Below are 108,394 nucleotides of genomic sequence, written 5' to 3' on the forward strand. Positions count from 1 at the left end.
AGGCCACCGTGCGTGATCTGCAGGGGATGGGACACGAGGTGGAGACCCGTGAGCTGACCAGCGGCTTGCAGGCACTGGAGGTCACCGAAGAGGGTCTGTTCGGTGGCGCCGACCCCCGTCGAGAAGGCGTCGTCATGGGCGACTGAGGTGATGGCTGGCTGAGCCTTGGCAGCGCCAGCTGGGCTTTGGCTGGCACTGCCACTTGGCTTCTGGCGGGCTACGCCACTTGGCTTCTGGCTAGCTAGGCCACTTGGCTTCTGGCTGGTAGTGCCATGTCGCCGCCGTGGCTCAGCTCTCCAGCCAGTGGCGTAGCTTGGTCAGCATCAGTTCCGCGTCGCTCATGGCCTGGCGCTCGCGCAGCAGCGCCGTCAGCAGGTCAGGTCGGTCGGTAATGATACCGTCGACCCCCAGGTCGATCAGGCGAGCCATGCGCGCTGGGTCATTCACGGTCCAGGCGTACAGCGGCTTGTCGCTCACGTGAGCCCGGCGCAGCTGGTCGTCGTCAATCTGCGTATGGCGCAGCCCGAGCCCATTGAAATGGCGATAGGGCAGGCTTCCGGGCAATGCCCACTCCGCCAGCAGCAGGCTGCGTGCATCGGGCGCAAGCTGATTGATGCGCTGAACCTGGCGATAGGACAGCGATGCCAGCCAGCTGGTCTGCAGCAGCTGCGGGTCGCCGCAGACGAGCCGGTCGAGTTTGTCCGTGGCATCGTGACGACATGCCAGCCGCTGCTGCCGCTCGTTCTGCAGGTCGCCTAGCACAGCCTCGATCAGCGCTTCTTCCTGGCCCCGCTCAGGCTTGAGCTCTATCAACAGCCTAGCGCGTCCACGCACCTCCTCAAGGACTCGATCGAGCCTGGCCAGGGGCTCTCCGGCAAAGGCATGCGCGAAGCTTGCGCCGATGTCCAGCCTGGCAAGCTCGCTCCAGTCGAGATCACCGATGCGTCGGTCATCACCGGCCAGGCGCAACAGGGTGGCATCGTGACTCAGTACCACGGTGCCGTCACCGGCCAGCCTGACATCAATCTCGATCACATCAGCACCGTCGTCCATGGCGCGACGGATCGCCGACATGGAGTTTTCCGGCGCGACCATGGAGGCGCCCCGGTGGGCGATCACGTCGACCTGTTCGCGGATATCCTGTCGCTCGACCATCAACCACGCCTGAGACAGGGCAAACAGCACGATGCCCACCTCGATACCCCATGCCCAGCGACCCGGATGGGCGTCGGCAGGAGGTGGGGCGGGGCGGGGCAGACGATGGGCACGCCGCAGGTAAAGACAGGTCGCCAGCAACGCATTGACGACGATGATGGCAAAGGCGACGCCCAGGGTCAGCAGCGTGGCCGAGGTCACCACCGCCAGCATGGTCGGTATGACTACTGCGCCGATATCCGGCAGATTGGCGATCAGGGGGCCGACCCAGGCACTGAATACCAGTGAGACCGCAGAAGGCAGGGCCAGCAGGATGGTCAGCATGCTGAAGATGACCAGTGCCAGGCCGCCTTGGCGTTTGACCGTCAGAGCGTGGCTGCGACGCAACGCGGCGAAGGGCTTGAGGCCCTCCAGCACGAGGCTTGGCAAGGCAAGCCACCAGCGAATGTACAGCCTGCCTGCAAGCGCCAGCCACAGTCCTACCATCGGCAGCAAGGTAGAGAGATAGAGCCAGAAAGCCGGTGGTCGCACGTGACGGACGTAGTAGGCGTCCAGGCCGCTGAGCAGACTGTCATGCACCAGGTGGGCACAGGCCAGCAGGATGGCCACGCCGCTCAAGTGAACGGCCACCTGCAGGCACGCCAGTGTGGCCAGTGCTGGCAGCCGATGCAGGCTCTGCCATAGCGCCACCAGTGCCTGACGCGCATGGGAGCCCTGGCGTTCGACCGCCACCAGCATCATGCCGGCCTGCTGCAGGTACAGCAGCGTCAGCAGGCCGGCGGCAAAGGCAAAGACCCAGGTGAAGCCCAGAGGTGACAGCAACAGCTCGACGGCGTCGGCAGTGGTCACCAGTGGTCGACCGACCTGTTCCAGCCAGATGGCCAGCAGCCAACCCAGTGTGGGCAACAGCAGGGCGGAGGCGAACAGGGTGAAAAGCAGATGGTAGGCCAGCAGCGGGCGCAGGTGGTCGCTCAGGCTGGTAAAGACATCCCGGGCAAGCGTCATTGAGGGTCGTCTGCCGTTGGACGGTGCATGTATGGCGTGCCGAGGCTATGGTCGATAGTGCTGGACCACAGCCCTGGATGGGTCACAGGAGGCTGGGCAGCCGCGGTAGGGGGAAGCGTCGCGCCGATCGCGGAACACCTCACTCCAGAGCGAGACGCTCTTCGGCCACCAGGATGCCGTTGTTGTCGGCGTAGACCCATTGGCCGGGGGTAAAGCTGACCCCAGCGAAGGTGACCGGCACATCGCGCTGCCCTTCACCACGCTTCTCGCTCTTGCGTGGGTGGGCGCCGAGCGCCTGAATGCCTAGATCCGTCTCGGCAAGGATGTCTACGTCGCGCACGCAGCCGTACATGATGACGCCGGCCCAGCCATTGCCTGCCGCCTGTTCTGCCAGCATGTCGCCGAGCATCGCGCAGCGGGTCGAGCCGCCGGCATCCACGACCAGCACCGCGCCGTCGCCAGGTTCGGCGACCGCCTGCTTGACCAGGGAGTTGTCCTCGAAGCACTTGACCGTGCGAACCGGGCCGGCAAACGCTTCTTGACCGCCGTAGTTGACGAAGATCGGGTCACATACGGCCACTTCAGGAAAGGCATCACAGATATCTGGGGTGACAATCTGGCTCATGGGGCATCTCCGTTGCTGTTAATCGCATGATGCCATAGATGCGGGGGTTATCCAGCCCCGGGGCACTGCGTGACATCGTGACATTCGCGAGGCGCCCAACGAAAAAGCGCCCGGACGTTGACGTCCGGGCGCTTCATTACTGACAGGCGGCGTGCCTGATCAGGGCGTGACTCAGGCCTCCTGGGCGACCGGAATCACGTTCGAGGCGGCTTTCTGATATTCCTCGATTTCATGGAAGTTCATGTAGCGGTAGATTTCACCCGCCATGGCATCGAACTCACCCATGTAACGACGGTACTCGTCGACGCTCGGCAAGCGGCCTTCCACCGCCGCCACCGCCGCCAGTTCGGCGGAGGCCAGGAAGACGTCGGCGCCGTCGCCCAGGCGGTTGGGGAAGTTACGGGTAGAGGTGGACACCACCGTGCTCTTGGCGGCAACACGCGCCTGGTTACCCATGCACAGCGAGCAGCCGGGCATTTCCATGCGGGCGCCAGCGCGGCCATAGATGCCGTAGTAGCCTTCCTCGGTCAGCTGGTGCTGGTCCATCTTGGTCGGCGGAGCGAGCCACAGCTTGGTCTTCAGGCTGCCTGCGGGCTGCTTCTCGAGCAGCTTGCCGGCGGCACGGAAGTGACCAATGTTGGTCATGCACGAACCGATGAACACTTCATCGATGCTCTGGCCAGCCACTTCGGACAGCAGGCGCGCATCGTCCGGGTCGTTGGGGGCACACAGCACCGGCTCCTTGAGCTGCTCCAGGTCGATCTCGATGACCTCGGCGTACTCTGCGTCGGCGTCGGCGCGCATCAGGCTCGGGTTGGCCAGCCACTCTTCCATGGCCAGGATACGGCGCTCGATGGTGCGCTTGTCGCCGTAGCCGTTGGCAATCATCCACTTGAGCAGAGTGATGTTCGACTTCAGGTACTCGCTGACCGAATCCTCGGACAGGGTGATGGTGCAGCCTGCAGCGGAGCGCTCGGCACTGGCGTCGGACAGCTCGAAGGCCTGCTCGACGGTAAGCTCCTCGAGGCCTTCGATTTCCAGCACGCGGCCAGAGAAGGCGTTCTTCTTGCCGGACTTCTCGACGGTCAGCAGGCCCTGCTGGATCGCGTAGTAAGGGATCGCGTGGACCAGGTCACGCAGGGTCACGCCGGGCTGGCGCTTGCCCTTGAAGCGAACCAGAATCGACTCCGGCATATCCAGCGGCATGACGCCGGTGGCGGCGGCAAAGGCGACCAGACCAGAACCCGCGGGGAACGAGATACCCATCGGGAAACGGGTGTGGGAGTCGCCGCCGGTGCCGACAGTGTCCGGCAGCAGCATGCGGTTCAACCAGGAGTGGATGATGCCGTCGCCGGGACGCAGGGAGACGCCGCCACGGTTCATGATGAAGTCGGGCAGGGTGTGGTGAGTTTCCACGTCCACCGGCTTGGGATAGGCACTGGTGTGACAGAATGACTGCATCACCAGGTCGGCCTGGAAGCCGAGGCAGGCCAGGTCCTTGAGCTCGTCACGGGTCATCGGCCCGGTGGTGTCCTGGGAGCCAACGGTGGTCATCTTCGGCTCGCAGTACATGCCCGGACGCACGCCGTCCATGCCGCAGGCCTTGCCGACCATCTTCTGGGCCAGGGTGAAGCCCTTGCCGGTGTCCTTGGGCTGCTCGGGCAGGCGGAAGACGTCTGACTGATCCAGGCCCAGCGCCTTGCGCGCGTTGTCGGTGAGTCCGCGACCAATGATCAGCGGAATACGGCCGCCGGCGCGCACTTCGTCGAGAATCACCTGGGTCTTCAGCTCGAAGGTGGAGATGACTTCGTCGGTGTCGTGACGGCAGACCTTGCCTTCATAGGGGTAGACGTCGATGACATCACCCATCTCCATCTTGGAGACGTCCATTTCGACGGGCAGGGCGCCGGCATCTTCCATGGTGTTGAAGAAGATGGGAGCAATCTTGCCGCCGAAGCAGAAGCCACCAGCGCGCTTGTTGGGCACGTTGGGAATGTCGTCACCAAAGAACCACAGCACGGAGTTGGTGGCGGACTTGCGCGAGGAGCCGGTGCCGACGACATCGCCGACGTAAGCGACCGGGAAGCCCTTGGCCTTGACCGCTTCGATCTGGGCCATCGGGCCTTTGGTACCGGGGACTTCCGGCTCGATGCCTTCACGCTCGTTCTTGAGCATGGCATTGGCGTGCAGCGGAATGTCCGGGCGTGACCAGGCGTCCGGAGCCGGCGACAGGTCGTCGGTGTTGGTCTCGCCGGGCACCTTGAACACTGCCAGGGTGATCTTGTCGGCCAGGGCGGGCTTGGACAGGAACCACTCGGCATCGGCCCAGGACTGCATGACGTCCTTGGCGACGTCGTTGCCGGCCTTGGCGCGGTCAGCGACGTCGTGGAAGGCATCGAACATCAGCAGAGTGTGCTTGAGCTGCTCACCCGCTTCCTTGGCCAGCTCTGGGTTGTCGAGCAGTTCCACCAGGGTGGCGATGTTATAGCCGCCCTGCATGGTGCCCAGCAGCTTGACCGCATGGACCTTGTCGATGAGCGGAGACGTTGCCTCGCCCTTGGTAATGGCGGTGAGGAAGCCAGCCTTGACGTAGGCCGCTTCATCGACGCCGGGAGGCACGCGATTGGTCAGCAGATCGAGGACCGCTTCTTCTTCGCCGGCAGGCGGCGCCTTCAGCAGTTCGACCAGTTCGGCGACCTGCTCGGCATTCAGCGGCTTGGCAGGGATGCCTTCCTGGGCACGCTCTTCGACATGTTGGCGATAGGCTTCAAGCACGTGGGGGCCCTCATTGGTTTATGGTGGTCACGCTCCGGCGGACTGAGCCGAGCGTGAGGGACACGCTGTCAACGGTGGCCGGGATTCTAGAATAAACTGTCGACAATGTTAAGCGAGCCCCCCATAACGGCCTTTGAACTTTGGTCGCCGAGGGCATTGCCGAGCCAGTTCAGGGGTGTGTCTCGGCGGTGCAGGCGTTACCATGTCGCCGATTCAAGAGACGGGAACAGGCGGTGCATCAATGACGGGAGCAGTGCTGTCTCCTTGCGTCGGGCTATGTTCCACCACGCTGGGGGATGACGTTTGTCGAGGCTGTCAGCGCCATCGCGACGAAATTCGCGACTGGTTTGCCATGCCCGCAGAGGAACGTCAGCGGCGCATGAACGAACTCGATGCCTTGCGCCAGCAGCAAGCGTCGGTGCTGATCGACGTATTCGATGAAGCCCGGCTCGAGCAGCAGATGCGTCGACATCGCATCCGTTTTCGTGCGTCACAGCCGGCGTTGTCCCGCGCCGTCGAGCTGTTACGCGTCGGTCGAGAGCGCATTGGCGTGCTCGACGCCTATGGCCTCAGTCCACGCCCCGGCGCGCCTGCGTCGGCGGCCGAGTTGTACGCAGCGCTGAGCGACGCCTTGAATGGCGCCGCCGCTTCCCGTCGTCAGCGCGATTCCCAGGCAGGTCGCTGACCTGCCCACTACTGGATGTTTTCTGCATGAACAGTCCTGTCAGCACCGAGCATGACGCCTCCTTGCCTGTCGAACTTCTCGAGTTTCTGCCCTGTGAGACGCCTGCATCATGGGTTCAATGGGCCCTCGATAACGAAACCCTGCTGTTGATCGATCACGCTCAATGCGAGAAGAAGGCGGCCTCGACCGCCATGAGCCTGATGTACCGTTATGTCGATCACACCGATCTGCTGACCAAGATGTCGCAGCTGGCGCGGGAGGAACTCCTGCACTTCGAGCAGGTGGTCAAGATCATGAAGACGAGAGGCATTGAATACCGTCACCTCAGTGCTTCGCGCTACGCTGAGGGGCTCAGAGAACTGGTCAGAAAAGATGAGCCTGATAGGCTTGTAGATATACTGATCGTGGGTGCCTTGATCGAAGCGCGCAGCTGTGAACGGTTCGCACGACTGATTCCGCATCTTGATGAGGAGCTTGCCAAGTTCTACCGAGGTCTGGTTAAGTCGGAGGGACGTCACTTCGAGGATTACATCAGTCTGGCCCGCCAGCTGACCGACGCGCCGATAGAAACGCGTATTGCGGAGTTCAAGGCCCGCGAAGAGCAACTAGTGACGACCCCGGACGTCGCCTTTCGTTTTCACAGCGGTGTACCGGCCTGACGCCGAGTGCATCGCCACGCAGGGACACCATCATGCGGGACGCCCAACACGATGCTTCCCAGATAATCGACCAGGATCACCTGGCACTCTTCGGGCACTTTTCCCTGAGCCTGGGAGACGATGTCCTCGTTCAATTCAGCTACGACAAGGTCAAGGCATTACTGGTGTATCTGCTGCTGCATCAGCAGCCGGTCAACCGCGCCACACTGGCAGAACTGCTGTGGCCCGATCAGGGCCTGTCATCAGGCAGGACCAATCTGCGTCATGCACTGCACTGCCTGAGACAGTCTCTGGGGGATGAGGCCGACAAGGTGCTGACCGTGTCGCGCCAGACCATTGCCTTCCAGCTGCCGTCCCAGTGGGGCTTCGATGTACATGGCTTGCAGCGTTTGCTCGAGGGCAAGCGCGATATCGACACCCTCAAGACGATTCTTGAGCTGTATCGCGGAGATCTTGTCGAAGAGCTGCAGCTACCTGCCTGTCCTGACTTTCAGCGCTGGCTGATTCAGGTGCGTAACGAGTGGCGTCAGCGCGTCATCCGCTTTGCTGAAGACGTGCTGGACCAGGAGGGCGAAGCGCCTGATCAACTGCTGCAGGATCTGGTCAGCCGTTTCTCAGGCTACGCACCGTTTCACGAGCGACTGGTTCGCCAGCTGGCCGAGCAGGGTCAGATGGCGGCCGCTCACGAGCAGTACAACAGCTTCCTGCAGCTGCTGGCGCTGTCCGGCCAGCAGCCTGACCCCGGCTTCCTGCAGCTGGCCGCCTATTGGTCAGACAGCCAGGCCGATAGTGGTTCGCTGTCGCCCAAGGGAGCGTTCTCACGCACCTTGTCCGTGGACAGTCCACCTCTCAGTGAAGATGAAGTCGAGCATCGTCAGCTGTCTGTCATGGCAATCCGCCTGAGCCTGCAGGGCGACATGGGCAGCCGCGCGGAGACCCGTGCCTGCCTGGCGCTGCAGATCGAGCTGATGCGCTGGTTGGAAAAGCAATGTCATCACCTGGGTGGGTTCTGGCTGCCCGGTGCGACCGGCGGCCTGGGGCTTGCCTGTTTCGGTACCCATGGCCCGGCCCATCAGCTGGCTGAACTGGTAGCGCTTTACGAGCACTGCCGTCGGCTGCTGGATGAAGAATGCCAGCGTCATTGGACGGGCGAGGGCAGTGTACCGACCATCGAGCTGGCCGCCGGGTTGAACAGTGGCCAAGTGGTATACCTCCCAGCACGTCATCTGGTAGATCCGCTTGGCCAGGTGACCCAGGGGGCACTGAATTTGATGAGTGCCGCCGAGGGCAGCGAGCTGGTCATCTCCCAGGAGGCCAGTCAGCACATGCCTCCTGCACTGGACCTCCAGCCTCGGTTGTTTTCTCGGTTGGTCGCCAGCGATGGCCGGGTGCGCCTGCGGGCGCTGGTGCTGGGCAGCAACGAAGGCGGGCGCGACGCCATGCCACCCAGCCTGGTGGGCCGTGAGAATGCGCTGCGCATGTTGCGTGATGCCCTGGCGAGGGCAGGCATTGGCCTGCGCCAGAGCGTGCTGGTCAAAGGGCCATCCGGTCTCGGAAAGTCGGCCCTGCTGGTAGGTTTCCGTCACCTGGAGCAGAGCCGTGACGCGACGATCTGCTGGCAGCCAAATACCCGCATGTCGGTTCAGGAACCCTATGGAGTGGCGCGTCAGCTGCTGCGCTGGCACCTAGGTGGGGAGCTCGATGCCGAGGGGTTAAGCGGACTGGTCGAGCGCCTGGGGCTGGGTGAACTTGACGACAACGACCGGCAATGGCTGGAAGAGGCCATGGGCATCCGGGATGCCCAGGAGAGCACCTTGCTGGCCAAGAGCAGCGAGGCGGTGGAAGCCGTCGTCTCCCTGTTGCACGGCCTGGTGCTCGAGCTGTCACAGGATCGGCCGCTGGTACTGATGATCGATGACCTGCAATGGGTCGACGAGCCCTCCTTCAAGGTGCTGGCCGGACTGCAGGCCCGCCTTCCGATCAACTGCCCGCTGCTGTTGATCGCCAGTCATCACGGACGTGAGTCACTCCCGACTCGCCTGCACTGGGACCAGCAGATCACGCTGGGCCGTCTTGATGCGATGCAGTCGTCGCGGCTGCTGACCCAGCTGGCTCGACGTTATCGGCTGCACCTGTCGCCGCGCTTGCGAGGTCAGATCATCGAGCGCTGTGATGGGGTGCCGCTGTATCTGCAGGAGATCTGCCGCCGCCTCGATATGGATCGACGAGAAGGCCGTAGCGTTCAGCTAGATGAGCTGCCCCACGGGTTGCTGGGCCTTCTGACCAGCCGGATCGACCAGCTGGACGTGGATCGTGAAGTTGCCCACGTGGCCGCCGTGCTGGGGCGTAACTTCCGTTTCGACTTTCTGGCCGAATGTAGCGGTTGGGAGCCCGATCGTCTGGGCAAGGCGCTGGAGGAAATGCGCCGGCTGGAGATCATCGAGATCGCTGACGGTGAAGCGGGCGCAAAGCAGTATCAGTTTACCCATCAGCTGCTCCACGAAGCCGCCTATCTATCCTGTCCCCGGGATGTGCGAGTCGACATGCATCGCCGCGTCGTGCAGTTGATCGAAGAACGCTTCCCGATGTGGATCAGCCGCCACCCCGGCGATTTCGCGATGCACTTGCGGCGCAGCGGACATTACGCGCGGGGTGCTCGCTACTTCGAACTGGCGGCACGAGAGGCCCTCAAGGTCAGCGCCAATCGCACGGCACTGAAGATGGCCGATGCGGGACTCGCGAGCCTGCGTCAGGTCGAACGACAGGCCGAGCGAGAAATCAGCCTGCTGACGGTCCGAGGTCAAGCCGCCTTTGCACTGGAGGGACACGGTTCTCCCACTGCCCACGAGAGTTTCGTCAAGGCCAGGGAGCTTCTGACCGAGTGCACCACGGATCTTGAGGACGAGGACGATCTCGAGCAAGCCTTCCTGGTCAAGTGGGGGCTATGGGTGGGCTGCAGTCAGCGCAACGCCCATGCCGATGCCTTCCTGCTGGCGTCACGTCTGAACGATCTGGCGGTGCGGCTGGAGGATCCCCGCTATCAGCGGCTGGCAGACTACGCCGGCGCCAATTGCGAGTATTGGGCGGGGCGCATTCGTCAGGCCTATGACCACCTCGAGGAACTGGATCCGCTCAATAACCCGATGATGATCGAGTGGCTGCCGTTCTCCGATCATCCTCAGGTGGCGGCGGCCTGCTTCCAGGGCTGGACGCTGTGCCTGAGGGGTGACTATCAGCGGGCTGAGCGACACGTGGAGTCCGCGATTCGACTGGCGGAAGAGATTCATCACCCCGGTAGCCTGGCGATGGCATTGATGTACGCCGCCGCCTTGTACCGCCAGCTGGGCCATGTGCACGAGGCTGCCCATCGCGCGCAGCGCGCGTTCGAGTTGACCGGAAGCTCCGATCTGCACCTGTGGCAGGTGTCCTCGCGGGCGGTGGTTGGCTGGCAGCGTGCGCTGGCGGGCAGCCGTGACGGCTTGCAACAGCTTCAGGCCGCCCACGAGGAACTGGCCGAGATCACTGGGCGAGATCCTTGCCAGCGTCCCAACTTCTGGTATGTGGACGCCTGCCTGGCCATGGGTGAACTGGAACAGGCCGAGGACTATCTCGACCAGTGCCTGCTGCTGGCCAGAGAACGCGCGACCCTGTTCGTTCCGGAGCTGGCCATTCAGTTGGCGCGGGTGAGGCGCCAGATCGGCCGTGATCTCGACTCGGTGCGCACCTTGGCCGAGCTGGCGAGACAGCAGGCCAAGCGCGACGGCAACCTGCATCAGCAGCTCTGTGCGCTGGAACTCTGGTTGAGCCACGTCGACGGCAATGATGATGCCGCCCACGATGAGTTCCGTCAGCTGTTGGCCCAGGTCTCGCTGAGCGATGCCCCGGTGCTGATTCGCTGGCGCGCCTTGCTGGATCGGCGAGTATCGCAGACTAGCGGAGCCTGATCTGCCCATCACGAGCGCTAGTGTTCTGGAGGGCCGTGACGCTTTTTTCGAAACGTCTCAAGGGCCCCAGTAGCAGGGCCCAGTGGCCAAGACCCCGACAGGCTAACCTGTTGGGGTCTTGTCGTCATAGAGCAGGGCGTGAGTCGACCTGTAGTGTGGCGGAGGGGGTGCTGCTCACGTCATCTGCTCCAGCGCCGTGATGCGATCAAGCGCTTCATCGCGATGGGTTCCGCAGAGGTCGGCATCAAAGTCGAAGCGTGCGCATACCGCTGGGCGTTCGGGCGAACCAAACAGCTTGCACAGGTGATCGTTGTCGAGCTGGACGCAGCGCACGCCGGCCGGTTTTCCCTCAGGCATGCCCGGTATCGGCGAGCTGATCGACGGGGCGATGCAACAGGCGCCACACCCCGGCCGACAGCCGAGGTGGCCAGATGCCTGGGCTTCTGTCGCTGGTGATGCCGCCGCGGCGACGGCAATCAGCTTGTCCGTGGACCTCATCGTCATGATCAGTGGGGGGCCTGGGCCGTGGCGGTGGCACCCTTGTCCACGCCCTCGTAGGCGCGCACCCAGGTATCAATACCCGTGTCCCGTGCAATGTGTTCGGCCAGCCACATGGCGATTCGTTCGACGGTGGTCGCGCCAGGCAGGCAGCGGCAGCGTTCCCGGGGCAGCCGCAGCTGGAAGCGCCCCTGGGGTGCCTGATAGGCGCTGACCAGGGCGTCACCTTCTACGCAGACCAAGTCATGCTCGTCCACCAGGTAGCTGTCATCCAGCCAGCGTGCATAGTGCTCCTCAAGTCCAGGCTGGCGACTGCCGCGCTGGATGATCTCGAGCCGCGAACGATGGCCGTGGGCAATGCGCTGACAGTTCCCGGCGTGGCGCCTGAGGCCGTGGCTGTAGGTATAGGCGGCGCCGTCAATTGACTCATCGCTCAGGCATAGCTCGATGTGCTCGACCCGCTCTGGCGGATGGCGCAGCAGTTGGCGCGACAGATGCTCGGCCATGGCAGTCTTGTTGATTCGTGGCCAGGGCAACAGGGTAAACGCCTGTCGTGGGCCGCGGACTTCCATGGGGTAGGGCGATGAGGTACGCACACACAGTCCCTCACGGCACTCACTGACCTCTACCCCCGGAGCTTGCGTAGGCACCAGCAGTGTATGGTCGGCACCGCTATCAAGGCGTGACTTGATCCATGGCTTGACCTCGCCGAAGTCAAACAGCATGCCATCCTCACCCAATTCACCGTCGAGGGTGGCATCCACTTGCCAGCTGGCCCCGATCAGACCACGGTCCGGGCACCACAGCGACACGTCGAGGTGCGTCAGTCGTCGAACAAAGAGTGCCATCAGTCGATTCCTGCGATCTTGTGGGTTTGCAGTGACAGCCGCCAGCGTGGATGAGCCATGCAGTGGGCGACGGTGGCTTGCAGTGGCGTGGCAGGGGCATCGCTGGCGACCAGCGAGGTGTCCATTGGCTGCAGCAGAAAGTGATCGAACTGCATCGCTTCGAAGGCCTCCGGCGGCGCCTCGGCCTGGGGAAAGACCAGCTTCAGCTCGTCACCATGGCGCTGCGCCAGCGGGGCGGCGCCCTTGGGACTGACGCACAGCCAGTCGATGCCCTCCGGGGCCGGAAGCGTGCCGTTGGTTTCGACGCCGATCTCGAAGCCCGCCCTGTGCATGGCCTCGATCAGCGGTGTGTCGAGCTGCAGCAAGGGCTCCCCTCCGGTAAACACCACGTAGGGAATGACCCGGGAATCGCTGTGGGGCCAGAGTGAGGCGAGGTGAGCGGTCAGCGCCTCTGCAGTGGAAAATTTCCCACCGTTCTGACCGTCCGTGCCGACGAAATCGGTATCGCAGAAGTGGCATTGTGCGCTCGCGCGGTCCTGCTCACGACCGGACCACAGGTTGCAGCCAGTAAAGCGACAGAACACGCTGGCCCGCCCGGCCTGTACGCCTTCGCCCTGCAAGGTATAGAAGGCTTCCTTGACGCTATACATCCTGCGTGGCTCCGACTGCCGGTTGGGCGTCTGCTGCTGCAGCATAGGCCAGCGGATCCGTGACTCCCTGGGCCGCGAAGGCGGCTAGGCGCTCACGGCAGCTGCCGCAGCGGCCACAGGCCAGTGGGCGTCCCTCGTAGCAGGTCCAGGTGTGGCGGTAGTCCAGGCCCATGGCAAGCCCATCGGCGAGGATGTCGCTCTTGCTGGCATTGAGGTAGGGCGCGTGTATGGCCACCGGGGAGAAGTTGGCGATGGCGGCCACGTCGTTCATCTTGTGCACGAATTCCGGGCGACAGTCTGGGTAGAGCACGTGATCACCACCATGAGCCCCGTAGTCCACGCGGCTGGCGCCAATATTCACCGCCTTGGCGATGGCCAGTGATAGCAGCACCATGTTGCGGTTCGGGACCACTGTGGCACTCAGGTTGTCCTCGGCGTAGTCCCCGTCGGGCATGGCGCGGGCCGCATTGGTCAAGGCGGAGTTGTCGATCAAGCCGTGGATGGCGGTGATGTCGACCACTTGATGGGGAATTTTCAATTCCTGGCACACCTGCCGCGCCACCTCGAGTTCACGGGCGTGACGCTGCCCGTAGTCGAAGGACAGGGCATGTACCTTGAGGCCCTCGCGAAGGGCGCGATGAAGAACGGTATAGGAATCCATGCCACCGGAGTAGATCACCACGGTGGTGGCGGGAGTAGGGCTCATGCTGAATATCTCGAGTCGGAGAATTTGGGGGAGGCGACTCGCTGTCGCCAGGGGCCGGGGTCCGGTCCGGCTAGATGCCATGGGCAATGTCGCTGCCTGACTTGAGTGGCTTAAATGCTTAAGTCGCTTAAGTCGCTTAAGTGCATAGGCGGCTCAAGTGTCAGCGAGACACGCCAGCGCTGGAGCAGTCTCTCGCCAGCGCCTGCCAGTGGCGCCGCATAGGGTACCGAAAGGTGGGGAACAAGGCCAGGCACCTTTGATGCCGATCATTTGCGCCTCGTCAATATCGCACGTTCCCTGGCATGGCATGCTGCCGGGCCCGCACTGCGGCGTCTGAGCTGTGGTGTCTGAGCTTTAGAAGGAACCAGGATGTCCAGCCAGGCCTGGCTAGACATAGGCACCGCCGTGTTGCCTTGACCATTATCCCTGATGAGAATCGCCACCATGCATGCCCCTGAACTGCTGTCCCCGGCCGGCACCTATCGCCATATGCGTTTCGCCTTTGCCTACGGAGCGGATGCGGTCTACGCGGGTCAGCCCCGCTATTCGCTGCGGGTGCGCAACAACGACTTTGGCTTGGATAATCTGCTGCGTGGTATCGAACACGCCCGCAGCCGGGGCAAACGCTTTTACGTGGCGTCCAACATCGCCCCGCATAACGCCAAGCTGCGAACCTACCTCGACGACATGGCGCCGATTGTCGAGGCGTCACCCGACGCGCTGATCATGTCCGATCCAGGCCTGATCATGATGGTGCGGGAGCGCTGGCCCGAACAGCCCATCCACCTGTCGGTGCAGGCCAACGTGGTCAACCACGCGGCGGCCCGGTTCTGGCAGGCCCAGGGGATATCCCGGATCATCCTGTCACGGGAGCTGTCCCTCGAGGAAATCGCCGAGATTCGCGCCGAGTGTCCGAGTCTCGACATCGAGACCTTTGTTCACGGGGCGCTGTGCATCGCCTACTCAGGCCGCTGCCTGTTGTCCGGTTACTTCAATCGCCGAGACCCCAACCAGGGGACCTGCACCAACGCCTGTCGCTGGCAGTACCAGACTCACGCGGCCACCACGGATGACTGTGGTGACCTGGTACCCACCAGCGCTCAACCGTCGGTGTTGATCGAGGACCCGCAGCGCTCGGGGGAGCTGATGCCGGTCCATGAGGACGAGCACGGCAGTTACATCATGAATTCCAAGGACTTGCGAGCGGTCCAGCACGTGGCAAGGCTAGTCGAGATGGGCGTCAGCTCGCTGAAGATCGAAGGGCGCACCAAGTCTCCCTATTACGTTGCCCGCACCGCCCAGGTCTATCGCCGTGCCATCGACGATGCCGTGGCGGGACGGCCGTTCGACAGGCGACTGATGGATGAGCTCGAGAACCTCGCCAATCGCGGCTATACAGAAGGCTTCTACCGCCGTCACGTGCACGACGAGTATCAGAACTACGAGCGTGGGCACTCGATTGGCGTGCACCAGCAGTTTGTGGGAGAGGTGCTGGGCATGGAGCGTGAAGGGTGGCTCGAGGTGGCCGTCAAGAACCGCTTCGAAGTCGGGGATGGGGTGGAGTTGATGCTGCCGACCGGCAATCGGCGCTTTACCCTAAAGGCAATGATGTCGTCCAGCGGTCGTCCCCTGGAGGTGGCGCCTGGCGACGGGCACCGCGTGCGCCTGGCGTTGGAGGGCGAGTCATTGAGCGCTGCGGCGCGCAGCCAGGAGGCGCTTGGCTTTGGGCTGCTGCTGAGGGATCTTCCCGCTGCTCGCCAGGGCGCCGTATCTTTACAGGAAGACGTACAACCCTGATGCTGGGGTTTGTACGAAAAGTGCCTGCGCTTGGTGATACGGCGTTAAAAATCAACTTAAAATGCTCATTTACACCTCGTAAACTGCGCTTTCTCACCGATTTTTGCCTTGTCTAACCTTCGCTCGTCGACTTTTCGGACAAAGCCTCGGGCTCAAGTGGCGCCACGGGTTGAGCGGGCGCCGGGACTTTCTGGCTCAGGATGCTGCCATGGCCACCATTGAACATAGCGCTGTTCTCGCCGCGCCACCGGAGCGGGTGTTCGCCCTGCTCGAGAACGTCGAGGACTTCGCCGACTACTCCGACCTGATCACCTCGATCGAAGCCTTGGGAGATGATCGTTACCGCTGGCACGTTCACGCGGTGGCGATGGACTGGACCTTCGATGTTCAGGTGACCGAGAAGTCGGCACCGTACCGGCTGGCGTGGCAATCGGTCGATGGGGTCAGCAATGAAGGGCGCTATGACCTTGAGCGCGTGGAAGAGGGCACCCGGGTCAGCCTGGCCATCGACTATCGGATACGCAATCGCCTTCTCGAGAAGGCGGTCAACCGAGCCGCCAAGCCGCTGGTCAGCAAGGTCAGCGCCCAGATCCTCGAGCGTGTCGAGGCTCGCCTGTGACGTCAGAGCTGTTCCTCGACCCCCTGGTCTCTGGCCTCGCTGTCGTGCTGGATGCGGGCGCGCCCTGATGCCTTGGCACCGTACATCTGCTTGTCGGCTGCGGCGATCAGAGCCGCTGCATCGGTGCGCGGCATCTCGGGTAGCCACTGCGCCACGCCGATCGATGCGGTGACCTGCAGCGGCCGCTGTTCCACGCTGGCCATCGGTTGTCGGGCCAGCCATTGCTCGATGCGTCGTGCGACCTCAAGTGCGCCGGACGCTGGCGTGCCTGCGAGGGCGATCACGAACTCTTCGCCTCCGTAGCGCGCGGCAAGGTCGTTGGCCCTGACGGCATCGCGCAGCGTGGCGGCTACGTTGACCAGCACGATATCGCCGATGCGGTGGCCATACTGGTCATTCAGCTTCTTGAAGTGGTCAAGATCGATAAACAGAAGCGACAGCGGACGACTCGTGGAGTAGGCCTCATGCAGCATGGTGCCGAGGCGCTGTTCCAGGGCGGCTCGGTTGGCAAGTCCCGTCAGCGCATCCGTGGTCGCCTTTACGTCCAGGGCCTCGTTGTCACGCTTGAGCGCGGTCAGCTGGGTTTCACGATGATGCAGCTGTTCGACCAGGTGGAGCGTCAGTCCATGCAGCTGCTGTTTCCCGGCGAGCAGCAGGCGTTCAATGTCCGCTTCCGGTGACAACAGGGCAGCCAGGAAGCCGGGGAGGGTGCCCATGGCGTCGTCGAGCTGGCGGGTCAGCACCAGCTGCGTCTCATCGGCCAGGCCCGTGGTCAGCCTGAATCGGTGCAGACTGGCATCGATCGCCGCGCTATCGCCTGCCAGGCAATGACGTGATAGGTCATTGGCCAGGCGCAGGCAGCAGACGTCCAGCCAATGGGTCGTCATCTCGCTATCGACATCTTCCTCGAGCCTTGCCAGTACGGCGTGGGGCAGCTGCCAGCGTTCGACCAGCCAGCGTGAGGCCTGCTCGCGAGTGCAGCCCAATGCCGCGCGCTCGATGGACTGGCGCTCGCCCTTGTCGTCGGCCTCGGCGATCAGCGCAAAATAGCCAGGATCGACCCCGTGCAGGACTAGTACCCCGATGTCCTGAAGCAGTGCCTGGGTGGTCAGTTCCGTGACATGTTCCGGCCGCAGCACTGTGGCAATGGCTCGGGTCAGATGGGTCGTTGCCAGGGTCTGGCGCCAGTAGTCCTTCAAGGGGCCGCGGACGGCGTCACGAATCAGCGTGAAGCCGAGCAGGGCGGTCAGGGTGCCATCGATACCCAGTCGCGCCACGGCGTCGGCATGACAGCTTAGTGGTTTGCCGCCCCGGCGGTAGTACGGACAATTGGCCAGCTTGAGCAGCTGCAGGCACAGGGCCGGGTCCTTGGCGACAAGCTCGACAAAATCTGTCAGTGGGGCGTCATGATCGTTGGCCAATGTCAGCAGTTCACCCACGACGGAGGGGAGCGACGGCAGTCGCTGTGCGGTTTCAAGTCGTGCTTCGATATCCGGAGAAAGCATGCTCACAGGGGCGCCGAGTCAAGTTCGTTGAAGGGGATAGTACCACCCAGGCATGCCCCTTCTGCGGGAGCAGTGCCTGTGGGATGAATGACAGATGATGGCGGTTGCATGACCGCCATCGCTGTCCCGCTGGCCGCTACCAAGGCCGAATGTCGCGGATGATGAGCGTCACGGTTTGCGCAGCGACGCATTCAGGTGATCGACGACCTCGGCCCAGTCCGCGTCCGCCTCGAGGGCTTCGCGCAGGAACTCGGCTTGGCCTTCGTTCCAGCAGGCGGCATCCGGTAGTTCGACATCCTCGGGGATTGGCGCGTTGCGGTCGATGAAGCGCTTGATCGCCTCGGGTTCCGATGCCAGTCCCAGCTGTTCGAACAATTCACTGAACGGGTGATCCGGGTGTTCCATGGACGTCTCCTCATCCTCACGGTTCTCCCTAACCTTACTCCATCGTTCTCGTTGGGGAAGACCATGAGCACAAAAAAGTTGTCACGGTCTGCCCTTCAGCCGCGCTCGCCTACCAGCGGCGTGCGGAACAGCTCGCGCCGCTGGGCAGAGTCGAGAGGGAGAGACAGCAAATGGACGAGCTTGGTGAAGGCCGCCTCCGGGGTCATGTCATCCCCTGAGACCACCTCCGCCGCCGCCAGCAGCTGACCGGCGGCGTAGTGACCGATAGCGATGGTCCCCTGAGGGCACTGGCTGATGGCCACCAGCAACTTGCCTTGGCCGCTGGCTTCAGCAAGCACCGCGCCGAGCTGCGGATCGTCAGGCATATTGCCGCCTCCCCACACCTCCAGCAGGGCGCCTTCGACTCTGTCATCATCCAGCCAGGCCGCCAGCTGCCAGGGGCGAATGCCCGGCCACAGCGGAATGCGCACGACCTTGTCGCCAAGCCCACGGTAGTCGCCGAGCTCGAACCGCGGGGCGCCGCGCTGCATGGCATCAAGACCGCGAGACTCATACAGCTGCCATTGGCCGGAGGCACATTCGCCGAGGAGCGGTGCATTGGGGCTGGTGAAGGCGTCGCTGTCACGAGCGTGCCATTTACGGCTGCGGCAGCCGCGCAGCAGCTTGCCGGCGAAGCACACGGCCACTTCCTGCAGCTGTGGCATCGCGGCGAAGCCGAGCGCGTCCACCAGGTTGTCCAGTGCATCGCTCTCGGCGGCGGCCAGCGGCGCCATGGAGCCGGTTACCACCACTGGGCGGTCGATCCCTTGCAACTGGAAGGCCAGGCTCGAGGCCGTCCAGGCCAGGGTGTCGGTTCCGTGCAGCACCACGATGCCGCGATAGGACAGGTAGTGGTCGGCCACCAGCCGGGCGAGCGCTGCCCAGTCTTCCGGCTGAGCGCTGCTCGAATCGATGGGTGTGGCCACCTCCAGCCACTCGAAGGCGGGCAATGAGGCGCGCCGCTGCGCTGGCAGCTCGTCTACGGCACGGCGGACCCTGGCCTCCATATCGGGGCCAGGAGCAAGGCCATGGGGCGTATTGACCATACCAATGGTGCCGCCGGTATAGATGACCAGTACCGCTGCGTCGTGCTGGGAGTTCATTTGGCGATGTCCTAAGGGTGAAACGGTGAAACGAGGCCTGCAGGCCATGTCATCTAGCGACGGCGAGATGCCTGTCGGGTGATGACGTTGTCGTTGTCATCGAAGGTCAGCTGGCGCTGGCGCCCGGCCAGCCAGGCACAGCAGGCGGCGGCCGCCGCGATACCCATCAACACGTAGGCCACCACGCTGATCGGAGCCTGGTGGTCCAGCAGGATGCCAATGCTCAGGGGGCCAAGTGACGCGAGGGCATAGCCGCCACCCTGGGCCAGCCCTGACAGGCGTCCCGCCAGGCGGGCGTCGGCAGTGCGCAATACAATCAAGGTCAGTGCCAGGCTGAAGTTGCCGCCTTGTCCAAGGCCCAACAGCAGTGCGCCCAGATAGCGCAGCGAGGTATCCGCCATCAGCAGCACCCATAGCCCACTGGCGGTGGCGCCCATCACCAGCAGCAGCGCAGGCCGTTGATCACGCCCGAAGCGTGCCAGCCACGGTGCCAGTAACGCCGAAATCAGCTGGACCATGACCGACATGCCCATCAGCAGGCCTGCCTCGGCCTCGCCGATGCCACGTTGCATCAACAGGGTCGGCAGCCAGCCGAACACGATGTAGGCCAGTGAGGATTGGGTGCCCATCAGCAGGGCGACCTGCCAGGCCAGAGGCTGGCGTAGCAGTCCCTTGGTCATGCCGGTTCCCACGTCCGCGCGGGCACCTGGCGTGGCGGGTGTGCGCGGCATGTAACGTTCCCAGGCGATCAGCGCCGCCACCGCCAGCAGGGCCCAGGCGGCAAGGCTGCGCGTCCAGTCGCCCAGCAGATCCGTCAGCGGAATCGCCAGGCCTGCACCAAGCGCGCCGCCCAGGCAAAGGGCCATGGTATAGACACCCGTCATCAGGTCCGCCCCCCGAGGCAGCTCCCGCTTGACCAGTGCCGGCAGCAGCGCTCCGCTCACGCCAATGCCCGCGCCGACCATCAGGGTGCCGGCGAACAGCGCAAAGGGGGAGCCCAGGCCACGCAGAAGCAGACCGGCGGCGATGACCCCCAGGCCGATGGACAGCGCACGTTCGGGGCCGTGTTGGCGAGCCAGGCGGGGGGCCAGCGGCGCGAACAGACCGAGGCACAGCACGGGCAGGGTGGTCAGGGCACCGATGGCGGTGGGGGTCAGATTGGTGTCCTGCTGTACTCGCGACAGCAGTGGTGCCAGTGAAGACAGCGCGGGCCTGAGGTTAAGGCCGACCAGAACCATCAGCAGAAGAAAGCGCCAGGGCAGCGACGAGGCCTTCATGAGAACTCCTGAAAGATGGCCGACGTGCAGGAGAGCGCGTCAGCGAGGGGCGGCAACCCCTCACTGGCGGCCTTTGGATTACTTCAGGAAGCGGCGAAGGTCGCCACGCACCTGATCATTGAAGGTCAGAAACTGGCTGTGGCGCTCGCCGTCGATGCCGTCGATACGTACTGCCGTGGCCATGCCCTTGTCGACCAGCAGCTGGTCGTAGATTTCCAGCGTGACCTTTTCGACCGGGGTCTCTCCGGGGGCCTGTTGACCATTCTCGAGGCGGAAGGTCTCCAGCAGGCTGGCGCGTACGCGGGTCGCCCCACCCTCGGACAGCACGCGCCGGACGAACAGCCAGCCCTCGCAGGCCAGGGCGACACCGTCGTGGTTGCGCAGGTACAGGGTGCGGTAGCAGGCACCTTGCTCGGCGGCCTTGTCGGCCATGCTGCGATAGGCCTCGGTCATACGATTGGCGCTGACCCTGGCCTCATCTATCTTGGCCTGAGCGCCACGGTGTTCGCTGTCGAGTTGTGCCTGTTTCTGGAAGGCCCGGAAGCGCCGATATTCCTTGATCAGTTCTGGGGTAGCCATGTCGCGTTCCTGCTCAGGTGGGAGGGGCGCTTGAGCGCCCCTCCGTTTCAGTGGCATAGGTTCTGTGACGTAGGTTCAGTGGCGTGCGTTCAGTCGCGTCGCCTAGGCCTGGCCTTGGCGGTTGCCTTGTCCACCGCGGCGGCGCCTGCGGCGAGCGGGCTGGTCGCTGGCATTGCGGTTGTGGCTGTTACCATTGTCGCTACGCTGGCCGCCGTTGCGCTGGTTGCCGCCGCCATTACCGCTGTTACCGCCACCGCTGTTTCTGTTGGTGTTGCCACCTCGGCGCTGACCGCCGCCACGGCGATTGCGTCCGTTTTCGATGGGTTCCGGCTTGGCGTTGGGGTCCGGTTCGAAGCCGGGCTCGATGCGCTTCTCGAGGTCACGCTTGATCAGCCGCTCGATGTTCTTCAGCAGGCCATGCTCGTCGACACACACCAGCGATACCGCCTGGCCTTCGTTACCGGCACGGCCGGTGCGGCCAATCCGGTGGACGTAGTCTTCGGCCACATTGGGCAGCTCGAAGTTGACGACGTGGGGCAGTTCATCGATATCCAGCCCACGCGCTGCAATGTCGGTGGCCACGAGCACTTGCAGATCACCCGACTTGAAGGCGCCCAGGGCGCGGGTCCGGGCTGACTGGCTCTTGTTGCCGTGGATCGCCATGGCGGTGATGTTGCGCTTGTCCAGGTGCTCTGCCAGGCGGTTGGCGCCGTGCTTGGTGCGGGTGAACACCAGTACCTGGTACCAGCGATGGCTCTCGATCAAATGGGCAAGCAGCTCGCGCTTGCGCTCACGATCCACCCGGTAGACCGCCTGATCCACCGTCTCGGCGGTGGTGTTGCGGCGGGCGACCTCGATCATCTCGGGGCGGTCCAGCAGCTTGTCCGCCAGCGCCTGGATCTCGCTGGAGAAGGTGGCCGAGAACAGCAGGTTCTGGCGCTTCTCCGGCAGCAGCTTGAGCACGCGGCGAATGTCGTGGATGAAGCCCATGTCGAGCATGCGGTCGGCTTCATCGAGGACCAGGATTTCCACCTGGGACAGGTTGACGTGGCCCTGCTGATGCAGGTCGAGCAGGCGACCCGGTGTCGCCACCAGCACGTCCAGGCCCGGGCGAATGGCGTCGATCTGGGGCTGCTGGCCGACACCGCCGAAGATGACGTGATGGGTCAGTGACAGGTGCTTGCCGTAATCGCGGACGCTTTCCCCGACCTGAGCGGCCAGTTCCCGTGTTGGTGTCAGCACCAGGGCCCGTATCTGGCGCTTGGCGGGGCGGGGGCCTTCGGCCAGGCGCTGGAGCATGGGCAGGGTGAAGCCTGCCGTCTTGCCGGTGCCGGTCTGGGCACTGGCCAGCAGGTCGCCGCCCTTCAGCACCGCGGGGATCGCTTGGCGCTGAATGGGCGTCGGGGTGTCATAGCCCTGTGCCTCGACGGCACGGAGCAATTCGGCACGCAGGCCGAGATCGGAAAAACTCATGCAAACTCCAACACGCACGCACTCGCAGGACGCCAACTGACGGCTGGCGCCGGTCCCGGACAAGGCGTGGGATAAATTCGGCGGGGGACCCCCCGTCACCGTTGCCGGCATGATGCCAGATTTGTTGCGCCAGCGCACCGGCAACCGCCCTTCCAGCGGTCGTCGGTGGTGATGCAGGGGGCGGGTTTCAGGCGCTGACCGTCAGGATGCCTGGCGAACCCGAGCGGCGATGGTGTCGGCAACGCCGTCCCAGGTGCGGCCAAGGGCGCGCACCAGAGCGGCATATCCGTCGCTGTCCAGCGGCTCTCTGGCTTCAAAGCTGTCGCTGTCGATGACCTGGCGTCGGGCATCGCGCAGCAGCCACTGCCCGGAGGTCACCGCGTAGCCATCGTAGTGCCCCTGGAAGCGGTCGATACTGAGCTCCAGGGTCATGGCGCCCTCTGCCGGGCCGCTCGACAACAGCACTCGGCGTCCCGTCAGCCGGTCGGCAAGACGATCACGCAATCCGCGCTCCAGCTGTTGAACCAGGGGGGCGGCCCATTGGTGACTCTTGGCCTGATTGAGGGAGATATCGTCGACCTGCAGGACCACGCCCTCGGCCTCAAGATAATTGGCCAGGCGCGGAGGAGCCACCACCAGTGGCGTGTCGCTGGAGGAGGGGATTCGCGCGTCCTGGCTGCCTGCATCGGCGGGCAGCACGTACTGGGTGACCGGTGTCTCGGCGGTGGCGCAGCCACCCAGCCATAGTGCCAGCAGGGGAACACAGAGGTGTCTGATTGGCCTCATGGAGAACTCCTTTCCGTTGAGGTCAGTGATGTCATCACATTCGCTGGCCCGGGCCGGCATGGCCCGGGCCGCCTGAGTCAGCGCGGTGCCCGCGGAATCGGGTCTTCCGTCTGGATACTGTCGAACAGCAGGGCCCTTGGGTCATCGCTGATCTTGCGCGCCGCTGGCTGCAGGTCGCGAACCAGGCGCTCGACTTCGTTCAGCGTGCGGGTCAGGTCCTGGTAGGCAGTGGACTCCGGTGACAGGCCGCTCAAGGTCTGGCGCAGCTCGTCCAGGGTCTGGTTGATGTTGCCCGGCAGACCCTGGGTCTCCGGGTTATCCAGCAGGCTATTCATGCTCTGTACCAGCGTGCGGGCCTGGGTCAGCATGGCTTCCGACACTTGCAGGTTGCGGTCCAGTCCGGACAGGATCGGCTCGATCTCGAGACGATTGAGCTTGTCGAGCAGCGCCGTGACCTGCGCCTGAATCTGCGCCAGGCCCGCCGAGGCGGTGGGGAATACGGGGCGGTCGGCAAAGCTTTCCGCCACGTACTGGCCACGTAGCTCTTCGTCGATCTTGAGGTCCACGAACAGGGCGCCGGTCAGCAGGCTGCCGCTCTTCAGGGTGGCGCGCATGCCGCGCTCGAACAGACGGTTGAAGCGCTCGCGCCATTCCTCCAGGTCAAGGTCATTGGCACCGATGCCAAGGCGCTGCGGCTCGATTCGGATCAGCACCGGAATGGCCAGGCGCTCACGCCCGGGAGGCTGCTTGGCGGTAAAGTTCCAGGGCACCGCGGCCACGGTGCCGATGCGGACGCCACGGAATTCGACCGGGGCACCACGGGACAGACCGCGGACGGTGTCCTCGTTGAGCAGTACGAACTCCAGGTAGCGGTTGAAGGTACCCTGACGCGCCGCCTCCTCGTCGGCATACAGCTCGAAGGTGGCGTCTTCCTCGGCCTCGGGGCCGGCAGGAATGTCATCCGGCACACCGAAGGTCACGCCGCCGCCGAGCAGGGCCTCAAGGGATTCGACTTTCACCTGGAAGCCTTCGGAACCCAGGCTTACGTCGATGCCGCTGGTGCCCCAGAAGCGGGTGTTCTCGGTGACCAGGGTGTCGTAGGGGCTTTCGATGAAGATGCGGTGATGCATGCTCTGGGTCGAGACATCGAATTCGGCCTTCTCCACGCGACCTACGCTGAAGCCTTGAAAGGTGACGGCGTCGCCCACGCTAAGTGAGTTGCCGACCTGGCTGACCAGGTTCAGGCGCAGCCCCTCGGCGCCTGGCGGCGCGACCGGAGGTTCATCGCTGACGTCGAAGTCCCGGGCATCGACCTCGCTGCGGCCCGGCTCCAGCTGAATATAGGCGCCGGACAGTACCGTCCCAAGACCGCTGATGCCCTCGCGGCCGATACGCGGCTTGACCACCCAGAAGTGGGTGTCCTCGACCAGCATCTGCTCGGCCTGGGGCTCCATCTGGGCGGTGATCTCGACGCCTGACAGGTCTTCGCTGAGGGAGACGGACGTCACCTTGCCGACCTCGACGTTACGGGTCTTGATCAGCGTCTTGCCGGCTTCAATGCCGTCGGCGGTGGGCAGATGCAGCGAAATCTGAGGGCCACGGCTGGCATAGTTGTCATAGACCAGCCAGCCGCCGATCAGCAGTGCCACGAAGGGCACTATCCATACCGGCGACAGGCGTTTCTGCTGGGTCGGTGCGGCACGGTGCATGTCCTGGTCCGGCGGCACTTGATGATCTTCCGGGTGGCGCGAATCGGCGTCACTCATGATGTGCTTCCTTGTTCGTCCTGCGTATGGCGTGTCATCGATGGGGGCGTTTCTTCACCATCCTCGGCGGGGTGGTGGATGGCGTCGGTGGGATGGTGGCTGGCCGGTGTATAGGGGGCATGCGTCTTGCTGTCGCCATCCCAGAGCAGACGTGGATCAAAGCTCATCGCGGCCAGCATCGTCACGATCACGACGCCGCCGAAAGCCAGCGACGCCGGGCCCGGGTCCACTGACATCAAGGCGCCCGCCCTGATCAGTGCGACCAGGATCGACACCACGAACACGTCAACCATCGACCAGCGTCCGATCAGCTCCGTCAGACGATACAGCCGAGCGCGAACCACGGAACGCATATTAGGTGCCCTTGGCGCGACCAGGCACAGCCACACCAGCGCCAGCAGCTTGCCGATGGGCACGATGACGCTGGCCACGAAGATCACCAGGGCGACAGGCCAGGAGCCGTGACTGACCAGGTAGATCACCCCGCCGATGATGGTCTGAGGTTCCGCCGAGCCCAGGCTGGTGGTGTACATGATCGGGTAGACATTGGCCGGAATGTACAGCACCGCTGCGGTCAACAGAAGTGCCCAGGTGGTCTGCAGACTGCGCGGGCGCCTGGCGTGAAGCTTCTCGCCGCAGCGTCGGCAGCGACCGTGGCCGTGCTGATCCAGCCGATTGATCAAACCGCAGGTGTGGCAGCCCGTCAGACCCTGGGAGGCCGCAGTGGCGCCGGTGCGAGTGCCTTCCGGCGCCAGCGGCTCCCCGGTCAGCGAAAACCACAGCCAGTCCTGATCCAGCGACAGGGTGGTGGCCAACAGCAGTACGGCGTAGATGATGAAGGCCCAGAACGACACTCCGAGCGTGATCTCGGCAAGCCCCGCCACCTTGATCAGCGCGACCATGGTGCCGACGATAAAGACGTCGGCCATCAGCCATGGGGCGATGTGAGACAGTCCCCGTGCCAGCATGCGACTGTAAGGCAGCCGACGAGGCAGCGTCAGGCTGAGCTGAAGATAGACGACGGTGATCAGATAGAGAGCGGGCAGCACGATGATCGACATCAGCACCATCATGGCGACGATCGGCTGATGATGCTCGAGCATCTGGGTCGCCGTCTGAGCGACCTCGATCTCATTGCCGACGCCCTTGGCACGAAAGCCGATGAACGGGAAGGCCAGGGCCGCCGCCATGGCCACCAAGGCGCTGATCGCCAGCGCCAGACTGCGCTGTGCGGGGAAGGCATGGCGCTTGACCAGATCATGCCCACAGCGTACACAGTCGGCTTCTTCACCGGGGCTCAGCGGGGGGAGTGCCATCACCCAGTCACACTCGTGGCAGGCGCGCAGACGCCGGCGCGACTTGACGTGTGCCTCGGGTGGAAGATGCTGGGTGACGGATGTCTGGCGCAGCCGATCAATATGGCCGCGAAGGGATGTAGGCACGGTCGTCAATATCCTCCCGTGGGTGGCAGCAGCGAGGCGCTGTGCGGGTACTGGACGTCAGCGCTTTCGTAACAAGCTGATCCTGCGAATTAAAATAGTGTGGCACGTTGACGTGGGTGACACCATAGACAAAGATGCGACCGATATCATGGGCTGAGGAGTTGACATGTTGCTAGCGGTTTCTGCCGTCGTGGGCGGTCTGGTCGTACTGGTGTGGAGCGCAGAGCGCTTCGTCGAGGGGGCGGCAGCCACCGCCAATCGGCTGGGTCTGTCACCTTTGCTGGTCGGTATGCTGGTGATCGGCTTTGGTACGTCTGCCCCTGAATTGACCGTTTCAGCACTGTCTGCCGCCCAGGGGAACCCCGGCCTGGCGCTTGGCAATGCCTACGGCTCCAATATTGCCAATATCGGCCTCATCCTGGGGCTGGTGGCCCTGGTGTCTCCGCTGGCGGTGCACTCCTCGGTGATCCGGCGTGAGTTGCCGGTGCTGGGAGCGGCCACTCTGGTGTCTGCATTGATGATGTGGGGCGGCGTGATCAGCCGGCTGGAAGGAAGCCTGCTGCTACTCGGCTTGCTGCTGTTCATGGTCGTCAGCATCATTCAGAGTCGCCGTGAAGAGGCGGCGGCCAGGGCCGATGCCTTGGCGATGGACACGGTACAGGAACTCGATGCCCATGCCATGTCGCTGGGCAAGGGACTCGCTCTGACGCTTGGTGGCTTGGCGCTGCTGGTTGTCAGCTCGCGCTTGCTGGTGTGGGGCGCCGTCGACATCGCTCAGGGCTTGGGCGTGTCTGACGTGATCATCGGTCTGACGGTGGTGGCGGTGGGCACGTCCTTGCCGGAGCTGGCGTCGTCCATCAGTGCCCTGCGGCGCAAGGAGCATGATCTGGTGCTCGGCAACGTCGTCGGGTCCAACCTGTTCAACACCCTTGGCGTGGTCGGCCTGGCCGCCGTGATTGCGCCCATCGAGGCCGGACGTGAAGTGCTGCTGCGCGACTGGTCGATCATGACCGCCATGACCGTGATGATGGCGGTATTTGCGCTCGGCTGGAAAGGGCGCGCGGGGCGTATCAACCGCTTGGAAGGGGGCGTGCTGGTGGCTGTCTACGCCGTGTATACCGGCTACCTGGTATCGCTGGTGCTGAGCACGACCTCGGGCGCTTGATGCCTGGAGGCGAAGAACAGGCAGGTTGCGCCGTTGTCGTCGTTGACTGACGCGCTAGTAGGCGATTGACGACTGCGGCGTGCGACAATTAGCCATGCGACAGAGGCCGATCTGCATTCTATGCTGGGTGCAGCGCTGGATCGAATGTGCAAACTTTTGCATATTGCGTGCGACGATGGGCCACCAGGGATGTGGTGAGCCCCTCGGCGTCTGATCCAGCTCGGTTCAGCTGGGGTCCGGTCCGCAGTGGTTGGGTGGATGGCGGGACACCAACGCCGATCATCTCTGCCTCGAGGAGTCGCTCATGGAACTGGATCCCGTGCTTCTGTCACGCATACAGTTCGCTTTCGTTGTTTCCTTCCACGCCATCTTCCCCGTGTTCACCATTGGCCTTGCCTCTTATGTCGCGGTGTTGCACGGGCTGTTCTACAAGACAGGCAACCCTGCCTGGGATCGGCTCGCCGCCTTCTGGGTGAAGGTCTTTGCCGTGGTATTCGGCATGGGGGTGGTGTCCGGTATCGTCATGGCATTCCAGTTCGGCACCAACTGGAGCAATTTCAGCCAGGCCACCTCCAACTTCCTGGGGCCCATGCTGAGCTATGAGGTGGTCACGGCGTTCTTCCTCGAGGCAGGCTTCCTCGGCGTGCTGCTGTTCGGCCGAGGCAAGGTGCCTGAAGGCGTTCACTTGTTTGCCGCCATCATGGTCGCGGTAGGCACCTTCATTTCAGCGTTCTGGATTCTCTCGACCAACAGTTGGATGCAGACCCCCGCCGGGGTGGAACTGGTGGATGGCCGCTTTCATGTGACCAGTTGGGCCGAGGCGATGTTCACCGCTTCCTTCCCGTATCGCTTTACCCATATGGCCCTGGCCTCCTTTCTCACGGGCGGCTTCGTGGTGGCTGGTGTCAGCGCCTGGTATCTGCTGATTGGCCGCGATGTAGAGGCCAATCGCAAGGCACTGTCCATGTGCATGTGGTTGCTGCTGGTACTGGCGCCGGTGCAAGCTGTCGTCGGCGATGCCCATGGCCTCAATACCCTGGAACATCAGCCCACCAAGGTGGCGGCCATGGAGGCCAATTGGGAGACCCAGTCCGGCGTGCCTCTGCTGCTGTTCGCCTGGCCGGACAAGGAGGCGCAGGAAAACCACTTCGAGATCGGTATTCCACGGCTTGCCAGCCTCATCCTGACCCACGATCTCGACGGCGAGGTGCCGGGGCTCAAGGCGGTACCCAAGGAAGAACAGCCGCCAGTATGGTTCGTGTTCTGGTCCTTCCGCGCCATGGTGGCGATGGGCATGCTGATGATTGCGGTCGCCTTCGTCGGGCTGTGGCTGCGTCGTGGTGGCCGGCTTTACCGCAGCCGTCCGTTCCTGCAGACGCTGCGCCTGATGAGCGTGGCTCCCTTTATCGCGGTGCTTGGCGGCTGGTTTGTGACAGAGGCCGGGCGCGCGCCATGGTTGGTCTACGGCATGATGACCCAGGCCGAAGCGGTGACGCCATCGCTTAGCGGCTGGATGGTGCTCGCGACCCTTATTGGCTATGTGCTGGTTTACGCGGTGGTGTTCTTGACCGGCGGCTACTACCTGACCCGAGTGGTGCGTCAGGGAATGCTGGCGGAAGAGCCCCATGATGACGAGGTCGAGACGGCCAAGCGCCCGCTGTCCGCCGCCCACGCCACCCTTGAGGCCGATGCCGGCCGCCAGTTCGGGAGCTGATGACATGGAATTGATCAACCTCTCTGCCATCTGGGCCCTGATTATCGGGTTCGGTGTGATGATGTACATCCTGATGGACGGCTTCGATCTGGGGGTGGGCATTCTGTATCCGTTTGCCCCGGACGAACACGCTCGCGATGTGATGATGAACTCGGTGGCGCCCATCTGGGACGGCAACGAGACCTGGCTGGTGCTGGGTGGGGCCGGGCTGCTGGCAGCCTTTCCGCTGGTCTATACCATTCTGCTGCCGGCCCTGTACCTGGGGGTGTTCCTGATGCTCGCCGGCTTGATCTTCCGGGGGATTGCCTTCGAGTTTCGCTTCAAGTCGCGGCGCAACCGTCATTGGTGGAATCGGGCGTTCTGCTGGGGATCGATGGTGGCCACGTTCTGCCAGGGCGTCGTGGTAGGGGCCTATATCGAGGGTTTCGAAGTGGCCAATAACGTCTACGTGGGAGGTCCCTTCGACTGGCTGACGCCGTTCACCGTGATCACTGGTTTGGCGCTGATGGCAGGGTACGCCTTGCTGGGCGCAACCTGGACGATTCTCAAGTCCGAGGGTCACGTCCAAGAATGGGCCTATCGGATTACCCCCAAGCTGCTGCTGCTGGTGCTCGTCGGTTTCGCCATCATCAGCATCTGGACGCCCTTCGTCGACGACTTTGTGCGCGAGCGCTGGTTCGATCATCTGACCCTGTTCTGGATCTTCCCCTTCCTCGCCCTAGTGTGTGCCGGCCTGATCTGGCGCTCCGTGGCCAAGCGCCGTGAGGGGCAGCCGTTCGTGGCGACCATGGGACTGTTCCTGTTTACCTACCTCGGTCTGGTCGCCAGCAAGTGGCCGTATCTGATTCCCCCCGACATCACCCTGTGGGAGGCAGCGTCAGCCCCCGAAAGCCAGCTGTTCCTGCTGCTTGGGGTGCTGTTCGTCATTCCTGTGGTGCTGGGCTACACCGCCTGGTCCTACTGGGTCTTCCGCGGCAAGGTGCGGGGGGCGGGCTATCACTGAGTCCACACACCGCCCTGGCACGCGGGCGCGGCGCTGGCTGGCAGCTCATGTCGGCCAGCACCGGGCCTGGCTTGGAGGAGCGGCGGCCTGTGGCATCCTGACAGGGTTGATCGGTATCGCGCAGTGGCTGGTGCTGGCGCAGGTGTTGGCCATGGCCATTCAGGGTAACGCCTCCATGGACAGACTGTGGCCATGGCTATTGGGGTTGCCCGTGTTGGTGCTGTTGCGAGCGCTCTGCGGTATCGCCCAGGACCTGCTGGCCCAAGCCGCAAGCCAACGCCTGCGTCGCGCAGTGCGCCGCGAGTTGCTGGATCATCTGGCCACGCTTGGCCCCCTGCGGGTAGCCAACCACCATAGTGCAGGCCTGGCCCATCAATGGGTCGAACAGGTCGATGCGCTGGACGGCTACGTGGCGCGCTTCTGGGTTCAGAGCCGCGTGGTGCTGGTAGTGCCGCTGGTGATCCTGGTGGTCGTGGCCTGGACCAACTGGCTGGCCGCGTTGCTGCTGGCGGTGACAGCGCCGTTGATCCCGCTGTTCATGGCGCTGGTGGGCATGGGTGCAGAGGCGCTCAACCGTGATCAGTTCGAGGCGGTCAGTCGACTCTCGGGGCATTTCATCGATCGCGTGCGCGGCATTCAGACCTTGCGTCTGTTCGGGGCTGGTCAGCGTGCCACGGACGACGTTGCCCAGGTGGCTGACGACTATCGTCGGCGCAGCCTGCGCCCGCTGCGCCTGGCGTTTCTGTCATCCGCCGTGCTCGAGTTCTTTTCCTCCGTGGCCATCGCGGCCTTGGCGATCTACATTGGCTTCGGTCTGTTGGGTGATCTGCCGTTGGCGATTGCCGACCAGCTGACCTTGGCCAGTGGCTTGACCATCCTGCTGCTCGCGCCGGACTTCTTTCAGCCGCTGCGTACGCTGTCCCAGTTCTATCATGATCGAGCCTCAGCCTTGGCCGCAGCCCAGGGCCTGACCGCTTTGCTTGATGAGCCTGCGCCGCCGGGCCGTCGCCGCTCCCAGCTAGCGTCTGGCAGGGATATCATGGAGGCATCGGGTCAAGTCACCGAGCCAGGTGTTCTGGTGCGCCTGCGCGGCGCCTGTCTTGACCATCCGGGACGCGGCCGCGCGGTAGGGCCCCTCGACCTGGACCTGCATGAGGGTGAGACGGTGGTGGTCAGTGGTCCTTCTGGTTCCGGCAAGTCGAGCCTGCTGGCGCTGGTGGCCGGCTTTGCCGGGCCTGGTGACGGGACTCGCCATGTGCGCAGCGACTTGTCTCTTGCCTGGATGGACCAGCGTCCTTGGCTATTGCATGGCAGTATCGCCGACAACCTGCGGGTGACCGCTCCCGAAGCGGATGACGAGGCGTTGTGGTCCGCCCTGGGCGATGCCGGTCTGGCCACCTTGATGAACACCCTGGAGCAGGGACTCGCCACGCCCATCGGCGAGCATGGAGTCGGCTTGTCGGGCGGTCAGGCCCAGCGTCTGGCCCTGGCACGGGTATTTTTGAGCGATGCTCGCCTGGTCTTGCTGGATGAGCCCACGGCAAGTCTCGACAGGGATACCGAGGCCATCTTGATCCAGGGCTTCCGGCGCCTGGCAGCAGAAGGCCGTACCTTGCTGGTGGCGACCCATCATCCGCAGCTGCTAGCCCTGGGAGGGCGCCATGTGCAGCTGGCAGCGTACTCGCCAAGTGCCAACACAGAGAGCGTTCTGGTGGAAGGTGCAGAGATAGAGAGTAGACCCTGATAGGGGCATAGAGGCGATTGCCCCGGGGCAGGGTCGCGACAGGTACTCTATAGTAGTCAAAGGTATTACCTGTTGGTTGGGAGGTTTATATGGCATCTGCAACGTCCATCAAGCTGGATGAGGATATGAAGGGGCGCGTTCGCAAGCTTGCCGAAGTCCGGCAACGGTCGCCGCACTGGATCATGCGGGAAGCCATTGCCCAGTATGTTGAGCGCGAAGAGCAGCGTGAGGCCTTGCGGCGCGACACCCTGCAGGCCTGGGCGGAGTTCCAGGAGACGGGCGTACACGCGACTGCCGAAGAGGTTGAGCGGTGGCTGCAGAGCTGGGGAGGGGACGACGAACTTCCCGCTCCTGAATGTCACAAGTGAAGTTTGCCCCGGCAGCGATCCGGGATTTACAGCGTCTTCGTGAGTTTTTGCGCGCAAGGAACCCGGATGCCGCACGTCGCGCTGGTGAAGCCATCCGACAGGGCGTGCAGGTGCTGGGTGCTCACGCCCGACTCGGTCGACTTGTGGATGACCTTCCCGAAGTGTTCCGCGAGTGGCCGATAGACTTTGGTGACAGTGGGTATGTCGTGCGATATCGAATAGATGAAGATGCCGTGACCATTCTGGCGGTCCGACATCAACGTGAGGCGGGGTGTTTGTGAAAGACTGCTGCAGGCAGAGAACCATGAGCTCGCAACCGCCGTCTATGCTGGCCCATTGGCATACGTTGAAGGGCTGGCTGGCCTTGCACGACGAACTGCGCGGTCGGCTGCTGGTCGGCCTGGCGTTGATGGTGCTGACCGCGCTGTCGGCGTTGGGTCTGCTGGCGGTGTCGGGCTGGTTCATCACCGCCAGTGCCCTTACCGGAGTTGCCCTCGCCACGGGTGTCGCGGCCGCGCTGGATGTGTACACCCCGGGAGCAGGGATTCGCCTGTTCGCGGTCAGCCGCACGGTGTCGCGCTACGTCGAGCGACTTTACAACCATGACACTATTTTGCGCCTGCTGGCCAAGCTGCGCGCGCGCTGCTTTGCTGGCCTGGTGGCCATGGATGGCAGGCGTCTCGCCACGGCGCGGGCGAGTGACTGGCTGAACCGTCTGACCGCCGATATCGATACCCTGGACGCCTTGTATCTGCGTCTTCTCGCACCGGCGGGGATGGCGCTGATGCTGTGCTTGGCGGTAGTCGGTCTGGTGGCCATATGGCTGCCTGAGGCAGCGCTGGCGCTGTCGGCGCTGCTGCTGCTGGGATGGTGCTGGCTGACGCTGGGGCAAGCGCGTGCCGGTATGCAGGCCTGCCGCCAGCGTATGGTGGCGCTGGAACGTCTGCGCGGGGCCATGATTGAGAGCGTGACGGGAATGTGCGAACTCGAAGCCTATCGGGCGCTGGATCGTCGCCGTCAGCAGTTGGAAACCCTGGAAGATGACGTGTTGAAGGCACAGTGGCGGCTGAGTGTGGTCACCGCCTGGGGCAATGCCGTATCCGTCATGGTGATGGGAGCGGCCTGGTGGTGGCTGCTCGTCAGTGGCTTGCTGGCGTTTCAGGGCGGACAGTTGTCAGCGCCGGTACTGGTCATGTTGCCGTTGGCAGCGCTGGCTTTGGCAGAAGGGCTGGCAAGCCTGCCGGCGGCATTCAGCCACGCCGGGGCGAGTCTGGTGGCGGCTGAGCGCCTGAATCAGATCGAGTCGACCGCGACACCCCCGGCGGAGGCAGACACCGATGCCCGTCAGACGGCGGCGGATCATGCTACGTCGGGGAGTGGTGGGCCCGCTGGCGTGGTGTTCGACGCCTTGGCGTTTCGCTATCCCGCCGCGCTGGATGATGCGCTGGCACCTGTCAGCGGCCGTGTCGACCCTGGCGAGCGGGTGGCGCTGTGCGGTGCCTCCGGGGCAGGCAAGTCGACGCTGCTGGCGCTGCTGGCGGGTGAGCTGACGGGCTATCGTGGCCGGCTGACCCTGGACGGCACCGACCTCGTCCAGTGGCCACGCAAGGCGCTGGCCCAGCGTGTCGGCTGCTTGACGCAGCGGGTCGAGCTGTTTGATGCCAGCCTTGCGGAAAACCTGCGCATCGGTCGGCCTGATGCCTCCGATGAGGCACTATGGCAGGCGCTGGAGGCGGTCGATCTTGCCGATTGGGCGGAAACTTTGCCGCGCCAACTGGACACTCGGGTGGGTGAGGGCGGGCGCCAGGTGTCTGGGGGACAGGCTCGGCGACTGGGCCTGGCCCAGCTGTGGTTGACCGACCCAGGACTGGTGATCCTGGACGAACCCTTCGCGGCGCTGGATGCTGCCACCGCCTCGAGGGTGGCGGGTGGAATCGAGCCCTGGCTTAGCCAGCGCACCGTACTGATGCTGGTGCACCACCACGACCCTCGCGACCCTGCGCCGGGCATGCAGGCTGTCGGCCGGGTGATCCCCCTGGAGGCAGCATCAGCATGGCGCAAGGCTCGCCAATCCGGCACCATGGACCTCATGTGACCGGCACCACTCCGTGTCCGCGCCACACCGTGCTATAGAACAGGGCCACGACCTCATGAACGACGACTTTCTTACCCGCCTGCCCAAGGCGGAGCTGCATTTACATATCGAAGGCACCCTCGAGCCCGAGCTGATGTTTGCGCTGGCCGAGCGCAATGGCGTGACGCTGCCTTATGCGTCGATCGAGGCCGCCCGCAAGGCCTACGACTTCAGCGATTTGCAGTCCTTTCTCGACCTTTACTACCAGGGCATGAGCGTACTGGTCAGCGCTCAGGACTTTGAAGACCTGGCGATGGATTACTTTCGTCGCGCTGCCGCCGAGGGAGTCGTGCATGTGGAACTGCACGTGGATCCCCAGGCACACCGAGCACGTGGGGTCACCCTTGACCAGGTGATGACGGGGCTGACGGCAGCCTGCGCCAGGGCTCGCACCGAGCTGGACCTGTCCAGCGCCATGATCCTGGCCTTTCTGAGAGATCAGCCCGCAGAAGATGCGATGCAGCTGCTGGAGGATGCTCAGCCATATCTACAACACTTCAGTGCCGTCGGCCTGGATAGCGCCGAGCAGGGCAATCCGCCGAGCAAGTTCCGTGAAGTGTTCGCCAGGGCGAGGGAGCTGGGCCTCGAGCGCGTGGCGCATGCCGGTGAGGAAGGCCCGCCCAGCTATATTCGCGAAGCCCTGGACGAGTTGCAGGTGTGTCGTATCGATCACGGCGTTCGCGCCATCGAGGACATCGAGCTGGTGGAGCGGCTGGCAGATGAAGGGACAGTGTTGACCGTGTGCCCGCTGTCCAACGTTCGCCTGAAGGTGGTCGAGCAGCTTGAGCACCACAGTCTACCGGCGCTGATCGATGCTGGCCTGGTGGTGACGATCAACTCTGATGATCCCGCCTATTTTGGCGGCGGCATGCGCGAGAACTTCGCCGCTTGCCAAAAGGCCTTCGGCTGGTCCGACGAGACACTGACCTGGTTGGCCAGCAACGCCATCGAGGCGGCCTTTATGGACGATGCTCGCCGGGAAGAACTGCGCCAGCGACTGCTGAACCTGTAGTACGACACCACACCCCCGCCGATCCGGCGGGGGTGTGGGCTGACGGTGGCTGATGTTCCTCAGGGCAGCGCCGGTACCGTGACCGTTGGCTGATCACCGGTCAGCGATCCAAGGAAGGCCACCAGTTGGGTGATGGTGGCGTCATCGAGTTCCTTGCCCAACATCTCGCGCCCCATGACCGACACGGCTTCCTCAAGGGTGGCAGCGGAGCCGTCGTGGAAGTAGGGATAGGTCAAGGCCACGTTACGGAGTGACGCCGTTCGGAAGGCCTGGCGGTCCGCCTGATCCGAGGTGACGGCAAAGCGCCCTAGGTCATCGGAGCCAGGCACCTGAATCGGATGAAATCCGCTGTCGCTGAAATTGGGTCCTCGGTGGCAGGCGATGCAGCCTTGGTCCACAAAGGCCATCATGCCTGCCTGTTGCTCGTCCGTCAGTGCCTGATCATCTCCCATGAGGTAGCGGTCGAGCGGCGCGTTGGGGGTGTTCAGGGTACGTTCGAAGCTGGCGATGGCCGCAGCGAGATGATCGGCCGAAAGCGGCTCGTCGCTGTCAGGGAAAGCGTTGCGGAATGGTGCCATGTATCCCGGCAGGGATGACAGTCGCGCCAGTGCGCCATCCAGATCATGGGCCATCTCGACGCTGTTCTGGATGGGACCCAGGGCCTGGCTCTCCAGGTCGGGTTCGCGGCCATCCCAGAACTGCGCGGTCAGGAAACCGGTATTGAGCACCGTCGGGGAGTTTCGGTTGCCGACCTGTCCATCATGGCCCACCGCCGTGGGCAAACGGTCGGTCCAGGCCAGCGCCGGATTGTGGCAGGTGGCGCAGCTGATGTTGCTGCTCTGTGACAGCCTGGGTTCGAAGAACAGCATCTTGCCCAGCGCAATCTTCTCCGCGGTGAGGCTGTTGTTCGAAGGGATCGGCGGAAGGGCGGGTAGCGGACTGAAGTACTTGCGGTAGTCGTCTGCGGTGGTGCCAGCGCTGGATGACTCGGTGGCGGCCTGGGCGTCGGCGGATGAAGCGGCATTGGCCCAGGTCGTCAGCGTCAGCACAAGGGCGCCAACCAGCAGCGACGGGGAGGCGTATCGGGTTGTTGGCATGTTCTCGTCTCGTTACTGCGTCACGGGTAACCGTCGTTGTGTCCCGCAGTGCAGCCGCTGGTCCGGCGGTCACGCTGCGAAAGAACATGGGCGCGAACCGACGGCGGCGCACGAGCCCAACGGGGGAGCAGAGTGTCGAGTCGAACGCGCCCGCCCACGCCTGTTATTTCTAACGTGAAGACCACCGCCACTGGGGCAACGATCGTCCCGAATGGCTGGTAGGGCACGCATCTGTCGAGATTGACTGGCTGTTTGTCGGTAGTGTGAAGAGAGTTGCGACGTTGCGGACCAGCGTCGCTGGCGATAAGCCACGCCATTGAAATGACGCAGGCTTGGGGAGCAAGCGATACGGAAAGGGCTGCAGACGGTGCTGTCGAGCGCTCATGTAAAAGGCGCCCGGTAGATCGGACGCCTAGCTGATCACGTCGTGATATGGCCGACGTGCCGAGGCGTGGTGGGGAAATGAAAGAAAAGGAAAGGCGAGGAGAGGACTGGGTCGCTTGCCGACCCAGCCCCAGTCCCAGCGGCTTAGCCCTGTTCGCTGTTGGCCTGTCGGGCCGCTTCGCGGGCACGCTGTTTGGCCTCACGACGCTCCGCCATTCGGGCGACGGCGTCGGCCCCTAGGTGCGACTCACCGCGCTCCCGCGCCAGCTGCATCTGGCGTTCCCGCTCAGCAAAGCGCGCCTTTTGCTCGTCACTGAGCTTGTCATAGCAGCGCGGGCAACAGACCCCCTGCTGGTAGTGTCCACTCTGCTTGTCATCTTCAGTGATCGGCATGCGGCAGGCGTGGCACTGATCGTAGCGCCCTGGCTTGAGGTCATGGTCGACGGTGACGCGGTCATCGAACACGAAACACTCACCCTGCCACAGGGTCTGCTCCTTGGGCACGTCTTCCAGGTACTTCAGAATGCCGCCCTTGAGGTGGTAGACGTCTTCGAAACCCTGCTCCTTGAGATAAGCGGTGGACTTTTCACAGCGGATGCCGCCGGTGCAGAACATGGCGACCTTCTTGTGGCGTGAAGGGTCCAGCGTCTTTCTGACATAGTCCGGAAAGTCCCGGAAGGCCTCGGTGAAAGGGTTGATAGCGCCCTTGAAGGTGCCTACCTCGATTTCGTAATCATTGCGGGTGTCGATGACCAGCACGTCCGGGTCTTCGATCAGCGCGTTCCAATCCTTCGGTTCGACGTAGGTGCCGACGGTGTGGCGTGGGTCGATACCCTCGACCCCCATGGTGACGATTTCGCGCTTGAGCTTGACCTTGGTGCGCATGAACGGTGCTCGCTCGGTCAGTGACTCCTTGACGTCGAGCTGCGCCAGCCGCGCATCGCTGCGCAACCACGTCAGCAGGGCATCAATACTCTGACGCGGGCCAGCCACGGTGCCATTGATACCTTCGCGGGCCAGCAGCAAGGTGCCGCGAACCTGGTGATCGAGCATGACCTGAAGAAGCGGCTCGCGCAGCGCTTCGAAGTCTTCCAGGGTGACAAACTTGTACAGGGCACACACCACCAGTTTGCCGCTGTCGGCCTGGTAATCCGAAGCGTCAGTGGTAGAAGTGGTGATCCTGGTGGTCGAAGTCGTGCTATCGGTCGTCATGGGGGCCTCGTGCGAACCGGAGCGTAAATCCGGAGCAGGATGGGGGAAAATCGGAGGGGCGGGATTTTACCTCACTTGCCAACGATTTTCTAAGCCATGCCCGGTGGCCGACAGCGGGCTGCCTCGGCCAGGAGCGAAAGTTGATCCTTTTGCATCACCCTCGAGGTCACCCCTGACGTCCGCCTTGATGTCATCCTTGACGCCACTCCTGGCGGCCCCCTGTGGTGGCTGCTGGTGTCACCCCTGGCGGCGATGCTGCAGGCGTCCTCCCGCCCAGGTCTCATAGATGGCGCGATCGTCACCCATCATCATCAGCGTGAACAGCTCTTCGGAAAGACTTCGCGTGCGGCCCATGCGCCTTGCCATCAGCGGTGAGGCCATCGGGTCGATGACCACGAAGTCCGCGTCCTTGCCTGCCGTCAGGCTGCCGATGCGGTCATCCAGCGACAGCGACACTGCATTACCCAGCGTCAGGTCATGGAAGCCAGCCCAGGCGGTCAGTGGCGTGCCACGCAGCTGGCCTACCTGATAGGCCGCCTTGAGGGTGGCGAGGCCCGACAGGTCGGTGCCGGCGCCGATATCGCTGGCCAGGGTCAGCTTGAGGCGCTGTTGCCTGGCGCCGGCACGGTCGAACAGACCGCTGCCGAGAAACAGATTCGAACTGGGGCAGAAGGCGATATTGGCACCACGGTCAGCCAGCCGCTGGCGCATGCCATCGTCCAGGTGAATACCGTGGGCAAAGGTGCTGCGAGGGCCAACCAGGTCAGAAGCTTCGTAGACATGTAGATAGTCTCGGCTGCCGGGGAACAGCTCGGCGACCCAGTCCAGCTCGCCCAGATTCTCGGCCAGATGGGTCTGCAGCCAGAGGCTCGGGTCGTTGCGCAGCAGGCCACCGGCGGCATCCAGTTGGGCCCGCGTGGAGGTCGGCGCAAAACGCGGAGTGACGCTGTAGCCAAGTCGTGCTGTGCCGTGCCAGTCGCTGATCAGCCGTTCGCTGTCGCGGATGCCGCCCAGGCTGTCATCGGTCAGCGCGTCCGGTGCGTGGCGGTCCATCAGCACCTTGCCAGCCAGCATGCAGAGATCCCGGCGCCTGGCGGCGCTGAAGAAGGCGTCGACAGAGCCTGGGTGACTCGAACAGAACACCTGGGCGGTGGTGGTGCCGACCCGCATCAGCTCATCCAGAAAGACGTCGGCGATATGCTCGGCATGCTCGCGCTTGGCGAAGCGACACTCTTCGGGAAAGGTGTACTCATTGAGCCAGTCCAGCAGCTGTCGCCCGTAGGAGGCCATGATCTCGAGCTGGACATAGTGCACGTGGCTATCGATGAAGCCAGGCATCACCAGCTTGTCGCGATGATCAATGAGGGTGGTGTCGGCCGGCAGGCGCGGGGCGATGTGGGCGTACTCTCCGACGGCTTGGATGACGCCGTCGGACCACCATAGTGCGCCATCTTCGATGTAGCTGACGCTGTCTTCGGCGGGTGTGTCGTCATCGCCTGGGTCGGCATTGAAGCTCAGCAGCCGCGCGCGAATGACGTGATGGGCAGATGGCTGTGCCGCAACGTCTGGCTGCCGGGCAGGGCGGATGGACTCGGCGGTATGGCCGAGTGAGGAGTCAGGGGCATCCATCGGAAAACTCTCTTGTCAGTGTCGTCGCCGGCGCGGCCGGAAGGATCAGCGGTGGGCCCCATCCCTGGGGGCGTTGCACGCCCGACAGGGCGTTGGTGGCATCAAGGCATCAGGCGTTTTAGCGTCGCGCTGTCGACACCTCTTGAGGTGTCGTCACGTTTCGTTGTGTCACGTCGAGGGTGGGCCAACGGCAGCAGTTCTGCCAAGGCGGCCAGCGCCACGGCGTGAGGCGTCTTGTTGCCGCCGGAGTCACCGATGGGGCAGCGCACGCGGTCGATGCGTGACGCCGCCACGCCGGCACGCTCGAGTCGACCGCGAAAACTTGCCCACTTGCTGCGTGAACCGATCAGCCCAATTGACGCCAGATCGTCTCTTTCTAACAGTGCTGCGACCAGGGCGTAGTCCTCGCCGTGGTCGTGGGTCAGCACCAGGGCATGGCTGTGTGGCGCCAGGCCCGCGACAGCCTCGCCAGGGTCGTTCAAGCGGTGTTGATGAACGCAAGCATGGGCACCGGTGCCTTCGAAGGCCGCGTCGCGACTGTCGAACCAGTCGATGCGCCATTCAAGCGGCGCCGCCAGTTCGGCGATGGCACGGCCCACGTGTCCCGCGCCGAACAGCGCTAGACGGGTCATGCTGCCAAGGTCGGTCTCCAGCAGCACATTGACGAAACCGCCGCAACACTGGCCGCTGCGTCCGCCCAGGGGAAAGGCTTCCAGGCTCATGCCTGCCTGACCCTGAGCCAGCCGCTCGCGGGCGCTGGCGATCAGTTGCCACTCGAAGGTGCCGCCGCCCAGGGTGTCATACAGGCTGTGCGGGGTGATCACCATCTTGGCGCCCGGCTCCCGCGGTGTGGAGCCAAGGCTGGTGACCTGGGTGGCCAGAACGAAGGGCTGGCCAGCCGCCTTGAGCCTTGCCAGGGCGTGGTACCAGGGCTCCTTGTCCGGTCCGGCGTGGGCGGTCATGGTGATGTGTCTCCTGACGGGGCGCCGGGACTTGCCTGGGCTGTTGTGCTACCGGCGATGTGACGTGCCTGGCGCGCGGCCTGCATGACCCGCTCCGGTGTGGCCGGGGTGTCCAGGCGCACCGCATGGCGGTAGTCGGTCAGGCTCGCCAGGGCGTCGCGCAGTGCACACCACACCGACATGCCAAGCATGAAGGGAGGTTCACCCACCGCCTTGGAGCGGTAGATACTGGCCATGGAATTGGGATGTCCCTCCATCAGCTGTACCTTGAAGGTGGCGGGCAGGTCTCCATAGGCGGGAATCTTGTAGGTAGCAGGGCCGAATGAGGTCAGCTGACCACTGTCATTCCACTTGAGCTCTTCGCTGGTCAGCCAGCCCATGCCCTGGATGAAACCACCTTCCACCTGGCCGAGATCGATGGCCGGGTTCAAGGAGTCGCCTACGTCATGCAGGATGTCGACCCGGTCGACCTGGTATTCCCCGCTCAAGGTGTCGACCGATACCTCGGCCACGGCGGCACCAAAGGCAAAGTAGTAGAAGGGCCGACCCTGTCCACTGTGGCGATCGTAGTGGATCAGCGGCGTCGCGTAGAAGCCTTTCTCTGACAGCGAGACGCGTCCGAGATAGGCGTCCTGAATCAGCGTGCCCCAGGCGATTCGCTGCTCGCTGCCGGCAATGCCCGCGATAAGTTCACCCCGCTCCAGGCGCATTTCCTGGCGGTCGAGCTGGTAGTGCTCAGCGGCGAAGTCAAACAGGCGCTGCTTGAGCTTGTCGGCAGCGTCCCTCGCCGCCTGACCATTGAGGTCGGCACCGCTGGACGCTGCCGTGGGCGAGGTATTGGGGACCTTGTCGGTACGGCTGGCACTGATACGCACGCTGGACAGCTCGAGACCCAGCTCGCGGGCCACCACCTGACAGATCTTGGTGTGCAGGCCCTGGCCCATCTCGATGCCACCGTGATTGATCAGCACACTGCCATCGGTATACACGTGCAGCAGGGCACCCGCCTGATTGAGGTGCTGGGCGGTGAACGAGATGCCGAACTTGACCGGCGTCAGCGCCAGTCCTTTGCGGATCACCGGGCTTCGCGCATTGAAGTCGTCAATGGCGCGGCGCCGGGCCCAGTAGTCGCTGTCCGCCTCCAACCGTTCGACCAGTGTATGCAGCAGTGCGATCTGGTCTACCGTCTGGCCATAGTGTGTGGTGTCGCGGCCCTGGCGATAGAAGTTGCGCTTGCGCACGGTCAGCGGGTCTTCACCGACCTGTCGGGCAATGTCTTCCATGGCGGCCTCGATGACCATCATGCCCTGGGGGCCGCCAAAGCCGCGAAACGCGGTGTTGGACGCAGTATGGGTGCGGGCTCTATGCCCCGTGACTCTGGCCTGTCCCAGTGAGTAGGCATTGTCGGCGTGGAACATCGCACGGTCGACGATGGCGTCAGACAGATCCGGGGAGTAGCCGCAATCGCCGGTAACGCTGATGTCCCCCCCGCTGATCACTCCCGCGGCGTCGATGCCCAGGCGATAGCGGTTATGGAAGGGGTGGCGCTTGCCGGTGACCTTCATGTCATCGCCACGGGGCAGGCGAATACGGCAGCTCTTGCCGGTTCTTCGCGCTACCAGGGCCGCCAGGCATGCCCAGGGAGACGCCTGCGTCTCCTTGCCGCCAAAGCCGCCGCCCATGCGCCGCACCTCGACGGTGACCGCATGGAACGGAATGTTCAGTACTTCCGCGATCAGCTTCTGTGTTTCGCTGGGATGCTGGTTGGAGGTGTGGACCATCACCCCTTCGTCTTCGGTGGGGTGTGCGACGCAGGCCTGTCCCTCTAGATAGAAGTGCTCCTGGCCGCCGATAAATTGCTCGCCCTCTACCACATGGTGGGCGTCGGCCAGCGCCGCTTCCCAGTCACCGCTTTGCTGACGATGGGTGGGGCGCACCAGATCGCCAGCGTCGACCGCAGCCACCGGATCGAGAGACACTGGCAGCTCATCGATCTCTATGCGGGCCTTGGTGACGGCCTGTCGGGCAGCGCGGTGACTGGTGGCAGCCACGCAGAACATGACCTGGCCGGCGTAGAGCACTTCCTGGTCTGCCATAATCGGGTCGCCAGGGAAGACCGGACCAATATCGGTGTGACCCGGCACGTCGGCAACGCTGATGACATCGACCACGCCAGGCGCCCGCCGCACCTCGTCAAGGTGCATGGCGGTGATGCGCCCGTGAGCCTTGGGCGAGAGGCCCACGGCCAGGTGCAGGGCGTCGGAAGGCAATGCCAGATCATCGATGTAAGCGGCTCGCCCAGTGACATGTTTCACGGCGCTCTCGTGACGGGCGGACGAGCCAGAAAAACCGTGGGCAGCGGTGGCATCGGCGTTGTGGCGCTCCGTCGTATCGGACGGAGGTGTCGGCAGATCAGTGAGCGTACGCATGAAGCATCACCTCCGTGGCGAGGGTGTCGGAATGGTCACGAGCATCAGCGGATGACGCACCCGGGGACGTCGCGTCCTGGGCTGCCCCCTGGGCAGAGGATGCGATCACCAGCAGCAGTCGCTCGAGCAGGGCGGCGGCGGCATCTTGACGGTATTCGCTGCTTCCGCGCACGTCGCTCATGGGCGTAAAGTCCTGGGCCAGGGCCTCGCTGACTGCGCCAAGGCTGGCGCTGTCCGCAGGCTTACCCTCAAGGGCGGCTTCGGCGCCCGTGGCCCTGGCGGGGATGGCGGCCATGCCACCAAAGGCCAGGCGAACATCGGCCAGGCGCCCGCCGACCACGCGCCAGGAAAAGGCGCCCAGCACTGCCGAGATGTCATCTTCCCGACGCTTGGACAGCTTCCACACCTTCAACTGCTGATCGCCAGCCAGATGGGGCAGGAAAATGGCTTCCAGCACCTCATCGTCACCCAGGGCGGTATCCCGGTAGCCCAGGAAGAACTCGCTGGCGGCCAGGGTCCGGCTGCCGCCGGCCCCGGTCAGCCGCAGTCGTGCATCCAGCGCCAGCAGTACCGGCGGGGTATCGCCGATGGGCGAGGCGTTGGCGACGTTGCCACCGAGGGTGCCGCGGTTGCGCACCTGGCCAGAACCCAGGCGATGCAGCAGGTGGGCAAAGGCGGGGTAGTGCTCGGCAAAGAGTGGCTCCAGGCGTGAGTAGGTCACCGCAGCGCCAATCCACACGCCGTCGCGACCAAGATCATCGCTAGCGGACTCAATGGTCAGAAGCTCTGCAACGCGAGTCACATCAATGACCTGTGGAAGATCCTTGAGCTGTTGCGTCACCTCGAGCCATAGATCGGTACCGCCCGCGACCAGCCGTGCCTCGGGGAAGCGCTGACGCAGAGCCACCAGGTCAGCCAGGCTGCGGGGCTGGTAGAAGCCGGAGGCGTTCGTTGTCTCAGCACCGCTTGAAGCAACGTTGCGCTCGCTGGGAGTCGCGCCAGGCCCCCCCACGTCGGTGGCAAGGGCGTCGGCCAGGGACAGGTCGTCGAGCCAGGCAGGACGGAAGCCCGGAGTGTCGTGCATGGCCAGGGCGGCATCTCGAATCGGCCGGTATCCGGTGCAGCGACACAGGTTGCCGCCCAGCGCGGCTTCCAGCCGCTGTGGGGTCAGCGGGGCGGGCTGCTGGCGTTGATGCTCGTGCAGGGTGAACAACGACATGACGATGCCCGGCGTGCAAAAGCCGCACTGACTGCCGTGGTGCTCGACCATGGCCGCCTGGCAGGGATGGAGCTCGTCGCCATGGGAGATTCCTTCGACGGTCACCAGGTGACGACCGGACAGCTGATGGGCCGGCATGATGCAGGCGTTGGCACTGTGATAGTGCAGGCGGCCGTCGGCACCCACTTCACCGATGGCGACGGTACAGGCACCGCAGTCTCCGGAGGCACAGCCTTCCTTGGTGCCCGTCTGGTTCAGCCGTTCGCGCAGCAGATCAAGGACGCTGAGATGGGGCTCGGCATCCACGTGCTGCATCCGGCCATTGTGGTAGAAACTGATCATGGCTAGAGGTCCCGCTTTGGCGTTGTCATTATCGTTGGACAGTAGGGCGCACGAGGCGTCCTGTCGTGGGGCTTGCGATCTTCGGTCGATGTCGCCTTGGTATTGCTAGCGTCGGTCTGTTTAGCTCAGGTCTGTTTAGCCCTGGTCTGCTGAGCTCAGGCTTGTTTAGCTCGGGTCTGTTTGGCGCGGGTCTGTCAGGCGTCTGCCTATCTGGCTTCGGGCCATCACTTCTTGATGTATCACTCTCCGATGCATCACATTTTGGTGTATCAAGCTTTGACTCTGCTTTCCTAGACCCTGCTTTCGTGGAGCGGGGTCCCTTGCGCCCCTATGTAAAGAAAATGGTGTATAGGGAAATGGTGCAAAGGAGATGGCTGAGCCGGGTCTTGTCAGCAGCAATGTTGTTATTCTTGACCAATCGGTCAGCTTCTTCAAGGTGAAGGAGTGAAATTTGCTTAGGACTGCCGTTTGGCGTTAGTTCGACAACGACATGACAGGGCAGCCACGCCCCGCCCACAGACCTGTGTCGAATTGCCAGTCCCTGACCCTTCAGGCACTCTTTTACGGCGCGTTGTCCTGATCAGGCGTGACGTGGGTTCACACCAAGGGCGGCGGTTTGTCAACGACCGGGATGAGCATGGGATCACAGCTGGATGATGCAGCGCTCGACAGGGCGCTCGACACCGAAGGCGGCGCCATACGCCAGCGCAACGAGCGCGAGATACTCGACGCAGCCGAGCGGGTGTTTTCTCGCCACGGCTACCGGGGTGCCAGTCTCAAGCTGATCGCGGAAGAGGCGGGGCTTCCAAAGTCCAATATCCTTTATTACATGGGCAGCAAGAAGGCACTCTACGTGCGTCTGCTGGAAGGCGTGATGGAGCGCTGGAACACCATGCTCGACGATATTTCTGTCGAGGACGATCCCGCCGAGGTACTCAGCGCCTTTATTCGCTCCAAGATGGAGATGTCTCGCCGTTATCCCGAGGCCTCGCGGCTGTTTGCCGGTGAGATCCTGCAAGGCGCTCCCTTTCTGCAGGACTTCCTGCGTGGCGAGCTGCGTGACTGGGTCGAGGGCCGGGCCGAGGTGTTCCGTCAGTGGGCCGAGCGCGGCCTGATGGACCCCGTGGACCCGGTGTCGCTGATCTTCCTGATCTGGTCGGCGACGCAGCACTACGCGGACTTCGAAGCTCAGGTGGCCGGTATCACCGGCCATGAGCACTTCACCAACGACGACATGCAGCGCGTTACCGACTTTCTCGTCCAGGTCGTTCTGAAAGGATGTGGAGTGGTGTCGGCACCCACAGGGCACTGAATGGCTGCGTGCCCTGGGACGCCGGCATGGTGACTCGCGATGGTTACTGCGCGGTGGCCAGCATGATCGCCGACAGTACCGCTGATACCCACATCGCGGGCTTGATCTGATCGGCCTTGCCGGTGGCCAGCTTGATCAGAACGAAGCTCATGAAGCCGAACGCAATCCCGAGCGTGATGGAGTAGGTCAGCGGCATCAGAATGATGGCCAGAAAGGCAGGAAAAGCGTCCTCGAAGCGACTCCAGTCGATCTTGCCGATAGGGGCCATCATGAACAGGCCGACCAGGACCAGGGCTGGCGACGTGGCGATGCCCGGAACCAGAGAGAGCAGCGGCGACAGGAACAGGAAGGGCAGAAACAGCGCCGCAATGACCAGCGCCACCAGCCCGGTACGTCCTCCCTGGGCGACGCCAGCGCCTGACTCGATAAAGGTCTGGGCTGCGCTGGTGCCCAGTGGCGCCGCGATCATCGAGGCAAACGCATCGACGGTCATCGAACGTTTGAGGTTACGAGGATTGCCGTTGGCATCCTTGAGGCCCGCCGATTCCGACAGCGCCATGAAGCAGGACAGGGCGTCGAAGAAGTTGGTGAACAGCATCACGAAGATAAACGGCAGATAGGCGACCTTGAGAGCGCCGAGCACATCGACCTTGCCCAGGGCAGAGAAGTCCGGCCATGCCGCCAGTCCTTGCCACACCACCACGACCTCGTCTCCCCACAGGCGGCCCAGGGGCAGCGCCAGCAACGTGGTGGCCGCGATGCCAAGAATCAAGGCGCCGTTGAAGCCCCGGATGACCAGCACCGCAGTGATGATCAGGCCCGCGAGGAAGGTGACCAGCAGCGCATCCAGGTGTCCCAGGCTCACGAGTGTGGCCGGACTGGCCACGATGAAGCCGGCATTCTTGAAACCAATGAAGGTAATGAACAGGCCGATGCCACAGGTGATGGCGTAGCGCAGTGACGCCGGAATGGCGTCGATGATGGCCTCGCGGACGTTGAACATGGCCAGTACTGCGAACATCACGCCGGACCAGAAGACGCAGCCAAGTGCCACCTCCCAGGACAAGCCGGCTCCCAGTACCAGGGTGTAGGTGAACAGCGCATTCATGCCCATACCCGGTGCGACCAGAATCGGGTTACGGGCGTACAGCGCCATCGCCAGGCTGCTGAGACTGCTGATGACCACGGTGGCTGACAGGGCAGCGGAAAAGGGGATGCCCGCGTCTGACAGTACCGCCGGGTTGACCACGATGATGTACATCCCGGCCAGGAAGGTGGCAATACCGGCCAGAATCTCGGTTTTAACCGAACTACCGCGTCGGGTCACGTTGAAGAATCGGTCGAGCAACGCCCCCAGACCGCTGGAGTCGGAAGGGCAGGATCTTTCGCGGTCTGTCGTCTGGGATTCTGCGGTTGATGGTTCTGCGGGCGATGAACCGGGATCACTCATGGCGGGGTCCTCTTGTCGTTGTCATGGCCATGGGGTGTAAATCTGACCGTTCGGTCAGGCGATAAGCGTAGACAAAGATGCGCCATCATGGCAACAAACGCCGGGCAATAATGTATACAAAACCCTTGCCGCAGAGTGCTGCAAGGCTGTCGTGCTATGATCCGCGTCCGCGCGGCGCCACGCCGCTGAGCCAGCCGCTGAGCCACTTGCCTCTGCCGACGGAGCTGTCGTGATGTCCTTGTTCCCGCCACTGCCGATCGACGAACGTCTGCCCGAGCTGCGTTGCGCGCTGGAGGCAGATAACCGCGCGATGCTGGTCGCCCAGCCCGGGGCGGGCAAGACCACACGGGTGCCGCTGGCGCTGCTGGAGTCGGACTGGTGTCGTGGTGACAGCGGTCGGGGCAAGCTGCTGCTGCTGGAGCCCCGGCGGGTTGCCGCCCGTCTCGCCGCCAGCCACATGGCAGACCTGCTCGGAGAGGCGCCTGGCCAGACCGTAGGCTATCGCATGCGTGGTGAGAGCTGCGTGGGTCCAGATACGCGGCTCGAGGTGGTGACCCAGGGGGTGCTGTCCAGAATGTTGCAGGACGATCCTTTGCTCGACGGTGTGACTGGCATTGTGTTTGACGAATTTCACGAACGCAGCCTCGAGGCGGATCTCGGTCTGGCACTGGCGCTGGACGTCCAGCAGGGGCTGCGTGAAGACCTGCGGCTGCTGGTGATGTCGGCCACGCTTGATGTCGCGGCATTGTCGCGGGTACTGGGCGACGACGTCAGCGTGGTTGACTGCCCAGGACGGCAGTACCCGGTTACGACCCTGTATCGGCAGGCCCCGTCGCGGCTGTCGGCGGAAGAGCATCAGGGGCGTGTCGTGCTGGAAGCACTAGCGGCAAAGAGTGCGGCGGACGAAGAGGGCGCAGCGGACCAGGCGGTGGACATACTGGTGATCTTGCCCGGCGTGGCGGAGATCGAGAGGCTATCTCGCTGGCTGTCCCAGCGGCTCGATCAGGTCGCGCTGGTGCCGCTCCACGGACGGCTGCCGCTGGATGCTCAGCGGGCTGCCCTAAAACCACGGGCGGACGGCCTGCGCCGGGTGGTGCTTGCCACCGCGATTGCCGAGTCCAGCGTCACCGTGGACGGCGTGCGCACGGTGATCGATGCCGGGCAGCAGCGGGTGCCGGTGTTTGTGCCTCGCACGGGGCTGACTCGGCTGGAGACCCGCCGTGTCAATCGGGCCAGCGCCGACCAGAGGCGAGGACGAGCGGGGCGCCAGGGGCCAGGGCGTTGTTATCGCCTGTGGGCGGAAGAGCAACCGTTACCACCCCACGGTGAGCCGGAGATCCTCCAGGCCGATCTATCCTCGTTGGCCTTCGAGCTCGTCCGTTGGGGAGTGAAGGACGCGACCCAGCTTGCCTGGGTCACGCCGCCGGGGCGCGCCTCGCTGAAGGCCGGTCGCCAGCTGCTGCGACAGCTCGAGCTCAGTGATGAGCGGGATGGGCTGACGCCGCTGGGTCGTGCCGCTGGCCGTTGGCCCACATCGCCCCGTCTGGCGGGGATGCTGGAGCGGGCGAGCCAGCGTGACGAGGCCTCGCTGGCCCTTGCCTGCGCGCTAGCCGCCTGGCTTGAAGGGCGTCAGGGTAACGGCCGTCAGCTGGACCTCGAAGCGGTATTCACCGAGTTACTCAATGACTCACGCCCAGACCCCCACTGGCAGCGAGAAGCCAAGCGGCTGTGTGCTCGCGGGGGTGTCTCGCTGTCTGCAGCGAAACGGGCGGGTGACGGCGCGCTGGCTCGCATGCTGTTGCACGCGTTTCCCGATCGGGTGGCTCAGCAGGTAGCGGCGGGGCGGTTTCGACTGCGCTCTGGCGGGCTGGTGACGTTGCCCCAGGATCAGCCCCTGGCCCATGCCCCCTGGCTAATCGCGGTGGAGCTTGACGGTCGCGCCCGGGAGGGCAGGCTGTATCGGGCAGTGCGCACCGATGAGTCGGCCCTGGTGGCCCAGTGGCCGATACTGTCCGAGTGGCGTGAACGGGTCGAATGGAACGCCGACGCGGGGCGCCTCGAGGCAGAACAGGTACGGGGTATCGACGCGCTGGTGCTGGCGCGCCGTCCGTTGCAGGGCCCCCCAGGCCCCGCTGCCTGTCGTCAGGCGTTGCTGCAAGCCATCCACGACGCCGAACGCCTGCCGCTCAATGACGCCGCTGAGGCGCTGCGGCGGCGGGTGGCGTTGCTGCGTCAAAGCCACGATGGTCAGTGGCCTGCGCTGGACGACGAAACCTTGAAAGCTGAGCTGGACGAGTGGTTGGGGCCCCATCTGGAAGGACTGACGCGGATGGAGCAGGTGCATGCGTTGCCGTGGGAGCAGCTACTGCGCGAGCGCTTGCCCTGGCCGCTGGCCAGTCGTCTGGACGAATTGGCACCGACCAGGTTGACGCTGCCCAGTGGCGACAGCGCTTCCCTGCGCTACGAATGCGAGGGATGGGTAGGGCAAGCCGCTGAGGCGAACCCGCCTCAACCGTCTTCTCAACACCTTGCGCAACTGCCAGATGATGGGCCTGGCGAGGCGTATCGTGTGGTGCCGGTGCTCGCCGCAAAACTCCAAGCGCTGTTCGGCTGGCAACAGACGCCACGAATCGCCGAAGGAAGGGTGCCGGTGCGTGTCGAGCTGCTGTCCCCGGCCCGTCGCCCCCTCGCCACGACCATGGATCTCGCGAGCTTCTGGCGCAATGTCTATCCCGAGGTGCGCAAGGAGAACCGCGGTCGATATGCCAAGCACCCCTGGCCTGAGGATCCGCTGACGGCTCAGGCTACCTCGCTGACCAAGGCACGCCTGGGCAAGACGTGACGGCACCACCTGGCGGCTGACGTCGGTGGGCAGGGCGAGAAGGCCCGATGGCCGCAGGAGCTGTCAATGGTGAGTGCTCAGGGCAATCCGCGTACCGTGGGCGATGACCTCCGCCAAGGGCGCCGGGGACGTCGTCTGACCGACCATTTCGTCGGTGACCTCTGCCCAGGTCAGGGTGGCGTGGGTGAACCCCAGTGGAGCGAGAGTGCGACTGATCCGCGCGGTGCCGGTAAAACGCCAAGGGTCACCCGCGTCATCGACCAGCAGCGCCATCTGATCGTCGAGGTGAATCCTGACCAGATAAAAGCCCATATCGATGGAGTGGATCTCGATGGTGGGGGAACGGTCCGTCAGCGCCGTCAGGCCTGTCAGGGTCAGGGTGTCGGGAAGCGAGTGGACGGCGGATGTGGCGTCCGCAGGGAGATCGTTGGTGCGGTCCTCGGAGAATGGCATGATCGTCTCTCTCTGTGGGTGGCGTCGTGAGCGCGTCCGGCGTTGAGGTATCTCTCTGTCACTGTCGACCTGTTCCACTGTCGCCTGGCGATACTGTCCCGGCCTGGTCACGATGAAGGGCTCAGGGGCTGGGCTGGTGGATGGCCATGGGCCGGGTAGAGGCTGTCAGCGACAGCCAATAATGGGATTCAAGTGATTTCTTGCATAGTATGTGTACAGGAAATGTACACGCCTGGTCGCATGGGCGCCACTCCGTCATCCACCCGGTAGCCACCCGGTAGCCACCAGGTCGCCACCCGGCACGACCTTGATCACGGTCGCAAGAGAGCGCTGAGGCGTTGACAGTCGTGCGCCCTGTCGCCACCATCGCCAGCTTTGCCGAATCTGTCCTGCCTGGCGTGGCGAGAAGTGGCATCGGCATCGACGTCTCGCGATCAAGCGCCATGTGATCACCAGCTCTGTCAGCATACGCCCAGTCACCACAAGCCCAGTCACCAAGAGTCATGCCCATGGGGAACACCCTGACGCCCAAGCAACTGCAATCACTGGTCGAGACCCTCGACCGCGAGGCTAGAGCCAGTGACCAGTGGGGCAACGTCGCCAGCTATATTCCCGAACTGGCGTGCATCGACCCCCAGCAGTTTGCCATCAGCATCTGTACCTGCGATGGGCGTGAATATCACGCAGGTGATGCCCACACCGGCTTCTCGATCCAGAGCGTCTCGAAGGTCTTCACTCTGGCCCTGGCGCTTGGGCGACTGGGGGCAGGCCTGTGGGAGCGGGTCGGGCGGGAGCCCTCCGGGCGTGCCTTCAACTCCATCGTCCAGCTGGAGATGGAAGACGGCATCCCGCGCAACCCGTTCATCAATGCCGGTGCCATCGTCACCACCGACGCAGTGCTCGGGCGCAACGCGCCTCGAGACACCCTGGGAGAGATTCTGCGCTTTCTGCGCGAAGCCTCCGGCGACGATGACATCCATATCAATGAGCAGGTGGCCCGCTCGGAACACGCCACCGGGGACCGCAACTTCTCGCTGGCCTATTTTTTGCGTTCCTGCTGCAACCTCACCAACGACTGTGACCGGGTGCTCGGCACCTATTTCCACCACTGTGCGATCGAGATGTCCACCGCCCAGCTGGCGCGGGCGACCCGATTTCTGTGCGGCGGCTTCGAAGGTCAGCGGATGATCGGTATCGAGCGGGTCAGGGCCATCAACGCGCTGATGATGACCTGTGGTCACTACGACGGCTCCGGCGACTTTGCCTATCGCGTCGGGTTTCCGGGCAAGAGCGGCGTCGGCGGTGGCATCATGGCGGTCGTCCCGAACGTTGCGTCCATTGCGGTGTGGTCTCCCGGGCTCGACCGTTATGGCAATTCGCTCAAGGGCACGGCCGCACTGGAAGGCCTGTCGAAGGCGACCGGCTGGTCCGTGTTTGCCTGAAGTATGGCCCCATGGACCAAGATCCATCGTTACAAGGAGCCTGACATGGCCACATCGAATGCCTCTGCATGTCCCTGCGGAAGCGGCCTGGCACTCGCCGACTGCTGTCAGCCACTGCACCAGGGAGGTACGGCGACCAGTCCCGAGGCGCTGATGCGCTCCCGTTATAGTGCCTTCTCGCTGGGGCTTGATGACTATCTGCGCCACAGCTGGCACCCGGACTGCTGCCCACAGGAGATGGGCACCTCAGACACCTGCTGGAAGCGTCTTGAGGTCCTGGACAGCGGTGAAGAGGGCGATGCGGGCTGGGTGCACTTTCGTGCCACCTTCGCAGACGGACCGCGTGCACGGCAGCGCTGGGGAGTGCTGGAAGAGCGCTCACGCTTCGTTCGCTACCAGCAGCGCTGGGTCTACCTGGATGGCGAGCCCAGTGTCACCAGACTCAAGCCGGGACGCAATGACAGCTGCCCCTGTGGCAGTGGGCGGAAGTTCAAGCAGTGCTGCGCCTGACATTCATGGTGGTTGCATCGAAGGTCCTCGCCTCGGCGGCATATTGGGCATTTCGGCTAAAGGCAGCCGCTGCATGCCTCTATCCCACAGCAACTATCCCACAGCAACGCAAAAGGCCGCCCTCGGGCGGCCTTTTGCAGGTTAGCGGTCGGCATACGTGCCGCGCCGCAGGTGCTCAGTCCTTGAGCATCGGCAGGTCGAGGCCGTTTTCGCGGGCGCATTCCCTGGCGGACTCGTAACCGGCGTCGGCGTGGCGCATGACGCCGCTGGCCGGGTCGTTGCGCAGGACGCGGGCCAGGCGAGCATCGGCGTCATCGGTGCCATCGGCAACGATGACCACGCCCGCGTGCTGCGAGAAGCCCATGCCGACACCGCCGCCGTGGTGCAGTGACACCCAGGTCGCGCCGCCGGCCGTGTTGGCCAGGGCGTTCAGCAGCGGCCAGTCGGATACCGCGTCGCTGCCGTCCATCATCGCTTCGGTTTCGCGGTTGGGGCTGGCAACGGATCCTGAATCCAGGTGGTCGCGACCAATCACGACGGGGGCCTTGAGCTCGCCGTTCTTGACCATCTCGTTGAAGGCACGGCCAAGACGAGCCCGGTCCTTCAGGCCGACCCAGCAGATACGCGCGGGCAGTCCCTGGAAGCTGATGCGCTCGCGGGCCATGTCGAGCCAGTTGTGCAGGTGCTCATCGTCGGGGATCAGCTCCTTGACCTTGGCGTCGGTCTTGTAGATGTCCTCCGGGTCGCCGGACAGGGCTGCCCAGCGGAAGGGACCGATGCCCTGGCAGAACAGCGGGCGAATATAGGCCGGTACGAAGCCGGGGAAGTCGAAGGCGTTGTCGACGCCTTCTTCCTGGGCCATCTGACGAATGTTGTTGCCGTAGTCGAAGGTCGGCACGCCCATCTTCTGGAACTCGAGCATGGCGCGAACATGCACCGCCATGGACGCCTTGGCGGCCTTGACGACCACTTCTGGCTCGGACTTGCCGCGGGCGACGTATTCGTCCCAGGTCCAGCCAGCAGGCAGGTAGCCATGCAGCGGGTCATGGGCGCTGGTCTGGTCGGTCACCATGTCCGGCTTGACGCCACGCTTGACCAGTTCCGGCAGCACGTCGGCAGCGTTGGCACACAGGCCAATGGAAACCGCCTTGCCCTCGCTGGTGTAGCGAGCGATGCGTGCCAGGGCGTCGTCCAGGTCGCTCGCCTGCTCGTCCAGATAGCGGGTGCGCAGGCGGAAGTCCAGGCTGGACTGCTGGCATTCGATGTTCAAGGAGCAAGCGCCGGCCAGGGTGGCGGCCAGCGGCTGAGCGCCGCCCATGCCACCGAGGCCAGCGGTAAGCACCCAGCGGCCCTTGAGGTTGCCGTCATAGTGCTGGCGGCCTGCCTCGACGAAGGTTTCGTAGGTGCCCTGGACGATGCCCTGGGAGCCGATGTAGATCCACGAGCCCGCGGTCATCTGGCCGTACATCATCAGGCCTTTCTTATCGAGCTCGTTGAAGTGCTCCCAGTTGGCCCATGCCGGCACCAGGTTGGAGTTGGCGATCAGGACACGTGGGGCATCCTTGTGGGTCGGAATGACCGCCACCGGCTTGCCGGACTGGATCAGCAGGGTCTGGTCGTTCTCCAGGCGCTTGAGCACCTCGACGATCTTGTCGAAGCACTCCCAGGTACGTGCCGCGCGACCAATGCCACCGTAGACCACCAGGTCTTCAGGACGCTCTGCCACGTCCGGATGCAGGTTGTTCATCAGCATGCGCAGCGCCGCTTCGGTCAGCCAGCTCTTGCAGGACAGCTCGGTGCCGGTGGGCGCGGCGATCTTGCGGGTCGGGTCGTGACGATCGTTCTTGGGGGGTGTGATCTGGTTCATGGGGTCACCTTGAATGTGGACAGATAGGGGGAAACGATGGCTCGGTCAGTGGTCCGACCGGGTCAGCTGGTGGACCAGTCGTGCGGCAAGGCGTGCGGTGCGCTGGTCAATGTCATACGCCGGGTTGACCTCCGCGATATCGATCAGGCGGAGCTTGCGTGAGCGGCGCAGGAATTCGAGGATCGGTTCCAGGTGGGTCAGAATCACCCCGCGTGAGGCGGGAGCACTGACCCCGGGAGCATCGCTGGCCGGGAACACATCCATGTCGATGCTCAGGTAGACGTGATCGCAGTCGGCGACCAGGCGCTGGACATCGCGCTTGATGAAGGCAATACGGCTATCGCGAAATTCGCGGTCTTCCACCACCAGCGTCTTCAGGCGAGACGCCGTATGGAACAGGGCGCGGGTGTTGGCAGCCTGGCTGACGCCAAGGCAGGCGTAGCGAAATGGCCATCGACGGCTGGCGCAATCGGCGGCGATCTGGGCGAACGGGGTGCCCGAGGACGTCAGCTCGCTGGGATCGCGCAGGTCAAAGTGAGCGTCGAGATTGATGATCGCCACGCAGGACCGACGCTGCTGCTGTGCCAGATGATCCGACAGCCCACGCCAGCTGGCGTAGGCCACCTCATGACCACCGCCCAGCACGACCGGCAGATGGCCTCGGTCAAGCAGCTCGGTCAGGTGCTCTCCCATGCGCTGCTGGGCACGCTCCAGCCCGTCGCCGTGGCAGGCCACGTCGCCGGCATCGTAGACGGGAGTGTCATGGTGCCAGGCCATGGGGCCCAGCGCCTGGCGAATGGCGGTCGGGCCTGCTGCTGCGCCGATACGGCCTTTGTTGCGCGCCACCCCGGCGTCGCTGGCAAAGCCGGTCAGTACGGTGCCCGCAGCGGCATCCGTGTGATAGGCGGTTATCCGCTGGTGCCAGCGCTCGCTATCCGGCTCCGGGTCGATACGCCCTTGCCACAGGCTCATGTCCGGCGTGGCATGGGCTGGCTTGATCACGGCAGCTTGCTCATCCATGGGTCAGCACTCCTTCCAGCACGCGATGCCTGAGTCTTCCTGGCTGAACGGCGTAGGCCAGTTCCGCGGGTCGTTGTACGTCCCACACGCACAGGTCGGCGATGGCCCCAACGGTGATACGCCCAAGACCCGCTGTGCCGATCGCCGTGGCGGCGTGGGCGGTCATGCCGGCCAGGGCTTCCTGGGGTGTCAGCCGCAGCAGCGTGCAGGCCATGTTGAGCATCAAGGTCGGCAGCATGATGGGGGAGGTGCCAGGATTGGCATCCGATGCCACCGCCATGGCAACGCCCGCGCGGCGCATGGCATCGATGGGCGGCTGCTGGGTCTCACGTAGCGTGTAGAACGCTCCCGGCAGCAGGACGCCCACCGTGCCGGCCTCGGCCATGGCGGCGATGCCGGCGTCGTCCAGGTATTCAATGTGGTCGGCAGACAGGCCGTGGTGTTCGGCGACCAGGGATGCGCCGCCCGACAGCGATAGCTGTTCTGCATGAGCCTTGACCGGCAGGCCGAGTGCCCGAGCCGCCTCGAACACGCGCAGACACTGCTCCCGCGAGAAGGCGATACGCTCGCAGAAGACATCCACTGCATCGACCAGGCCTTCGGCGTGGGCCGCGGGCAGAATCTCGTTGCATACCAGGTCGATGTAGCCGTCGGCATTGCCGTGATATTCCGGCGGCAGGGCGTGGGCCGCCAGCAGCGTGGTGCTCACCCGTACCGGCAGTTCGCGGCCAAGGCGGCGAGCGACCCGCAGCATTTTCAGCTCGTCGTCGGTCGACAGTCCGTAGCCGGACTTGATCTCCACGCTGGTTACACCGTCGTCGATCATGGCGCCAAGGCGCGTTGCGGCTGTCGTGAACAGTGCCGCTTCATCGGCGTCTCGGGTGGCCTGTACGGTGCCAAGGATACCGCCGCCACGTCGCGAGATGTCCTCATAGGAAGCGCCTTCAAGGCGCAGCTCGAACTCGTCGCTACGCTGGCCGCCGTAGACCAGATGGGTGTGGCAGTCGATCAGGCCTGGCGTCATCACACCGCCACTGCCCATGTCGATGCAGTCAGCCTGTTGTGCCTGATCCAGGCTATCCATGGCGCCCATGGCAGCGATGCGTCCGTCCTCGACCTTGACCCAACAGCGTCCTGGCTGGGTGGTCAGGCCATCAAACAGGCTGAGGTCGCGCCACAGGCGTGAAGGGTGTTGGGGTTGGGATGTAGTAGCCATGAAGAGCTCCCGTGTCGTAATGTATATACAAATAAGCGGTCCGGAGCCTTTCGTCAAGCCAGGCGTTCGCCCACCCGACCTTGTCCATTGGCTGGGAGTTGAGTGCTAAGCCACGGAAATGGTGAGAGAAAGGCGGGCTCTGGAAGGGGGTATCGCTGCCCCTTCCGGGTTGGCTTAGACCATGGTCTAGAGCCAAAAAACGGTTGCTGCGGGGCGAGTCATCGGCAGGGCAGAAGCGGCGCCATAACGGCGCAAGAACGCTAGGAGAGGACGTGAATCATGGGCGTCTTATGGATCTTATTGGACTATAGTCTAAAGGCGGTCTCTGGTGGTGTTTTGCCACTATAGCGTCATATCTGTATATACAAACTACGTGACGCATCGCGACGTCGACGACACTCCTGCGAGGCTTCCTCCATGGCGACGACTCCACACTCTTCAGCCAGCCGGCAATCGCCCGGGCTGTTGCTGTTCAAGCTGCTGGTACCCAGTGCCATCGGCATCTTCATCTTCTTCATTCCGGTGACCTGGGCAGGGCGCTCAACCATACCGCTGGATCATCTGGTGACGGCGGCTCGCGCGGGTCTCGGTGATGGGGCGAGGTACTATGCGCTGGCGCTGATTGTGGCTGGCGCCGCCTATCCGTTGATCAAGGGCGAGTGGCGGCGCAGCGCGACCGATATTGTGTTCACCGTGCTCAAGCTCCTGGGCGTCGTGGCGGCGGTGCTGACCATGACCTCCGCTGGCCCCGCGATGCTGCATCAGCCGGACATGCTGCCGTTCCTGTATGACAAGCTGGTCATTCCGGTCGGGTTGATCGTACCCATTGGCGCGATCTTTCTGGCGCTGCTGCTCAGCTATGGCTTGCTGGAGTTGATCGGCATCCTGGTCCAGCCGGTCATGCGACCGCTGTGGCGGACGCCTGGACGCAGCGCCATTGATGCGGTGGCGTCCTTTGTCGGCAGCTACTCCATTGGACTGCTGATTACTAGTCGCGCTTATGCCAGCGGGCAGTATTCCGCCCGGGAGGCAGCGATCATTGCGACCGGCTTTTCCACGGTATCGGCACCCTTCATGATCATCGTGGCCAAGACCCTGGGACTGATGGAGGTGTGGAACGCCTTTTTCTGGCTGACGCTGGTCATCACCTTCATCGTATCGGCGGTGACCGCAAGGCTCTGGCCGCTGTCGCGCATGGACAATCACGCCTCCGATGGCGAACCGGAGGCCCAGAAGGGCGACCGCCTGGGTCTTGCCTGGCGCACCGGGATCAAGGTGGCTGAGCAGGCTCCGCGGCTGAGCGCCAGCGTGCGCAAGAACCTGGCAGAAGGGCTGGTGATGGCGATCAGCATCCTGCCGTCGATCATGTCGGTGGGACTGCTTGGCCTGCTGGTCGCCAAGTACACCCCCGTCTTCGAGTGGCTGGGCTGGTTGTTCTATCCGATCGTTGCCCTGTTCGGCATCGAGCATGCCCAGGAACTGGCCCAGGCCAGCGCCGCAGGACTTGCTGAAATGTTCCTGCCGGCGCTGCTGCTGGGTGGCGACGCCGGGATCGATTTCGTCGCGCGCTTTGCCGCCGGCGTGGTCTCGATCTCGTCCATTTTGTTCTTCTCTGCGTCGATTCCCTGCGTGGTGGCGACCCGCATTCCCATCACCCTGTGGCAACTGGTGGTCGTATGGGCCATTCGCGTGGCTCTGACGCTGGTGCTGGCCATCCCTATGGGCATGTTGCTTCAGTAGTCGTCAATCAAGGGTGTAGCTCAAAAATGACGAAGGCCGGATGCCATGCATCCGGCCTTGGGGTGACAAAATGGTGGGCGGCTCACATCACCGTGCTGCGCAGGGTCCTGACCATCAGCTGGTAGAGGCTGTCGACGGCTTCGGCGCCCTGCGAGGCCGGGCTGCGATAGGCCGCTACCTCCATAGGGTCCAGCGGGCCCAGGCCCTGCTTGCCGCCAAGGATCTCCAGATGGGGTGGGGCACTGCACTGGGTCAGCACGGCCACGGCGAGTCCGCTCTCCACCGCGGCGATCTGTCCCGCCAGGCTTGAGCTGTTATAGACCACTTTGTAGCGACGCCCCTGCAGGGCCAGGGCATTGATGGCGGTGCGCTTGGCCAGGCTTTCGCTCTCGTAGACGGCGATGGGCAGAGGATCACGCCGCCAGGTGGGGAATTGAGGCGAGCCGACCCATACCATCGGCTCGTGGAACAGCAGGGTGCCGTGGCGTGGTTGGTCCCGCGAGACCAACGCGAGATCCAGATCGCCGCGTTCCACCCGGGGAATCAGCGCGGTCGACTGCTCGCAGCTCAGCTCTATCTCGACGGCGCCGTGCTGCGGTGCGAAGCGTTTTAACACCGGAGTCAAATACTTAGCCGCATAGTCATCCGGCACGCCGAGGCGAACACGCCCGGTGAGTGCTCGGCCGTGAAATGCTGCCTGGGTCTCGGTGTGCAGATCGAGCATCCGTCGAGCATAACCCAGTAGCCGCTGACCTTCCGGAGTCAGTTGCTGTGCCCGTGGCCCCCGTTCCAGCAGGCGATGGCCCAATGCCGCCTCCAGCTTCTTGAGCTGCATGCTGACCGCCGACTGGGAGCGATGCACCGCCGGCGCGGCGGCAGACAACGAGCCGGCATCCACCACCGCGACGAAGCACTTGAGCCAGTCAATCTGCAGATCCTGATAGGCCATAGGTTGTCACTCGTATTCGATATTCGAATACTAAGTAGCAAAATCATTCGCTTTCATCAACAGATGGGCGGCAGCATAGTGACGGCCATGCCCCGCAACAGGAGGAGCACGGCATGGTCAATGAGATGACGACACATGAGGTGGCGCTGCATCGTCTGGACGGGGAGCTAGCCTGGCAAGGGTTCTTGCAACTGTTGCCCATTTCGCTATTTGTCATCGTCTTTGGTGCCGCCTTTGGCCTCGCGGCGACTCAGGCTGGATTGAACGACACCTCCATCATCGCCATGAGTGCCCTGGTGTTTGCCGGCTATGCGCAGTTCGCGACCTTGGAGCTGTGGGGCGCGCAGCTGCCACTCTTTACGATGATTCTCACCGTATTCGCGATCAATGCCCGCCACCTGCTGATGGGGGCGACGCTTTACCCCTGGTTGCAGCCGCTCAAGCCAGCGAAGCGTTACGGCGTGATGCTGGTGGCCTCCGACGCCAACTGGGCCATGGCCATGCAGGCATTCAGCCAGGGCCGACCGGGGCTGGGACTGCTGTTGGGTGGAGGCGTCGCCCTGTGGGGCTTCTGGGTCCTCGGCACCTGGCTAGGGCTGTACTTTGGCAACGCGATAAGCGACCCCGCGAGCCTGGGCCTGGACATGGTGATGGGCTGCTTTCTTCTCGCCATGGTGGTAAGCGGTGAGAAGAACCTGCGGATGCTGGTGATCTGGACGGTGGCGGCATGTGCTTCACTACTGGCTTACCGCTACCTGCCCGAAAACACCCATGTGGTCGTAGGGGCTATTGCCGGCGGCCTGGCTGGCCTCGGTGGGGAGCGTCATGACCATGAGCATTGAGACAGGCAGCCTGAGCGCATTCGTTATCATCCTGATCATGGCAGTGGTGACGCTGGCGACCCGATGGGGCGGCGTCTTTATCATGTCCTTTGTACCCATTGGCTATCGCATCGAACGGTTCATCCATGCCATGTCTGGCTCTGTGCTGGTGGCACTGCTCGCACCGCTGGCGGTCACCGGTGACCATGGTGCCCGGCTGGCACTGCTGACCACCGCCGTGATGATGCTTACGGTGAAAAAGCCCTTGATCGCGATTGCCGGGGGAATTCTTGTAGCGGCTTTTTTTCGCCAGATGTAGCCATACCGAAGCGCCAACAACCAAAGCTTTCGCCACTGGCCGCCAACGCTCCCCTGGCAAGCGCGATTCAGCGTCTTAGAAAGTCGTGTTGCACATGACCTGTCATGAACATTTCTATTTTTCTGAGCAGAGGCGGGCATCGGTATACGCGGCTGCCTGCTCGCCTGCACTGATTTCTTGCTCTGCTCTATTCAGGAGGGAGCCGATAGCGGGAGACATAACGTGAAGCGCACTCCCATTGGTTCATTGCTGACTCTCGCCAGACCGCCGTGAAGCTGAGCAATGGAGCGCACGATCGCCAGTCCCAATCCGCCGGAGTCGCCTGGGGTATGGCGCGACGCATCCACACGGTAGAAGCGCTCGAACAACAGCGGCAGATGAACCTCTGGAATCGGCGCTCCTTGGTTGAAGACACTGATATGGTGCAGGCCATCGATCTGCTGGTGATCGATGATGATGGAGGTGTGCTCCTGGCCGTAACGCAGAGCATTGGCGATCAGGTTGGCCAGCGCCCGCCGGAGCAGATCCGGATCGGCAGCGAGGCGACCCTGAGCCCGATTGATCAACCTCATACTGCGTTCTTCGGCCATGCCTTCGAAGTACTCGCATAGCTGTTCGACCATGTCGTGAAGCTCGACCGCCCGTCGATCAAGGGTTGCACCAGGCTGCTCGTTGCGGGCCAGCAAGAGCATGCTGTCGATCATGCGGGCGAGCCTTTCAAACTCCTCCAGATTGGAAATCAGTATCTCTTTGTATTCCTCTCCGGTCCGGTCATGACGTAGCCGCTGCTGTGTCTGCCCCATGAGATTGGTCAGGGGAGTTCGCATCTCATGGGCGAGATCCTCTGAGAAACGTGAAAGCTGCAGAAAACCGGCCTCGAGTCGCGTCAACATGCCGTTCAGCGCCATACTCAAGTCACGCAGCTCGCTGACGTCCGAGTGTACGGGCAATCGATGATGGAGATGCTCGGTATCGATGGTGGCCGCGCGTGCCGCCAAGCGTCGGACAGGGGCCAGTCCGCGCCGTGTTACGATCCAGCCAAGCAAGAAGGCCGCCAGACACCCTCCTGCCAGTGACAGCCACAGTTTGCCACGGTAGCTCGTCAGCATACGGTTACGCTCGGCAAGACGTTTGCCGGCGATTAGCGTGACCTGTCGGCCATCAAGGCGGGCTGCGACCCAGGCAAGTCTTGCCGGGACCCCGTTGTCGACGGTGCGTAGCTGCACCTCATCACGACCTGTCAGTTCAGGCACCGCCTGATGCATCGGATTGACTTCAATCAAAGGGTGGCCGTCATCCGTCAGCACCCAGAGCACGCTTTCACGATTATCCAGCATGTTGGCATATAGCCTGGGGCGCTGACGAAGTGCCTCGATGCTGGCACTGTTGTCCAGTAGCACGAGCATTCGCTCAAGGCGACCTCGCAGCATCTGATCGTCACGCCAGCTAATCTCGTTAGACAGGGAGTGATAGAGATAGAGGCCGAGAGCGCTCAGCAGCAATCCGACGACCAGTGCAAATAAAGACGCCAACCGGAGCGTCAAAGAGCCAGTGATTCGGCTCATGGTTCAAGACCCAGCACGTAGCCTATGCCACGTACCGTATGAATCAAGCGATGAGGCCAGGGCTCGTCTACCTTGGCGCGCAGGCGGCGAATGGCCACATCGACAACATTCGTGTCGCTCTCGAAGTTCATGTTCCACACCTGTGAGGCGATATAGGTACGTGAAAGAACCTCGTTTTCGTGACTGATCAACAGGTGCAGCAGCGCGAATTCCTTTTGGGTGAGATGAATCGACTGACCCTGGCGCATGGCACGGTGCTGAACGAGATCCAGAGACAGATCACCCACACTGAACAACTGTGTCTCACGGGGCGGGCCTCGCCGCAACAACGTGCGAACTCGGGCCAGAAGCTCTACGTAGGAAAAGGGTTTTACCAGATAGTCATCAGCGCCAAGCTCAAGCCCCTTGACGCGATACTCCACAGCGTCACGAGCCGTGAGAAAAAGCACCGGTGTCTGCCAGCGGCTGCGGATGAACTGAAGCAGCTGCCATCCGTTCATGCCCGGTAGCATGACGTCGAGAATAATCAGATCGAAATGTTCACTGCGGATTCGCTGCTGTCCTGCAAGCCCATCATGCGCGACATCCACGCGGTAACCGGACTCGCTCAGGCCCTTGTGTAAATAGTCTGCCGTCTTGATTTCATCTTCTACGACCAGAATACGCACCGTCATCCCCTGTGTTTATCGCGGTTCATCTTCGGCGTTTTTTCCGCTGGGTACCATTACAAATCTGTCATCCGGCAGTAATGGTATTGGCCGGTCATGTGGACGATATTGGCCACCCCAACGAGGACAACGCTGTAGGAGACGATTGACGTGATTCACAAGGCTCGATGGTCGTTGCTGCTGGGTGCACTGTGTACAAGTGCAGCGCTGGCGCAATCGACCGACATAGACATGCATCCCGATGTCTCTCTGGCGCTGGCCAAGCAGGTCGTGGAGGCCACCCTCGACGCCTGTCATGCCGATCAGCATACAGCGGTGGTCGCCGTAGTCGATCGCGGTGGCAATCTTGTAGCGCTGCAGCGGGATGACAATATCGGTCCCCACAATACGCAGGCTGCCCAGCGCAAGGCCTTTACGGCGCTTTCCACGAAAACGCCGACTCGTGAACTTGCAGAGTCTGCGCGCAACCATCCCGAATCGCAAAACTTGGCCACCGTCAGCGACCTGCTCTTGTTGGGCGGTGGCGTTCCTATCAGGAGTAACGGTGAGGTTATCGGTGCCGTCGGTGTGGCCGGTGCCGGTGGCTCAGCGACCGATGAGGGATGTGCACTCGAGGGAATCAACCGGACCCTGCCACAGGACCAATAACAGGAGAACGACATGAAGACTCTGAGAACCTTAGGCGCTGCCGTGCTGGTCAGCGGTGTCTCGACGCTGGCGATGGCGGCCAGCAACCCGATCAGCGTTCACGTACTCAATACCCAGACGGGCACGCCCTCATCGAATGTCGAGGTCAAGCTGGAACAGCAGACGGACAATGGCTGGGTCACCGTCGCCACTGCTACGACCAGTGAAGATGGACGTATTTCGGCGCTGTTCCCCGAGGGCGACACGTTTGAGCCGGGTGTGTATCGGGCGGTTTTTGAAACCGGTGACTGGTACAAAGAGCAGGACATCTCGACCTTCTTCCCTGAAATAACCGTTCCTTTCGAGGTCGATAATGTCGACCAGCACTACCACATTCCGCTGCTGCTGAGTCCGTACGCCTACTCAACCTATCGCGGTAGCTGACACGCTGAGTTGGGTAAGAGTCCAAGCACAGCCCCCGGTCGCGTTTTCGCTGCCGGGGGCTGTATGAACAAGATACGTATTGTCTGGTGAGTTCCCGCACGCCCGTGACGACGAGCTGGCCAGCAGCGTCTGGGCCAGGTTGAGGCCTGCATTGAATTTTGCATGAGCGCCAATGGTTCAGGTGGTGGCTAGTCCTTCCAGGCAGAGCGCAGCGTGTAGCGGTCCCCTGGATGGATCAGCACGGCGTAGCTGATCAACAGCTCGTTGGACCAGGTGCGACGGCGCAGGCGCAGGCAGGGCTCCTGGGTGGTAATGGACAGGGCGGCCGCCTGATCGGGCGTCGCCAACACCGCTTCTACCACGTGCTCGATATCGGTGATCGGCCAGGCCTGTATCAGCACCTGGTGAGGCGTCAGCCGAGTAAAGTCGGTGGCCAGATAGTCGGGGACATGGCGTGGATTGACGAAGCGCTCCTCCAATTGGATCGGCACGTCATTTTCATGGTGGACGATGCGAGTGTGAAACACCTTGCTGCCATGGCGCATGCCCAGCTGAAGCGCCACATCTTCGCTGGCGTCGATGGCCTCCGCCGCCTCTACCCGAGCATGGTAGCGATGGCCGCGACCCTGTACCTCCTCGGCAATGTTGTGGACTTCCATCAGCGAGGACTCGGCCTTGCGCTCGGTGACAAAGGTGCCGGCACCGGGCTGGCGCGTCAGGTAACCGCGCTGGACCAGCTCGCGAATGGCCTTGTTGGCGGTCATGCGGCTGACATTGAAATCCAATGCCAGCTGCTCTTCGCCGGGGATGCGATGATCCGTTGGCCATTCGCCCCGCTGGATCTTGGCGAGAATGTGCTGTTGAATCTCGAGGTAGCGGGGCTGGTTACGCGCCATGTGCCGTCCTTGGTGGTGAACAAGAGTACATGGCGTTAGTGTACCGAGGCAGGGCCTCGTTGGCACCGGCCTTCGTACATCCTGCGTACCTGTCATCGATTTTCTCTGAGGTATCTCTGCATGACCGATGCTCGGCTCTCCAGCCCGGCTGCCCTGCGCAATCGTGAACCCATCTTCGAGGTGCTCAAGGACTACCTTGGCCCACAGGCGCGGGTACTTGAACTGGCCAGCGGCACTGGCGAGCATGCCCTGTACATGACCCAGCGCCGGCCTGGCTGGATGTGGCAGCCAACCGATATTTCCGAGCCGGCGCTGGCGTCCATCGAGGCCTGGCGTGAATCGCTGACCGATGGTCGTGACAACCTGCTGGCGGCGCAGCGCCGTGACGTCTTGAGTGAATGGCCAGAGCAGCAATTTGACGCCATGGTGGCGATCAACCTGATCCATATTTCGCCGTGGGTGGTAACGGCTGCGCTGATGGAGAAGGCGACTCTTCATCTGGCCACGGGTGGCGTGCTGTTGCTGTATGGCCCTTATCGGCTTCATGGCGAGCACACGGCGCCGAGCAACGTCGCCTTCGATGAGGACCTCAAGCGGCGCAATCCCGAGTGGGGGATTCGCGACCTTGAAGCGGTGACTGAGCTGGCCGCGAGTGCAGGGCTGAGCCGTGAGGGGCTTCATTCGTTGCCGGCCAACAACCTGGCGCTGGTCTTCCGGCGGGGTTAAGCGCCCGCGTCAGCCGAGGGCAGTGACAGACGAGGCCACCTACGCGGTGGCTTCGTCACGTTCAGATGTCATGAATCGCTCACAATGCGGGTCAGTCCGCGCAGCGCAAGCGTCGTTTCAACCCGCGTTGTTGAGCCATCGGTGGTAGTCCTCGAGGCCTTCGCGGATGTCGGTGAAGCGGGGCTCGAAGCCAAGGTCCTGCCGGGCGCGGGTGATATCCAGCGGGCTTCCACGCACCACGAACGGGCCAGGCCCCAGGCGCATGCCGCTGTCGTGCCCCAGCATCTCTGTAACCGTATCGACAATCTGCTGGTGAGCCACCGGCACACCACAGGAAATATTGTAGTGGCGGTGCGGCACGCTGGGGGCGTCGAACAGCGCCAGGATGCCGCTGGCGGTATCTTCCACATGGGTCCAGTCGGTGGTCTGGTCGCGTCCATTGGCAGGGGTAACGTTGCTGAGCCCCTCCAGCGGGCCAAACATGGCCTGGTAGACCGCATGCATGTGCGAGGGACGCTTGCCGGGCCCATAGACAAAGAACAGCCTGGCTTGGCGAATGTCCATGCCGAAGGTTTCGCTGTACTGGTCACCGTAGAGTTCGCCGGAGATCTTGGTGGCGCCGTACAGGTCCGTGGCCTTGTAGGGCATGGTCTCGACCTGGGGGCCTGCAGCGTCTCCGTAGACAGCGCCGGAGCTCATGTTGACGACCTTGTTGATGCCCAGTAGCCGACAGGTCTCGTAGACGTTGAGGGTGCCCATGGCATTGATCGATAGATGCTTGAACGGACGAGTCTGGAAGAACGGGCCGGCGATGACGGAAACGCCGTGGATGACGCCTTCCAGCTCATCCTTGTAGCGCAGGAAGGTCTCGAACAGTGTGTGCGTATCCAGCACATCCACCGCCTCGAAGTGAATGTTGTCGCGAACGTCATCCAGATAGTCGAGGCCCATACGGTCAACGTGGGGGGCGGCCATGTCGCAGATGATGACCTTGGTGCCGCGACGGGCGAGCAGGGTGGCGACCCAGGAACCGACGTGACCGAGGCCACCGGTGATCAAAACAGCCATGACAGAACTCCTTCGCAAAGGTGCGGACTGGGGGTGATGAATGAGGTTGAAGGCTGAGGCCAGAACTGAAGCCAGAACTGAAACCAGAACTGAGGCCAGGGCGGCGACCCGTGACCGGTCAGGCCACAGGCCAGGCCCGAGGCTGACTCATTGCAGCATCAGGTTGGGCAGGAACATCACGATGGACGGGAACAGCGTGATGATGATGAGCACCGCCACCAGCGGGATGTAGAACGGCAAGGTGGCGCGCACCAGGGCGGTAAAGGGCAGGTCGGTGATCTTCTGGATGGCGAACAGCACCGTGCCCACCGGTGGCGTGATCAGTCCGATCATCAGGTTGAAGATCATCACCACACCAAAGTGCACCGGATCGATGCCGTACTGGACCACCACCGGCACCAGCAGCGGCGTCAGCAGGAACAGCGCCGGTACCGAGTCGATGAACAGGCCGATAAGCAGAATGAACAGGCTCAGCAGCAGTAACAGCACCACCGGGTCACTGACCGTGGCCAGCAGGAAGTCCGCCACCAGCGCGGTGACCTGATAGCGCGCCAGGATCCAGCTGTACAAGGCACTGCCGGCGATGATCAGCAGCAGCACCGAGGTATCGATGGCCGTATCGCGAAGGATCTGGAAAAACTCGCGCAGGCTGATCGAGCGGTAGACGCAGAACGAGATGATCAGGCAGTACAGCAGCGCCACCACCGACGCCTCGGTCGGGGTAAACAGGCCAGACAGGATGCCCACCAGGATGATCACCGGCGTCAGCATCGGCAGCAGTCCACGGGACAGCGCGCGCATGAACTCCGCCAGGGTAGCGCGGGCGCGGGTCGGGTAGCCGCGGCGGTGTGAGATCACCGCGACCATGACCATCAGGCCCGCTCCCATGAACAGCCCCGGCAGAATCGAGCCAAGGAAGATCGCAGCAATGGAGGCATTGGCCAGCGCCCCATAGATGACCGCAGGAATGCTGGGCGGAATGATCGGCCCGATGGTCGCGGAACTGGCGGTGACCGCGGCGCTGAAGTCGGTAGGAAAGCCATCGTCTTCCATGGCCTTGATCTCGACGGCGCCCAGGCCACCGGCATCGGCCACCGCCGAGCCCGACATGCCCGCGAACAGCATGCTGGCGAGCACGTTGACGTGGCCCAGGCCGCCTTTCAGATGGCCGACGGCACAGCGAGCGACGTCAAACACCCGGTCCGAGATGCCGGCCGAGTTCATTAGTCTGCCGATCAGCAGAAACGCCGGAATGGCCAGCAGGGTGAAACTGTTGACCCCATACAGGGTGCGCTGGGCGATCATTTCCAGCGGAATCTCGGTGAAGCCACGGGTGTAGGCGAGCACCGCAGCCGAGGAGGCAATCATCGCGAAGGCCACCGGCACGCCGAGCATCAGCAGCACGATCAAGCCGATGAACATGATGGCGAAAATTTCCATGGTGCTTACTCCTTGTCGCCGTCGCGAGGGTCAGGTGTCGTCAGACGCTCGATAAAGTCCTCTACCAGCAGCAGTACCATCAGTCCGGCGGCGATCAGTTGCATCAGGTAGAGGTAGGAAAAACTCATGTCGAAGGTACTGGCGAACACGCCGGCGGTACGCTCCATCATGTTGAAGGCGCCGCCCATGATCATGGCCAGCACCAGGATGCTGACGATGTCGGCAAGCATCGCCGCCACGCGTTTCGCCCTGGCTGAGAGCAGGTCCGTGACGATGGTGATGCGAATGTGCTCCTGATAGCGCAGGGCCAGTACCGAGCCGAGGAAGATTTCGGCCAGGAACAGGTAGCGCGAGACTTCGTCGGTCCAGGGCACGGCCACGCCGAGGGCGTAGCGGGAGATGACCTGAATGCCCATGACCAGCAGCATCAGGCCGAAGGCGCCGACCACGACAGCGGTCAACAGCCACCAGAAGGCTCCTAGCGCCTTGGCCAGGGTCGAATTGGTCGTCATGGATATCTCCGTGGGCCGCTGACGAATGACAGCGGCAGCAGGCGGTGCATCAGCCGTCCCGCCCCAGGCCTTGGCAGCCTTCAGGTGCCGGGGCGAGACGGCCGCTGCCCCGATTACTGGATCAGCGAGAGCACGTAGTCACGCACGGCGGGGTCGTACTCCTGGGCGATCTGCTCGACCGCTGGTCGTGCCGCCTGGCGGAATGCGGCCACATCCGGCTCCACGATCTGCATGCCTTCTTCCTCAAGCTTCTGATACAGCTCGGCCTGGCCATCGGCCACCAGCTGGTCGCCCCAGGCGGTGGCATCGGCAACCGCATCCAGTACTACCTGGCGATGCTCGTCGGACAGCTCCTGATACAGGTCTTCGTTCATCAGCCAGTGGAAGAAGGAATAAACGTGCTCGGTGCGACTGACGTAGTCCTGCACCTCGTAGAGCTTACCGGCGTAGATGTTGTCGACCGGGTTCTCCTGCATCTCGATGACGCCGGTCTGCAGTGAGGTGTACACCTCTGGCCAGGCGATGGGGCTGGGCAGGGCACCGATCTCACCCCACACCGCGACCCAGGGAGCAATCTCCGGCACGCGCATGCGCACGCCGCTGACATCCTCCGGGGTCTCGACCGCTGTCTTGGCGGTCAGGTTGCGAGGGTTGCGGGCAGACAGGCCGACCAGGCGCATGTTGCCCTTGGCGATCAGACTCTGGTTGAGCGCCTCGCCCATCTCTCCCTCATAGATCTTGCGCGCCTGGTCGCTGGAGTCATAGACGAAGGGCAGGTCGGCGGCAGCGAACTCGGGGGCGTACAGCGTCATGGGCATGGAACCGCCCAGGGCAATGGCGTACTCGCCGTAGCTGGCTCCCTCGAGGTGGTCCCGTTCACCGCCCACCTCGGTACCCAGCAAGGTGACGGTCAGCTCACCATCGGTATTGGACTCGATGGTGTCCTTCAAGCGTTCACCGATCTTGAACATCGCATGGGAAGGATCGGTATGGATGGCGATAGCCAGATCCTCGGCTGCGGCGGTGCCGGCGGAAGCCAGAGAAATGGCGGTGACAAGCGCAAGTGGGGTGAGGCGGCGTGGGTTCATTGTGATTATCTCCTCGGAACGTGAGCGGCGTGACGGCTCAGCGGGAAAGTCGGGCAAACGAGGGTATGCCCTGGCGTCATCCACCAAGGTAGTCGATGGACTTTGGGTAGCGCTACCATTTTGATGGTAGCGCTACCCATACTTTGGTCTTGGGTTACACTGCGCAGCAGGACGGGGATGATGTCCTTATGTGTTTTACAGCCCGAGGCCGCTTTCCCGCAAAGCGGACGGTCGCGGGCACGACAAGCGAGATCGAGGAACCCCATGGACAGACAGGAAGGTCGTTCACGCAAGCGTCATCGTGGTCAGGGCCGCGTCACCCTGGCGGATGTGGCGCGCCAGGCTGGCGTGGCGCCCATCACCGTATCGCGAGCGCTGAACACGCCGGGGCGGGTCTCAGAAGCGGTAAAGGCGCGGGTGGATGCGGCGGTAGAGGCTCTTGGCTATGTACCGAACCTTATTGCGGGGGGGCTGGCCGCCGCGGGTACCCGGGTGATTCCGGTGATCGTGCCATCGCTGGCCATCCTGACCTTTATCGAAGTCATCGACGCCATCCAGAAACGGCTCGAGGCCGCCGGCTATCAGATGCTGCTGGCCACCACCGACTGGGATCTGGATCGCGAGGCAGGGCTGGTCGACACCGTGCTGGGCTATTCACCCTCGGGTGTCATCCTGACCGGATTGCGCCATCACCCTCGGGTGATCACCCGCCTCAAGGAATGGGGGCGTCCGGTGGTCGAAATCATGGAGGTGGGGGAAGATCCCATCGACATGAACGTGGGCGTCGATGGACTGGCGCTGGGGCGTGCCATGGCGCGCCACCTGCTGGACAAGGGCTATCGCCGGATCGTATTTGCTGGGTCCCATCTGGGGCATGACTATCGTGCAGCCCAGAGACTCGAGGGACACCAGCAGGCGCTGGCTGAGGCGGGCCTGTCCAAAGGGCCGGTACTTGAATACGCCGAGCCTGCGTCCTACGCGGTGGGGGCGAGGGCGCTGGCAGACCTGCTGGCGATGACTCCCCGGCCGGACGCGGTGGCCTGTTCCAACGACATCCTGGCGAGCGGCATCTTGCTGGCGGCGAGCAAGCAGGGCATCCGTATTCCGGACGAGCTGGCGGTAGGGGGCTATCTGGGACTGCCGTTGGCCGAGCACCTGTCGCCCCCACTTACGACACTGGCGGTGGCGCGCAGTGACATGGGACGACAGGCAGCCGAGCTATTGCTGCAGCGACTGGAGGGAATGACACCAGCGGAGCCTGTGCGGGACCTGGGCTTCACCCTGGTGGAAGGGGGCAGTACCTGAGGCGCTGCTCAGTTATCCGGTACCACCCCGGGCTCCCGGTAGATCACCCCTTCACGCTGGCGCTCCTGCTCGGACTTGTGCTCATCCACTGGCGGCACCCCCCAGACGGTTTCCTTGCGGCCGTCATCGTAGGAGTAGGTGGTGCACCCGCTCAGACTGGCCAGCAGCACGCAGGCCAGCAACGAGCAGGACAGCACCAGCCGCGCGCTACGGCCTTGCGCTGCAGGCGTGCGGCCTGACCTGGCCAGGTGAAGCGGTGTGAAATCGGGCATGTTGACTCCCTGTCAGAGGCGACGAGGCCTTGGGACGGCTCGTGATGCATCAGTATACCTGCTGAGGGCTAGATCAGCAGCGGTACATAGACCACCAGCAGCAGCACGCCGATCAACCCCAGCAGATAGGGCAGAATCGCCCGAGTTATGCGCTCAAGCGGTAGCTGCGTCACCGACGATGCGACATATAGATTGATCGCCACCGGGGGCGTGATCATGCCAATGGCCAGCCCCACCACGATGATCAGGCCGAAGTGCACCGGGTCGATGCCGAGTTGTGTGACCAACGGCAGCAGTACCGGTGTCAGGATGATCAAGGCGCTGGCGGTCTCGATAAACACCCCCGTCAGCAGGATGACCGCCACGACCAGCAGCAGCACGATGTAGGGATTGGTCGACAGCGACAGCACCGATGACGCGATCTGAGCCGGAATCTGCGCACTCGACAGTGTCCAGCTGAGCACCGCGGAGGTGGCGATGACCAGCATGATCACCGAGGTGGTGATGGCCGACTGGATCATCACGCGGTAGACGTCCTTGAGACTGAGGTCGCGATAGACGAACAGCGACACCAGCAGCGCATAGACCACCGCGACGACCGCCGCCTCGCTGGGAGTGAAGATGCCCGAGAAGATGCCACCCAGGATGATGACCGGTGTCATCAGTCCCCAGCTGGCGGCGCGCAAGGTGCGTGCAATGGTCGCCAGTGACAGCGGACTACCGTGGGGATACTGACGTCGATGGGCCTGGACCAGAGCAATCCCGCCGAGTCCGAGCCCCATCGCCAGTCCTGGCAGGAAGCCCGCCAGAAACAGATCGGACACCGACTCCTGGGCGATCACCGCATAGATGATCATCGGAACCGATGGCGGGATGACCACCCCGATGGTGCCGCTGGCCGCGATCAGACTGGCCGCAGAGGCCGGATCGTAGCCCTTGCGCTTGAGTTCGGGCACCAGGCTGGATCCCACCGCTGCGGTGGTGGCAGCACCTGAGCCAGAGATGGCGGCGAAGAACATGCCGGCGAGTACCGAGACCAGGGACAAACCGCCCTTGAGGAAACCGAACAGGCTGTCGGCGAAGTCCACCAGCTTGCGACTGACCGCGCCCTGTGCCATCAGGTCACCGGTCAGGATGAACATCGGCACCGCCACCAGCGCAAAGGTATTGATGCCCTGGAACATCTGTTGCGGCACGACGGCCAGCGGCGTGCCCTGCATGACCAGCGTGGCCAGGGTGCTGGCACCGATGGTGAAGGCGATGGGCACGCCCAGCAGCATCAACACGAAGAAGGCAATGAGCAATAGCAGCATCAGGCGTCACCCCCATGGTGGGCGGTCGTCCGTCCGGCGATCTCGTTGAGTATCGCGACAAGGGTGGTCCACGCCATCAGCACCGCCGTCAGCGGCATCACCGCATACACCCAGGTCATCGACAGGCGCAGTGAGGCTGACTTCTGAAAGCTCTGAAGTTGCATGTAGTTCCAGCCGATGATGGCCAGCGCCACCAGGAACACCAAGACGCACAGGTGCGCGCACAGGCGAGCCGCCTTGCCGCTGACGCCGGGCAGGGCATCCACAACGAAAGTGACGGCGATGTGGCGGCCGGAGCGATAGGCCAGGGTGGCGGCCAGGAAGGTGATCCAGACCAGTAGGAAGCGGGCGACCTCTTCGGTCCAGCCGACGGCGGTGAAGGCCACCCGTGAGACGATCTGCAGGGAAATGACGCCAATCAGCGCCGCCATGGCGATAAACACCACGGGGCGCGTGACGGCGTCGAGTCCCTGCTCAAGACGTTCGAGCAGGGACAGCACTTAGTTTGACTCCTGTTGCGCCTGTGCAGACTGCCCCAGCGCTTCCTGAATGCGCGGCAGGTAGTCACCGAACTGGTCGCCGTAGGTCTCGTATACTGGCGTTACCGCCTGCTGGAAGGCGGCGATATCCGGCGATTCCTCGATGGTCATGCCTGCCTCGCGCAGCTCGGCCAACTGCTGTTCCGCCATGGCCGCGTTCTGTTCGCGCTCGTATTCTGCTGCCTGCTGCGCGGCCGATGCCACCACTTCCTGGGCGGCCTCGGGCAGCTTCTGCCAGCTGGGCATGCCCATCACGAAGATGGCGGGGGCATAGGTGTGGCGTGACAGCGTCATGTAGTCCTGGGTCTCGTTGAGCTTGAACGAGTGGACCACGTTGATCGGGTTTTCCTGGCCGTCGATGGTGCCTTGCTGCATGGCCGTCAGGGCTTCGGTCCAGGCCATGGGCACGGCGTTGGCACCCAGCTCGCGGAAGGTGTCGACGTAGACCGGGTTTTCCATCACGCGGATGCGCAGGCCTTCGATGTCTTCTGGGGTCTTCACCGGACGCTCGGAGTTGGTCAGGTTGCGGAAACCACGCTCAGCGTAGGCCAGGCCCTTGAGATTGACGTCGGCCAGCTTGTCGAGCAGCTCCTTGCCGATCGGTCCGTCCAGCACCGAGTAGGCTTCTTCCGGTGACGCGAACAGGAACGGCAGTTCAAACACGGCCATGGGCTCGACAAAGTTGGCGACCGGACCATTGGTGATCACGCCCATGTCGACGGTGCCGATCTGCATGCCTTCCAGCAGCGTGCGCTCATCACCCAGGGTGGCGTTGGCAAAAATCTCTACATCGACCTTGCCATCGGTACCGGCTTCTACCAGTTCCTCGAACTTGGTGGCGGCCAGGTGAAAGCCATCCTGCTCGTTGACCACGTGGGCCAGGCGCAGAGTGATCGGGTCCATGTCGGCGAAGTCGTCCGCCAGGGCGACAGGGGCGGCGAGCACAGAACCCGCAGCGATGGCAGCGGTGAGCGTAGCGAGGGCGAAGGGCGAGGACCGGCGTGACGCGAGATGGCGTGTCATGACACTTCCTTGGAGTCGTGTTCAGCGAAGCAGGGCGCCTCATCCCGAGCCGAATCATCGAGATGATTCGGACGGGAAGATAACGCACCTTGATTTTTAAGGGCTTTTATTTAGAGGCTGAAGGTCTTCAGCCACAAGGAATCATGCCGGAAGCGGCGCCACGCGGTCAATTCGGGGGGAGAGGTGCCATCAGCCCTTGAGGTGATCGGCGTTGTGCAGTTCACGCTGATCCGCGGGGGGCGGTGTCCACTGATAGATCCAGGTCTCGGTCAGGGGATTGCCGTCCTTGTCACGCAGGTACAGGCGCAGGTTGATCGGCTCGCTGCCGTCGTCCGGTGGTACGACGTCGAACATGGCGCGGTAGCCTTGGATCGCAGCCAGCGGGCGGGCCGAGGTGATTTCGATCTCGCCGGCGCTGGCCTCGATCACGGCCTCCACGTCCACCTCCTGGTCGTCGTCGAAGGGGAAAGGCCCGCCACGGAAGTCGACGGCAAACCGCCAGCTGAAGTACTCGCGCAGCTGGCCGACGACGCCCCCAAGCCCTGTGCGGGTGGCGACGCAGCGGGCCAGGCTGGGCTGGCGGGCGGGCAGGTCATACCAGCTGAGGCGGTAGGAGTAGCGCAGCTCCTGGCCCGGCTCCACCGGTGTCTGTGGGCGCCAGTAGGCCACGATGTTGTCGAAGGTTTCGTCCTTGGCCGGCAACTCCACCAGGTCGATGCTGCCTTCCCCCCAGCCTTCGGTGGGCTCGACCCAGACGCTGGGACGGCGATCGTAGTAGACGCCGTCATCCTGATAGTGGTCGAAGTCGTGATCGCGCTGGGCGAGGCCAAAGCCCTGAACATCGGTGGCGGCGTAGGCGTTGTAGCGCAGGCTGGAGGGGTTGACCAGGGGACGCCACAGCCATTCGCCGTCGCCGGTGTGAATGCTCAAGCCGTCGGAATCATGGATCTCGGGGCGCCAGTCGTAGTTGACGTCGCGGTCGTTCTCGCCGACCAGGTACATGCTGGTCAGTGGTGCGATGCCCAGTCGTTCGATGGCCTTGCGTGGATACAGCGTGGCGGCGACATCCATCACCACACCTTCAACATTGCGGCGGATGTCGAAGCGGTAGGCCCCGGTGGTGCTTTCCGACTCGAGCAGCGCATAGACGATCACGCTGTTGTCGCCGTCGGGCTGCTCCAGCCAGAAGCGGGTGAAGTCCGGGAACTCCTCCGGCGTATCGCGGGCGGTATCGATGGCCAGGCCGCGGGCCGACAAGCCGTATTGCATGCTCTGGCTGACCGCGCGGAAATAGCTGGCGCCAAGGAACGAGGCAATATCGCGCTCCGGGTCCTGATGATGGTGCAGGCGGAATCCCGCAAACCCGAGCTGCGGCGACAGCGCGTCGGTATCGACGACCGGGCTGTCGTTTTCACCGCCAAAGCGAAACAGCTCGGGGTCGTAGGCCAGCTCCTGGGCCTGCCCCTCGCTGACCTGGTAGATCCTCACCGGCGTGGTAAAGCCCCTGCCCAGATGAAACAGCTGTCCCGTGTAGGGGCCATTGCTGTCCTTCCACAGGGCGTGGTCGGCGCGATAGCCGATGGACTGGTAATCGTCCCAGGACAGCGACTTCAGCTGTTCAGGCAGTTCGCCCTCGTGATCGTCGTGGGGCTGCTGTGACAGGTGCCGAGCAAAGCCCTTGAGCCAGGCGTAGTCAAAGGCCACCTTGTCGCCGGTGGTGTTCAGGCGCTGGTCCATCGCCGCGAGCAGGGGGGAAATCGGCAGGGCATAGGCGCTTAGCGCGGTGGCGGCCTTCAGAAAATCACGTCGCTGCATGTCCATCATCCTTGTGGTGAGCAAATGCCGTGTCAGCAGGTGGCTGCTGTGAAGTGCGCGGTACGGGCCAGGCAGGACCCGAGCATCCAGCGCTACGACTGCTCGAATCAGCAAAGGTTCACCGATGGGAAGATCGTCGACGCGGTGACCGCCAGCAGCCGATGCGTCGATAGATCCGTGGGGAAGGCAGCGAAGGGGAAAGGCAGCGAAGGGGAAAGGTGTCGTAGGAAAGATGGCGGGGAAGGATGGCGGGGCAAATGTGTCTGTTATTGTTACCATGCTAATTAAATGCTAGTCTTCGCGGCCGCCCTGGGCGCTCATCAAGCGAAGCATTGGGCACGTTGACCTGTGCATGGCGCATCACCGCCGCCCCCCAGGGAAGGATGACGGCGAAGTGAGCGATTTAGAGCAAGAGGAACCCCATGACCCCCGATCAGCGCTTCAAGTGGCTAGTGCGCCTGGCCTTGGGCCTGTTTGTCCTGATGTTTGGCTATTTTGTGGTGGCCGATACCTACATGCCGATGACCCCGGAAGCGCGAGTCATGCGTCCGGTCGTGCGTATTGCGCCGGAAGTCAGTGGCCCGGTGGCCCGTGTCGACGTGTCCAACAATGTCCATGTCGAGGCTGGCGATGTGCTGTTTCGCCTGGATCCCGCGCCGTTCGAGCTGGCGCTGGAGCAGGCGCAGCTAGAGCGGGAGGCCGCGCGCCAGGAAAATGACACCCTGAGCGCGAGCATCGCCTCCGCCAGAGCGACCTTGGATGCCGCCAGGGCGCGAGCACAGGAGAGCCGCCAGGAGCGCAGTCGCGGTGAGCGTTTGATTGGCCAGGGCAGTATCTCGCGGCAGCGGCTGGATGGCCTGGTGGCCACCGATCGACAGGCGCAGGCAGAGGTCAAGGCAGCCGAAGCGGAAGTGGCGCGCCTTGAGGTGGAGCTGGGGGCTGAAGGCGACGCCAACCTGCGCCTGCGGCAGGCGCGTAACGCGGTGGATCAGGCCCGCCTGGACCTGGAGCACACCGTGGTGCGCGCCCAGCATTCCGGCGTCATCAGTAACCTGCAGCTGGAAGTGGGCGACTACGCCACCCAGGGGCAGCCGCTGGTGGCGCTGATTTCCGATGAGCTGGACGTGATCGCTGACTTTCGCGAAAAGAGTCTGCGCAAGGTCGCGGCCGGTGATGATGCCAGGATCGTGTTTGATGGCCTGCCCGGCCAGGTGTTCAGTGCCCGGGTCGAACAGCGTGATGCCGGTGTCCGCGATGGCCAGGTCAGCGCCGATGGCAACCTGGCGGACATACCGACCACCGACCGTTGGCTGCGCGATGCGCAGCGTCTGCGCCTGCATCTGACGCTGACCGATGATGTGCCTCAACGGCTGCCGACAGGGGCTCGTGCCACCGTGCAGCTGTTTCCCGGTGACCACCCCATCGCCCATCCGCTGGGGGCCTTGCAAGTGCGGCTGATGTCCTGGCTTCACTATGTCTATTGATCGCTCTCGATCCTCTGACAGTGCACGGTCGTCTGATACGCCCGTGCCGAGCGACAAGCCCGCACCGCGGCCGTCGAAACTCAGCCGCAACGACTTGCGCCAGTGCCTGCGCATCGCGGTAGGCGCCTGGATCGGTTTTCTGGTCAGCCAGTTGATGCATTGGAACTACGGCGTCTTCTTTACCGTGTTTCCGATGTTTCTGCTGGGCATCATCCCCGTGTTCAATGCCCATGTGGTGCGTCAGTTCCTGGGCAATGCCTGTCTCAACGTGGTGGAGATCAGCTTGGTGGTGGGCCTGACCCAGCACCTTCCCGCGGTGATGACCGGCCTGGTGTTCCTGATGTTTCTGGGGCGCTTCACCTTGATGGCGCGCGGGCCGCTGTTCGTGTTTGGTGCCAATGGGGTACTGACCCTCAGCATCATGCTGCATTTTTCCAGCTATCCCGATCTCGACCTGTTTGACCTGCTGACCAGCAATACCGTAGCCAGCCTGTTGGCGGTGGCGATCGCGGCGCTGATGCATAGCGTCTTTCCTGACGTTGACCCGCGCCAGCCGCCTCCGCCCCAGCTCAAGAGCGTGTCGCTGCAGCGTCATCAGGCATTGATTGGCGCGATTACCGCGACGCTGTCGTTTCTGGTGTTTCAGTTGCTCGATCTGCGCGACTCCCTGTCGGCGCAGATGGCGACCATCCTGATTCTGTTCGCCCTTGGCTATCACGGCGCCAAGGCGTCTGCTCATCGTCGGGCGATAGGGACCTTGCTGGGCTGTAACCTGGCGCTGTTGCTGCAGTTGATTCTGTTCACCAAGAGCAGTCACCTGCCGCTGGTGCTGGTGGCCTACGGCATTGGCCTGCTGCTGTTTGCTCGCGAGCACGTTATCGAAAAGGCCGGGTCGGGTATCGGCTTTGGCGGGCTGACGACGCTGGGCATCCTGTTTGGCCAGTATCTTCGCCCCAACCAGGACCTGGTGGTGGATGCGCTGTACCGGTTCAGCTCGATGTGCGTCGCCCTGATGGCGACCTTGGTGGCCATGGCCGTGCTGCATCGATTGCTGGATCTGTGGCCGGCGGTATCCAGTCGCGGCGACGACGATCAGGGCTGAGCTTTCTCGGCGGACTATGAGTGATTGAGTGTTAGTGGTTGGGTGGTTGAGTGTTAGCGGCTGAGTGGGTGAGTGTTAGTGGATAAACGCCGCTGACGCTCTTGGCATCCTGCTTAAGACGCCCATCGCCTGGCCAGCCTACGCGTGCAGATAGGGGGCCGTACCTCTACGGCCCCCTATCCGACCCTTTCCGACCCCATCCGACCCTATTCGATAGTGTGTCGATAGTGTCGTTCGTCACGTCTCGCTGGCGTCAGGCAGTTGGCCTCTGCGCCAATCTACTCATTGCTGGCCAGCGTCTCTTCGCCCGGTACCGGTATGGTCACCAGCCCGTAGGAGTGCACCTCGGCACTGCCCGGATAGGCGTCGACCACCGACAGGCTGCCATCGTCGTGGTCGATCTCGAACACCCAGGTCTTGCCGGTGTTACCGCTGATGACGTTGACATAGTGGCCGTCGGCGCTCAGGTCCATGTCGGCGAAGTACTCGTTGTAGTCCTCGGCCCGATAGGCCGCTTCCTCGAGCAGGGCGATGCTGCCATCTTCCGGGTCGATGCTGTAGGTCGACAGGCTGGACGTGTGGGAGTTCGTGGTCCAGGCGTAGCGTCCGTCCGCCGAGGTGGTGACCCAGCAGGCGGCCTGCTCGCCACCCCAGATGTCGGTTCCCGTCATCACATCCGCCGACACCATGGTGAGCTTGCCGTCGGCGTCGATGTCATAGGATGACATCGAGCCCGTCTGGCCCTCGTACTCATGCAGAAAGGGGTACTTGGCCTTGCTCTCATCCGAGGAGGGATGGAACTGATAACCCTGGGTGATATAGCGGGTCTCGGTAACCAGCAGGGTACTGTGGCCATCGGGCCGAGTGATCAGCTTGGTGCCGATGGGCAGCGCGAAGAAGCGGTCTTCCGACAGGTGCGGCGACGGCAGGCTGGATACTGGCGTCTGCGACAGCAGGCCATCGTCGTCGACCGCGTAGACGTGCACCATACCGGTAAGAAAGCCCACCACGGTGAGGTACTTGCCGTCCTCGGTAAATTCCATGCTGACCGGTGAGTCGTCCAGTGCCCGCAGTGAGTTGGCCAGCTCCGTCAGCTGGCCGTTTCCATCGATGGTGAAGCCCTTGATCACGCCGGGCTCGTCGTTGGCCCCATTGGTGCTGGCGACGTACACCAGCCCGGCATGGCCATCGATGGCCTTGGGCTTGGCCCCGCCAGCGTCAACCACGTTGTTGAGGGTAAGCGTCAGGTCGTCTTGTACGTGCAGCGATGACAGGGTGCCATCGCCGATGTTGGCCACCAGCACGTTGCGGTCGTCGGCGGAGCGCCAGACGCCATAGGCCGATCCCAGCGGATCAAGGCCGCCATCCATGCCGTTGCCAGCGCCACCGGTGGGGTATTCGCCGATCTTTTCCAGGGTGCCGTCATCAAACTGACGCCAGGCCACCAGCGAGTTCTGTTGCTGATGGTTGGTGGCGACGTAGACGCCCCCGGTCACTTCCTTGGCCATGGTCGGCAGGGAAACCGAGAGCAGCAGCGCTGTCATTACGACGGGTGTCTTCATAGGGGTGCCTCTTCCTCGGCCTGCTCCTGGGGCTGCCCGTCAAACTGTGCTCGACAGGCGCTTAGTTCAGGTAAATCTTAGGCAAGAATGGCGGCCATGAAGGCTTTTAACTGTCGTCAAACGAGCGTTGCTCGCGGAAGATGCGCAATTCCGTGCTATGGCTAGGCGATGTCCGAAAAGTCGGCGAGCGAAGGTTAGACAAGGCAAAAATCGGTGAAAAAGCGCAGTTTACGGGGTGTAAATGAGCATTTTGACCGGGCTGGCGCACCAGCCTATTTTTAACGCTGTATTACCGAGCGCAGGCACTTTTCAGACGAGCCCTACGGGTCCTGGGACAACGGACGGCGGTCCCATAGTGGCGGGTCCCCGACCTGTTCTGTGATGTAGTCGACGAACAGCGCCACCTTGCGCGGCCCCAGGCGAGACGCGGCGTAAAGCAGGTGAATGGACCGCTCTTCCGGGGCCACCTCCCACTGCCATTCGTTAAGCAGCGCTACCAGGCTGCCTTCATCCAGCTCCTTGGCGATCATCCAGGATGGAAACAGCACGATGCCCTGGCCCAGTACCGCGGCGTGGCGAAGGCTCGGCGCATCGTCACTGTGCAGCGAGCCGTCCACGTCCAGGCGCTGAAAGTCCGCCGCGTCAGGTTGGCGCCAGAACCAGCGCTGGCGGCCGTACTCACCTTGGTAGCGCAGGCAGTCGTGGTCGAGCAGGGCGGCCGGAGATGTCGGGGTGCCAGCTGTCGCAAGATAGTCAGGAGACGCCGCCACGATATAGCGCATGGGCGCCAGCGTGCGTGCGACCAGGTTGGAGTCGGTCAATGGGCCGACGCGAAAGGTCACGTCGGCTGCGCTGCGCACCGGGTCGACGAACTGGTCGGTCAGGCGTAGTTCTGTCGTGATCTTGGGGTAGCGCCGGGAGAAGCCACGAATCAACGGCACGACTTGGCGCTCGCCAAAGGCGACCGGGGCGTTGATGGTCAGCGTGCCGGCCGGTTCATCCTTGGCCGCGGTGATGTTCTCCGTGGCCGCGTCCAGGTCGGCAAGCACAGGACGAATCGCCTCGATGTAGTGCTTGCCTGCCTCGGTTAGCTCCACCGCGCGGGTGTGACGGTGGAACAGGGCTTGCCCCAGGCTGCGCTCCAGCGTCTGAATCTGCCGTGAAATGGATGACACCGCACGATGGCTGCGGTGTGCCGCGGCGGTGAAGCCGCCAGCATCCACGACCAGCCGGAAGGTGCGTAGCGCGTTCAGGTCAACGTTGCCTTTCATGCAATAAACCTTTGCCATCATAGCGATTGTCGCAAGTGTTTATAGGTCCACAATGGGACACCGTCAATCCACAACGACGGCTACCGTCTAGGGATATCTTCATGCAGAAAGGCAACGCACTTGTTGTCGGTGCGACCGGCATCACCGGTGGCAACCTCGCCCAGTACCTCGTCGCCAGTGGCTGGACCGTCTACGGCATGTCGCGCAGTGGCACCACCACCAGCGGCGTCATCCCGGTCGCGGCTGACCTGCTCGATCCGCAGGCCACCGCCGACGCCCTGGCAGGGCTGCCGATCAGCCACGTGTTCTACTGCACCTGGACACAGCGCAGCACGGAGCGGGAAAACGTCGAGGCCAATGGCGCCATGATGAATCACCTGTTCGCCGCGCTGGACCCTGCGCGCCTCGAGCACGTGTCTCTGGTGACGGGCACCAAGCAGTACCTGGGATCCTTCGAAGCCTATGGCAGCGGCCAGGTGGAGACGCCGTTTCGCGAGTCCGCTGAGCGGGTGCCGGGTCCCAACTTCTACTACACCCTGGAAGACATCATGCTGGAGGTGGCGGAACGCTACGGCATCCGCTGGAACGTACACCGTCCCCATACGGTGATCGGCTACGCCTCCGGCAACCTCATGAACATGGGCACCACGCTTGCGGTGTATGCCTCGATCTGTCGGGCCACCGGTCGGCCGTTCATCTTCCCGGGGTCACAGCAGCAGTGGAACTACCTGACGGACCTGACCGATGCCCTGCTGTTGGCCCGCCAGATGGAATGGGCCGCGCTGGCGCCGGGAGCGGCCAACCAGGCCTTCAACACGGTCAACGGTGACACCTTTCGCTGGCGCCGGATGTGGCGGGAGATTGGCGAGTACTTCGGCCTCGAGGTGGGTGATTGCCCCCAGACCCCACAGCCTCTGGCCGAGCAGATGGCCGGTATCGAGGACACCTGGAAGGACATTGCCAAGCGCCATGACCTGGTCCAGGACGATGTCAGCAAGCTGGTGTCCTGGTGGCACACCGACGGCGACCTTGGCCGCACCCAGGAATGCGTGAACGACATCAACAAGAGCCGCGAGTTTGGCTTCCACGAGCATCGCGAGACCCGGGCGGTCTTCCTCGACCTGTTCGACCGCTTGATCGCGGAGCGGGTGATTCCACCGGTGGCGTAAGCCAACATCGCTGTCGCCGCACGTTCGGGCCAGGCCATAACAGGCCTGGCCCGCTTGTGTTCTGCCCCTGGGACTGCCTATAGCCTGGCGACCGGCAGCTCGTCCCAGCGGGTGGTGTAGCGGGGTGTGCGGTGCTCGCACTTCAGTTGCCAGGCGGCGTTGTCACTGGCCTTGCCGAGGCTCAGTGCGCCGCGTCCGTGCTTGCGGTTGATCGCGTCCAGGGTGTCCATCAGGCGTTCATTGCGCTGGGTATCGGCGCTTTCGCTGGCGAAGAGGTCATGCTGCAGGGTGGCCTTGTCCTGCAGGTCGAGGAGCATCACCCCCGCCTTCATGTACTGGTGGCCCTGGCGATGCATGCGTGCCAGCGCCTGGGTCGCGGTGGCCACAATGGCCAGGCTGTCGTCGCTGGCGGTAGGGAGTGGCACCACCAGCGACGGATGATGCTGGGGCTGGTCGGGGCGATGGCGATTGGTACGCAGAAAGACCTGCACCGCTCGGGCAACGCTGCCCTGGCGGCGAAGCTTTTCAGCACCGCGCGTGGCGTGGGCGCGCACGGCCTGGCGCAGCTGCTCCAGGTCCCCGGTAGGGCGCCCGAAGGAACGGCTGGTCATGATGCGCTCCCTGGGGACATCGCTGTCTTCCGGGGCCAGGCAAGACTCTCCTCGTAGCTCGCGCACGGTGCGCTCCATCACCACGCTGAAGTGGCGGCGCACGTGCTTCGGGTCTGCTTCTCGCAACTGCCAGGCCGTGTGGATGCCAAGCGTTGCCAAGCGCGCGGCACTGCGGCCGGCCACACCCCACACCTCGGCCACCGGCAAGTGCTCCAGCCAGCGTTGGGTGTCTGTGCTGTCTGCTTCCATCAGGCAGACGCCATGGCCGTTGGGGTCCTTCTTGGCGCGATGGTTGGCAATCTTGGCCAGGGTGCGGCTGCTGGCAAGACCCACGCCTACCGGTATCCCGGTATGCCGCTGCACCGTGCGTCTCAATTCAACGCAGTGGCCGATCAGGCGATCGCTGGCGAAGCCCTCAAAGTCCAGGAAGGACTCATCGATGCTGTAGACCTCTACCTGGGGGCAGAAGGTGTTCAGGGTCTCGACCACCCGTCGTGACATGTCCCCGTACAAGGTGTAGTTGCTCGACAGCAGGACGCATTGGCGCTTCAGGCGCTGGTCGATCTCAAAGGCGGGGATGCCCATGGGTACGCCGAGGTCCTTGATTTCCTGACTGCGAGCGATGACACAGCCATCATTGTTCGACAGTACCGCCACCGGCTTGCCGCGCAGGCGCGGATCAAACACCCGCTCGCAGCTGACGTAGAAATTGTTGCAGTCGACCAGCGCGATCATGACGGCGTGCCCTGGTAGGCCGAGCCGGCATGACGGCGGGACGTCCCTTGCGGCAGCGCATGGATGCTGTGCGTCACCACTCCCCACACATCGCAGTCGTGGCCGTTCAGGGCAATCGGCGGGTAGGCCTCGTTGGCCGCCAACAGATAGGGCCGGTCGCCCAGCTTGCCCAGCTGCTTGCAGGTCAGCTCACCGTCCACGCTGGCGATCAGCACCGCGCCCTGGCGCGGCTCCAGCGACCGGTCGACGATCAGCAGGTCGCCGTCGAAGATGCCGAGTTCCTTCATCGACTCGCCCTTGGCGCGCAGATAGAAGGTCGAGCTGGGGTGGGGCACCAGGTGCGCCACCAGATCGAGCTGGCCTTCCAGATAGTCGTCCGCCGGCGATGGAAAACCCGCGCGAACCTCGCCAGCCGCCAACGGCAGCGGAGCCCCCGGCGCCCGCTCATCCACCCGACCCAGCACCTCGAGATGCACCGTCATGGTTCCGCCCTCATCGGTATAGCCAAACGAGCAACAAGGTTGATGTGGTGCATGGTGCCTCCCGCAACGGATAGATACTGTTCGTATGTACAGTATCAGCAGCAGAAAGCCTCCGCCAGCCAGGCAGCGCCCGGACCAAAGTTGGCTTGGTGGCCGCCTAGCGTGTCCCGGCGGGGCGGTTGGAGAGAAGAGCGAGAGGGAAGGGCGACAGGAGAAGGTGGAAGAGGTAGCGGTAGGAATTATCTGAACTGATGTCGAGACCGGAGGTGTTGGATAAGCGACTACTTACTTGTGAAGGTGATTGTTTCGCGGCGTTTTTCCCAGAATTAAGACTGTGAGAAGCGATATAACTGGAGGCCGCATGTGTGTACCGTAAACAAACGAGATTTTAACGTTCTTAGTGCATCGAAGTTTGTCGTCGTAATTAGACAAAAGGAAGGGGGCGAAAACTGGCGACATGGCTTGTTTCGCAGTAGTCTTCAATAAATTGTGCTGTTTTTGGTGGTGTGTTTGTACCGGGTAGGCTGGCTAGAGGCATGTAGTGGTTGACTGGTAATTAGGTTGCTAGGGGACCCAGACGCATGCGGGCTGAGATACAGATGAGCGAGCGGTGCAAGGTGATCGCTTTCAACCCTAAGAGGACCTTCTTGTCTGGCGCACCGACAAGAAGGGCGGGAAGCTTCCGTTCGATGCAGTGGCTATTCCGACATAGTACAGGGTAAAAAGCCGACATTGATATTTTGGAAACTTACATCGCGATCTAGCTATTGAGTGATGCATCGGTATTACTAAATATCGTGTGATCAATAATATGGACATGCAATATATTATGCTGCGGTGATACGATGACGATCTTTGAAATCGAGAAAGATGACCTACTTCGCTTGTCCGATACTCTTCTAGAAGAGCTCATTGCACGTCTTGCTGAGGCGGAGGTTGCAGCAAACGGGTATAGCCCAGCGAGCGTCAGTTGGTCGGGGTCGATCAAGGCTCCGGATGAAGGTATCGACATTCATGTGCAGGTAAATGATTCCGAAATCGACACAGGCTTCTTAACCCGTTCAGATACGATTCTTCAGTCCAAAAAGGACTCTATGCCTAAATCTGCGATCTCTGCAGAGATGAAAAAAGATGGCAACCTGAACCCAATACTGGCAGACCAAGCGAAGATCGGCGGTAGCTTTATCATTGTGAGCCTTTCCGACGATTGTTCGCCACCAATGAAAAAGGGCCGACTCGACGCCATGCAGGCGGCTGTCGCAAATGATCCCAACAAAGATAACATTCACCTCGACTTCTTCGACCGTTCCAAGTTGGTTCAATGGCTGCGACAGCACCCATCGGTGTTGCTCTGGGTGAAAAGCAAGCTCGGTCAAGGTTATTCGGGCTGGCAACCATATGGGGCGTGGAGCAACCCTCCAAAGGGATCATCTGACACGCTAATCTCTGCCCCAGGCGTCACAGTCCATGTGCCGACAGTTCGAGGTCAGCAACTTTTAATCGAAGACGCCATTGAACCCATGCGGCGTCTCATCCGCACCTCGGACAAAGCGACCCGCATCACGGGGCTTTCCGGTGTTGGTAAGACACGGATTGTTCAAGCACTCTTTGACGAAACCGTAGGAGATGATCCTCTCGACAGGACAGTCGCCGTCTATGTGGACACAGGACAAGACCCTAATCCCTCCGCATCTGCAATGCTTGACCGGCTTATTGCCGAGGGGCGTCGCGCGGTAATGATCCTCGATAACTGTCCATCCGATCTGCATTCGGCATTGGCAAGCAAGGTGTCGGCTGCAAGAGGTGATGTCAGCCTGATCACAGTCGAATATGATATCAGGGACGACAAACCGCAAACTACAGAAGTAATACACATTGAGGCCAACGGGCCAGAAGTTGCCGAAGAACTTCTGCTGCGGCGATTCCCCACAATTGGACAAGGCAATGCTCGGCGAGTAGCTGAGTTTGCCGACGGTAATTCCAGGGTAGCCTTGGCTATTGCAGAACGGGTTGAACAAGGTGAAAGCTTGGCTGAACTTTCCGACGCCGAGTTGTTTGATCGTCTTTTCCAGCAACGGAAGGGGCAAGATGGTGATCTTCGCGAAAAAGCCGAAACTCTGTCTCTCGTGTATTCGTTTTCGCTTTCTGATTCTGAGGTTGGTCAGGATGAACTAGAAGTCTTGGGCTCAATTTCAGGATACACAAAAGCGCAACTGTTCCGAGCCACGAAGAAGCTGGCGGACCGCCATGTTGTGCAAAAGAGAGCTTCTTGGAGGGCTATACTCCCCCATGCTGTAGCAAACAGGCTGGCAAGCTCCGCGCTTGAGAGCGTTTCTGTAGAGACCTTGAGATCAACATTTGAAGCGCCTGGAAACAGTCGGCTTCTCATGTCATTCGCACATAGACTTGGTCTAATGCACGATCACCCCGTGGCACGGGAAATTGTAGAGGCATGGCTTCAGCCAGACGACCTCTTGGGTCGCATTTCGGAGCTCGAGGAGAATGGAACGAGGATACTGAACTATATCGGACCAGTCGCACCAGATACACTGCTTGACCGGATCGAAGCCGAATTCACCGCTCCAGGCTTTCAGGGAATGGAGCCAATGCATAACCCTCGAAGGACCACTATTCTAAGCCTACTTAGATCGTTGGCATACGAGGCACATGCATTTGACCGCTGCATGTCACTTCTGATCCGCGTTGCGGACCATGAAGACGAGAGCAACAATTACGATGCGGTTAGGGACACGATTACGGGGTTCTTCCAACCCTATCTCTCCGGCACACACGCTTCGATGCAGCAACGTATTGCCATTGTTGAAGAATGCCTGGGCTCTGAAGATCAGGGGCGGCGTTCGTTGGGTATCAAGTTGCTTTCAACAGCATTGGATGGGCCACCTTGGACAGGCTTTGGGCTCAACGAGTTCGGGGCTCGTCCCAGAGACTACGGCTACCGTCCGACCCATGATCAACTCGTTGAGTGGCGCACTGCTTTCATGAATTTGGCGGTGCGGCTGGCAAATTCAGACGGCGAGGACATCAAGAGCCGTGCACGATTGGTTCTGGCGAATGAGTTTCGCGGTCTATGGCACCATGAAGCAATACGGAAGGAACTTGTCGCAGCAGCACGGGCAGTCAATGATCACCAGCCATGGGGCGAAGGCTGGAAGGCCGTTCGCTCGATCATCTATTTCGATCACACAAGACAAAAAGACGAACCTGAAACAGAACCGCTTCCCCAAGACCTCGCCGACCTAGATCGGGACCTGGAACCTCGCAACCTGATTACAAAGATCAAGACATACGTTCTGGGGAAAGGGCATGACTACTGGGCACTGGATGACGAGTTCGACGACGGCAGCGATGATAAGTATAGGGATGCTGAAGATCGGTTAGCCACAAAGGCAACAGATTTAGGTGAGGGCTTTGCAGCCTCTGATCATGAACTCGATGAGTTGGGTTCTGAATTGTTTTCCAGAGAATGGATGCCCTATCGCAGGGCGTTCGGGATCGGCCTTGCTAAGGGGTCACATAATTATCGTGAAGGTTGGCAAAGCTTGCTGGAACACCTCGCTCGGTCATCCGGTTCGAACTACGACTTTGCCGTGATTGGAGGCTTCATCGAAGAGGTTGCCGCCAATGACAATGCGCTTTCGAGAGAACTCTTGGATGAATGTGCTGAACACTCGGAACTTCGGAAAGTCCTTGTAGATCTGCATCCATGGGATGACTTCACAGAGAGCGATCTGGATCGGTGCATGGCCCTGCTCGACAATGAAGAAACAGGGGCCTGGATGTTCGGTCCTATCCTTTGGCGGGATAACTACGCTCACCTTCCGTCCGAAAGTTTGCTGGTGCTTGCACAGAAGCTACTGACCAAGTCGGACGGTGGCGGCACACTACTCGAAGCGCTCAGTATGAAACTGCATGGGACAAGCCCTGAGGACGATACGTTAGGACCTGAACTAAGAAAAATTGGTTTGAAGGCGGCAACCAAATCCCTGTTGGACGATCACAGTGACTCTGCTGGCAGTAAAGACTACTGCATGGAAAATGTCATCATGGCCGCACTTAGCTTCGACGGCAACGACGCAGAAAAGATAGAGTGGGTGGATACCATATTTTCTTTCGTGGACGAGTGCTACGGCTACATTCATTCGTTCGAGGAAGCGATTGCCACTACAGCAGGACTGATGCCCAAGGCATTTCTGAATCGTGTTTTCCAAGGGACACAGGACCAGCAGCATCGACGCAACTTTTTCATTCGTCACGGGGATATTCGGCTCTGCCCGCTCTCCAAGATCGATGTGGCCGACCTGATTGAGTGGTGCCAGCAACGGAATGAAGCCGATGTCTGGTGTTTGGTCGCGTCAGGTATCAGGCTTTGGGAGAACGGCGATGGGAACAGGGATAGCTCATCCATAACGTCATCCGCTGTTGAGTTTCTTGAAGCCGCCCCAGAGCCCGAGCCAGTCCTTCACGCCTACGCGGCTCGAGTCACACCATCGTCTTGGTCTGGGAGCCGTGCAGATGTCATGCAGCCGAGGACCGATGCCATTGCCGAACTGACACAGCACAGGCGGGAAGAGATAGCCAAGGCCGCTGGATCAGTGTCCGCTCTACTGACCATGGAAATCGAACGCGAACGGATGCGAGACAGACAAAGAGATGAGGAACGCGAACAGCGTTTCGAGTGATATCGCACAATGAACTCGACCGCTGTTATGTAGAATTTTATTTTAGTTAATGTGTCGGGAAAAAAGTCCGATTTACCTTCAGTTAATCCACCAGAAGTTGCAGTAGTCGGTAATGAATGGAGACCCATTACATATGCTTCAGGTCAATACTGGCAAGTTGTTTGCCCGTGGCGTAGGGCGCACCAACGCTCTGCGAGGGGTACTGTATTCTAACGGATGGTTTCAGCTTAATGATGTTGAAACGGCAGCCGGAACGCTTCGTGCTACTGGAGGAGAGCGCGGCGATCTTGCAGTGGTCTATGAGCTGGAAGAACGGATCGAGGAAGCAAAAGTGGATCCTGGCGTTCTAGTCTCGCACGGCGTCAGCCCTTACCTGCGTGACTTTGCAGTTCTGGCCTCTTTTGGATTAAACCTCATCGTATCAACAGATGTAAATGTGGTTCGAAGTCTCACAAACAGTCAGTTCGGATCTTCATCGTACAGCCCACCCAAGGATTTCGTTAGCCGGTTCTTTGACCCTCAAGTGGTCGCTGGTCCCGATGAATGTGAAGAGTTTGCCGATCTAGTGGATAGTCTTCTGTCTCTCGAAAGACGGTATTTTTTCGCAGCGACGCGAGCAATCAAGACCTACGTCGCGGCGCTTCACAGCATCCCGGATGATCTAGGATTATCGTATACATTAATGGTCTCAGCCGTTGAAACCCTTATAACGTATTTCGATGGTTTTCAGTCTAATTGGTCCGATGTCGATCAACGAAAAAGAATTGCCGTGGACACAGCTCTCTTAAACGCATCAACCGAGACAGCGGAAGCGGTCCGCGCTGCGATTATGAAAGCCGAGCACAATGCGATGGTACGGCGTTATCGTGAGTTCATCATGTCCAAAATTGGAGCTTCGTATTTTCGGACTGTCGGTGCCTCCTCCAATCGTGCGGTATCCCGGTGCGAGCTGCCTTTTGCTCTACGGCAGGCTTATGGACTGCGTTCTCAGTACATACACTCCGCAATGCCATTGCCGGACGCGTTGACCATGCCGCATGGCCACAGAGAAGTTGTTGAAATCGAACGCAGACCGGTACTTACAATACAAGGTCTCGCAAGGGTCACTCGACACACCATTCGACGCTTTATTGCTGACGGGCCGAAAGTTGAAATCGAAGAGTATGACTACAGCTTAGAACGCGCGGGTGTTGTCAGCATGCAGGTGGCACCTCAATACTGGGTCGGGCGCCCGCTCACGGATGCTCTATAAGCTCGAAGACGACTCGAAGGATTTCTCGGTCAATTGGCGGCTTTTGAGAGCGGAGATGCCAAGCGGTGCTTACTGATCTTAGAGAGCTGTTGGGTGACATAGAGAAGTTGTTCCCGCAAGCTCGTGATAGTGTGAAGCCGGCTCTTTACGTGCTTTATGTCACCTTTAACGCTGTGGCTTCCAAAGAATCACAGCGACCCGACTGGCAGCTTTTTAAGGAAAGGCATGCAGCAGTAGCTGAGGCACCATCTGGAGATGTTCTGATTGGCCGGACCCTACTTGGGTCGACAGACGACTGGTCTCTCGCAACGCATAAAGTGGCGTACGACCAATACTGGAGTGAACGTCTAACGAAGTCTGGGTTGCATGCACCTCGCATCTTTGAAGCTGCTGCAGCACCCGTCTTGGCGGAGCGATATAGGCAGGATGGCCATGACGATCAGTGTAGAAAACTCATTGCAGAGGCAGTTGAATGTCATCCTGGTCATGGAGGCTTGCAGCAGTTCGAATCTCATCTAAAGATCGACCAACCCATCAATTGGCGGGAGATTCTTGCGGAGAAAACCACCGCAGTTAAAACATAGTCGATGAATGGCTGCTCAGGGCGGGCTGTGCCGCGGCACTAGGATTTATAATGAAGGTCCGTTAATGGCCGATAGCAGTCATTACGCCGCTTAGGCGGCGTGATCGACGGTTTTTGTTATGGCAGTACCTCTAAAGCAATATCATTCGACCTTGCACTGTAGCTCTAGTCGATTGAATTTTGTAACGCCCTATAGCCGTAGACAGAGTTGACTCATTCGGGGGCCTAGGGGCGAATACAGTGTGAGGACTGATAAGCACTGGTAACTTTCACCATCTTCAGCGTCAACTTCGCTCACGCGGTCTGTGCCAATATAGTTGGGGGGCACAGAGGGCGACGTAGGCAGTGCAGGGGGCAGCGGCGAGAGGGGCATATCTCGCTCACCATATGCGCCTGCACCGCTCTAGCTGCACCCGTTTCATCTATGCCCCCTCACTCATACCTTTCCTGCCAGCGCTTGATGGCGATGCGTTCCTTCAACAGTTCCAGCATATCGACCAGTACCTGTTCGGTGATCTGCTCGGTCTCCGGGTCGGTACGCAGCCAGGCGTCGAGGCCGCTTTCGGCCATATGTTCGACGAGGGTCGAGAACTGGGGGGAGCGCAGGCCGGCGAGGGCTTCGTCGACGATATGGCAGGCGAGGTCGGACAGGGAGGTTTCCAGGCCCTGGGTCAGCTGGCTGCCCATGGGCAGGCGTTTGAGGCGCTGCAGTTCTGGGGTCTCTGCCAGGGTGCGGGCCACCAGTCCGCGCACGTAGGCCAGGGTTTCGAAGCGGTTACGGTAGGCGATATCGCCCACCATATTCTCCAGGCGCTGGCTGATTTCCCGTACCAGCGCCTCCTTGCGCGGCGTGATGATCTTGTCGATGGCGGGTGAGGCCAGTCCCTCGCCGCTGGTCAGTTCGCGCTGGACATTGTCGAGCAGGCGAATGGCGATACGGTCGGTCAGCTCTTCCATCAGGATGTCGACGTACTTGGCGACAACGCTGTAGACATACCAGCGGCGCACATCGATCAGGCCGAGACGTTGGAGCCGGTGCAGCAGCGAGATGACCCGCAGCACACGCAGCAGGCGAAAGCCCCCCAGCGGAATACAACCAAGCACGTCATACCAGTGCACAAAGGGGTAGAAGAACCAGCGATGGTAGCGACGCTCGGCGATGGCGACTGCCCAGCCCAGCAGCACATCCAAGAGGAAGACCGTGACGAAGGCCAGGTCGATCGTAAAGAAATTGGCGTGGATGTAGCGGTCGTAGGCGGCGTGCAGGCCAGGAGCGATACCCTCGAAGGCGGCATTCAAGGGCGGTAGCAGGTAGAGGCTGTCGAACAGCAGCAGTCCCAGGTTGATCACCACCAGGACGATGATCGCCAGGTCCCACGCCAGGTGGGCGCGCTCGAGGATGAGTGAGCGGGTTCGCTGTGTCGACATGGGCTCTCCGGCTGCGGGCGGTTTAGGCGGTGTCTGTGTGGTTACCTGCTGGCCTACTGAAACAGCCGGCTCTGGCGCTGAATCCGGCGTTCGATGGCGCGGGCCAGCACCTGGTCGTTGGCGCTGGCCAGGGTAAAGGTCTTCTTGGCTCGCGTGACGGCGGTATAGACCAGCTCTCGTGTCAGGATAGGCGAGAGGGTGTCGGGCATCACCAGCGCGGTATGCACGAACTCGGAGCCCTGGGACTTGTGCACCGTCATGGCGAAGACCGTTTCGACCCGCTGCAGACGACTGGGCAGCACCCAGCGAATGCCGCCCTGGCCGTCACCCGCAGGAAACGCCACGCGCAAGATGGTGCCGGCTTCAGCATTGCCGAATTCCGCCGGTACCTGCAGGGCGATGCCGATATCTCCGTTCATCAGCTTCAAGGCGTAGTCGTTGCCGGTGACCAGCACCGGGCGGCCTTCGTACCAATGGGTATACAGGTCGGGCTTGTCGATCAGGCCGTGGCGTGCCAGCGCCTGCTCGATGCGCTGGTTCAGTGTCTCGACCCCATGGTGACCACTGCGCAGCGGTGTCAGCAGCTGGAACTGGGCGTGGGCCTTTAGAATCTCTGCTGCCCACTGGTCCCACTCGCTGCGGTCGGCCGCTGTCGCTGGGCGTTCGCGGCCACCGCTGGCGGCGTTGGGTCCTGCGTCGCTGCGCGCTTCACGGGGACGAATGGCGTCAAGGTAGTAGCGGTAGCCCCAGGCGTTGTCGTGGCCACGGCCGTCGAGCACCAGCGCCATCAGGGCCCGTTCATCGTTACGGCGTAGACTCAGGCGCTGGGCCTCAGTAAAGGAGGGGGCATCCAGTACCGCCATGGCCCGTCGACTGTCTCCCGAATTGATGGCGCGAGCCAGCTGGCCGATGCCGCTCTGGTCATCGAAGCGGAACGAGTGGCGCAGCATGGCGATGGACTGATCCAGCGGGCGTCCACTGCTGGCCTGTTCCGGGGGGAGGCAGAGCGCTGGCGGCAGCTCGATACCGGTGGCGTCCTGCAACCACTGGGCGGTGTCCGGCTGATAGTGGCCTTCCTCCGCCCGCGCACACAGGTTGCCCAGCACGGCCCCGGCCTCGACAGAGGCCAGCTGGTCCTTGTCGCCGAGCAGGACCAGACGCGCCTTGGGGGGCAGTGCCTCCAGCAGTGCCGCCATCATGTCGATGTCCACCATCGAGGCCTCATCCACCGCCACCATGTCCAGCGGCAGCGGATTAAGGCGATGATGCCGGAAGTGACGGGTATCCGGGCGCGCCCCGAGCAGACGGTGCAGGGTTGTGACCTCGGCGGGGATCGACTCGCGGACCTGCTCGGCGTTGGGCAGGTCGAGGGATGCCAGGGCGGCGATCTGGTCGCGGATGGATTCACTCAGGCGAGCGGCGGCCTTGCCGGTGGGGGCAGCCAGGCGGATGGTCAGCGGCACGCCTCGTGTGGCGATGGCCTGGGCCTGCAGCAGCGCCAGCAGGCGGATGACGGTGGTGGTCTTGCCGGTGCCGGGACCGCCGGTGATGACCGAGAAGGGCGTCCGCGCGCCCAGGGCGCAGGCGAGTTTCTGGGACTGTGCCTGCTGCGCACGGGGGTCCTGTGGCGGAAAGAGGCTGTCCAGTACCGGGCGTAGCTGGCTGGCCTGGGGGACAGCGCCGCTAACGCTGGTCTGATCCGTGCTGCTCTGATTCGTGCTGGGATGGGCGGGATAGGCCGCTGCCAATCGATCAGAGATGGCATCGGCGACCCGGCGCTCGTGACGCCAGTAGCGGCGCAGATACAGGCGGTTGCCGTCCAGTACCAGCGGAGTGCTGCCGGGGCCCCGGCCCACCGCGGACCACTGCCCGAGGCGCTGGGCCCAGTCGTCGCCGATGGCGGCCAGCACCTCATCCGGTGGGGCTGGGGCGGTGTCGTCGGGTTCCACCGCGATCAGCGTCTGAGGGTGCCGCCTGGCCTGGTCGAGGTCCACCAGCAGATGGCCCTGGCCGACCTGGTGGCTGACCAGCATCGCGGCGACCAGGCAGCAGGCATCAGCGTCCGGTGCCAGCGCGGCAAGACGATGGGCCAGGGCGGCGTCGAGGTCACGAATCCAGTCGTGTTCGGCCCAGGCGAACTGCAGGCGCAACATGGCCTGGGGATCGGCCAGGGCCTCGCTGACGCTGGGGCTGTCTGAGGCGGTATCCGCGTCAGGGCGGTCATGGGGCAGCGTCTCGTTCATGCCGGACTCTCCTCTTGGCGTTCCCCGGCCAGGCAGCGATCCAGCGCCTCGATGAAGGCCAGCGGTGGCTTGATTGCGGCAACGCCTCGTGAGGGGGCATCGATACCGCGCAGAAACACCAGCATGGCGCCGCCCACGTGCTGCTCGTAATCATAGTCCGGCAGCGTCTGGCGCAGGTGCCGATGCAACGCCACCAGGTAGAGGGCGAGCTGCATGTCGTAGCGTTTGTCGAGCATGGCGTCGCGCATGGCATCGGGGTGATAGGCAGCGTCGTCGGGGCCCAGCCAATTGGACTTCCAGTCGATGACGTAGAAGCGTCCATCGTGTTCCGCCAGCAGGTCGATAAACCCCTTGAGCAGCCCGTTGAGGCGCTGGAAGCCGAGCTGCGGCCGTGGGGCGCCAGGGAAAAGATGGTCCCGGGTGAGCCGGTCCATCGCTGGGGTAATCGCATTGTGGGTGGCGAACCAGAAGTCGGGTTCCGCCCGGTAGCGCGATAGCTCGCACAGCGTCAGTCCGTCTGTGAGTCCAGTCGTCACTTCAGCCGCCACCTCAGCGGTGGGCAAGGTGGCACCCGGGGGTTCCATGGCCGCAGGTGACAGGGGGGTGGTCAGCCAGCGCTGCATACCTTGGGTCAGGGCGTCGATGTGGTCGTCCCAGCCTCGCCGTCGGCAGCGCTGTGCCATGCGCGCCTGCAGCGTGGTGTCGCCCACGGCGGCGGCAAAACCATGCTCGGCCATGGCTTCTAGCACGCCGTGGAGGAAGGTGCCGGGCCCTGGTCCACGGGGAAAGGCATGCAGGCTACCGGGCTCGGGCTGGCGGGTGTCGGCGCGACTCACTGCCGGACGCTGGTCGCTGTCTTCTTCTTCCAGCACTTCGGCGGCAGGTGTTTCTGGTGCCGCCGCGCCCTTCTGGGCCAGTGCCGAATAGCTGGCAATCCACCAGGGGGCAAAGGCCTGGTGGGCGGCGGAAAGCGCCGGCTTGTGGGCTCGCGTCGACTGCCGGGGCACGACGTTGATGATGGGAGAAGCCACGCTTGAAGGGGCGGTCTCCAGCAGGACGTCGCCACTGTCCCCCTGCATCTGTTGCCAGCAGGCACGCAGGCTCTGTTCGTCCGGAATATTCGCGCCACCGGCCAGCAGGTGGCCAAGGGCCGACTTGTGCAGGGTCGCGGCCTTGCCATTGCCGTACTTGAGGGGCGCGAGGCCGATAAAGCTGGCGTGACGGGCACGGGTCAGGGCCACATAGATAAGTCGGACTTCCTCGGACAGCCGTTCATCATCGGCCAGCTCGAAGCCTTCCTTGGCCATCTCCTTCTTGGGCGCCAGTTCCAGCACCGGGCGGTCGTCAAGGTGGTAGAGCGGGGTCCCGGTCTTGCCGCTGACTTCCTTGTAGGTGCACAGGAAGGGCAGGCATACCACCGGATACTCCAGGCCCTTGGACTTGAAGATGGTGACTACCTGGATGAGCTCGGCATCGCTTTCCAGGCGCAGAATCTGTTCGTCGTCGGCGGGCTCCTGCACATGCTCCGATAACAGGCGGATCAAGGCGTGGTCGCCATCCAGGGTGTCACTGGCCTGCTGGGCCCATTCTGCCAGGTGCAGCAGGTTGGTCAGCCGCCGCTGGCCCTGGTCGGCATTCAGCAGGCGGGCAGGGATGCGATAGTCGTGCATCAGCTTGCGCAGTGCCGGCAGAACGCCGCGCCGCTGCCAGCGCTGGCGGTAGGCCATGAAGCGCTCTTGAACGTGCTCCCAGGCGCTTTCGTCGCGCTGCAGGTGATCCAGCTCCACCAGACTGAGCCCCAGAGTGGCGGTGGCCAGGGCGGTGCGCAGGGTGGACACGGACTCGGGGTGGGCGATGGCCTTCAGCCAGTAGAGCATGTCACGGGCTTCTGCGGTGGCGAAGACGCTGTCCCGGTCAGACAGGTAGACGCTGGCAACGCCGCGCTGGCTGAGCGCCCGGCGAATGGCGGTGGCCTCGACCCGGTCACGCACCAGAATGGCAATGTCACTGGCGTTCAAGGGCGTCAGGCGGTCGTCGCCCGGGCGGGCGAAGCCGGCGCGGGGCTCGCCACCCTCAGGATGGGACTGGTTGAGCCATTCGGCGATGCGGTTGGCGCAGTGATGGGCGGCCTCGCGCAGATAGCGTTCCTTGTTCAGGCAGCCGCTGTCGCTGTCGTCATCGCTGACCAGCCAGCCGGTCAGGGCCGTGGCGGGCTGGCCATCCAGCATCAGGGTTTCCTTGCGGCCGTTGGCCTTGACCGTGACAAAGGGAAGCGGATTGGTGGCCTGCCCGGTGGCGTCGGCAAAGCGAAAGGCCCCCCGCTCATGGTGCTGCTCGGCGAAGGCGAACAGCTGGTTCACCGAGTCGACGGCGGCATGACTTGAGCGGAAGTTGGTGTCCAGGCTGTGGTGATGACCCAGGGTGGCCTGGCGGGCCGCCAGGTAGGTATAGATGTCGCCACCGCGAAAGCCGTAGATCGCCTGCTTGGGGTCCCCGATCAGGACCAGCGCACTAGGGTCGTCAGCGTCGTCGATGCTGGCGTCCTCGGTCGCCTTCGCGTTGGCCTGGTCGATGCGGTAGATACCTTCAAAGATGCGGTACTGGGCCGGATCGGTATCCTGAAATTCGTCGATCATCGCCACCGGGAATTGCTGGCGAATCCGCCGCGCCAGCACGTCTCCGCCTTCGCCGTCGAGGGCCTCGGCAAGCCCGGTAATCATGTCGTTGAAGCCCATCAGGGCGCTGGCCTCAAGCTGCTCGCGCAGGCGCTGGCTGATCCAGCGGCTGGCATCGGCAAGAAACTGGGGGAGCAGCTCACGCTTGAGGTCATCGGCGTGCTGCTGATAGGTGCCCCACTCCTCCAGGGCATCAAACAGGGCGATGTCCGGGACCTCTACGCCTTTCTTCACCTTCAAGCGGGAGCGTGCCAGCTTCTGCACGAACTTCGTGTCGCCGGTGGCGATGCCGCCCTGGGCCCAGTGGTCGAGCTCTTCCAGCCAGCCGGCAAAGGTCTCGTCGTTGTCCTTGCCGCGAAAGCTGTTGCCGTTGAGGCTTGGGCGCAGCGCTTGCAGAGCGTCACGCACCTCCTGCGCTTCGTCCAGGTAGCGCTGGCGCGCCTGCGCTTCCAGGCTGTCGGCCTTGGCGCGATGGTCACTGAAGGTGGTCAGGGTAGCGGTCAGGTCGGTGCTGACCAGCGGCTCGCCGCAGAACATCAGCGCGGCGTCATCCCGGGCGAGCAGGTTACGGACGTTGCTGTACAACCCCTGAGGCGATGAGAACAGCTCGACCACCGAAGCCGCCAGCGGCTCGCTGAGGGGGTAGACCCGGGTGCGCCAGTAGTCGTTGACGGCCTCCTGGGTCAGCTCACTCATGTCCTGAATGACTTCCTGACGAAACAGCTTGCCGCTATCGAAGGCGTGTTCCTTCAGCATCCGCTGACACCAGCTGTGAATGGTGGAGATGGCGGCATCATCCATCCATTCGGCGGCCAGTATCAGGCGGCGGGCGCAGACCGGCCAGGCTTCCGGGACGAAGTCGTTGCGCAGCTCGGCCAATAGCGGGTCGCGGCCGGCCAGGTCGTCGTCGTGGGCGGGATCAGCGCGAAAGGCCTCGGCGGCCTGTACCAGGCGCGCCCGGATGCGCTCTCGCAGCTCCTGGCTGGCGGCTTCGGTGAAGGTCACCACAAGGATGTCGGGGGGCACCAGCGGCTGTGAAAAGCCGTTGTCCGCGCGACAGTCGCTGCGCCCCGGCTGGCCATGGCCCAATACCAGGCGCACGTAGAGCAGGGCGATGGTAAAGGTCTTGCCGGTCCCGGCACTGGCCTCGATCAACTGGCAGCCGGTCAGTGGCAGGGCCAGCGGTAGCGCCTTGGTTGACGGAGGTTGATGTGCGTCTGACACCAGGGGGCCGTCAGCGGTGGTCTTGGCTGAGCTCATGCTTTGGCCCCCTTGGCGGAGTGACGGTTGCCTTGCGTTGCAGGGGCAACCGCAAGGGGAGACTGACGCGCGCGGCTGATCCAGGTGTGCAGGTCGGCATACAGCTCCCGGGTGGCGTCGGCAAAGTCTGGGGCGGTGACCAGTGCTTCCAGGGTAGGGAACTCCCGCAACATCAGCGGGCTGCGTTCGGCCAGGCGTTCCCAGCGGTCTTCCCATGAGGCGCGAAGCTTGGGATCGGACGCCAGGTCAGGCGGTGGCCAGCCAGGGTCATCCGCCGCGGGATAGGCCTCGAGGGCGTTGAAGGCGATATCGGGATGGGTCGGGGTGGCATGCTGCATGGCATGCTGCCACCGCTCCATCAGCCGGTTCAGCCGCTGTTCGGCCTGGGCTCGGGTCATGCCCGGTATGGTGAGCTGGCCGCTGGGCGATACCAGGTGAGTGACGGCGCCCGGATAAAGGGTTTGCAGCGCCAGGTGAGCAGGCCAGTGGCGCAGGATCTGGCGCCAGTTGAAGTGCTCGCCCTGGTGGATCTGACTGGTCAACAGCACGATGCGGGCCACCTCGGCAGAGGCATCTGCGCTGGCCTTTTCTCCCAGTTTCTCTCCCTGTCTTTCGCCCAGTGAGAGGGGCCGGTCGGCGTGCATCTGGGTCAGGGTGTCTTCCAGCCGCAGGGTGAGCGCCTGCGTGTCGTCATCAGCGGCCAGTCGGCTTGCATCCAGCGTAAGCCCGCTGTCGTGGCTGACCCGTGGGGCGATCTCCAGGGCATGGGGATAGCGGGCGAGCAGCGCCCGATAGGCCTCCAGGGCAGCGGGAATCCGCTCCAGCAGGCGCTGTCGAATGACCGGGCCCACCGGGGCCGGTGGATAGTGGCCGGCGCGCTGCTGGCGCAGGACCTGGCGGTCGATCAACTCGCTCAGTGAGGCGGCGTCGTCTGGCCGGTGCGCCAATTGCTGACCAATGGGCTGGACCAGGGCCTCGCGCTGTTGCCAGGCGGCCAAACCCGCAAAGCCAAAGGGCTCGTCGTCGTCATTCAGCACGTTGTCATCGCGCATGCTGGTGGACAGGCGCTGCTGAAACAGCGCTTCGACCGGGTCACGCAACAGCTCGGCCAGGTGCGACAGCTGAAGGGGGCCTTCCGGTTGCCATGGGCCCAGGCCGTTGGTCGCGGAATCTGCTCCATGCGGCCCGTGCGGATCCGTCGAGTCGACTGCCGCCCGCGGCGAGTCAGCGGTCGCGCCAGTAGCGGTCCCAGCGGCAGTGTCCATGGTACTGCCAGAGGCGGCGTGCAAGTCCTGCCACTCGTCGGCGTAGGTGAACAGCCGGGAATCCGCCTGGAAGTAGGCGGCGCCAAAGGGCTGCAACGGGTGCTGGGCCGTCAGCGCTTCGAGCAGGGCGTCGGCCATCTTGGCATCGTCGGCCAGGCTGCGCTGCGCGTGAGGCGGCTGATCAGGGAGGCGCCAGCCTTTGGCCAGGTGGTCGCGCAACTGGCCCACCAGCACGCTGGGGGGCTTTTCACCGTTGTCCTGTGGGCTGCGACCGCACCAGCTGATGGTCAGTCGCTCCCGTGCGGACAACAAGGCCTCCAGAAACAGGTAGCGGTCATCGTCTCGGCGTGAGCGATCTCCGGCGCGATAGTGACCGCGCATGGCCATCAGGTCGAAGTCCATGGCGGTGGCCTGGCGCGGGTAGGCGCCGTCATTCATGCCCAGCAGCACCACCTGCCGGAACGGAATGGCACGCATCGGCATCAGGGTGGCGAAGGTGATGCGCCCCATCATGAAGCTCTGGGACAGCTGCGGGTCATCGATGCGCGATAGCCAGCTTTCGCGCACCACGGCCAGGGGCAGGTCGGTGGTCACCGCTGCCGAAGTGATCTCTTCCTGCCAGGTCTCGAGGGAGGCCTGGATGCGACCCATCAGGGTCTGCTCCGCGCTGGTGCTGGGGGTCAGGGTGCGTTCGAGCATGGTCGATAGCACGCGGTCCCAGTCCGCCGCCGGACGGGGTGCGGACAGCAACTGGCGCAGCTCACTCAGGGTCATGATCAGCCGGTACAGGGGGCCGACCAGCGCCGCGTCAAGGCCTGCCACCTCGTCGTAGGGCACCACCTCGAGCCAGTCGTCGCCACTATCCTCGGCCTCGCCGACGGCGTAGCCCATCAGCATGCGTTCAAGACCAAAACGCCAGGTATGCAGTTCGTCGTGCTCCGGCAGTCCCAGTTCGGCCCGCTGGGCGGCGTCCAGGCCCCAGCGCACGTTGGCCTCGCGGATCCAGCGCTGCAGGGTGGGCAGGTCGCCTTCACTCAGGCCAAAGCGCTCGCGCACCGCCGGGATGTCGAGCAGGTCAAGAATCTCGCTGGCACGGAAACGCATGCGCGGAAGCGACAACAGCGTTTCCAGGGCGACCAGCAAGGGCTCCCGATGACGCTGCTGCTGGTCGGCGACGTGGTAGGGCAGATGACGACGTTCGCCCGGGGCGAATTGCCCAAAGACGGCGTCGATGTAAGGGGCGTAGTCGTTGATGTCCGGCACCATGACCATGATGTCACGGGGCTCTAGCGTCGGGTCTGCGGCAAAGCTTGCCAGCAGCTGATCGTGCAGGACTTCGAGCTCGCGCTGAGGGCTGTGGCAGATGTGAAAGCGGATCGAGCCATCTTGCTCAGGATCCAGTGCCGGCCATGTCTGCTGGGTCTCGGACAGTGGCCGCAGGTTGAGGATGTCGTCCTGCAACTGGCCCAGTAGGTGCTCGGTAGGCGGTTCGAGAAACAGGTCGACGGCGCCATCGAGCAGGGCGCTCATGGCCTCGACATCGGTATGGTCATGTTCGCTCAGCAGCTGCAGGTAGTCGCGGCCCTGCTTGCCCCAGGCCGCCAGCAATGGGTGGGCGTGCAGGTGCAGGTGTTCCAGCGACTGATGCAGGTCGGCGGGCATGCCTTCACGCCGGCGCTGACGCACATGGCGACGCAGCACTTCCTGGGTCTCGATGATCTCGCCCCAGTAGAACTGGCAGGGATTGAGCAGGCACAGCACCACCTCGCAGACCCCGGAGAGAGCCGCGAGAACTTCAAGAGTCTGCTGTGGCAGCGACGAGATGCCGAACACCACGATACGCGGCGGCAGCTCGTCGGGACGCTGCTGCAGGGGCTCTGCGGCGGCCTTGAAACGCTGATGAATGGCGCCGCGATGGGTGTGACGCAGGCCGTCCTCCAGGGAGTCGCCGATCATGCGCCACAGGGCGGGTTGCCAGCGCTGCTCTTCTGGTACCGGTATGCGGCGATTGCCGGGCAGAATCAGGCTGTCGTCACCCTTTTCCCAGGCGCTCAGCCAGTCTGCCCGGTATACCTGATACTGGTCGAACAGGTCGGCCAGGCGTTCCGCCAGCTGGTAGTGCTTGCGGCGCTCATCATCGTCGCGCAGATAGCGTTCCAGAGGGGCGAACAGCGGATCCTTCAACGCCTTGGGCAACAGCTCCATCAGACGCCAGCGCAGTCGGCTCTTGTCGAAGGGCGACGTCGTGGGCACCGTACCTGGTCCTTCGACATCCTCGATGACCGCACGATAGGCCTGCCACTGTAGCCGCGCCGGCAGCGCCACATCCGTTCCCAGACAGATACCGTAGCCGGGAGCGCCCTGACGCTCGGCGATAGAGGTCTTGAGCCATTGTGCAATGCCGTTGCTCTGCACCAGGAAAAGTGTACGTGCGAGCGGATGGAGGGGACGGCGACCGAGCCATTTCAGCGTCAGATCGCGCAGGTCTTCCATGCGGTTGCCCTGCAGGACAATCATCCCGGAGGCGGCTGTATCGGTCATGGCTTGCTCTCTTTGCGGCGCGGGAAGGCCCGTGGTGGAGGCCTGCGTCGTGACTGTCTCGGCATAGCCTAATAGATGCAGCGCCAAGGATCATCTGCGGGCAGTCACGCTGTGACAGATCGTCGGCTACTTCGGGTCACGTCGACGTTGGCGTTCGCTGAAGAACAGCCAGATGCATAGGGCGGCGACCAGATAGACCACTAGAGGAATGGCCAGGCCGTAGGCCAGGACCTTGAAGGAAAAGTCGTTTTTGACAAAGAGAAACAGCAGAAGCACGGGGAACCAGCAGAGAGCGATACCTTGCGCGAGCTTCTTTAGTGCGGTGATGACCACCGACGGTGCCTTGTCCTGCATTTACGCCTCGTCATATCCATATGGGCTGAAGAATTCTCCTGCCATGTCTAAGGGCACCTTGTGCACCCTAGTCGTCATGCACCGCAGCCATCAGGCACCGCAGCCATCGTGCACAGAATGCTCGCACCCGCGCTAGTCGGTCTCTTTTGGAGGTGGCGGGAAGGCACGCTGTATCTCTCGTTGGTTGGTATGACACACCTCGAGAGGAAAGTGCGATTCGATCCAGCGGGTAAAGCGCTGGCCCTGCATGGTTTTACGCTGTGCGCCTAGCCCGCGGCACAGGTTCAAGGCATTTCCTACCTCGCCGCCGACGATAATGACCTTGAACAAGGTGCCGGCAGAGTAGCACATGACCGCATGAGCAGGCCGGTGTGGGCGGCTCACGTCCTTCACCTCGAAGTCGTGGACGTGATCGGTGTATTGGTATTCGGGGAAGTCGGAGAGTGCACCTAGCATGAATCATGGCTCCTTGTGCGGTGTCTTCACATCATCCGTGACGTGAACAGCGAAGGACTGCGTCAGGTTGCCCAGGGGCGATGGCTTGGGGCTGGTGGCCCGCTTGCCTGGGGGTTCGATAATGCCAGAGCTGGCGTCACGATCAATCACCAGGCAAGAGGTCTTCCTGCATCATGGCCTGGAGACAGCGTGACGGGACTCAGCGGTTCAGGGCCAGCGGCGTTGGCGGGTGGCCCGCTGCCACGAAACAGCAGGACCGGTTCTGCTAGCGCGAGCAGGAAGCGCGAGCAGGAAGCGCAGTCGCGACCGGACTGAGCTTCCGCTTCGGTAGGCCACTGTAGTGGGGCTTTGCTGCGTGCTCTGAGTTCCGCAGGTCGAGTTCTTTGCCTCGTTTCCTGTGCCCCGTTCCTTGTGCCCCAGGGCCTCTCAGGGTCTCCCGGAGCTCAAGACAGTTCGACTCGTCCCGGTGCAAGCGGTAACGCTTAGATGAGCTCTTCGATGTTGTCGACGGTGGGCTCGAGGATGAGCTCGCCAGTGCCTTGCTTTACCACGCGGTTGGGTTCGATAAAGCAGGTGACGAGGCACCTGGCGCTCTCGCCACCGTCGGAGATGGTGTAGGTCTTCTTGGTCGATACAACACGACCCTGGACGAAGACCAGGCTTGTCTTTCCTTCTTCTTCCGCGGTGAAGGGCAGTTCAAGCAGTTCGTCTGTGCCGGGTACTTCCAGCAAGGTATCGATCTGATGTTCGGGCATGTCCAGCGGTGACGGTTTCAGCGTCAGGGGTTCGAGAGACTTTGTGTTGAGGGAGTCTGTGAGTTGGAACATCAATCGGTAGTTCATGTCTCGTCCTGGTTGGTTTCCTTCCGGCGTAGTGCCTTCACACGCCTGTTCCCTGCGGTGCTCACTCACCCTCCGCGGCGCTGAGGGCCCGGCCGATCTAGGAGGTTCCCGACCATGGCTACAACGCCTGCAGTATCAGTGACTTAAGAATTATACAGCGAGCGCCCCTTGTATAGCATTTGTGATGCGTCAGGGCTAATACTTTATGCCGAGGCGGGCAGAAGCTGGCTGGCACAGCCAGGGCTGGGCGTGTTGCATCACCCCCTTTCGAAGGGTGGGGCTGTGTCGTGGTTGGGTCATATGAGCGTATCGTAAAACAGGACGTGGTGATTTTTTGCTCATTTTTCCCGCTTTCTGTCGGCACCTTCTATCCCCACTTTTTATCAGCCCTTCCTATCAGCCCTTCCTATCAGCCCTTTCTGTCTACACTTGCTATCTGCCTATCAGGTGAGGTTAGGAAATAAGAGTTTTCTTTGTAGGAAATATTGGACAATTCAAGATGTGGTTGAATGACCTCTTTTTCCTAACTGCTTTCCGTTCTTCACCCTTTCTATGTCAATTCTCCTATCGTTGTGCTTTTCCGCTACGACATTCATTTTTGCTGCATTTTTTCACTTCCTTTTCTTGGGGTAGTATCTCGATAATATCGAGTCTCCTCAGCATGTCTTGTCAGCCAATTGGCGTGACAGCAGGTGACGATAAATATACGTCTGGAAACGTTGAGCAGGGTCATTATGTCCAGGCATCACGGCCGTTGAGTGAGGTCTTGCGGTAGCCATTGCTACGCCGTATGAAGTGGCAAAGTAATAAGTAGAGTTAAGTTTAGGTATGAGTAATATTATTCCAAAAATACATGGTAGTCAGGCAGTGGTACAGCGCATTTTTATCGGCGACATGCCAGAGACATTATGGCTATAGCGTTTGATCACTGAGTGTAAATTCCGGGACAAACCGTTGCCAACATTTCTTGGATGAAGACGACGTTTTACGTCCCCCCTCCGGTATTGCTCTGGTCGACCGGCGTGATGACATCCTTGCCTATTAGGCGGGCGTCATCCAGGCCGATGCCATCGAGCATCGCGAAAGTCCCGTCTACTTCACCGTTCAGGCGCGCTTCTAGTGGCCGCGCCAGATACGTGCCATGCCCTCCAGGAGGGACGTTTGATGAACCCACGCCGTCCGCTGTTTCGCCATCTTGCCATCGTCATGATCAACGCCTTGTTCTGGCATCCCGTGGTGGTGCTGGCAGACGGCATCGTGGTGGCACCGGGGGGCAACACCCGGCTCGATCAGGCCGGCAACGGCGTGCCGGTGGTCAACATCGCCACCCCCAACGACAAGGGGCTCTCCCACAACCGCTTTCGCGACTACAACGTGGATGCCCGCGGGGTCATCCTCAACAACGCTACCGGCAAGACTCAGTCGACCCAGCTTGGCGGCATCGTGGTCGGCAATGCCAATCTGCGCGGTCAGGCGGCCCAGGTCATCCTCAATGAGGTCAATGGCGGCAATCCGAGCCGACTGGCGGGCTACACCGAAGTGGCCGGTCAGGCCGCCAAGGTGGTGGTGGCCAACCCCTACGGCATCTCCTGCGATGGCTGCGGTTTCATCAACAGCCCCCGGGTCACCCTGACCACCGGTGCGCCGGTGATCGAGGACGGCCGGCTGGATCACTACGCGGTGGATCAGGGGCAGGTCGCCATCGAGGGGCTGGGGCTGGACGCCCGTGAGGTGGATCAGTTCGAGATCCTTACCCGGGCCGCGGCGCTCAACGCCGAGCTGCACGCCCAGGACCTGACGATCGTCGCAGGCGCCAACGATGTCGACGCCGCGAGTCTCAGCACCACGCCGCGTGCCGGCAAGGGCACGCGCCCGGCCCTGGCCATCGATTCCTCGGCGCTCGGCGGCATGTACGCCGAGCGCATCCGCCTGGTCGGTACCGACGCCGGGGTCGGCGTGCGCCTGGCCGGTGACATGGCCGCCAGCGCCGGCGACATTCGCATCACCGCCGATGGCCAGCTGAGGCTTGCCGACGCTTCGACCCTGACGCGCCTGATCACCCAGTCCAGTGACGCTAGCTTCGGGGGTGACGTGCATGCCGACCAAGGGGCCGACATTCAGGCCGACAATACCCTGGACATCTCTGGCCGGCTGAGCAGCGGCAGGGATATCACGCTCTCAGCGCAGCGCCTGACCACCACCGGTGATGTAGTGGCCGGCGTCCGCGGCGGACAGCGACGCGCGGGGGCTGAGCTCGCGATCACCGCCGCCACCCTGGACAACCGTGGCCGACTCGACGCCAGTGACCGTCTGGCCGCGACCACCGGCGTGACCCACAACCGCGGCCAGATGCTGGCAAGCGAGCTGGCGCTGACGTCGCGCCAGAGTTTGGACAATGGCGGAGAGATCCTGGCGGACAGAGTGTCCCTGAACGCCACCCAGCTCACTAACCAGGGTCTGGTGGAGGGACAGCGTGTCGCGCTGACGGCGGATGTCATCGACCAGCAGGGACGTGTTCAGGCCGATCACGCCAGCCTGAGCGCCACACGCATCGACAATCAGGGCACGCTGTACGCCGAGCGGCTGTCGCTGTCGGCCCCGGACCTGGTCAACCGTGGCGACCAGGCGACCCTGTCCGCCGGTAGCGCCCTTGAGCTCGAGACGCGACGCCTGGCCAACCTGGGCGGTTCGCTGGTGTTCGCCCCGGGGCAGGACCTGCGACTCGACCTGGAGCGCTTCGACAACCAGGGCGGGCGCGTTGTTCTGGACGGCTCGCTCAGCGGTGACATCGGTCAATGGAACAATGCCGAGGGTCAGCTGGCGGCCAAGGACATCGCCTTGAGCGCGGCCTGGGTCGATAACCGCAGTGGTCTGATCAGCGCCGAGACCGGTGCGCTGGCGCTGGCCAGCGATGGGGAAATCATCAATACCGGGGGCACGTTGCAGGCCCGTCAGGGCTCGCTGACGTTGACCGCGGCGGAACTCGACAACCAGGGCGGCAAGGCCGTTGCCCGAGAGGCGCTGACGGCCAGCGTGAGCGGTGTCGTGGGCAACCAGGACGGTGGGCGGCTCAGTGCCCGCCAGCTTAGCCTCAGCGCCCAGGACCTCGACAATCGGGGAGGCGAGGTCGACGCCGCCGGCGCCCTGAACGTGAGTCTGAGCGAAAGCCTGGATAACGCGGACGGTCGCATCAGTGCCGGGCAACTTGCCATCGTCGCCCGGCATCTCGATAACCCAGGGGGCCAGGTGGTGGCCGACGGCGACCTGACGGCCACCCTGAGCGGTCACCTGGGCAACCGCGACGGCGGCACCTTGGGCGCCGAGCGGGTCGTGCTCACCACAGGGCAGTTCGACAACCGTGATGGCGCGCTGCTGGCAGGCGATGTGCGGATCCACAGCCAGACCCTGGACAACGCCCGGGGCATGATCAGTGCCGACGATGCTCTGGCGATGACGGTGACCCAGGCGCTGGCCAACCGTCAGGGCCAGATTCAGGTGGTCGAGGGAGGCCTCGAGGCTCGCCTGGGCAGCCTCGACAATCAGCAGGGTACCCTGGTCGCCAGACGGCTCAGCGTGGCCTCGCAAGGTGCCATCGACAATCGTCAGGGGCAGCTGGTCGGTGACGAGCTGCGCCTGGATGCAGGAAGCCTGGACAATCGTCAGGACGGTCGCCTGACCGCCTCCTACCTGACGCTGGCCATCGATGACGCCCTCGACAACCAGGGCGGGGTCCTCGACGCCGACCAGGGCGAGCTGCAGGTCGCGGCACGGCGTCTGGACAACCGTGGTGGCACCCTGAGTGCCAGCCAGCTGGACCTGGGCCTGGACCAGGGCATCGACAATCGCGACGGCGGCCTGCTGCTGGCCGATGACCTGCGCCTGACGGCCGGGTCGCTGTCCAACACCCAGGGGCGGGTGCTGGGGCAGTCGCTGGTGCTGACCTTGGCGGAACTTTATAACGCCGGAGGGCTGATCAGTGCCACGCAGGCGCTGGATCTGGCGCTGAACGGCGCGCTCGACAACCAGGGAGGACGGCTGCAGGTCACCGACGGACAGCTGCAGTTGAGCGACGCCACCCAGGTGGATAACCGCCAGGGTGTGCTGGTGGCCCAGCAGTTGTCTCTTGTCGATATCGGTCGGCTGGACAATCGTCAGGGCCAGCTCGTCGCCGATGGGATCCGCGTGGCGGCCACCACCGTCGATAACACGCAGCAAGGGCTGATCAGCGCCGCCGAGACACTGGACCTGACCGTTCAGGAGGATCTGGCCAACGCCTCGGGCACGCTGGAGGCCGCTCGGCTGAATGTCGCGGCCACCCGCGTCGACAACACCCAGGGCAGGCTGCTGGCGGACCGGATCGGGCTGAGGGCAACGACCCTGGG

At 62.9% G+C, this 108,394-nt stretch carries 82 protein-coding genes (1 of these 82 running past the window's edge); 31 read left to right on the forward strand and 51 right to left on the reverse strand.

All coding sequences use genetic code 11. The features are described from left to right. On the forward strand, positions 1-146 hold the 3' portion of the coding sequence (gene ggt / locus KUV72_RS18585) for a gamma-glutamyltransferase (protein WP_222239422.1). It extends 1,630 nt beyond the left edge of the window; the window shows 146 of its 1,776 coding nt (coding positions 1,631-1,776); the start codon falls outside the window, past its left edge; it ends in the stop codon at positions 144-146. Positions 147-288: 142 nt separating this feature from the next. Here ggt and KUV72_RS18590 read toward each other — a convergent pair whose 3' ends face one another. The 3 genes from KUV72_RS18590 to acnB form a co-directional block, all read right to left on the reverse strand. Further along, positions 289-2,160 carry a glycerophosphodiester phosphodiesterase family protein gene (locus KUV72_RS18590; protein WP_222239366.1) on the reverse strand — a complete coding sequence of 624 codons (1,872 nt, stop codon included), beginning with the start codon at positions 2,158-2,160 and terminating at the stop codon, positions 289-291. Between the two features lie 139 nt (positions 2,161-2,299). Next, positions 2,300-2,785, reverse strand: a complete 486-nt coding sequence (gene rraA / locus KUV72_RS18595) for a ribonuclease E activity regulator RraA (RefSeq protein WP_206938199.1) — start codon at positions 2,783-2,785, stop codon at positions 2,300-2,302. A 171-nt stretch (positions 2,786-2,956) separates the two neighbouring features. Beyond that, a complete protein-coding gene (acnB, locus tag KUV72_RS18600) occupies positions 2,957-5,560 on the reverse strand; it encodes a bifunctional aconitate hydratase 2/2-methylisocitrate dehydratase (RefSeq protein WP_206938202.1) in 2,604 nt (867 codons plus the stop codon). Positions 5,561-5,762: 202 nt separating this feature from the next. On the opposite strand from acnB, the gene KUV72_RS18605 reads away from it, so the two are divergent. From KUV72_RS18605 to KUV72_RS18615, 3 genes are read left to right on the forward strand one after another with little or no spacing between them, the layout of a single operon-like run. After that, entirely contained in the window at positions 5,763-6,245 is a 483-nt protein-coding gene (locus KUV72_RS18605) for a DUF1289 domain-containing protein (protein ID WP_224852017.1), read from the forward strand. A gap of 26 nt (positions 6,246-6,271) precedes the next feature. Then, positions 6,272-6,904, forward strand: a complete 633-nt coding sequence (locus KUV72_RS18610) for a tRNA-(ms[2]io[6]A)-hydroxylase (protein WP_206938204.1) — start codon at positions 6,272-6,274, stop codon at positions 6,902-6,904. 32 nt (positions 6,905-6,936) lie between these two features. Next, positions 6,937-10,848 (forward strand): AAA family ATPase, encoded by a 3,912-nt coding sequence (locus KUV72_RS18615; protein WP_206938206.1) that lies wholly within the window; start codon positions 6,937-6,939, stop codon positions 10,846-10,848. 174 nt (positions 10,849-11,022) lie between these two features. Here the strand turns inward: KUV72_RS18615 and KUV72_RS18620 are convergent, their stop codons facing one another. Genes KUV72_RS18620 through queC form a run of 4 tightly spaced genes read right to left on the reverse strand, consistent with a single transcriptional unit; the run spans position 11,023 to position 13,550 of the window. Then, the gene (locus KUV72_RS18620; protein ID WP_222239423.1) at positions 11,023-11,346 is read right to left on the reverse strand and encodes a YkgJ family cysteine cluster protein; all 324 of its coding nucleotides are present in this window, start codon (positions 11,344-11,346) and stop codon (positions 11,023-11,025) included. A gap of 8 nt (positions 11,347-11,354) precedes the next feature. Further along, entirely contained in the window at positions 11,355-12,194 is an 840-nt protein-coding gene (locus tag KUV72_RS18625; protein ID WP_222239367.1) for a 6-carboxytetrahydropterin synthase, read from the reverse strand. Next, positions 12,194-12,844, reverse strand: a complete 651-nt coding sequence (gene queE / locus KUV72_RS18630) for a 7-carboxy-7-deazaguanine synthase (protein WP_222163176.1) — start codon at positions 12,842-12,844, stop codon at positions 12,194-12,196. Before queE ends, KUV72_RS18625 begins: the two co-directional genes overlap by 1 nt. After that, positions 12,837-13,550, reverse strand: a complete 714-nt coding sequence (queC, locus tag KUV72_RS18635) for a 7-cyano-7-deazaguanine synthase QueC (RefSeq protein WP_222163177.1) — start codon at positions 13,548-13,550, stop codon at positions 12,837-12,839. The genes queE and queC overlap by 8 nt, the downstream gene beginning before the upstream one ends. Positions 13,551-13,994: 444 nt before the next feature. On the opposite strand from queC, the gene yegQ reads away from it, so the two are divergent. Further along, complete coding sequence (gene yegQ / locus KUV72_RS18640; protein ID WP_222239368.1) at positions 13,995-15,347, forward strand: tRNA 5-hydroxyuridine modification protein YegQ; 1,353 nt, start codon at positions 13,995-13,997, stop codon at positions 15,345-15,347. A 208-nt stretch (positions 15,348-15,555) separates the two neighbouring features. Beyond that, on the forward strand, positions 15,556-15,966 hold the full coding sequence (locus KUV72_RS18645) for an SRPBCC family protein (RefSeq protein ID WP_222239369.1): 411 nt from the start codon (positions 15,556-15,558) through the stop codon (positions 15,964-15,966). A 2-nt stretch (positions 15,967-15,968) separates the two neighbouring features. Here the strand turns inward: KUV72_RS18645 and KUV72_RS18650 are convergent, their stop codons facing one another. The 9 genes from KUV72_RS18650 to KUV72_RS18690 all read right to left on the reverse strand — a co-directional run bounded on the left by KUV72_RS18650 (position 15,969) and on the right by KUV72_RS18690 (position 26,341). Further along, entirely contained in the window at positions 15,969-17,471 is a 1,503-nt protein-coding gene (locus tag KUV72_RS18650) for a GGDEF domain-containing protein (protein ID WP_261317574.1), read from the reverse strand. 168 nt (positions 17,472-17,639) lie between these two features. Beyond that, a complete protein-coding gene (locus KUV72_RS18655) occupies positions 17,640-17,876 on the reverse strand; it encodes a DUF2789 domain-containing protein (protein ID WP_222239371.1) in 237 nt (78 codons plus the stop codon). Between the two features lie 95 nt (positions 17,877-17,971). After that, complete coding sequence (locus tag KUV72_RS18660; protein ID WP_222239372.1) at positions 17,972-19,018, reverse strand: asparaginase; 1,047 nt, start codon at positions 19,016-19,018, stop codon at positions 17,972-17,974. Between the two features lie 53 nt (positions 19,019-19,071). Continuing rightward, a complete protein-coding gene (locus KUV72_RS18665) occupies positions 19,072-20,295 on the reverse strand; it encodes an MFS transporter (protein ID WP_261317568.1) in 1,224 nt (407 codons plus the stop codon). Positions 20,296-20,373: 78 nt separating this feature from the next. Beyond that, positions 20,374-20,874 (reverse strand): hypothetical protein, encoded by a 501-nt coding sequence (locus KUV72_RS18670; RefSeq protein ID WP_222239373.1) that lies wholly within the window; start codon positions 20,872-20,874, stop codon positions 20,374-20,376. Between the two features lie 102 nt (positions 20,875-20,976). Next, positions 20,977-22,347 carry a DEAD/DEAH box helicase gene (locus KUV72_RS18675; protein WP_222239374.1) on the reverse strand — a complete coding sequence of 457 codons (1,371 nt, stop codon included), beginning with the start codon at positions 22,345-22,347 and terminating at the stop codon, positions 20,977-20,979. Positions 22,348-22,548: 201 nt separating this feature from the next. Beyond that, the gene (locus KUV72_RS18680; protein WP_206938266.1) at positions 22,549-23,133 is read right to left on the reverse strand and encodes a membrane integrity-associated transporter subunit PqiC; all 585 of its coding nucleotides are present in this window, start codon (positions 23,131-23,133) and stop codon (positions 22,549-22,551) included. A gap of 77 nt (positions 23,134-23,210) precedes the next feature. Then, a complete protein-coding gene (gene pqiB, locus KUV72_RS18685; protein ID WP_222239375.1) occupies positions 23,211-24,899 on the reverse strand; it encodes an intermembrane transport protein PqiB in 1,689 nt (562 codons plus the stop codon). Continuing rightward, positions 24,896-26,341: a paraquat-inducible protein A gene (locus KUV72_RS18690; protein ID WP_315857946.1), complete on the reverse strand. Its 1,446-nt coding sequence runs from the start codon at positions 26,339-26,341 to the stop codon at positions 24,896-24,898. The genes pqiB and KUV72_RS18690 overlap by 4 nt, the downstream gene beginning before the upstream one ends. Before the next feature lie 166 nt (positions 26,342-26,507). Here KUV72_RS18690 and KUV72_RS18695 point away from each other — a divergent pair, with 166 nt between their 5' ends. The 8 genes from KUV72_RS18695 (at position 26,508) to KUV72_RS18730 (ending at position 35,481) form a co-directional block, all read left to right on the forward strand. Further along, complete coding sequence (locus KUV72_RS18695; RefSeq protein WP_222163184.1) at positions 26,508-27,506, forward strand: calcium/sodium antiporter; 999 nt, start codon at positions 26,508-26,510, stop codon at positions 27,504-27,506. A gap of 304 nt (positions 27,507-27,810) precedes the next feature. Then, positions 27,811-29,220: a cytochrome ubiquinol oxidase subunit I gene (locus tag KUV72_RS18700; protein WP_222163185.1), complete on the forward strand. Its 1,410-nt coding sequence runs from the start codon at positions 27,811-27,813 to the stop codon at positions 29,218-29,220. Positions 29,221-29,224: 4 nt separating this feature from the next. Then, positions 29,225-30,223, forward strand: coding sequence for a cytochrome d ubiquinol oxidase subunit II (cydB, locus tag KUV72_RS18705; protein WP_222239376.1), 999 nt, complete (start codon positions 29,225-29,227; stop codon positions 30,221-30,223). A 37-nt stretch (positions 30,224-30,260) separates the two neighbouring features. Then, positions 30,261-31,967: a thiol reductant ABC exporter subunit CydD gene (cydD, locus tag KUV72_RS18710; protein ID WP_261317577.1), complete on the forward strand. Its 1,707-nt coding sequence runs from the start codon at positions 30,261-30,263 to the stop codon at positions 31,965-31,967. 89 nt (positions 31,968-32,056) lie between these two features. Then, positions 32,057-32,335 carry a CopG family ribbon-helix-helix protein gene (locus KUV72_RS18715; protein WP_222239377.1) on the forward strand — a complete coding sequence of 93 codons (279 nt, stop codon included), beginning with the start codon at positions 32,057-32,059 and terminating at the stop codon, positions 32,333-32,335. Then, the gene (locus KUV72_RS18720) at positions 32,323-32,616 is read left to right on the forward strand and encodes a type II toxin-antitoxin system RelE/ParE family toxin (RefSeq protein ID WP_222239378.1); all 294 of its coding nucleotides are present in this window, start codon (positions 32,323-32,325) and stop codon (positions 32,614-32,616) included. The genes KUV72_RS18715 and KUV72_RS18720 overlap by 13 nt, the downstream gene beginning before the upstream one ends. A gap of 23 nt (positions 32,617-32,639) precedes the next feature. Beyond that, complete coding sequence (gene cydC / locus KUV72_RS18725; protein WP_222239379.1) at positions 32,640-34,430, forward strand: thiol reductant ABC exporter subunit CydC; 1,791 nt, start codon at positions 32,640-32,642, stop codon at positions 34,428-34,430. Between the two features lie 55 nt (positions 34,431-34,485). Next, positions 34,486-35,481 (forward strand): adenosine deaminase, encoded by a 996-nt coding sequence (locus KUV72_RS18730; protein WP_222239380.1) that lies wholly within the window; start codon positions 34,486-34,488, stop codon positions 35,479-35,481. Positions 35,482-35,540: 59 nt separating this feature from the next. Here the strand turns inward: KUV72_RS18730 and KUV72_RS18735 are convergent, their stop codons facing one another. The 6 genes from KUV72_RS18735 to xdhA all read right to left on the reverse strand — a co-directional run bounded on the left by KUV72_RS18735 (position 35,541) and on the right by xdhA (position 44,755). Beyond that, positions 35,541-36,578: a cytochrome-c peroxidase gene (locus KUV72_RS18735; RefSeq protein ID WP_222239381.1), complete on the reverse strand. Its 1,038-nt coding sequence runs from the start codon at positions 36,576-36,578 to the stop codon at positions 35,541-35,543. A gap of 528 nt (positions 36,579-37,106) precedes the next feature. Further along, positions 37,107-38,174, reverse strand: coding sequence for a rhodanese-related sulfurtransferase (locus KUV72_RS18740; protein WP_222239382.1), 1,068 nt, complete (start codon positions 38,172-38,174; stop codon positions 37,107-37,109). 237 nt (positions 38,175-38,411) lie between these two features. Further along, positions 38,412-39,803 (reverse strand): guanine deaminase, encoded by a 1,392-nt coding sequence (guaD, locus tag KUV72_RS18745; protein ID WP_222239383.1) that lies wholly within the window; start codon positions 39,801-39,803, stop codon positions 38,412-38,414. Positions 39,804-39,904: 101 nt separating this feature from the next. Further along, complete coding sequence (xdhC, locus tag KUV72_RS18750; protein ID WP_222239384.1) at positions 39,905-40,765, reverse strand: xanthine dehydrogenase accessory protein XdhC; 861 nt, start codon at positions 40,763-40,765, stop codon at positions 39,905-39,907. Further along, positions 40,762-43,194 carry a xanthine dehydrogenase molybdopterin binding subunit gene (xdhB, locus tag KUV72_RS18755; protein WP_222239385.1) on the reverse strand — a complete coding sequence of 811 codons (2,433 nt, stop codon included), beginning with the start codon at positions 43,192-43,194 and terminating at the stop codon, positions 40,762-40,764. Before xdhB ends, xdhC begins: the two co-directional genes overlap by 4 nt. After that, positions 43,178-44,755, reverse strand: a complete 1,578-nt coding sequence (gene xdhA, locus KUV72_RS18760; RefSeq protein WP_222239386.1) for a xanthine dehydrogenase small subunit — start codon at positions 44,753-44,755, stop codon at positions 43,178-43,180. Before xdhA ends, xdhB begins: the two co-directional genes overlap by 17 nt. Positions 44,756-45,392: 637 nt before the next feature. On the opposite strand from xdhA, the gene KUV72_RS18765 reads away from it, so the two are divergent. Next, positions 45,393-46,067: a TetR/AcrR family transcriptional regulator gene (locus KUV72_RS18765; protein ID WP_222239387.1), complete on the forward strand. Its 675-nt coding sequence runs from the start codon at positions 45,393-45,395 to the stop codon at positions 46,065-46,067. Positions 46,068-46,110: 43 nt separating this feature from the next. Here KUV72_RS18765 and KUV72_RS18770 read toward each other — a convergent pair whose 3' ends face one another. After that, entirely contained in the window at positions 46,111-47,517 is a 1,407-nt protein-coding gene (locus KUV72_RS18770) for an NCS2 family permease (protein ID WP_222239388.1), read from the reverse strand. A gap of 232 nt (positions 47,518-47,749) precedes the next feature. Here KUV72_RS18770 and hrpB point away from each other — a divergent pair, with 232 nt between their 5' ends. Then, the gene (gene hrpB, locus KUV72_RS18775) at positions 47,750-50,359 is read left to right on the forward strand and encodes an ATP-dependent helicase HrpB (protein WP_222239389.1); all 2,610 of its coding nucleotides are present in this window, start codon (positions 47,750-47,752) and stop codon (positions 50,357-50,359) included. Between the two features lie 63 nt (positions 50,360-50,422). On the opposite strand, the gene KUV72_RS18780 is transcribed toward hrpB, so the two are convergent. Next, entirely contained in the window at positions 50,423-50,812 is a 390-nt protein-coding gene (locus tag KUV72_RS18780; protein ID WP_222239390.1) for a DUF6482 family protein, read from the reverse strand. Between the two features lie 509 nt (positions 50,813-51,321). On the opposite strand from KUV72_RS18780, the gene KUV72_RS18785 reads away from it, so the two are divergent. After that, positions 51,322-52,254, forward strand: coding sequence for a glutaminase (locus KUV72_RS18785; protein WP_222239391.1), 933 nt, complete (start codon positions 51,322-51,324; stop codon positions 52,252-52,254). A 45-nt stretch (positions 52,255-52,299) separates the two neighbouring features. Then, the gene (locus tag KUV72_RS18790) at positions 52,300-52,764 is read left to right on the forward strand and encodes a YchJ family protein (protein ID WP_222239392.1); all 465 of its coding nucleotides are present in this window, start codon (positions 52,300-52,302) and stop codon (positions 52,762-52,764) included. A gap of 175 nt (positions 52,765-52,939) precedes the next feature. Here the strand turns inward: KUV72_RS18790 and hutU are convergent, their stop codons facing one another. From hutU to hutI, 3 genes are read right to left on the reverse strand one after another with little or no spacing between them, the layout of a single operon-like run. Continuing rightward, positions 52,940-54,631, reverse strand: coding sequence for a urocanate hydratase (gene hutU, locus KUV72_RS18795; protein ID WP_222239393.1), 1,692 nt, complete (start codon positions 54,629-54,631; stop codon positions 52,940-52,942). A 45-nt stretch (positions 54,632-54,676) separates the two neighbouring features. Further along, complete coding sequence (gene hutG, locus KUV72_RS18800; protein WP_222239394.1) at positions 54,677-55,651, reverse strand: formimidoylglutamase; 975 nt, start codon at positions 55,649-55,651, stop codon at positions 54,677-54,679. Next, positions 55,644-56,867 (reverse strand): imidazolonepropionase, encoded by a 1,224-nt coding sequence (gene hutI / locus KUV72_RS18805; RefSeq protein ID WP_222239395.1) that lies wholly within the window; start codon positions 56,865-56,867, stop codon positions 55,644-55,646. Before hutI ends, hutG begins: the two co-directional genes overlap by 8 nt. A 417-nt stretch (positions 56,868-57,284) precedes the next feature. On the opposite strand from hutI, the gene KUV72_RS18810 reads away from it, so the two are divergent. Then, on the forward strand, positions 57,285-58,607 hold the full coding sequence (locus KUV72_RS18810) for a YjiH family protein (RefSeq protein ID WP_222239396.1): 1,323 nt from the start codon (positions 57,285-57,287) through the stop codon (positions 58,605-58,607). 82 nt (positions 58,608-58,689) lie between these two features. On the opposite strand, the gene KUV72_RS18815 is transcribed toward KUV72_RS18810, so the two are convergent. After that, a complete protein-coding gene (locus tag KUV72_RS18815) occupies positions 58,690-59,556 on the reverse strand; it encodes a LysR family transcriptional regulator (RefSeq protein WP_222239397.1) in 867 nt (288 codons plus the stop codon). Positions 59,557-59,669: 113 nt separating this feature from the next. Here KUV72_RS18815 and KUV72_RS18820 point away from each other — a divergent pair, with 113 nt between their 5' ends. Both KUV72_RS18820 and KUV72_RS18825 read left to right on the forward strand, forming a co-directional pair. Beyond that, positions 59,670-60,398, forward strand: coding sequence for an AzlC family ABC transporter permease (locus tag KUV72_RS18820; RefSeq protein WP_222163201.1), 729 nt, complete (start codon positions 59,670-59,672; stop codon positions 60,396-60,398). Then, positions 60,388-60,696: an AzlD family protein gene (locus tag KUV72_RS18825; RefSeq protein ID WP_222163202.1), complete on the forward strand. Its 309-nt coding sequence runs from the start codon at positions 60,388-60,390 to the stop codon at positions 60,694-60,696. The genes KUV72_RS18820 and KUV72_RS18825 overlap by 11 nt, the downstream gene beginning before the upstream one ends. 191 nt (positions 60,697-60,887) lie before the next feature. Here KUV72_RS18825 and KUV72_RS18830 read toward each other — a convergent pair whose 3' ends face one another. Together KUV72_RS18830 and KUV72_RS18835 are read right to left on the reverse strand one after the other, a co-directional pair. Further along, a complete protein-coding gene (locus KUV72_RS18830) occupies positions 60,888-62,261 on the reverse strand; it encodes a heavy metal sensor histidine kinase (RefSeq protein WP_222239398.1) in 1,374 nt (457 codons plus the stop codon). Further along, positions 62,258-62,929, reverse strand: a complete 672-nt coding sequence (locus KUV72_RS18835; RefSeq protein ID WP_222163204.1) for a heavy metal response regulator transcription factor — start codon at positions 62,927-62,929, stop codon at positions 62,258-62,260. Before KUV72_RS18835 ends, KUV72_RS18830 begins: the two co-directional genes overlap by 4 nt. Before the next feature lie 150 nt (positions 62,930-63,079). On the opposite strand from KUV72_RS18835, the gene KUV72_RS18840 reads away from it, so the two are divergent. Then, positions 63,080-63,577 (forward strand): heme-binding protein, encoded by a 498-nt coding sequence (locus KUV72_RS18840; RefSeq protein ID WP_315857947.1) that lies wholly within the window; start codon positions 63,080-63,082, stop codon positions 63,575-63,577. A 12-nt stretch (positions 63,578-63,589) separates the two neighbouring features. Then, a complete protein-coding gene (gene uraH / locus KUV72_RS18845; RefSeq protein WP_222163205.1) occupies positions 63,590-64,000 on the forward strand; it encodes a hydroxyisourate hydrolase in 411 nt (136 codons plus the stop codon). 188 nt (positions 64,001-64,188) lie between these two features. Here the strand turns inward: uraH and hutC are convergent, their stop codons facing one another. After that, positions 64,189-64,896 (reverse strand): histidine utilization repressor, encoded by a 708-nt coding sequence (hutC, locus tag KUV72_RS18850; protein WP_206938371.1) that lies wholly within the window; start codon positions 64,894-64,896, stop codon positions 64,189-64,191. A gap of 120 nt (positions 64,897-65,016) precedes the next feature. Here hutC and KUV72_RS18855 point away from each other — a divergent pair, with 120 nt between their 5' ends. Next, entirely contained in the window at positions 65,017-65,622 is a 606-nt protein-coding gene (locus tag KUV72_RS18855; RefSeq protein ID WP_222239399.1) for a DUF938 domain-containing protein, read from the forward strand. 117 nt (positions 65,623-65,739) lie between these two features. Here KUV72_RS18855 and KUV72_RS18860 read toward each other — a convergent pair whose 3' ends face one another. The 4 genes from KUV72_RS18860 to KUV72_RS18875 all read right to left on the reverse strand — a co-directional run bounded on the left by KUV72_RS18860 (position 65,740) and on the right by KUV72_RS18875 (position 69,730). Further along, positions 65,740-66,690: an NAD-dependent epimerase/dehydratase family protein gene (locus KUV72_RS18860; protein ID WP_206938375.1), complete on the reverse strand. Its 951-nt coding sequence runs from the start codon at positions 66,688-66,690 to the stop codon at positions 65,740-65,742. A 147-nt stretch (positions 66,691-66,837) separates the two neighbouring features. Then, on the reverse strand, positions 66,838-68,130 hold the full coding sequence (locus tag KUV72_RS18865; protein ID WP_206938377.1) for a TRAP transporter large permease: 1,293 nt from the start codon (positions 68,128-68,130) through the stop codon (positions 66,838-66,840). A gap of 5 nt (positions 68,131-68,135) precedes the next feature. After that, positions 68,136-68,642 (reverse strand): TRAP transporter small permease, encoded by a 507-nt coding sequence (locus tag KUV72_RS18870; RefSeq protein ID WP_222239400.1) that lies wholly within the window; start codon positions 68,640-68,642, stop codon positions 68,136-68,138. A gap of 113 nt (positions 68,643-68,755) precedes the next feature. Continuing rightward, on the reverse strand, positions 68,756-69,730 hold the full coding sequence (locus tag KUV72_RS18875) for a TRAP transporter substrate-binding protein (RefSeq protein ID WP_222239401.1): 975 nt from the start codon (positions 69,728-69,730) through the stop codon (positions 68,756-68,758). 264 nt (positions 69,731-69,994) lie between these two features. Between KUV72_RS18875 and KUV72_RS18880 the strand changes: the two genes are divergently transcribed. Further along, on the forward strand, positions 69,995-71,035 hold the full coding sequence (locus KUV72_RS18880; protein WP_222239402.1) for a LacI family DNA-binding transcriptional regulator: 1,041 nt from the start codon (positions 69,995-69,997) through the stop codon (positions 71,033-71,035). An 8-nt stretch (positions 71,036-71,043) separates the two neighbouring features. On the opposite strand, the gene KUV72_RS18885 is transcribed toward KUV72_RS18880, so the two are convergent. The 5 genes from KUV72_RS18885 to KUV72_RS18905 all read right to left on the reverse strand — a co-directional run bounded on the left by KUV72_RS18885 (position 71,044) and on the right by KUV72_RS18905 (position 75,997). Continuing rightward, positions 71,044-71,307 (reverse strand): hypothetical protein, encoded by a 264-nt coding sequence (locus tag KUV72_RS18885; RefSeq protein ID WP_261317570.1) that lies wholly within the window; start codon positions 71,305-71,307, stop codon positions 71,044-71,046. A 68-nt stretch (positions 71,308-71,375) separates the two neighbouring features. Next, positions 71,376-72,623, reverse strand: a complete 1,248-nt coding sequence (locus KUV72_RS18890; protein ID WP_222239428.1) for a TRAP transporter large permease — start codon at positions 72,621-72,623, stop codon at positions 71,376-71,378. Next, positions 72,620-73,111, reverse strand: coding sequence for a TRAP transporter small permease (locus tag KUV72_RS18895; RefSeq protein WP_224852048.1), 492 nt, complete (start codon positions 73,109-73,111; stop codon positions 72,620-72,622). Before KUV72_RS18895 ends, KUV72_RS18890 begins: the two co-directional genes overlap by 4 nt. 9 nt (positions 73,112-73,120) lie before the next feature. Further along, complete coding sequence (locus tag KUV72_RS18900; protein ID WP_206938385.1) at positions 73,121-74,182, reverse strand: TRAP transporter substrate-binding protein; 1,062 nt, start codon at positions 74,180-74,182, stop codon at positions 73,121-73,123. 189 nt (positions 74,183-74,371) lie between these two features. Next, the gene (locus tag KUV72_RS18905; RefSeq protein WP_222239403.1) at positions 74,372-75,997 is read right to left on the reverse strand and encodes a glucan biosynthesis protein; all 1,626 of its coding nucleotides are present in this window, start codon (positions 75,995-75,997) and stop codon (positions 74,372-74,374) included. A 422-nt stretch (positions 75,998-76,419) separates the two neighbouring features. Here KUV72_RS18905 and KUV72_RS18910 point away from each other — a divergent pair, with 422 nt between their 5' ends. Both KUV72_RS18910 and KUV72_RS18915 read left to right on the forward strand, forming a co-directional pair. After that, a complete protein-coding gene (locus KUV72_RS18910; protein ID WP_222239404.1) occupies positions 76,420-77,481 on the forward strand; it encodes an HlyD family secretion protein in 1,062 nt (353 codons plus the stop codon). Positions 77,482-77,524: 43 nt separating this feature from the next. After that, complete coding sequence (locus tag KUV72_RS18915) at positions 77,525-78,583, forward strand: DUF2955 domain-containing protein (protein ID WP_315857948.1); 1,059 nt, start codon at positions 77,525-77,527, stop codon at positions 78,581-78,583. 278 nt (positions 78,584-78,861) lie between these two features. Here KUV72_RS18915 and KUV72_RS18920 read toward each other — a convergent pair whose 3' ends face one another. Both KUV72_RS18920 and KUV72_RS18925 read right to left on the reverse strand, forming a co-directional pair. Beyond that, entirely contained in the window at positions 78,862-80,145 is a 1,284-nt protein-coding gene (locus KUV72_RS18920; RefSeq protein ID WP_222239406.1) for a lactonase family protein, read from the reverse strand. A 320-nt stretch (positions 80,146-80,465) separates the two neighbouring features. Continuing rightward, positions 80,466-81,416 carry a LysR family transcriptional regulator gene (locus tag KUV72_RS18925; protein ID WP_222239407.1) on the reverse strand — a complete coding sequence of 317 codons (951 nt, stop codon included), beginning with the start codon at positions 81,414-81,416 and terminating at the stop codon, positions 80,466-80,468. Between the two features lie 101 nt (positions 81,417-81,517). On the opposite strand from KUV72_RS18925, the gene KUV72_RS18930 reads away from it, so the two are divergent. After that, positions 81,518-82,585 (forward strand): SDR family oxidoreductase, encoded by a 1,068-nt coding sequence (locus KUV72_RS18930; RefSeq protein WP_222239408.1) that lies wholly within the window; start codon positions 81,518-81,520, stop codon positions 82,583-82,585. Positions 82,586-82,662: 77 nt separating this feature from the next. Here the strand turns inward: KUV72_RS18930 and KUV72_RS18935 are convergent, their stop codons facing one another. Together KUV72_RS18935 and KUV72_RS18940 are read right to left on the reverse strand one after the other, a co-directional pair. Further along, the gene (locus KUV72_RS18935) at positions 82,663-83,931 is read right to left on the reverse strand and encodes a Y-family DNA polymerase (protein WP_222239409.1); all 1,269 of its coding nucleotides are present in this window, start codon (positions 83,929-83,931) and stop codon (positions 82,663-82,665) included. Further along, positions 83,928-84,413 carry a LexA family protein gene (locus tag KUV72_RS18940; protein ID WP_222163215.1) on the reverse strand — a complete coding sequence of 162 codons (486 nt, stop codon included), beginning with the start codon at positions 84,411-84,413 and terminating at the stop codon, positions 83,928-83,930. The genes KUV72_RS18935 and KUV72_RS18940 overlap by 4 nt, the downstream gene beginning before the upstream one ends. 845 nt (positions 84,414-85,258) lie before the next feature. On the opposite strand from KUV72_RS18940, the gene KUV72_RS18945 reads away from it, so the two are divergent. After that, positions 85,259-89,113 carry a hypothetical protein gene (locus KUV72_RS18945; protein WP_222239410.1) on the forward strand — a complete coding sequence of 1,285 codons (3,855 nt, stop codon included), beginning with the start codon at positions 85,259-85,261 and terminating at the stop codon, positions 89,111-89,113. A gap of 133 nt (positions 89,114-89,246) precedes the next feature. Further along, entirely contained in the window at positions 89,247-90,365 is a 1,119-nt protein-coding gene (locus KUV72_RS18950) for a hypothetical protein (RefSeq protein ID WP_222239411.1), read from the forward strand. Between the two features lie 1,015 nt (positions 90,366-91,380). Here the strand turns inward: KUV72_RS18950 and KUV72_RS18955 are convergent. The 7 genes from KUV72_RS18955 to KUV72_RS18985 all read right to left on the reverse strand — a co-directional run bounded on the left by KUV72_RS18955 (position 91,381) and on the right by KUV72_RS18985 (position 104,012). After that, complete coding sequence (locus KUV72_RS18955) at positions 91,381-92,376, reverse strand: ion transporter (RefSeq protein ID WP_222239412.1); 996 nt, start codon at positions 92,374-92,376, stop codon at positions 91,381-91,383. A 53-nt stretch (positions 92,377-92,429) separates the two neighbouring features. Beyond that, positions 92,430-94,619, reverse strand: coding sequence for an exodeoxyribonuclease V subunit alpha (recD, locus tag KUV72_RS18960; protein ID WP_222239413.1), 2,190 nt, complete (start codon positions 94,617-94,619; stop codon positions 92,430-92,432). Next, a complete protein-coding gene (gene recB, locus KUV72_RS18965; RefSeq protein ID WP_222239414.1) occupies positions 94,616-98,554 on the reverse strand; it encodes an exodeoxyribonuclease V subunit beta in 3,939 nt (1,312 codons plus the stop codon). The genes recD and recB overlap by 4 nt, the downstream gene beginning before the upstream one ends. Continuing rightward, on the reverse strand, positions 98,551-102,360 hold the full coding sequence (recC, locus tag KUV72_RS18970) for an exodeoxyribonuclease V subunit gamma (protein WP_222239415.1): 3,810 nt from the start codon (positions 102,358-102,360) through the stop codon (positions 98,551-98,553). The genes recB and recC overlap by 4 nt, the downstream gene beginning before the upstream one ends. Before the next feature lie 126 nt (positions 102,361-102,486). After that, positions 102,487-102,714: a hypothetical protein gene (locus tag KUV72_RS18975; RefSeq protein ID WP_222239416.1), complete on the reverse strand. Its 228-nt coding sequence runs from the start codon at positions 102,712-102,714 to the stop codon at positions 102,487-102,489. Between the two features lie 132 nt (positions 102,715-102,846). Next, positions 102,847-103,170 carry a hypothetical protein gene (locus KUV72_RS18980; protein WP_206938462.1) on the reverse strand — a complete coding sequence of 108 codons (324 nt, stop codon included), beginning with the start codon at positions 103,168-103,170 and terminating at the stop codon, positions 102,847-102,849. A 482-nt stretch (positions 103,171-103,652) separates the two neighbouring features. Beyond that, positions 103,653-104,012: a hypothetical protein gene (locus tag KUV72_RS18985; RefSeq protein WP_206938463.1), complete on the reverse strand. Its 360-nt coding sequence runs from the start codon at positions 104,010-104,012 to the stop codon at positions 103,653-103,655. Positions 104,013-105,176: 1,164 nt separating this feature from the next. Here KUV72_RS18985 and KUV72_RS18990 point away from each other — a divergent pair. Continuing rightward, positions 105,177-108,394, forward strand: a 3,218-nt coding sequence (locus KUV72_RS18990) for a filamentous hemagglutinin N-terminal domain-containing protein (protein WP_222239417.1), incomplete at its 3' end; no start/stop codon positions are given.

The organism is Halomonas sp. DP4Y7-1, assembly GCF_019800705.1.
In the GTDB taxonomy this organism is placed as follows: domain Bacteria; phylum Pseudomonadota; class Gammaproteobacteria; order Pseudomonadales; family Halomonadaceae; genus Halomonas; species Halomonas litopenaei_A.

Coding starts and splice junctions, on each gene's coding strand:
- KUV72_RS18590 (WP_222239366.1), bottom strand. CDS start 2,160: ATGACGCTTGCCCGGGATGTCTTTACCAGCCTGAGCGACCACCTGCGC.
- rraA (WP_206938199.1), bottom strand. CDS start 2,785: ATGAGCCAGATTGTCACCCCAGATATCTGTGATGCCTTTCCTGAAGTG.
- KUV72_RS18605 (WP_224852017.1), top strand. CDS start 5,763: ATGTCGCCGATTCAAGAGACGGGAACAGGCGGTGCATCAATGACGGGA.
- KUV72_RS18610 (WP_206938204.1), top strand. CDS start 6,272: ATGAACAGTCCTGTCAGCACCGAGCATGACGCCTCCTTGCCTGTCGAA.
- KUV72_RS18615 (WP_206938206.1), top strand. CDS start 6,937: ATGCGGGACGCCCAACACGATGCTTCCCAGATAATCGACCAGGATCAC.
- KUV72_RS18620 (WP_222239423.1), bottom strand. CDS start 11,346: ATGAGGTCCACGGACAAGCTGATTGCCGTCGCCGCGGCGGCATCACCA.
- KUV72_RS18625 (WP_222239367.1), bottom strand. CDS start 12,194: ATGGCACTCTTTGTTCGACGACTGACGCACCTCGACGTGTCGCTGTGG.
- queE (WP_222163176.1), bottom strand. CDS start 12,844: ATGTATAGCGTCAAGGAAGCCTTCTATACCTTGCAGGGCGAAGGCGTA.
- queC (WP_222163177.1), bottom strand. CDS start 13,550: ATGAGCCCTACTCCCGCCACCACCGTGGTGATCTACTCCGGTGGCATG.
- yegQ (WP_222239368.1), top strand. CDS start 13,995: ATGCATGCCCCTGAACTGCTGTCCCCGGCCGGCACCTATCGCCATATG.
- KUV72_RS18645 (WP_222239369.1), top strand. CDS start 15,556: ATGGCCACCATTGAACATAGCGCTGTTCTCGCCGCGCCACCGGAGCGG.
- KUV72_RS18650 (WP_261317574.1), bottom strand. CDS start 17,471: ATGCTTTCTCCGGATATCGAAGCACGACTTGAAACCGCACAGCGACTG.
- KUV72_RS18655 (WP_222239371.1), bottom strand. CDS start 17,876: ATGGAACACCCGGATCACCCGTTCAGTGAATTGTTCGAACAGCTGGGA.
- KUV72_RS18660 (WP_222239372.1), bottom strand. CDS start 19,018: ATGAACTCCCAGCACGACGCAGCGGTACTGGTCATCTATACCGGCGGC.
- KUV72_RS18665 (WP_261317568.1), bottom strand. CDS start 20,295: ATGAAGGCCTCGTCGCTGCCCTGGCGCTTTCTTCTGCTGATGGTTCTG.
- KUV72_RS18670 (WP_222239373.1), bottom strand. CDS start 20,874: ATGGCTACCCCAGAACTGATCAAGGAATATCGGCGCTTCCGGGCCTTC.
- KUV72_RS18675 (WP_222239374.1), bottom strand. CDS start 22,347: ATGAGTTTTTCCGATCTCGGCCTGCGTGCCGAATTGCTCCGTGCCGTC.
- KUV72_RS18680 (WP_206938266.1), bottom strand. CDS start 23,133: ATGAGGCCAATCAGACACCTCTGTGTTCCCCTGCTGGCACTATGGCTG.
- pqiB (WP_222239375.1), bottom strand. CDS start 24,899: ATGAGTGACGCCGATTCGCGCCACCCGGAAGATCATCAAGTGCCGCCG.
- KUV72_RS18695 (WP_222163184.1), top strand. CDS start 26,508: ATGTTGCTAGCGGTTTCTGCCGTCGTGGGCGGTCTGGTCGTACTGGTG.
- KUV72_RS18700 (WP_222163185.1), top strand. CDS start 27,811: ATGGAACTGGATCCCGTGCTTCTGTCACGCATACAGTTCGCTTTCGTT.
- cydB (WP_222239376.1), top strand. CDS start 29,225: ATGGAATTGATCAACCTCTCTGCCATCTGGGCCCTGATTATCGGGTTC.
- KUV72_RS18715 (WP_222239377.1), top strand. CDS start 32,057: ATGGCATCTGCAACGTCCATCAAGCTGGATGAGGATATGAAGGGGCGC.
- KUV72_RS18720 (WP_222239378.1), top strand. CDS start 32,323: ATGTCACAAGTGAAGTTTGCCCCGGCAGCGATCCGGGATTTACAGCGT.
- cydC (WP_222239379.1), top strand. CDS start 32,640: ATGAGCTCGCAACCGCCGTCTATGCTGGCCCATTGGCATACGTTGAAG.
- KUV72_RS18730 (WP_222239380.1), top strand. CDS start 34,486: ATGAACGACGACTTTCTTACCCGCCTGCCCAAGGCGGAGCTGCATTTA.
- KUV72_RS18735 (WP_222239381.1), bottom strand. CDS start 36,578: ATGCCAACAACCCGATACGCCTCCCCGTCGCTGCTGGTTGGCGCCCTT.
- KUV72_RS18740 (WP_222239382.1), bottom strand. CDS start 38,174: ATGACGACCGATAGCACGACTTCGACCACCAGGATCACCACTTCTACC.
- guaD (WP_222239383.1), bottom strand. CDS start 39,803: ATGGATGCCCCTGACTCCTCACTCGGCCATACCGCCGAGTCCATCCGC.
- xdhC (WP_222239384.1), bottom strand. CDS start 40,765: ATGACCGCCCACGCCGGACCGGACAAGGAGCCCTGGTACCACGCCCTG.
- xdhB (WP_222239385.1), bottom strand. CDS start 43,194: ATGCGTACGCTCACTGATCTGCCGACACCTCCGTCCGATACGACGGAG.
- xdhA (WP_222239386.1), bottom strand. CDS start 44,755: ATGATCAGTTTCTACCACAATGGCCGGATGCAGCACGTGGATGCCGAG.
- KUV72_RS18765 (WP_222239387.1), top strand. CDS start 45,393: ATGGGATCACAGCTGGATGATGCAGCGCTCGACAGGGCGCTCGACACC.
- KUV72_RS18770 (WP_222239388.1), bottom strand. CDS start 47,517: ATGAGTGATCCCGGTTCATCGCCCGCAGAACCATCAACCGCAGAATCC.
- hrpB (WP_222239389.1), top strand. CDS start 47,750: ATGTCCTTGTTCCCGCCACTGCCGATCGACGAACGTCTGCCCGAGCTG.
- KUV72_RS18780 (WP_222239390.1), bottom strand. CDS start 50,812: ATGCCATTCTCCGAGGACCGCACCAACGATCTCCCTGCGGACGCCACA.
- KUV72_RS18785 (WP_222239391.1), top strand. CDS start 51,322: ATGGGGAACACCCTGACGCCCAAGCAACTGCAATCACTGGTCGAGACC.
- KUV72_RS18790 (WP_222239392.1), top strand. CDS start 52,300: ATGGCCACATCGAATGCCTCTGCATGTCCCTGCGGAAGCGGCCTGGCA.
- hutU (WP_222239393.1), bottom strand. CDS start 54,631: ATGAACCAGATCACACCCCCCAAGAACGATCGTCACGACCCGACCCGC.
- hutG (WP_222239394.1), bottom strand. CDS start 55,651: ATGGATGAGCAAGCTGCCGTGATCAAGCCAGCCCATGCCACGCCGGAC.
- hutI (WP_222239395.1), bottom strand. CDS start 56,867: ATGGCTACTACATCCCAACCCCAACACCCTTCACGCCTGTGGCGCGAC.
- KUV72_RS18810 (WP_222239396.1), top strand. CDS start 57,285: ATGGCGACGACTCCACACTCTTCAGCCAGCCGGCAATCGCCCGGGCTG.
- KUV72_RS18815 (WP_222239397.1), bottom strand. CDS start 59,556: ATGGCCTATCAGGATCTGCAGATTGACTGGCTCAAGTGCTTCGTCGCG.
- KUV72_RS18820 (WP_222163201.1), top strand. CDS start 59,670: ATGGTCAATGAGATGACGACACATGAGGTGGCGCTGCATCGTCTGGAC.
- KUV72_RS18825 (WP_222163202.1), top strand. CDS start 60,388: ATGAGCATTGAGACAGGCAGCCTGAGCGCATTCGTTATCATCCTGATC.
- KUV72_RS18830 (WP_222239398.1), bottom strand. CDS start 62,261: ATGAGCCGAATCACTGGCTCTTTGACGCTCCGGTTGGCGTCTTTATTT.
- uraH (WP_222163205.1), top strand. CDS start 63,590: ATGAAGACTCTGAGAACCTTAGGCGCTGCCGTGCTGGTCAGCGGTGTC.
- hutC (WP_206938371.1), bottom strand. CDS start 64,896: ATGGCGCGTAACCAGCCCCGCTACCTCGAGATTCAACAGCACATTCTC.
- KUV72_RS18855 (WP_222239399.1), top strand. CDS start 65,017: ATGACCGATGCTCGGCTCTCCAGCCCGGCTGCCCTGCGCAATCGTGAA.
- KUV72_RS18860 (WP_206938375.1), bottom strand. CDS start 66,690: ATGGCTGTTTTGATCACCGGTGGCCTCGGTCACGTCGGTTCCTGGGTC.
- KUV72_RS18865 (WP_206938377.1), bottom strand. CDS start 68,130: ATGGAAATTTTCGCCATCATGTTCATCGGCTTGATCGTGCTGCTGATG.
- KUV72_RS18870 (WP_222239400.1), bottom strand. CDS start 68,642: ATGACGACCAATTCGACCCTGGCCAAGGCGCTAGGAGCCTTCTGGTGG.
- KUV72_RS18875 (WP_222239401.1), bottom strand. CDS start 69,730: ATGAACCCACGCCGCCTCACCCCACTTGCGCTTGTCACCGCCATTTCT.
- KUV72_RS18880 (WP_222239402.1), top strand. CDS start 69,995: ATGGACAGACAGGAAGGTCGTTCACGCAAGCGTCATCGTGGTCAGGGC.
- KUV72_RS18885 (WP_261317570.1), bottom strand. CDS start 71,307: ATGCCCGATTTCACACCGCTTCACCTGGCCAGGTCAGGCCGCACGCCT.
- KUV72_RS18900 (WP_206938385.1), bottom strand. CDS start 74,182: ATGACACGCCATCTCGCGTCACGCCGGTCCTCGCCCTTCGCCCTCGCT.
- KUV72_RS18905 (WP_222239403.1), bottom strand. CDS start 75,997: ATGCAGCGACGTGATTTTCTGAAGGCCGCCACCGCGCTAAGCGCCTAT.
- KUV72_RS18910 (WP_222239404.1), top strand. CDS start 76,420: ATGACCCCCGATCAGCGCTTCAAGTGGCTAGTGCGCCTGGCCTTGGGC.
- KUV72_RS18920 (WP_222239406.1), bottom strand. CDS start 80,145: ATGAAGACACCCGTCGTAATGACAGCGCTGCTGCTCTCGGTTTCCCTG.
- KUV72_RS18925 (WP_222239407.1), bottom strand. CDS start 81,416: ATGAAAGGCAACGTTGACCTGAACGCGCTACGCACCTTCCGGCTGGTC.
- KUV72_RS18930 (WP_222239408.1), top strand. CDS start 81,518: ATGCAGAAAGGCAACGCACTTGTTGTCGGTGCGACCGGCATCACCGGT.
- KUV72_RS18935 (WP_222239409.1), bottom strand. CDS start 83,931: ATGATCGCGCTGGTCGACTGCAACAATTTCTACGTCAGCTGCGAGCGG.
- KUV72_RS18940 (WP_222163215.1), bottom strand. CDS start 84,413: ATGACGGTGCATCTCGAGGTGCTGGGTCGGGTGGATGAGCGGGCGCCG.
- KUV72_RS18945 (WP_222239410.1), top strand. CDS start 85,259: ATGACGATCTTTGAAATCGAGAAAGATGACCTACTTCGCTTGTCCGAT.
- KUV72_RS18950 (WP_222239411.1), top strand. CDS start 89,247: ATGCTTCAGGTCAATACTGGCAAGTTGTTTGCCCGTGGCGTAGGGCGC.
- KUV72_RS18955 (WP_222239412.1), bottom strand. CDS start 92,376: ATGTCGACACAGCGAACCCGCTCACTCATCCTCGAGCGCGCCCACCTG.
- recD (WP_222239413.1), bottom strand. CDS start 94,619: ATGAACGAGACGCTGCCCCATGACCGCCCTGACGCGGATACCGCCTCA.
- recB (WP_222239414.1), bottom strand. CDS start 98,554: ATGAGCTCAGCCAAGACCACCGCTGACGGCCCCCTGGTGTCAGACGCA.
- recC (WP_222239415.1), bottom strand. CDS start 102,360: ATGACCGATACAGCCGCCTCCGGGATGATTGTCCTGCAGGGCAACCGC.
- KUV72_RS18975 (WP_222239416.1), bottom strand. CDS start 102,714: ATGCAGGACAAGGCACCGTCGGTGGTCATCACCGCACTAAAGAAGCTC.
- KUV72_RS18980 (WP_206938462.1), bottom strand. CDS start 103,170: ATGCTAGGTGCACTCTCCGACTTCCCCGAATACCAATACACCGATCAC.
- KUV72_RS18985 (WP_206938463.1), bottom strand. CDS start 104,012: ATGAACTACCGATTGATGTTCCAACTCACAGACTCCCTCAACACAAAG.